Genomic DNA, 111,172 nt, shown 5'->3' with positions numbered 1-111,172 from the left:
GCCTGCGCAACGCCGAATTCCGCAGCGCACCCGGTGGATCCGACGCATTCGCTGGAGCAGGATCGGATTCCGATGCCTTTGCGCGAGCGCGCCGCGCCGCCGCTGACCCGAGTTACGCGCCGGGCGACTGGTTGATGCTGGCCTTTGGCTCGGGCCTCAAGACCATCACGCCGCTGGTATCCAGCGATGCCTATGCGAGCGAGGTGCAAAGCTACGTGCTCGAATCGCTGCTGTCGCGCGACCCCGACACGCTCGAATGGCAAGGCCTGATTGCGCAGGACTGGACGGTTTCGGACGACGGGCTGACGCTGACCTTCCGCCTCAAGCGCGATGTGAGCTTTTCCGATGGTCAGCCGCTGACCGCGCGCGACGTCGCCTTCAGCTTCGAATTCGTCATGAACGAGGCCATTGCCGCGCCGCGTCACCGTGCGTATCTGACCAAAATTGAGCGCGTCACGGCGCTGGACGACTACACCGTCGAGTTCGTGTTCGCCGAGCCGTATTTCAACAGCCTGCAGCTCGCAGGTGGCATGGAAATCCTGCCCGAGCACTTCTACCGCCGCTTTCTGGATGACCCGCGACGCTTCAACGAGAGCCGCGGCCTGCTGCTCGGTTCCGGTCCCTACCGACTGGCCGATCCGGAGAACTGGACGCCCGATCAGGGGCGTGTCGAGCTCGAGCGTAATCCGCGTTACTGGGGGCCGGTGGACCCGCCCTTCGAGCGCATCGTGTGGCGCATCATCGAGAACGACAGCGCCCGCCTGACGACCTTCCGCAACCAAGACATCGACCTCTATGGCGCGCGTCCGCGCGAGTACCAACAGCTGCTCGACGACAAGGCGCTGCGCGAGCGCACCCACCATTTCGAGTACATGAGCCCGGTGGCGAGCTACGGCTATATCGCCTGGAACCAGCAGCGCGCCGGAAAGCCCACGCGCTTTGCCGACCCCCGCGTACGTCTCGCGATGAGCCATCTCACCGACGTGGAACGCATCATTCAGGACGTCTTCCTTGGCTATGCCGAGCCGGCCTCCAGCCCGTTCAGCCCGCGCTCGAAGCAACACGATCCGACGCTTACGCCGGTCTCGCATGACGTCGAACGCGCCAAGGCGCTGCTCGCCGAAGCGGGCTTTGCCGATCGCAACGGTGACGGCATTCTCGAGAGCGAAGACGGCCAGCCTTTCGAGTTCGAGCTGACCTTCTTCCAGGACAACGAAGACACGCGCCGCATGGTGCTGTTTCTGCGCGATCTCTACGCACGCTCCGGCATTGTCATGAAGCCACGCCCGACCGAATGGTCGGTGATGCTCGAGAACATCGACCGCAAGGATTTCGACGCCATTACGCTGGCGTGGACCTCGGGCGTCGAGACCGACATCTTCCAGATCTTCCATTCCAGCCAGATTCTTGATGGCGGGGACAACTTCACCACCTACCGCAATGCCGAGCTCGACCGCCTCATCGACGCTGCCCGGGCCGAAGTCGACGAGCAGCGCCGCATGGCCTTGTGGCGTCAGGCCGAGCGGCAGCTGGTGGCCGATCAGCCCTACACCTTCCTGTTCCGACGCCAGACCCTGGCCTTCGTCGACAAGCGCATCGCCGGGCTGGAGAACACCGCGCTGGGTCTGAACCTGATGGCGGTGCCGGTCGAGATCTGGGTGCCCGCCGCGCAGCAGCGCAGCAGGTAAGCCAGACATGCTGAGCTATCTGCTGCGCCGCGCGTTGTTGATGGTGCCGACCCTGCTCGGCATCACGCTGGTGGTATTCGTCGTGATGGCGGCGGCACCCGGCGGGCTCACGGCGCAGTCGCTGGTCGACGGCAACAGCCTCGAGCCGGAGGCGCGCAAGTCTCTCGAGAACTACTACAACAAGCTCTACGGGCTCGATCAGCCGGCGCCCGTGCAGTATCTGCGCTGGCTCAACAACATCTCGCCGATCGGCTTCGAGCGCGCGGCCGACGGCACGCTGGGCGACTTCTCCTTCACCAAGGGGCCCGATCTGGGTCTCAGCTTCCGCTACGGCCGGCCAGTTACCGATCTGCTCGCCGAGCGTTTGCCGATCACCTTGCTGCTCAATCTGTTGTCGATTCCGCTGATCTACGCTGTGGCGATTGCCATCGGCGTGCAGGCCGCACGAACGCGCGGCGGGCGTTTCGATGTGGCCTCCAACGTGGTGCTGCTCGGCCTGTGGTCGGTGCCGACCATGTTGGCCGGCGTGCTGGCCATCGGCTTTCTGGCATCTGAACAGTACTGGCGCTGGTTTCCCACGGGTGGTCTGGTGCGGCGCGAGGCGGTGGACCAGACCTTCCTGCCGTGGCTGGCGAGCGGTTCCGGCGTATTGCTGATGCTGCTGATCGTGGCGCTGTGTACCTCGCTGCTGGTATGGACAGTGGCCAAGGCGGCGCCGCGCACGCGCAATATTGGCGGGGCGGCGCTGGGCGCACTGTTGGGGTACGCCATGGCGGCCGATCTGGCCGGCTGGGCGCCGGGCTTCCTGCATCTGCTGCTGGCACTTGCCGGTGCGGGCCTGCTGGGCGCGCTGGCCGGCATTCCGGGTACGGCGCTGCGCATCGCCATTGCGGGCGGGCTCGGTCTGGTGCTCGGGGTGGTGGTGGCACGCGCGGCCGGTGTGCAGGTGACGCAGGCAGGCTATCTGTTCGACCGCGCATGGCATCTGGTGCTGCCGGTGATTGCGCTGTCCTACGGCGGGCTGGCTTTCCTCGCCAAGCTCACACGCGCCTCGCTGCTCGAAAATCTCGCCGCCGACTATGCGCGCACCGCGCGCGCCAAGGGCGTGGATGAAGAGAGCGTGCTGTGGCGCCATGTCTTCCGCAATTCGCTGCTGCCGCTGATCACAGTGTCGGCGACCTTGCTGCCCAGCCTGCTGGCCGGCTCGGTGATCATCGAGAGCCTGTTCTCGATCGACGGCATGGGCAAACTCGCCATCGAGGCGGTGCAGACGCGCGACCGCGAACTGGTGCTGTCGGTGACGCTGATTTCCGGCCTGCTTACGCTGGCGGGTTATCTGCTCGCCGACATCGCCTACGCCATTGCTGATCCGCGGGTGAGCTATGACTGAGCAAACAGCCCGCCTGAAACCATCGCGCCCGTGGTCGGCGCAGGTGCTGGGCGCCTTGCTGCTGCGCACCTCGGCCCGCCTCGGGCTGGCCTGGATCGGCCTGCTGGTGCTGGTCGCGGCCTTCGCGCCCTTCCTCGCCAACAGCCATCCGTTGTACATGGTGGTCGATGGCGAGGCGCGTTTTCCGGCCTTTGATCATCTGCAGGCCATTGACGTGGCCTGGCTGGCCGGGCCGCTGCTGGCCATCGTCGCCTGGCGGTTGCGCGGACCGGTGTTTTTGCGCTTCGTGGGCTGGTTCGTGGCGGTGGCGGCGGTCGGGGTAGTGGCCTGGGCCACGGTCGTGCCGCCACCGCTGGTGGTGTACGAGCAGTACCGCGAGCTTGAAATGGCGGGGCAGGTGGACAGCATGGTGCGCGCACCGATTCCGTATTCCGCCAAGGATTACCTGCGCGACTACGGCGACACCGGCATCGAAGCGCCGCTCAAGGGCCGCGACGGCCGCACGCACTGGTTCGGCACCGAAGACAGCGGCGCCGATGTGGCCGCGCGCATGATCGAGGCCACGCGCATCGCGCTCGGCATCGGCTTCATCGCCACCGGCATCGCGCTGGTCATCGGCACCATCATCGGCGGGCTGATGGGCTATTTCTCGGGGGTGGTCGACATCATCGGCATGCGCCTGGTCGAGATTTTCGAGGCCATCCCCACGCTGTTCCTGCTGCTGACTTTCGTCGCCTTCTTCGGCCGCTCGATCTACATGATGATGATCATCATCGGCATCACCTCATGGTCGGGCTATGCGCGCTACGTGCGCGCCGAGTTCCTGCGCCTGCGCGAGCAGGATTTCGTGCAGGCGGCCATTGCCAGCGGCCTGCCACTGCGCTCCATCCTGTTCCGTCACATGCTGCCCAATGGCGTCGCGCCGCTGCTGGTGGCGGCGAGTTTCGGCGTGGCCTCGGCCATCCTCGCGGAGACCACGCTGTCCTTCCTCGGGCTGGGGCTGGTCGATGATCCGTCGTGGGGGCAGTTGCTCAACCAGGCGGTGCAGTCGTCCACCTTCAACTGGTGGCTGGCGGTGTTTCCGGGTGGGGCGATCTTCCTCACGGTGTTCGCCTACAACCTGGTCGGCGAGGCGCTGCGCGACGCGGTCGATCCGCACACGCAACGCTCAGGAAGGGCGCGATGACGAAGCTCCTCGAAATCCGCGACCTCATCACCGAGCTGTCGGATGGCGAGCACTGGATGCGCGCCGTTGATGGCGTGAGTCTGCAGATCCGGCGCGGTGAAACCTTCTGCCTCGTGGGTGAGTCGGGCAGCGGCAAGTCGGTGTCCGCGTTGTCGGTGATGGGCCTGCTGCCGTATGCGCGACATCGCCATCCGGCGGGCGAAGTGCATCTTTACGACGAGGCCGAAGCCGGTGTGCAATTGCTCGGCGCCAACGACGAAGTGATGACCGGCGTGCGCGGCGGGCGCATCGGCATGATCTTCCAGGAGCCGATGACCTCGCTGAACCCGGTGATGACCATCGCCGAACAACTCGACGAAGTACTGCAACTGCACCGCCCGGAACTGGACGCGGACGCCCGCAACGAGCGCATCCGCACAGCGCTCGAAGAAGTGCGCATCCCCGATGCCGCCAGCCGCATGCGCGAGTACCCGCACCGTTTGTCCGGCGGGCAGCGCCAGCGCGTGATGATCGCGATGGCGCTGATCTGCGAGCCCGCGCTGCTGATCGCCGACGAGCCGACCACCGCGCTGGACGTGACTGTGCAGGCCGAGATCCTGCGCCTGATGCGCGAACTGCAGCAGCGCCGCGGCATGGGCATGCTGTTCATCACGCATGATTTTGGCGTGGTTGCGCGCATCGCGGACACGGTGGGCGTGATGCGCCACGGCAAGCTCGTCGAGTGCGGGCCGGTGAGTGAAGTGCTGCGCAACCCGACCCACGAATACACCCAAAGCCTGATCGCCGCGTTGCCCGAGCGTCTGCCGCGGCTGGTGCGCCAGCAGGCGGCCGCCCGTCCGCTGGTCGAGGTGCGCGATCTAGCCGTGCATTTCCCGGTGCGCCGCGGGCTGCTGCGGCGCGTGGTCGATCACTTCCGCGCCGTCGACGGCGTGAGCCTGGATGTGCATCCGGGCGAGGTCGTCGCGTTGGTGGGCGAATCCGGTTGCGGCAAGACCACGCTGGGCCGAGCGCTGCTGCGCCTGATCGAACCCACCGCCGGAACGCTGGCGCTGGAAGGGCAGGACATCACGCATCTGTCCGGCAACGACATGCGCGCCCTGCGCCGCCGCATGCAGGTGGTGTTCCAGGATCCCGGCTCCAGCCTCAACCCGCGCTTGCCGATTGCCACCACGCTGATCGAGCCGATGCGCGTGCATGGCGTCGGCGCGAATGATGACGAACGCCGCACACGCGCCGCCGCGCTGCTCGAACGCGTCGAAATGCCGCCCGACAGCCTGTGGCGCTACCCGCACGAATTCTCCGGCGGCCAACGCCAGCGTCTGGCCATTGCCCGCGCGCTGGTGCTCGAACCGCGCTTTATTTTGTGCGACGAGATCACTTCGGCCCTTGATGTGTCGGTGCAGGCCGGCATCCTCAAGCTGCTGCGCCGGCTGGTGGATGAGGAGGGCTTGGGCATGCTGTTCATCACGCACAACATGGGCGTGGTCGAATACCTGTCGGACCGCATGGCCGTGATGCATGCCGGCAAGCTGGTCGAGACCGGCCGCACGGCCGAGGTGCTGGCCGACCCGCAGCACGAGTACACCCGCAAGTTGCTGGCGGCGGTGCCGCGGCTCGATACGCTGGCCGCCTAGGGAGGCTGCTTGGACATCATCTTCGGCATCATCCTGCCGATCTTCGGCACGCTGGGCATCGGCTATGCCGCGGCGCGCTTCGGCGTATTCGACGAGGCGGCCAATCGCGGGCTGTCGGTGTTCGTCTTCAACTTCGCCATTCCGCTGATGCTGTTTCGCTCGATCGCGCAGACCGAACTCCCCGACAGCATGCCGTGGGGCTACCTGATCTCGTATTTTGGCGGCGCCTTTCTGGCTTTTGGCGGGGCGATGCTGGTGGGGCGACATTTCTTCGCGCGCCGGCTCGACGAGCAGGGCGTGTTGGGCCTCGGCGCCAGTTTCTCGAACACCGCCATGCTGGGTATTCCGCTGGTCATCACCGCCTTCGGGCCGGACGCGGCGCTGCCGCTGTTCGCGCTGATTGCCTGCCACAGCCTGGTGCTGTTGCCGCCTACCACCATGCTCATCGAGGCCGCGCGCGGTGAAGGGCAGAGCGTCGGCACGCTGTTGTGGACGCTGTTCAAGGGCGTTGCCGCCACGCCCATCATCTGGGGTTTGTCGGCCGGGCTGGTGTTCGCGATGGCCGGCTTTCCGCTGCCGGGGCCGGTGGATTCCATCGCCAAGGGCATCGGCGCCGCCGCCGCGCCGTGCGCCCTGTTCGCGCTCGGCGCATCACTCACGCGCTACAAGCTCTCGGGCAACCTGCGTGAGCCGCTGGCGCTGGTGGCGCTCAAGACCTTGGTTCATCCGCTGCTGGTGTGGCTGATCGCCACGCAGGTTTTCGACGTGCCCGAGCTGTGGGTGATGGTGGCGGTGACGCTGGCCGCCTTGCCGGCGGGCGTCACGCCGTATCTGTTTGCACAGCGCTATCAGGTGTGTCTGTCGAGCACGGCGTCGACGGTGTTTCTGTCGACGCTGTTCTCGGTGGTGACGCTGTCGGCGCTGCTGTTCGTCGTGCGCGGCTGAGTCAGCGCCTTTCGCGCAGGGCCGTGGCTACCGCAGGCCAGGCGAAGGCGAAGGTGATCAGGCCTGATCCCAGCGCGATGGCCAGCAATTCGAGCCACGCAGTCCAGTTGGCGACAGCGCCGAAGCTGATGCCGGTAATCATCGGCACCATGAACAGCGCCGAAACGCTCGACACAATGGCCGTCAGCACCGCCAGCGGGCGGGTGGGGCGCCAGCGCGCGCCACCGCGCTGCACCGCCACCGCCATCAGCACCAGCCAGGCGACGAACACGCCGGCCACCAGCAGGAAGTTGGCCGAGACCAGGTCGGCGAGGCGCTCGGCAAAGCGTGGCAGTTCGTTCATTCGGTAGCTTCTCCGTGCGGCGTCAGGCGGCGGTGTTTCTGCACAGCCTGCGGGGACAAGGCTGTGAGTGGGGCTGTGGATAAAACTATTTCACCTTGAAAAGGCGGTAAAAAGTCACGCTGCCCGATTCTGCAGCAGACCGGGGTTTCAGCGGCTCAGGCCGTGAGTTTACGAGCATGCGGCGGCGGGCGGAACTGGCGCGTGTCGTGATAGTAGTCGGCATGCGCATTGTTCGGCGTGACGCCCGGAATTCCGAGCAGCGGCAGCGGGCGCAAGGCACGCGGACTGGTCAGCGTCTCGCCCGAGCGAATGCGGCCGGCCAGCCAGGTGTCGGCTTCGCGCTGACGCGCCTGCGGCGGCAGATCGAACCATTCGGGGCGGACGACGCGGTGCAGGGTCTTTGCGCACAGCCCGACGAAGGGGCCGCGCAGCTGCTCCCAACTGCCGTGCCCGAACACCAGGAAGGCGGTGTTTGCTGCGAGTTCTGCGCGCCGCTGCCAGAACACTTCCAGCCACTCATGCGCGGCCAGCAGCGCCGGAATCTGCGGATCACTCGACACCACCAGCAGCCCGCATTCGTCGAACTGCGTAAGCGCGTCGCGCAGCAGGCCGCGACCGGCGATACCCGCCGCACGGCGGGCGGCAATTTCGCGCACATGGGCGACGTTCAGCGCGGCCTTGCTGTGCGGCCAAACGCACCACGACAGCGCGTTGAAAAAATCATGCCAGTCGTTGTCTCGCGTTGGCACCGCGCCCGTGTCGTGGATATGCGCCTCGTAGCCTTCGACAGGGGCCGTACCGGCGTCGAAATGCACTGGCTGGCCCGAGGCGGTGGTAGTGCCGGGGGCGGCTTCCTGCAGCAGCGCGTCGAGCGCGTTCATGTCCGGCAAGGGCGTGGCATCGAAGCGGCGCAGCAGATGTGCGATCGGTTCGAACAGCTTGCGGTCGGCGTGGCAGGCGGGCGTTTCGGGCTGCGGGGTCATGGGCGAAGCGGGGTGTGGCGAGCTGCGATTGTACCCGCGGCGCTGGCGCCCAAAGAAAAGCCCCGGCAGGGCGGGGCTGTGGGGCGGCTCGGGCGGCGCTCAATCGAAGGGCGTCGGGCGCGGCGTGAGGTCTGCCGACGGCGGCAGGATCGGCAGCGTGAAGTTGGGCTGATCGCCGGTCAGTGTTTTCAGGAAGGCCACGATCCTGGTGTTCTCGTCGAGCGTGAAGTGACGGCCCAGTTGCAGGCGCCCCATGATGTCCACCGCTTCGGACAGCGTGTTGGCCGCGCCATCGTGGAAGTACGGGTAAGTCATCTCGACGTTGCGCAGCGTCGGCACCTTGAAGTTGAAGCGGTCGGCGTTCTTGCCGGTCACGCCCGCGCGCCCTTCAGCCTCGTTGGCGGACTGGTAGGGCTCGACGATACCCATCTTCTGGAACGAGTTACCGCCCACGGCCTCGCCGTTGTGGCAGGCCACGCAGCCGCTGTTCTTGAAGATCTCGTAGCCTTCGCGCTCGTAGGCGCTGATGGCGGTTTCATCGCCCAGCAGCCACAGGTCGAAGCGAGAATTCGGTGTGACCAGCGTCTTCTCGAATTCGGCAATGGCGGCCGTGACCTGCTCGATGCCGATCTTGTCGGCCTTGAACACCTGGTGGAAGTCGCGCACATAGGCCGGGATGGATTCGAGCATGTCGATGGCCAGCGTGTGGCTGAAGGCCATTTCGCCGGGGTTGGCGATCGGGCCGCCGGCCTGTTCCTGCAGATCGGCCGCGCGGCCGTCCCAGAACTGCGCGAGGTTGAGGCTGGAGTTGAGCACCGTCGGGGAGTTGATCGGGCCCTGCTGCCACTTGTCGCCGATCGAGGTCGGCAGGTTGTCGCTGCCGCCACGCGACAGGTTGTGACAGGAGTTGCACGAGATGAAGCCCGATTTGGACAGACGCGGGTCGAAATACAGCTTCTTGCCCAGCTCGACCATGCCCAGATTTACTTCGGCGACTGGTCGGATCGGGGTGATCGGTTCGTTCTTTACGGCTTGCGCGGCGGCCTGGATGGCGATGCCTCCGAGCAGCGCGATAGCGACGGCGAGTGTCGTGCGCTTCATGTGCTTCTCCTCTCTTGTCTCGTGGTTATCGAGTCCAATTATGGAGAGGCCGCGAAGCTGCCCCTTGATGTGGATCAACAGGGCATTTGGACGCTGCGCAAAAAAAAGACCCGCGCGGGGCGGGTCTGTCGGGAGGGGAAGTCGCTTACTTGGCTTCCGACCACGGTACGCCGGCCGTGCCCCAGTTGTGCTTGGGCAGGTCATAGATGATGACGTCGACGGAATCCGCCGAGCAGCCCAGCACGCGGACCGAAGCCTCGGTGATGGCTTCCATCAGTTCCTTCTTTTGTTCCGGCGTGCGGCCTTCGAACAGTTCGACGCGGTAGGTCGGCATCTTGGTTCTCCTTGATGGGTTAGGGTTTCAGCTCAGGAAATCGGGTTCTTCGCGTTCGAGCATACGCAGCAGTGCGGGCCACTCCAGCTCGCCTTCGGGTTCCCAGTCGCCGGTGAGCTGCGCCAGCGTGTGGTCGAGCACAGACTCGGCCGGCAGCTTCAGTCCGCCCGGCGAAGCCGCCATCGCGGCCAGCTGCGTGCGACAGGATTTCTCCAACGTGTCCATCAGCACAAAGGCTTCGGCCACCGTGCGGCCGACGGTCATGGTGCCGTGATTGCGCAGGATCAGCGCCGGGTGCGGGCCAAGGTTTGCGACCAGACGCGTGGCCTCGGCAGGCGTCAGCGCAATGCCTTCATAGTCGTGATAGCCGATGCTCTTCCAGAAGCGCATCGCGTGCTGCGAAACCGGCAGCAGGCCGCAGTCGAGCATCGACACGGCCATGCCGGCGTCGGTGTGCAGATGCATCACGCAGTGGGCGTCTTCACGAGCAGAATGCACGGCGGCGTGGATCGCGAAACCGGCCGGATTGGCGCGGTACTGCTGATCGCCAATGACCTTTCCGGTGCCATCGATCACCAGCAGATTCGATGCTGTCACCTCGGCAAAGTGCAAGCCGAAGCGATTGATCAGGAAGGCGTTTTCCAGCTCGGGGTGACGTGCCGAAACGTGGGTGTAGATCAGGTCGTCCCAGCCGCGCCGGGCGACCAGACGGTAGGCCGCGGCCAGATCGATGCGCGCCTGCCATTCGGCGGCGCTGATGTCAGGCGGGGGAGTGTGCAGCGGGGCGTTCATGGGCGGAGTGGGCTTGCGTCAAATGCGCGCAATTCTAGCACCCCGCCCCGGCGGGGCTTTTCAGCGCAGGTTCTGCGCGGTGAACAGCACGACCTTGTTGCCGGCAAAGGTGACATTGACGCGCGCGCTGCCCTCCTTGCCCCAGGTGCAGTTCTTGGCCGTCATCAAGTCATCGCAGCTCGTCGGCTTGCCGATCAGACCCTGCACCTCCTCGAAGCTCTGGCCGGGCCGGATCTTGTTGTAATTCTCGGCGGTCACCTTGCTGCAGCCGGCCAGCAGTGCAAGCAACAGCAGGGCAGGGGCGATGCGGTACATGACGCTCATGGCGGACTCCGTGTGTTTGATGCGTGGATTATGCCGCCGTGGCAGCGCTTGGGTGCACAACGCGTACCGCGTCAGACGCCGCCCAGCGCGCCGAATGCCGCGCCGGCAGCAATCAGCCAGATCGGCGAGACCTTGGTCGTCAGCATTGCGGCAATCGTCAGCACGATCAGCGTCAGGCCGCCGAGGCGATGATCGGGCTGATTGATGAAGGGCAGCGCCAGGATGCTGCCGGCCGCCACCAGCAGGCAGATGGTCATTGGCGCCAGACCGTGGATGAAGGCCCGCACGCCCAGCGTTCCGCGCCGCTTGCGGCCCCAGCGGCTGGCCGTGAGGGTGACGATGGTCGAGGGCAGCAGCATGCCGATCAGCGACGCTGCCGCGCCGATCAGTCCGAACACCTGATAGCCCAGCACCGCGACGAACAGCAGATTCGGCCCCGGCGCGGCCTGCGCGATGGCGATCGAGGTGGTGAACTCGGTGTTGTCGAGCCAGCTGTTCTGGCCGACCAGATAGCGGTGCATCTCGGGCGCGGTCGAAATCGCGCCGCCTACCGACAGCAGCGACAGCATCATGAAGCGCAGAAAGAACTCCGGCAGATTGGACAGCGCGAACTCGGTCATGTGCGCTTCTCCGCCCGCAGAATCGCCCAGCGCGCCAGACACCAGCCGACAAAGCCCAGCCCCGGCACCACCCACACCAGCGGCGCACGCAGCACCGCCACCAGTACGAAGGTGGTCACCCCGATGGCCAGGCACAGCGGGATGCCCATCGGATTGCCACGCAGCGCCCCGGCCAGCTTCAAGCCCATGCCGATGGTCAGGCCCGCTGCCACGGCACCCATGCCGCGCAGCGCCCCGGCCACAGCCGGCAGATGAGCGTATTCGTTGTACACCGCCACCAGCGACAGCACGATGATCAGCGGCACGGTCATCATGCCGGCAAGCGCCGTCACCGCCCCGCGCCAGCCGAAATAGCGGTCGCCGATCATCAGCGCCAGATTCACGATGTTCGCGCCGGGCAGCAGTTGCGACACCGACAGCAGTTCGACGAACTCCTGCCGCGTCATCCAGCGCTTGCGCTCGACCAGCGTGCGGTGCGCGACTGCCAGCACGCCGCCAAAGCCCTGCAGGGCGAGCAGGGTGAAGGTCACGAACAGCTCCGTGAGCGAGCGCGGTGTGCAGATTTCCGGGGGCGATGGGGTCGAGTCGGTCACGGCCGTGGGGCGCTGAAGGAAGAGCGGCTAGCGTAGCGCGTCCCGCGATGTTTTCGGTGTTCTGAGATGGCTTGACAGTGACTTTTCGGCCGCTATAATTGCGGTCTTCCCGAGCGGGAGTAGCTCAGTTGGTAGAGCGCAACCTTGCCAAGGTTGAGGTCGAGAGTTCGAGACTCTTCTCCCGCTCCAGAGTTTTTCGGAATTGCCTCAGGCGGTTCCGCCCGAGCGTGGCGCATCGGGAGCCGGTACGTTGGCGCGATGGCAGAGTGGTTATGCAGCGGCCTGCAAAGCCGTGTACCCCGGTTCGATTCCGAGTCGCGCCTCCAGAAGTAATGCGGGAGTAGCTCAGTTGGTAGAGCGCAACCTTGCCAAGGTTGAGGTCGAGAGTTCGAGACTCTTCTCCCGCTCCAAAAAGTCAAAAGGCCCAAACCCAGGTTTGGGCCTTTTGTTTTGCCGCAGTGTTTCCGTGCAGGCTGGCCGCATGCGGAACATGCCCTGGCATCTCGATTGAATGACGAAGGAACGCGGGCGATGGATATTGCATTCCTCCTGTTGATGGTTTTCGTGGTCTGGCAGGTGTTGCGCGTGCGTTATCAGCGCGCGCACATCACTTTGCTCGGCCGGCATCTGGCCGGCCTGCGGCTCGAAAAGCACATCGAGACCCTGACCCAGGGCTACACCCGCGCCATCGGCGAACAGTCCGAATCACGCCAGTTGCAGGTGCTGGAAACCTTTGCCCAGACCGAACATGCGGTCGCCGCGCAGGTGCACACGCTGGCCGACGCCTTGCGCAGGGAGAGCCCGCAGGCCACGGCAATGGGCAGGCTCGCGTTCTGCGTGCCGTACGTCGAGCGCGTGCTGCCAGCAGCGGCGCGTGATTTCCGTGCGCTGCTGCGTATTCACGCAGCGGGCTTGCGCCATCTGGTGGACAACGAAGATCAGCTCAACCCCAAAGCGCGCGCCTTCCACCTGTCGGCGGAGTTGTATTTGTTCCAGCACAGCTGCCACTGGTTCTGCAAATCCCGCGCCGTGGCCGATGCCCGGCTGATCATGCGGCATCAGGTGCAGCACCAGAAGGCGCTGGATTCGGTGTCGGATGTGACGCGCAAGGCGTATCTGGGCTGGTTGCAGGGGAAGGCTGCTTAAGGCGGGTTGAGGATTGCCGGGTATGCCTGCGCGAGGGTACTGATCGGCCGCAGTTCACGTTCCCCGCTTGAAGAAAAAGAGCAGACCGTTTGGCCTGCTCTTTTTTCGGCCAGCGTGGCCCGCGCGGTTGCTCCCCAGCTCAGGAATCGTGCTCTAGCGGAGTGGCTGCGATCCTGACGCCGAGTGCGCTCATGACCTTCATCACCGTATCGAAACGTGGCTGGGCGCCCGGGCGAAATGCCTTGTACAGGCTTTCCCGGCCCAGCCCGGTTTCGCGGGCAATCTGGGTCATGCCGCGCGCTTTTGCCACGTCTCCCAGAGCCTTCAGCGTAAGCTCCGGGTCGCCTTGTTCGAGGATGGCGCTAAGGTATTCGGCGACGGCCTCGTTGCTGTCGAGGTAGTCCGCCGCATCAAAATCAATCAGTCGTTCGGTCATTCCTGGATCTCCTTCGCCAAGGCCTTGGCACGCTGAATATCCCGTGTTTGGCTGGATTTGTCGCCGCCAACCAGCAACACGATCATCAGCTCACCGCGCCGCGTGAAGTACAGCCGGTAGCCCGGTCCCGTGTCGATCCGCATCTCCGATACACCGTCGCCCACGCTCTTTACGTCACCGAGATGGCCTGCGCCCGCCATCCGGAGCCGGGCGACGATTCGAGCCTTGGCGCGCGCGTCACGCAGCTTCATCAGCCACCGGACGAAGGTCTCGGATTGCCTGATCAAGTACATGGCTATGATCGTATCCTTGTGGATACGTTCAGGCAAGCGCAAGGGCAGCGCACGGTGGCGTCTTCAGTCCGCCATTACGCAGCGCTCCGCCGCCCACGCGCGCAAGTTGGCCACCCGCTCAGCCATGACCACCGACAGCGGCCGTGTGCGAGCCAGTTCGGTCAGCAGCATGGCCATGTCCGGGTTGCGGTTGTCGGGCAGGGCTTCGTAGAGCATCGACACCACGGCCTGCTCGATTTCTGCACCTGACAGGCCGGGCGAGCCTTCGGCCAGCGCGCGCAAGTCGAAGCTCTCCAGCGGGAGACGGTGGCGATTGAGGTGGATGCGGAAGATGGTCTCGCGCGCCGGCGCATCCGGCAGGTCGACGAAGAACAGCTCGTCGAAGCGGCCCTTGCGCACCAGTTCCGGCGGCAATGCCTGCACCTCGTTGGCGGTGGCGACGATGAAGATGCGCGAACTGCGCTCGGCCATCCACGTCAGCAGCGTGCCGAGCACGCGGCGCGATACGCCGCCGTCGCCGCCCGACGCATCGGCCGACAGGCCTTTCTCGATCTCGTCGATCCACAGCACGATGGGCTGCATGCCCTCGGCCGCGGCCAGCGCGTCGCGCAGCTTGCGCTCGGTTTCGCCGTGGAACTTGTCGTAGAGCGAGCCGATGTCCAGCCGTACCAGCGGCACGCCCCATTCGGCCGCCGTGACCTTGGCCGCCAGGCTCTTGCCCGTGCCCTGCACGCCGGTGATCAGCACGCCCTTCGGGGAGGGCAGGCCGGGGCGTGAGACTTCGCCGAGAAAGATCGGCTTGCGCTGGTTGATCCAGCGTCGCAGCCGCAGCAGGCCGCCGATGGAGGCCGGGTTCTCGGGCGCCGTTTCCAGCGTCAGGCCGGGTGTGGTTTGTTGTTTGTATCTGGCTGCGCGCAGCAGGTCATCGTGCGTCAGCGCGCCGTCGTTGCGCACCGACTGACGCATCAGCAACCGTACATCCTCTTCGCATAGGCCCGAGGCATAGCGCACCAGCGCGTCTTCCACCGCCGGCGTGCGCTTCACCTTGTCGCCGTCGCGCTCGAACACCGCGATTTCCTCGCCGAGGATCTCGCGAATGCGCGCCTCTTCCGGCAAGGAGAGCGACACGTGCGCCGAATGCCGCGCCAGCTTGGGCGGCAATTCCACTTGGGGCCCGACCAGCACCAGCGTGCGCTGATCCACCGGATGATCCAGCGCGATCTCGCGCAGCCGCCGCAGCACCACCGGGTCTTCCAGATGGCGCTGCACGTCGAGCAGCACATACAGCCCGCGCTGCCCGCGCTCGTCGATGAACTTCAGCGCCGAGGCCAGTTCCTGCGTGTCCGGTACCACCCGCTCGCCGCCGGGGCCGCGCTCGGTCGTGTCGCGCCAGTCATCCTGCAGCGCCAGATCGGGTCGGTTCAGCCCGCGACCCGTCGGCGCCGAACCGTAAGCAAACCCCGGCTGCGTCAGCCCGCCCGCTGCGGACCAGCGATACAGCGGCAGGTTCTGGTCGCGAGCAAGCGCTTCCAGCAGCCGCATCGCGCGGGTTTCCTCCATCGTCTCGATCTCGATGATCGGGGTGACGGAGCGGATCAGGGCTTTGAGGTCGCGGAGGTCGTTCATAGGGTTCGTCTGGTCGGTAACGAGCCACAATGCTACCTGCGATTGAACCCGGCGCCACACGGGATTGCGTCATCCAGAACACCCAGTCGTCATTCATCAAGTATGCTGCGCGGCAACCAAAGACTTGACGAGAATATCCCGCGATGAAGTGCATGCCGTTCTTGATGACCGCGTTGCTGATGGTGGCCGGATGTGCCACCAAAAGTATTGATCCTGACTACCGGCCAGATACGGCTTCCGGTAAAGGCGTCGTTGTGGGTTCCGTGACCTACAAGGGCTCGTATGCGGGATACCAGGTGATGTACCGGCAGGTGCCCGACGGCAAACGAGGCTATGTCGAAACGGGCAAGGGGGCGATGTTGATCCCGTATTTCCCGAAGAGTGATTTTCACGGCACCGGGGTCAGAGGCGACGTCTTTGCGATTGAGCTTCCCGCGGGGCGCTATGAACTCTATTCGTGGCACGTACATAGTGGGGCGGTGAACGTGCGACCCGTCTCGGAATTCAGTATTCCTCTTGATGTGGAGCCCGGGAAGATCGTGTACGTCGGCAATTTCGAGTTCTTGCAGACGGGACGAATGTGGGGCGGAGCGGTTACTGGTGCGGCCGTAACCTACAAGGACATGGCGGAGCGAGATCTGGCGATGTTCAGAAAGAAGTTCCCAAAACTTGCAGAGCTTCAGGTTGGCGCAGCCATTCAAGAGGGCACCCAAGAGCAGAATCTGGGCGGAATGTCGCGTAGCGAACTGACGGTGATCATGCCGGTCATCCCTCGCTGACCCAGATAAGAGCGCTTCCCTAGCCCACTCCTGCTGCTCCGCATCGCACGGCTGTTGGCGGCGCGGAACAGCAATTGTGTCGATACCGGTGCTGCTTTTTAGCCTGCGATCACCCCGATCTCCGCCGCAATTTCCTCATTGTGTTCACCCAGCAGCGGCGGGTGGCGGCGCACCTGTTGCGGTGTGCCGAGCATCTTCACCGGGAAGCCGATGTTCTTGACCTTGCCTTCGATGGGGTGGTCGATCTCCATGCACATGCCGCGGTGCTGGCCGTGTTCGCTGCCGAAGGCTTCGGGGTAGGAGAGGATCGGGCCGGCCGGGATCTTGGCGGCGAGCATGAGCTCGATCCATTCATCGGCGGTCTTGCTGGCGAATTCCTCTTCCAGCGCCTCGATCAGCAGTTCGCGGTTCTTCAGGCGCTGGGCGATGGTGGCGAATTCCGGTTGCGTGGCGAGTTCGGGTTGGCCGATGAGTTCGCACAGTTGGGTCCACAGTTTCTGGTTGGTGGCGCCCATCACGAAGTAGCCGTCCTTGGCTTTCACGGCCTGGTAGGGCGCGCTCATCTTGTTGCTGGTGCCGAGCGGCTCTGGCACTTCGCCGTTGCCCCAGTAGGCCGACATGTCCCAGATCGAGAAGGCCATCGCGGCGTCGAACAGCGAGGCGTCGATGTGCTGGCCTTCGCCGCTCTTCTGCGCGCCGATGTAGGCCGACAGCAGGCCGTAGGTGGCGAACAGTGCGCAGCCGATGTCGGCCACCGGCACGCCGGCCTTGACCGGCTTGCCACCGGGATAGCCGGTGACGCTCATCACGCCGCTCATGGCCTGCGCCATCAGGTCGAAGCCGGGGTGCATGGCCCACGGGCCGCTCTGGCCGAAGCCCGAGATGCTGACGTAGACGATCTTGGGGTTGATGGCCTTGATGGTTTCGTAGTCGATGCGCAGGCGCTGCACGACGCCGGGCCGGTAGTTCTCGACGATCACGTCGGCGGTCTTGGCCAGCTCGTAGAAAAACTCGCGGCCTTCGTCGCTCTTGAGGTCGAGGGAGAGCGAGCGCTTGTTCCGGTTCATGTTGAGGAAGCCCATGCTGTCCGGCCCCTTCATCTTGAAGCCCATCGCACCGCGCGTCTGGTCGCCTTCGGGCGGCTCGACCTTGATCACGTCGGCACCGAGGTCGGCCAGCAGCATGCAGGCGAACGGCCCGGCCATGACCTGGCTGACGTCGAGTACGCGGATGCCTTCGAGCGGGAGTTTCTTGTCTTGCATGGCGGGGGGTTCCTTTCCTGATGTGCGACGGACGGCCTGCGCAGCTAGCGCAGGAGCACGATGGTTTCAGGAAGGACTATCTGCCGCTGGCCGCAGCGCGGCAACGACGCGTGCGGCATGCCAGGTTTCGCGAATTGCGAAAGCGGCGTTTAGTGAGCGGTGGTGCCGATGAGCTCGCTCACCACGTTTTCCAGCGTTTGCGCCTGGGCGTGGCCCGCGACGCGCGAGAGCACGAAGCTGCGGTGGTGCCAGTCGCCGTCGAGCTCGACGCTGGCGAGAGCGGATTCCGGACGGAAGCTCGCGAGCACGTCCGGCGGCATCAGCCCAACACCGAGCCCGTTGCGCACCAGCGCCAGCATGGAGTCGAAGCCGGAGACCTCGAAATCATTCGGGAACGGCCGGCCGCGGCTGCGGTACGCGCGCTGCACCGCGGTCAGGATGGCCGAGCCGCGCCCGAGGCTGACCACCGGCAGTGCGAGCAGCGCTTCGATGCTCAGCGGCGTGCCGTCGAAGCGGTAATGCGGCTTGCTGTAGACCAGCACCAGACGGTCGCTGCGGTAAGGCAGCTTGTCCATGTCCAGGTAGCCGCTCTTGTTCTCGTAGATGCCGATGTCGACGACCTTGTCGCGCAGCATCTGCTGCACGATCTGGCTGTTTTCCTCGACCACGCGCAGCGCGATGTCGGGAAATTTGCGGCGCATGCGCGCCAGATCCTGCGCGAGAAACGGAATCACCACGGCCTTGGGCGCGCCGATCAGGATGCGGCCGCTCAAGCCATCATGAATGGCCTTGGCGTCGCCCTCCAACCGCCCGACCAGATTGTCGATCTGGCGGATGTGCTCCAGCAGTCGGGCGCCGGATTCGGTGATCACGACGCCGTGCGGCACGCGCTGGAACAGCTTCGCGCCAAGCTGCGCTTCAAGATCTGACACGCGCCGCGAGGCTGCGGCCACCGCCAGGTCCAGCCGGTCGGCAGCGCGCGAGATGCTGCCGTGCTCGACGATGGCCATGATCAGCCGGACGGTTGCGGTATCAAACTTCACGAAGGCCTCCTGATGCGGGCGCGCCTGCCCTGTGCGCGAACTCTAGCGTATCGGACGGCGCGGCGAGCCTAATCGTGCTGCGCAGTTGGCGCCGGTTTTCGCTACCCTTCCAGTCATGGACACCCGCGCATTCCCCTTCGCCTTGCCACACGACAGCGTGCTGCCGGACTACGGTGGCGGTGGTCTGTACGGTCTGGTGCGCGCGTTTGCGGCCTATCTGGATCGGCAGCCGGGCGCACAGCCCTTGCCCGACCTGCCCACGTCGTCCGGGCGCAGCGTAGTGTTTCTGCTTGTCGATGGGCTCGGCGATGCCTTCCTGCAGCGTTTCGGCGCCGGCAGCGTGCTGGCGGCTCACCGGCAGGGCCGCATCACCTCGGTTTTTCCGTCCACCACCTCAGCCGCCGTCACCGCGACGATGACGGGTCTGTCGCCCGCGCAGCACGGGCTGACTGGCTGGTACATCCGCGACAAGCGCTTCGGCGGCATCGTCGCCCCGTTGCCGTTATATCGGCGCGGTGGTGATCAACTCGCCGCGCTGCGCCTCACGCAGCGGCTGTTTCCGTACCGCAGCCTGTTCCAGGGGCGGGCGCGTCCGAGTCTGGTGGTATCGCCGCGCGAGATCGCGTGGTCGCGCTTTTCCAGGCGGCATTGCCGTGGTGCACGCCTCGTCGGTTATGGACGCGGGCTGCAAGGCCTCGTCGAGGCGGTGGTGAAGGGCGCCGGAGAAATGCAGCAGGCGGGCGGCGGCTACATCCACGCCTATTACCCGCGCTTCGACACGCTGAGTCACGAATTCGGCGCGACCTCGCCGCAGGCAGCGGAGGAGTTCTGGCAGGTGGATGCGGCGTTTGCCACTTTGCTGGAGCGTTTGCGCGGGCTCGATTGCGAAGTGGTGGTAACGGCCGATCACGGTTTCGCCGATGCCTCGGACGAGCGCATGGTCGACATGGACGAACATCCGCAGCTCATGGCGATGCTCGAGTGCCCGCTGTGGGGCGAGCGCCGCGCGGCCTTCTGCGCGGTGAAAAAGGGGCAAGAGGCCGAGTTTGAATCGGCGGCTGCCGAGGTGTTTGCCGGCAAGGCGGTGGTGGCGCGCTCGCGCGATCTGGTGACGGCCGGGCTGTTCGGGCCGGGGCCGCTGAATGCGCGGCTGGCCGAGCGCACCGGCACGCACACGCTGCTGATGGAGCCGGGCTGGACGGTGGTCGACAGCGTGCCGGGCGAACACCGGCACAGCATGATCGGCGTACACGGCGGGCTGTCGTCGGACGAGATGTGGATTCCGCTGATCCGGGCGAGTTGCTGAGGTTTCAGGTCTCGTAGGGCGCAATAACCGAAGGGCATTGCGCCGTATAGGCTACACATCCAGCGGATTACGCTGCGCTAATCTGCCCTACGATGCGGCCCCGAGTACGATGCCCTGCGCCTGCAGGTCGGCCAGCAGGCCGGCGGCGAAAACGCACAGCGCCTGCGGGTCGGGATGGTGGAGTTCGGCAGCCAGACGCTCGACGGCCTCGCGGCCGTTGGTGGACTCGGCGAGCAGGTCCAGCAGGCGGGAGGTCACCGCATTCACCTCCGTAAATCGCACCTCGTCGGCCTCGTTGCGATGCACGATGATGAAGGTCGGCTGCGGTTTGCGCGGCCGGAAGTCCGGGCCGATCCGGTGCACCGGCCATTCATACGCCAGATTCATCATCGCCGGATTGAGCACGACTGCGCGCGCCAGCAGGTCGCCGGCCGGGTCATGCGGCGGCCGCGGCGCATCCATCACATCCACCGCCAGTTCGGCCCATTCGTGGCGCGCCAGATCGGCCAGCCAGCGCGGGCGCGGCATGGCGATGTCGGCCTCGTCGAGGTAGCGCACGAACTCGCGCGGAATCTCGCGAAACCACGGAGTGGCCAGCGGCCAGTCGCGGTAGAAGCAGCGGATCAGCCGCGTCCAGCGCGTCTCTCCCAGCAGCCGGCGGCACACCGGAAAACAGCGGTCGACAAAGCCGCGCACATTGTTGAACAGCAGGCGCTCATACACGCCACTGCGGCGCGCGGGCAGGCCGGCCGGTCGGGCAATGTGATGCGGGTCGCGCAGGTGGCGCGCGAACTCGCGCTGGAAATCCTGAAAGGGCGCCGGCGCGTTCATGGCGCGACGCTCCGCGCAGCCGGCGCGTGCTGCGCCTGGATGGCGGCGATGCGCTCGACCTCGGTGGCCAGCTCGGCCAGCGGCGGAAAGTCGAAATCGCGCTCCAGACAGGTCGGCACCGTGCGGCCCAGACGCGCGCACGCTGCATCGAGCAGCGCCCACACCGGGTCGATCACGTCGGCGCCGTGGGTGTCGATGAGCAGGCCGTCGTCTTCCGCGTGGTGGCCGGCGACGTGCATGTAGGCCACGCGCTCCAGCGGCAGGGTGTCTAGGTAGGCGAGCGGATCGAAGCCGAAATTGCGGCTGTTCACGAAGACGTTGTTCACGTCCAGATGCAGCAGGCAGTCGGCCTCGCGCGCGACGGCGGCGACGAATTCCGGTTCGCTCATCTCCGCGCCGGGCGGGGCGAGGTAGGCCGAGGTGTTCTCGATGCCCATGCGCATGCCGAGAATGTCCTGCGCGCGGCGGATGCGTTCGGCCACCCAGCGCACAGCTTCTTCGGTAAACGGAATCGGCAGCAGGTCATACAGGTGATGCGCGTCGGCGCACCACGACAGATGTTCGGTGTACAGCGTGATGCCGTGCTCGCGCATGAAGGCGCGCACGCGGCGCAGCAGCGCTTCGTCGAGCGGGCCGGGGCCGCCGAGCGACAGCGACAGGCCGTGACAGACGAAGGGAAAACGTTCGGTGAATTCGCGCAGATCAGAAGCGCTGCGGCCACCGACACCGGCCCAGTTCTCGGGCGCGATCTCGAAGAAACCGACGGCGGACGGCACGCCTTGCTCGCGCAGTGGCGCCATCAGCTCGCGGCGAAAGCCCAGGCCGGCGCCAGCGGGTATGCGATCGACAGGCATGCGAAATCTCCGTCAAACGGCGACAAGGCCGAAGCCCCGTCGCCGGTTCTCAGACAGCCTGCGAAATTACTTCTTGCCGCCGCAAGAGGCTTCGCCCTTCTTGTCATCCTTGGCGCCGCACGATGCTTCGCTCTTCTTGTCGTCTTTTGCACCGCACTTGGCTTCTTCTTTCTTGTCGTCCTTGGCGCCGCACTTGGCTTCTTCGCCCTTGGCGTGGTTCGCCGCAACCTGATAGCCGGACGACAGCGAAGAAGCCGAGAACGGGTTCTCCGCCGTTGCGGCAACCGCGCCCATCGAGGCGAGGGCGAAGGTGGAACCGAGGGCGAGCGAGACGAGTTTCTGTTTGCTGGACATGTTGATCTCCTTCTGTGGGTTGGATGAACACCTGCCAACGAGCCCATCGCAGGAGGGGGCGCGGGGCTACGTTTGCGTGATGTCCGTGGCTTTGTCGAGCGAGAACGTCATTCCTTACAGCCGGCTCACGCATATCGACCATACCGGGAAAATCCACGGGCCGGTACGGCTGTCAGAAGGCCGGCACGAGCTGAGGTTCCACGAACGGGGCACGGTGCTGCGCTGGCCGTGGCTAATGCTGGCGTGAGTAAGTGCCTCCGCAGCTGCCGCACATCGGAGGGGGGGCGAAGTGCGGCCCGAGCGAGCCGGTGTGCTCGGTCGGGCCTGCATGAAGTGGAGGCTGGCGCTACGCGCGCCGGTGTGTTTTGCGAGTCAGAAATCCGCCGACACCGACAACAGGAAGGTGCGCGGCGCGCCCACGGTCAAGCCTTCGCGGGCGGCGGATTGCCAGTAGTCCTTGTTGAACACGTTCTCCACGCTTGCTCGAACCGTCAATGGCGTGCCGCCGGCGGTGAAGGTGTAGCGAGCGCCGAGGTCAACGCGCGTCCATCCGGGCAGTTTCTGTGTGTTGGCCGCATCAACATATTGCGAGCTGGTTCGCAGCAAACGGGCCGTGAGTGTCATGCCTGGAACGAACGGTGTATCCCATTCGCCGGAGAGGTTGAACTGGAACTTCGGCACGGCGGGGGCGGTGTTGCCATCGTTGGTGCCTGACACGGTTTCAGTAAGCTCGCCTCGAGTCCAGGCCGCGCCGGCCAGCAGACGGATATCGTGGCGCAGTTCGCCTTGGGTGAGCAGTTCAATGCCCCGGTTGCGTTGTTCGCCGCCAACGGTAAGGCGGTTGTTCTGGAGGAAAACGCTGGGCTGCTCGATCTGGAAGGCTGCCAGGGTGACGCTGTAACGCCCGAAGTCGCGCTTCGCGCCAATTTCCAATTGCTTTGATTCCAGCGGGGGGAACGTCTGGCCTGCGTTGTCAGTCCCCGCGCCCGCCCGCGGGCCGGGGCTCAGCCCCTCGATGTAGTTGCCATACAGCGACAAGCTTTCGCTTGGCTTGACGACGAGGCCGACGGCCGGAGTAACCGCTGATTTGGTGTAGTGCCGATTAACGGCGGTGACCGGGAAGGTTTTGGTCGTTACCTGCTGATGGCGTAGGCCCAATGTGAGCTGAACCTGACCTTCCCGGAACGACATCGTGTCGGCCAGCGCAACGCTTCTGAGCCGCGTCTCGCCAACCTTGGGAAGCCCCGGTGTCAGGGCGAGATCGGGTTCAGGCAGCGTGACCGGGTTGTATATGTCAGAGAACACAAAATCGCCGTTGACCCGCTTCTGGCGGTGTTCGAGCGCGAGGTGATTTACGCTCAACACCGGTTCATGCAGCACCGATCCGGTCCGGAAGCGGCCGCGCAATCCCGCTTCAGCGGTGAGTGTGGTGATTTCTTCCCTCAGGCGGGTGGGGCGCCCCGCCAGAGTGCCCTGATCGTCCTCCAATCGCATCGTGATCTGCAGACTGTTGAAGTCGTATTTCATGTGGCCGAGCGCGCCGTAGGCTGTCCAGTCGTCGTTCAGGTCGAACTCGACACGGCCTGAGGCAGACAGCTCCTTGGCGTCCCAGTACGTCCAGTCCGGGAAGAAGTTGCCATCGGCGTTCGGCGCCGAAGTGATTGGAGTGCCTGCGGCGGGAGGGAACAGCAAACCGCTGCGCGCATGCGTCAGGCGGTCCTGGTAGTTGAGGTCGAACTCGGCGCGCAAGTTCTCGCCCAGATAATCGACGCCGAGCGCGAAGGCGCTGAGCTTCTCCTTGGCGCCCCTCATCGACATGTCGCCGGACTGATGCAGCGCGTTGAAGCGCACGCCCCATTCTTGTTGTTCGCCGAAGCGGCGACCGACATCGAGGTGCGTGCCGAGCTGGCTCTCGTCGATGTACGAGAGCGTCAGACGGTTCAGCGGCTCCGCCCCGGCGCGCTTGGGCCGCAGGTTGATCGCGCCGCCCACCGAGCCATACGGTGCCATGCCGTTGAGCAAGGCATTGGGGCCGCGCAACACCTCGACACGCTCGACGCCGATCAGCGTGCTGGAGTTGCGCGGGGAGATGCCGTACAGCCCGTTGTAAGCCACGTCGTAGTTGAACAGCGTGAAACCGCGGATGTTGAACTCATCACGGCCGGCGCTGCGCGAATAGGTATTGCGGATGCCGGGATCGTTTACCAGCACGTCGCCGATGTTCTGGGCCTGCTGGTCTTCGATGAGTTTTGCGGTGTATTGCGTGGTGCTGAACGGGGTGTCGAGCGCGTCGCGGTTGCCGAGCAGGCCGACGCGGCCACCGCGTGCCACCTGCCCTCCAGCGTAGGCTTCCGGCAGGGCGCTGGCGTGGCGCGCGGCGCTGTCGGTCACCGTTACCGTGCCCAGTGTCGTCTCGGCGCGCTTCTGCAAGCCCCAGGCGTTGCCCGAGCGGGGCACGGCCTGCCATCCGCTGTTTGCCAGCAGCACCTCAAAGCCCTCCCGCACGGTGAAGCGGCCGTTCAACCCGGGGCTGTTCAGGCCCCGGAGCGCGGCCGGGTCGAACACCAGTTGTACGCCACTGCTGGCGGCGTACTCTGCCAGCACGTTGCCCAGGGGGCCGGCGGCAATGGCGTGCTGGCGCTGGGCGGAAGCTTCCTGCGCCACGGCGGGTGCAGGCGCAATACCGGCCATCAACACGCTGCCAAGCGCCGCGTGAATGGCGATGGCAATCAGCCGGGCGGAAGTGTGCGGGCGTTTTGCAGAGGGCGTGGTGGGCCGTCCCCGCACCGGGCGGGGCAGGTTTGCTGCAGTCATTTCATTTCGTCCTTTCGCTGGCGGGTTTCGAAGTGGCGCTCGGCTATTGCAGACGAGGCCTTCTTCTGTGCGCCGTGCGAAACGCGAAATGTGATCATTCAAGTTCGAAAAATTTGAATGCGTTGCGTTGTAACCGATAGATCAACGCGGCCCCACCGTGACCCACAGGTCGGTGACACGTTCGATGCGCAGCGGCAGCGATTCGGCCAGCACAGCCAGGGCCGAATCGGTGTCGTCGAGCGAGATTGCGCCGGATACGCGAAGGCCGGCCACTTCCGGGTGACAGCGCAAAATGCCGCGCCGATAGCGCCCCAGCTCAGCCACAACGTCGGCCAACGGCATGTTGCGCGTCAGCAGCATGCCGCGCTCCCACAGCGCGGCATTGGCTTCGACCGCCGCGGTGGCCTGCAGCCCGTTGTCGGCGAAGTCGGCTTGCTCGCCAGCCTGCAGGGTGTGCGCGGGGGCGTTGCCGGGCTCGATCCGCACCGATTTCTCGAACACTGCAACACGCGCCAGCTGCTCATCGAGCCGGCGTACGCTGAAGCGCGTGCCGAGCGCGCGCGCGATGCCCTGCGGGGTTTCGATTACGAACGGGCGGGGGTCGGGCCGGGTCGTGACGAGAATCTCGCCTTGCACGAGTCGGACGCGGCGCTCGCTGGCGCTGAACAGGATGTTTACGGCGCTTGCGCTGTTGAGCACCAGGCTGGAGCCGTCCGGCAGATCGATCTGCCGGCGCTCGCCGGTGGCGGTGGCCACGTCACTTGTCCATGCCTGCCAGGGAGCCTGCTGCCACGCCAGCCAGCCAGCCGGCCCGGCAACGAGCACTGCGCCGAGCGCGCGCAAGCTGCGCCGGCGCCGCGAGCGTTGGAGGGCATTGAGCGTGGCCCGCCCGGCCTCATCCTCCAGCGGGTCGAAGGCATTGAACACAGACTGCAGGCGCGCCCATGCGGCTTCGTGTGCCGGGCTGCGCGTGCGCCAGCGCTCGAAGGCGCGGCGCTCTGCATCCGACGGCGAGCCGAAACACACGGTGGTGGCCCACTCTGCAGCTTCCTGAAGAAGTTTGTGTTCGGGCTGGTCGGCGGTTGTCATGCGGTGCGCTCAGAGTGCCGTCATGCAGGCCAGCAAGGCCTTCTGGATATGGCGCCGCACGGTGATCACCGGCGTGTCGGTACGCTCGGCGATCTGCACCAGCGTCAGCCCTTCGAGCTGCGCCAGCAAAAACACCTCGCGAGTGCGCGGCGGCAGCCCCGAGAGCATTGCATCAACCCGCAGAATGGCCTCGATCACGAGCAGGCGTGATTCGGGCGAGGGCGATTGCGGTTCGGGCAGGTTGGCAATGCTGTCGAGGTACGCCCGCTCCACTTCCTGACGCCGCCAGTGGTCGATCACCAAACACTTGGCGATGTGCGTCAGCAGGGCGCGCGGCTCGCGGATGTGGCTGGTGCTGCGGCCCGTGAGCAGTTTGAGAAAGGTCTCGTGCGCAACATCTGCAGCCTGATGCGAGCAGTTCAGCTTCTTGCGCAGCCAGCCTTGCAGCCAGCCGTTGTGCTGGGCATACATGTTGCCAATGGGGTCGGTGGGGCGGGCAGCCGTGCTCACGAGTTTCTCCGGGAGACGAAAGCGTGGCTGGCCCCGGGAGGGTTGGCTGGCTATTTCGGATTGAGAATTGTTCTCATGTTATCGCAGTCATGCCGAGGCTTGAAGAGGTGTGGGCAAAAAGGAACGGCACCGCGAGGGTGCCGTTCGGCGGTCGAATTGCCTGAGGCCTGCGTATCAGCCAGGCGAGCGGGGAGGCCGGCTCAGCCCGAAATGGCCGCGCAGCGTGGCGTGCTCGTAGTCCTGGCGGAACAGGCCGCGCTTCTGCAGCACCGGGATGACGTGATTGACGAAGTCTTCCACACTGCCCGGTTCGGCCGGGGGCATCAGGTTGAAGCCGTCGGCGCCGCCGTTGCGGTACCAGTGCTCCATCTTGTCGGCGATCTGCTCGGGTGTGCCGACCATGGTGCAGTGGCCGCCGCCGGCCGCGAGCCGGCCGAGCAGCTGGCGCACGGTGGGCTGTTCGGTTTCGATGATGCGCAGCACCGTGGCGTAGCGGCCTTTGGGGCCCTTGAAGGCTTCGAGCGGCGGCAGCGGCGGCACGGGGGCGTCGAGTTCCCAGTTCGTGCAGTCCTGGTCGATGAAGGTCTGTAGTTGCCGCAGTGAACTCTCAGTCGGCAGCAGTTCGTCGAGTTCGCGCTGCTTGGCCTTTGCTTCGGCTTCGGTGGAGCCGACGTAGGTGACGAGACCGGGCAGGATCGGCACCGGTGCGTCGCGCCCGGCGGCTTTCACGCTTTCGCGGATGGCGTTGTAGTAGGCCTGTGCCGAGGGCAGGTCGTAGGCGACGGCGTAGATGGCTTCGGCGTACTTGCCGGCCAGCGCGCGGCCTTCGTCCGACGCGCCGGCCTGGATCAGCACCGGGTTGCCCTGCGGCGGGCGCGGCACGGTCAGCGGGCCGTCGACGAGGAAGTGCTGGCCGTGGTGATTGATCTTGCGCACGCGCTCGGGGTCTGCATACAGGCCGTGGCGGTCGTTGAGCACCGCGCCGTCGTCCCAACTGTCCCACAGCGCCAGCACGGCTTCGATGAACTCGTCGGCGCGGGCGTAGCGCTCGGCGTGACCGGGCATGGCTTCGTAGCCGTGGTTGCGGGCTTCGGCGTCGAACATCGAAGTGACCACGTTCCAGCCCACGCGCCCGCCCGAAATATGGTCGAGCGAGCCGATCAGGCGTGCGGCATGAAAGGGTGTGTAGAAGGTGCTCGATACCGTGCAGATCAGGCCGACGCGGCTGGTGGCGCGGGCCATGGCAGTGAGCATGGTGACCGGTTCGAGGAACCAGCGTGGGCCGTCGGTGAGATTGACGGCGGCGTGGCCGTCGGCCAGGAACACGGCGTCGAGCTTGCCGCGCTCGGCCAGTTGCGCCATTTCCTCATAGAACCGGATGTCGCCGAGGCGCTCGACCGGCGAATCCGGGTGGCGCCACGCGGCGTTGTGATGGCCGCAGCCGAACAGGAAGAGGTTGATGTGCATCATGGTGGTGGCCTCAGTTCTTCACCAGCCCGCTGTCCACCACCAGGTTCTGCCCGGTGATGGCACGCGACCACGGCGAGGCGAAGAACAGCACGGCGTCGGCGAATTCCTCGGGCGTGGTGACGCGCCGCAGCGGGGTGCTGGCGGCGATCAGGTCGAACACGGCTTCGGGTGTGGCGGACGAGGCATCGGTGGTGCGCAGCAAGCCGCCCGACACCATGTTCACGGTGATGCCATCCGGCCCCAGATCCTGCGACAGCGTGCGCGTGAGCGACAGCAGCGCGGCCTTGGCGGCGGTGTAGTCGTGGTAGGGCACGACCGGGTTCTGGAACAGGTTGGTGCCGATGTTGATGATGTGGCCAAAGCCGGCCTGCTTCATGCCCGGCAGCGCGATCTGTGTGGTGTTGAGCGCGCCGCGCACGACCCCTTCCATCTGCTGCGCGATGCTCTCCCAGCGCAGCACGTCGGCGTGCTCGCGGGCGTCGCCGTTGAAGCTGAAAGCGGGCAGGGCGTTGTTGACCACGGTGGTCACCGGCTGGCCGAAGTGCGTCTGCGCGCGCTCGAACATGGCCTGCACGGCGGCGGGGTCGCTTACGTCGGCCTGGATGGCGAGTGCCTGACCCGGTGCGGCGGTGCTGACCAGATCGTTGGCCGCGCTGGCGCTGTTCAGGTAATTGACGATGACTTTGGCGCCATGCGCCAGAAAGGCGCGGGCAATGTGTGCGCCGAGGCCGCGACCGGCACCGGTGACGAGAACGAGTTGTTGCGCGAGGGGCGCGGAATGGCTGGACATGCTTTTCCCTTGTGATGAAGCTGGCAAGGGGGATGCACGAGCGGTGCGTGAGGACATCCCTTCGCCAGTACAAGCTGGATCAGGTTCGACGGGTGTGATCTCAGTCCGCAGATGCAGGACACCCCGTGTCGGGCGCAAACCTTATCACGGAAGAGCACTCGGGCGGCCTGGGCGGGTGTGTTGCGCCCGCTCGCAGGCGTATAATCCGCGCCTTGATCCTGGGGGAGCCGCATGCGGCTGAGAGATGGCGCCAGCCATGACCCCGATACTTGATCCGGGTAATACCGGCGTAAGGAAGGATGCACCGCCCTCACCGAGCGCGGGCTCCGTCCATAGCCGTTTCAGGAGTCCCGCAGCATGCTCAGCGCACCAGCCGCCATCACGTGGCTCACCTTCTTTGCAGCAGCCTTTGCCATTGCCGGCATGGCCTATGCCCGCCGCTATCGCGGCAACCTTGAGGAATACATCGTCGCCCGCAACAGTCAGGGGTCGGTCGCGACCATCATGACCTTGCTGGCCTCGTCGCTGGGCGCGTGGATTCTGTTCTCGCCGGCGCAGGCGGCGACCTGGGGCGGTCTGGCCGCCGTCATCGGTTATGCGCTGGGCTCGATGTCGCCGCGCATCGCGATGATTCCGCTGGGCAAGCGCATGCGCGAGCTGATGCCAAATGGCCATTCACTCACCGAATTCCTCATCGCGCGCTACGGCCGGCCGATGTACTGGCTGACGCTGCTGATCATGATTTTCTACATGTTCATCGCGCTCACCGCCGAGCTGACCGCCATCGGCAAGCTGGTGCAGCTGCTGGCGCCGGTGCCGCTGTGGGTGAGCGCGGCCATCGTGATGGTGGCGACGCTGATCTACACCACCTACGGCGGGCTGCGCGCGTCGATCTTCACCGACAAGATGCAGGTCATCATCATCATTCCGCTGGTGGGCGCGCTGATCGGGCTCGGCTGGCAGGTCACGGGCGGCTTCGGTCCGGTGGTCGAGCGCCTGCAGGAAACCGCGCCGCGCCTGCTCGACTTGGGCGACATGGCCGGCATCAAGGCCGGCCTGACCTTCTTCTTCGCCATCCTGCTGACCGGCATCTTCCACCAGGGCAACTGGCAGCGCATCTACTCGGCCAAGGACATTCCGTCCATGCGTCGCGGCTTTCTGCTGGGCGGCGTGCTGGTGGTGCCGTTCATCTTCATCATGGGTCTGTTCGGCCTGGCCTTCATGGCGCTCACGCCGGATGGCGACAGCTCCATCGCCCTGTTCACCGTGATCCTGTCGGAAATGCCGCTGTGGCTGGCGATTGCGCTGATTCCGCTGGGCATCGCGCTGGTCATGTCGAGCGTGGATACCGGCATCAGCGCCATTTCCAGCATCGTCGCGGTGGATGTGGGCCGCGCCATGCCCACGGCCAGTCCGGCCAACCTGCTGCGTCTGGCGCGCTGGCTGGTGGTGGTGATGGCCATCCCGGCGCTGATCGTGGCGGCGCAGGGATTCAGCGTCCTGTACCTCTTCCTGCTGGCCGATCTGCTGTGCGCGGCGGCGGCGTTCCCGGTGTTCTTCGGGCTGTTCAGCCGCGCGCACGACGGCTTTTCGGCCATGGTCGGCACGCTGGCGGGTCTGGTGGCCGGTCTGGTGATGTTCCCGATGCCGGGTGCGCCGATGACCTACCTGCTCGAATCCTTCCTGCTGGCGGCGGTGGTGCCGGTGGTGGTGATCTACGCGCTGCGCTTCGTGCGCCGCGGCAACGCGGCCTTTGATCTGGACTCGCTGTCGGCGAGCACGCGTACGCTCAGTCAGGAACATATCTGATCACTGTCGGTGGCGAGCCACCGGCTCGAACACCATAAAAAGAACGGGCCTCGGCAAACGCCGAGGCCCGTTTTTCATTGCAGTCAGCGATCAGAAATCGAACTGTGCCGTCAGCCGCAGCGTGCGCGGTGCGCCCGGAATCAGGTAACCGCCCAGCGTGTTCGAGGTGTCGCCCCAGTAGAACTTGTCGAACAGGTTGTTGATGCCGAAGCGGAAGGTGGTGGGCGTGTCGCCGATTTCCGTCAGGTAGCTCGCGCCGACGTTGACCACGTGATAGCCGCTGACCTTGGTCAGGATGGTGCCGGCCGGGGCGAACAGCTTGCTGCTGGCGTACTGCCAGCTGCCGTTGAAGCGCAGCGCCGGCATGGACGGCACGGTGTATTCGCCGTACACGATGCTCTTGTAACGCGACACGTTGCCCACGCGGCGACTCGATTCGGTGGCGTCGCCCTGCACGTCGGCCAGCGTCAGCGTCAGGCTGGCGCCGATCAGCAGGTTGCGCGTGACGCGCCCGTTGGCCGACAGCTCCAGGCCGCGCCGGCGGTCGGTGCCCGAGGCCTGGAAGGCCTGCCCCACACCCGGCAGATATTCATAGGGGCGTTGGAGTTGGAAGACGGCGGCGGCCACGCTCAGGTCGGGCGAGAGATCAGCTTTCACGCCCAGTTCGAGCTGGCGCGATTTCGATGGGTCGAGCACCTGGCCGCTGTTGGTCGAGCCCACCGGCGCCGTGCCGCCGGGCTCGAGACCCCGCGAGATCGAGCCGTAGAACGACAGCGCCTTGTTCGGGCTGTACACCAGCGCCACGTTGGGCAGCACAAAGTTGTCGCTGGTGCGACGCAGCAGCGTGCCGGCGGCGTTGAACTGGTCGCGATCCAGCGTCACGTAGCGCAGGCCGGCATGCAGCTTGAACTGATCGTTCAGGTGCAGCACGTCCTGCACGAACACGGCGCGCTCGGCATCCTTGCGGCGCAGGCTCACCGGGTTGTTGGCCAGCGGGCTGGGTGAGACGTCGACCGGGTCGTAGATGTTGCTGGTGCCGCGCGGGTCGAAGACATAGTCGGCAAAGCTGTCGCGGCGGTTCATGGTGGCCGCGCCGAAGGTCAGCTCGTGGCGCACCGAGCCGGTGGCGAGCTTGCCCTTGAGCAGGGCCTGCGTGCTCAGCACCGTGCGCTTGTCGTTGTCGCGGCGCAGATCGACCACCGTGTAGTCGCCGTTGGACTGGAAGTTCGATGGCAGCGCCACCGCATCGTCTCGGCGCAGCGTGTGGTGGTTGACCGACAGTTCGGTGCGCCAGTCGTCGTTGAGGTCGTAGCTGAACTTCAGCCCGTAGTTGGTGGTGTCGTCGACCACCGGGCTGCTCCACGGCTGGTTGTTGAGCATGTCGCGGGCGCTCACGTTCTTCGGCACCGTGGTGCCGCCCAGCAGCTGAAAGCCCGGCACCGAGAGCTGCGACTTGTGCATGCGGTCGAGGTCGAACTGCAGCAGCGCACGCTCGCTCAGGCGCCAGTCGAAGGCGCCCGAAACAAACTGCCGCTCGCCGTTCGAGCCGCGCACATACGAACGCACCTTGGAGGCCGCCGCATTGAGGCGGTAGCCAAAGCGGCCGTCTTCGGTGCGCCCACCCAGATCCACCGCGCCGTACAGCGTGCCGCGCTCGCTGGTTTCCAGCGTGACGGTGCGCAGCGGTACGTCGGTCGGGCGTTTGGTGACGTAGTTCAGCACGCCGCCGGACGAGGCAATACCCGCCTGCAGACCGGCCAGGCCCTTGAGGATCTCGATCTGTTCCTTGTTCTCCAGCGCGACCGGCGAAGTGCCCAGGATCACCAGCCCGTCCTTGCGGTAGCTGGAGCCGTAGTCGAGCTCGAAGCCACGGATCGCCAGACGGTCCGACAGGCCGACCGCGTTGTAGGAGTTCTGCACGCTGGCGTCGTACTTGCCGGCTTCGGTGGCGCTGCGGATGCCGCGCTCCTGCATCTGCTGCTGCGTGATTACCGTGATCGAGGCCGGTGTCTCGCGCAGCGGCGCTTCGGAGAAGCCGCCCACGCTGGCCTTGCGGCCGATCTCGTCGGATGCAGCGGTGTCGCTCACCACGACATCGGGCAGGGTGATTTCAGCGGGTTCGACGTCCTGTGCAAAAGCGACGGACGACAGCGCGAGCACTGCGGGCAGTGCGAGCAATTTCGGGGGGCGGGGCAGGAAGGGCATCTTCGTTCGACTCGATCGCGTGAGGACTGCGCGCGAAGGGGCGGACGAGACAGCGGGGCGGAGGGCACCCCATGAACGTCATGCTTCCCTACGCTGGCATTATCCAGGTCAGGTTCAAGGGTCTTTCTCACCCGAAGACGACGTCTTCAGGACCCCTAGCGTGCCGCGATACTAGCATCGGGCAAGCCGACGCCAAAGAGCTGGATTCCGGGATGTTGACGTGGGGCAAGTCGAGATCGCCTAACGTGTTGCCCGGATGCAAAGAACCCGGCCATGCAGCGCATGGCCGGAGAGGGGGGAGGGCTCAGAACCTGTATTTCAGCGACACATTGACGCTGCGCGGTTCGCCCCAGGTGTAGGTGCTGTAGGCGTTGAAGATGGTGTAGTACTTCTTGTCGAACAGGTTGTTGATGTTGATCGAGCCGGTCAGGTTGTCGTCGAAGCGATAGGTCGCCATGGCGTCGAACACCCAGTAGTCATCCACCGTGTGTTTGACCATGCCGCCGGCGGCCGGGTTGTTCACGTCGCCCCAGGTCTCGTCCTGCCAGCGCGCACCGCCGCCCAGCGTCAGGCGGCTGCTCTGGCCCCACGGTTTGTAGGTGGCGAACAGCGTTACCTGGTTGGCGGGGGCGAGGGTGGAGACCTTCTCGCCCTGGCGGCGCGAGACGCTGTGGCTGTAGCCGGCGTGCAGGTTCCAGAAGTCGTTGAGTTGGCCCGACAGCTCCAGCTCGACGCCCTTGGTCTTGACGCCGCTGATGGCGCGGTAGGCCGTGCCGCCGTCCGGGGTCAGTCCGCCGGTGGCTTCGGCGAAGTTGTCCTGTTCGAGCTGGAATATCGCGGCACTGGCATTCACGCGGCCACCGAGGAAGGCGCTCTTGATGCCCAGCTCGATGTTGGTGCCTTCCAGCGGATCGAGCGTGCTGCCCGACTCATCGCGGCGCGACTGCGGCTTGAAGATGCCGGTGTAGCTGCCGTACACCGAGTAGGTATCGTTCAGGTCATAGACCACCCCGAGGTAGGGCACGACCACGCCGGATTCCTGAATGGTCTCGGCCTTGTAGCTCGACACGCGGGCGCCGGTGATCAGCTTCAGGTCGTCGCGCAGGTTCCAGCGTGCGGTGGCGTAGAGGCCTTTCTCACGCGTGGTTTCGTCGTTCTCGCCGTGCCATGCGGCCGGGTCGTTCCAGTCCGGTTCGGGAACGTTGCCATCCCACTCGTAGTAATCGTCGACAGCCGTCGGGTAGCCCACATTCGGGCCGTCGCCCTTGTTGGTCCAGCGCCGGTCGCTGAGCCCGCCGCCGAGCACCAGTTCGTGCTTGCGACCGAACAGGTCAAAGGGCCCGTTGGCGTAGAAGTCGGCCGCGTTGGCGCGCGTCTTGCCGACATAGCGGCCCACCCACATGTTGGTGCCCGAACCGTCGGACGGGTCGGGGTTGCCGCCACCGACGGCGCCCAGCGGCGCGTCATAGCCGTTGATCTGGTGGTTGAGCTGCAGCTTGGCCACCCAGTCGTTGGCGAAGTAGTGCTCCAGCGTGGCAAACACGGTGCGGGTGTACTGCTCCCAACTGCTCCACTTCGCGCCGTTGTTGAACGAGCGCGAGCGCTTGTTGAAGTTGCCCTCGGTGTCGTAGATCGGGATGCCGCCCCAGGTCGAGCGCGTCGGCTTGTTGTCCTGGTAGTCGGCGCCCACGGTCAGCAGCGTGCTCGGGCTGAGGTCGGCTTCGAGGATGCCGTAGAACAGCGGCGTCTTGCGGCGGTAGCCGTCGAGGTGCGACTCGCGGTCCTGATAGGCCACCACCGCACGGCCGCGCAGCGTGCCTGCGGTGTTGAGCGGGCCGGACAGATCCACTTCCGTTCGGTAGTTGTCCCACGCGCCGGCGCCGACGCTGACGTGGCCCTGGAATTCGCGCGTGGGCTTCTTGCGCACGAGGTTGATGGTGGCTCCGGGGTCGCCACTGCCGGTGAGCAGGCCGGTGGCGCCTTTGAGTACTTCGACGCGGTCGTAGATGGCCATGTCGCTGAGCGTGTTGCCGGCGGAATAGCCGGAGTTGCGCTCCATCGGAATGCCGTCGTACTGGAAATTGTTGATGGCGAAGCCGCGCGCGTAATACACCGTGCGCTCGCTGTCGTAGGTCAGGATGCTCACGCCCGGGGTGTGCTGCATGACCTTGTCGATGTTGGTGAGCTGGAAGTCGTCCATCTCTTCGCGCGTGATCACGCTGATCGACTGCGGCGTCTCACGCGGCGTGAGCACCAGCCGGGTGGAGGTGGCAATGGCCCCCGGCGTGTAGGTGTCGGAGCCTTCGGTGATCTCGCCCAGCTGGTTGGCCGTGACCTGCACGGCCTTCAGCGTGGTGGTACGGGTGGAAACCTTGCGCAGCGTGAGCTCACCGCCGCCCTCGCGCACCGCTTCCAGGCCCGTGCCGCGCAGCAGGCGCTGCAGGGCTTCGTCAGGCAAAAGCTGCCCCTCTACGCCGGGGCTGGTCAGGCCGGCGGTGAGGCGGGCATCGACCGCCAGCTGCACGCCGGCCTGCTGACCGAAGCGGCTCAAGGCTTGGTCGAGGTCGCCGGCAGGTACATTGAACTCGCGCACGGCGCGCTCGCTGGCGGTTTGCGCGAGCGCCGAGGTGGCGGCCACGGCCATGCCGCCGCCCAGCAAGGCGAGCAGCAGGGCGCGGGCCAGCGGGGCCATGCGGTGTTGCGAGGGGTTGGCACTGCGGGTGGTACGCATCGGATTTCCTCTCATCGGGTTCGAGTCGAACCGCTGCGGCTGAAAGGTCCGCAGGGCTCCTGATGCGTTTGCCCCGCGAGATCGAAAAACCTGCCTATTTTTTTGTGTGAAGTGTTCGCAGCCGCCGCTGGCGTCAACCAGCCAGCAAGCCAGCCTCGGCGCCAGCAGCTTCAGGATCCGGTGTGAGGCACGACGCGCACCCAGTAGCGGGTGAGGCTCTGGACGCGCACCGGGAGTGCGCGTTCGAGTGAGGCCAGCACGGCGTCGGTGGGGCGCGGGCCGTCCAGCGGCCAGGTGCCGGTAATGCGCAGGTCGGCCACCTCCGGGCTCCAGTGCACATGCCCGGGGCGGTGGCGCGCAAGCTCGGCGAGCAGATCGTCGAGCCGGCGGTTGGCGGCCACCAGCATGCCGTCCACCCAGGTCTGCAGGGTTTCGTCGAGGGGCTCGGGCGGAGTCAGGAAGTTGCGCGCGAACAGCGTCTGTTCGCCGGCCTTGACGCGTGTCGGCGGGTTTCCGCTGGCGGGGTACACATCTACGGCGCCTTCACGCACGCCGAGCCGGCTGTGGTCGGCCTGTTGGTGCACGCTGAAACGGGTGCCGACTGGCACCAGACGCGCATCCCGCGCCTCCACCCACAGCGGTCGCCCGCTCGGGTCTGTGGCGGTGACGACTTCGATTTCACCTTTGCGCAACAGGATGCGGCGCGCATCCACGTCTTGCACTACATCCACCTCGGTTGCGGTGTTCAGGCGCAGCAGCGTGCCGTCTGCGAGCGTGATGCTGCGCCGCTCGCCTGCGGCCGTGCGCAGCTCGGCCGGTCGCGCAACGGCCCAAAGTTCATCGCGGCCCGACCACAGTAGCGTGCCGGCCGCTCCGGCCCACAGCAGGTGGCTCAGCATGCGACGCCGGTTCATGCGGCTGGCGCGCACCAGCGTGTTGCGCGCCACATCGGGGGGCAATGCGGTGTTGCCCTGCAGGCGCTTGCTCATCTGCTCCAGCCGGGCCCAGGCGCGTTCGTGGTCGGCGTGCGCACTGCGCCAGGCGAGTAGCGCACGGCCTTCAGACGCAGTCATGTGGCCGGAGGCCTGCAGCACGAACCAGTGGATGGCGCGGTCGAGCACGCTGTCGTCGATCGGCCGTTCGTCTTCCGGCGTGGCGGGGTTCGGCGGGTACGCGAGTGGCGGACTCATGCCGTGTACAACGCCTTGTAGCAATGGGCGATGGCGCGAATCATGGCTTTTTGCACTACGTTCACGGTGACGCCCAGGCGTTTGCCGATGGCGGCGTAGGTCAGGCCGTCCAGTTGCGACAGCAGAAAGATGTCGCGCACCTGCGGTGGCAGACCGTCAATGAGGCGGGCCACTTCTTCCAACGCCTCGACCACCAGAGCGCGCTCCTCGGGCGACGACGACAGCGCTTCGGGTCTGCGGGCCAGTTCTTCCAGGTAGGCCTGCTCGAGCGCCCGCCGCCGCCAGTGGTTGATTACCAGCCCGTTGGCGATGGTCGTGAGGTAGGCGCGCGGCTCGCGCAAGGCCACGCTCTCCGGTTTGGCCAGCAAGCGGACAAAGGTGTCCTGCGCCAGATCGGCCGCCTGATGCGAGCAGTTGAGCTTGCGCCGCAGCCAGCCATGCAGCCAGCCGTGGTGTTCGCGGTAGAGGGAGTCGAGTGCGTGGGGCGGAGCAGCGGTGCTCAAGGATGTCTCCGAGTGCGAAAGCGCTGGCTGGCCCGAGAAGGGGTGGCTGGCTATAATTGAGAATCGTTATCATTGTGGTGGGTTCGCTCGCCATCGTCAAACCGCATGGCGGACTGCATCAGGTCGAGTGCCGCCGGGAGGGGAAAAATGAATCACGCGTCTGCCCGTCTTGCGGGCTGTGCAGGGGCCGTGGCGCTGGCCGGAGTGCTGACGGCCTGCGCTGGCGTGCAGGAAATGCCCGAGCGGCCGGCGGTTGTGTCGCAGCAACTGGAGAAGCGCGGCTACCGCATGGGCGAAGAGGTGCGCCGGGTGTCGTCGTTCGAGATATCGGGCTGGAACTACATTGACGATCACCACATGCAGATCGACGGCGGGCCCGGGCGCGCCTATCTGGTGACCTTCCTTTTCCCGTGCCGCGAACTGGCCTGGGCCGACCGCATCGGCTACACCGACAGCGCCGGCAGCTTCGGCCGCAGCGAGCGCGTGGTGGTGTTCGACATGGGGCGCCGCGTGAGTTGCCCGGTGGGCGAGCTGCACAAGCTCGAACGCATCGAGCGCGACAAGGCCAGCCCTCAGTAGCGACTTTCTTCAGCGATATTGTCTGCGTTGCTCAGCGGCTCGCGGCTGTGAGCCAGCCGTGCCGTGGATGCTTGTTGTGCTCGTAAGCGCAGCGCGACGAGGCCGCTCCGGCAGGGGGGCGGACTCGATTGAGGCAACGCTGATGGAGGAAATTGGCAGGAATGCTGCAGTTATTCTAAAAAATACAAATGAGATTGATTCGTATTTGTAATAGTGCGTAAGATGCGTGTCCGTTTGACACATGCATGGGTGATCGATTGCGCAATGAACTTCCTCTCAGCCAGGCCGCGCCTCGGCTGAAACCGCTGGTGGCGGCGTTTTTCGCCGTACTCGCGCCTCTTGCGGCGCATGCCGCCGACGACGAGAAGGTGAAGACTCTGGAGGAAGTCGTCGTCACCGCTGACGTGCTTGATCCTGATGATTCACGGCCGCGTACCGTGTCGACTGCCACCAAGACCGCGCTCGACCCCAAGGACGTGCCGCAGGCGATCAATACGCTGGAGATGAGCAAGTCGAAGGTCTACGGGCTGAACGACCTGAGCGTTCTGCTCGACGGCACGCCCGGCGTCGACACCGAATACGACATGCGCGGAGACGGCATCAACATCCGGGGCTTCTCGGCAGATTCGAACGACATCTACCGCGACGGTGTGCGCGCAACCGGCCAGATCCGGCGCAGCACCGCCAACGTCGAGCGCATCGAAATCCTGAAAGGACCGGCCTCAGTGCTGTACGGCCGCGGTCTGGGCGGTGGGGTGGTGAACCTCATCAGCAAGCAGGCGAGCTTCGACGCCGTGAGCAGCATCAACCTGCGTGCCGGCTCGTGGGACAACCAGGGCACCACGCTCGATCTGAACCACGTCATCAACCCCAATTTGGTGGTGCGCCTGACGGCGGACTACGAAGAGGCGGACAGCTTCCGCAAGGGCATTTCCAACCGCAACCGCATGGTTTCGCCCAGCATCCTGTACGACAACCACGACAACTTCAGCTGGCTGCTGCAGTACACCTACGACAAGGTGTGGCGCCGCCCCGACCGCGCGCCGGCCTTCAACACCTTGCCCGACGATGTGTCGCACAGAACTGCCTATGCGCACCCGGATGACTACGTTGAAGACGAGATGGAGATGTTCCGCTCGGTCATGAATTACCGCTTCAACGACGCATGGGCGGTGAAATGGACCGCTGCCGTGCATGAGGCCAACCAGAGCTTCGACCACCTCTACGGCGGCGCCTATTGCCAGCTCGACGGCACCCTCAAGAGCAATGGCAATGCATGCGCCAACCCCGGCCTGATGACCTTCACGCGGGCGTGGCAGGACACCAGCAACCGCACGCTGACCAACAACGTGGACTTCACCGGCAAGTTCAACACCGGCTCGGTAAGCCACGACGTGCTGATCGGCCTCGAACTGAGCCGGGAGAACCGCAGCCCTGATCTGGCTACCTCGCAGAGCAGCTCCGACCCCTCGCTCGCCTACCCGTATCCGGTCGATCCCTACAACCCGGTCTGGGTGGCGCCCAAAACGCCGCGTGGCGAGGCCAAAACCTCCAACCGCCACAAGGCCGAATCGCAGGCCCTCTACCTGCAGGATCTGATCGGCCTGAACGAACAGTGGAAGGTGCTGGCCGGCCTGCGTTTCGATCGCTTCGAGTTTGGCTCCCACAACCTCATTTCAAACGAGAAGCGCAGCTACAAGGGCACAACCGTCAGCCCGCGCCTGGGCGTGGTGTGGCAACCGGTGAAGGACCACAGCCTGTACGCCTCGTACAGCAAGAACTTCGCGCCCTATGGCGGCCGTGGCCTGATGAGTGTGGCGGTGGGCGACAGCGCGGTGTATGACGAGAAGCCGCAGTTCTCCAACCAGTACGAAATCGGTGTGAAGAGCGACTGGGCAGGTGGCCGTTTGTCCACCCAGGTCGCCCTGTACGAGCTGGAGCTCTACAACATCCGCTACCGTCCGGACGCCGTGAACGACCCCTACACCTGGGCTGTGCGCGGCGGCCAGCGCTCACGCGGGCTGGAGCTGAGCATGGCCGGCCAGGTGGTGCCCAACTGGTATGTACGTGGCGGCCTGGGCTTCCAGGAAGCGAAGGTCAGCAAGGACAAGGTCTCGCCCGCCGTGGAAGGCAACTACCTGCCCGACATCGCGCGCCGCACCGGCAACCTCTTCGTGCGCTACGCACCGCCGGGCAACTGGTATGGCGAAGTGGGCGTGACCTATCGTGGCGATTCCTACACCGACAGCGCCAACACCAGCAAACGCGACGGCTATACGCGGTGGGATGCTTCCGTGGGTTGGCGCCTCTTGCCCTGGACCATCACGCTGGCCATCACCAACCTGACGGATACCAAGTACTTGCGCTCGACCAGCATGCCGGGCGCACCACGCACGGCCTTGATCAGCGCCAACTACGTGTTCTGATCGGAGAGTTGCCGGACGTTCTCAAGCCCGCTCGAAGTCGAGCGGGCTTTTTGTTGCCTGCAACTTGCGGGAGGTGTGCCGCCGTAACGTCGGTCGAGCGGCCTCAAGTCGAAGGCACCGGGACGCGGTGCGTGCGCGCCAGCTCCACAAAGGCGCGCAGGTAGTCGATGTCGGCGTCGGCTTTGCGGATGCCGAGGTAGATCTGCTTCGCGATGCCGTTCTTGCCGAGCCGCACCGGGGCGATGTCGAGTTTGGTGGCGTATTCCTCCACCAGCCAGCGCGGCAGCGCCGCCACGCCGCGGCCGCTGGCGACCATCTGCAGCATGATGTCGGTGGTCTCGATGGGCTTGTGGCGGCGGGGTGCAATGCCGGCCGGCGTGAGGAACTGCGTGTAGATGTCGAGCCGGTCGGTTTCCACGGGGTAGGTGATCAGTGTTTCGTCTGACAGCTGTTCGGGGCGCACGTAGGCCGCGCCGCGCAGCGCGTGCTGCGGCCCGACCACCAACACCTGCTCGTAGTCGAACACCGGCTCGAAGTGCAGGCCGGGTTTGAACAGTGGGTCGGGCGTGACCAGCATGTCGATCTCGTATCCGAACAGCGCGCCGATGCCGCCGAACTGGAATTTCTGCTTCACATCCACATCCACCGCCGGCCACGCCGCGAGGTAGGGCGAAGCCACCTTGAGCAGCCACTGGTAGCAGGGGTGGCATTCCATGCCGATGCGCAGCGCTCCGCGCTCGCCGCGCGCGAACTGGCGCAGGCGCTCTTCGGCATGGTCGAGCTGCGGGATCAGCCGGTTGGCCACGGCCAGCAGGTATTCGCCGGCCTGCGTCGGGCGCAGGCTGCGGCCCTCGCGGTGCCAGATGGCAATGCCGAGCTGGTCTTCGAGCTTGCGCATGGTGTGGCTCAGCGCCGACTGCGTGAGGTGAAGCTGCTCGGCCGCGGCGGTGAGCGAGCCGTGATCGGCCACGGCGCGCACGATGGCCAGGTGGTTGCGTTCAAGCAGAGGCATAAGGGTTTGCGTGAGCCGTATTCATGAATTCATGAAAAAGTACCATTTTTATTCATGATTCGCTCGGCCTAGCATTGCGTCCTTCTTCAACAGGGCGACCCGAAGAACCGTCGCGAGCGGTCGGAGTGCAAGGCGCACGGAGCGCAGGATGCGAGACATACCAAATAGGTAGGCGAGCATCCGAGCACCGCGCAACGCAGCAATCCGACCGCGCAGCAGGTTATTTGGGATGCCTTTACGCAAGGCGTAAATCATGGCTTTCACCCACAACCTCGGCTTTCCGCGCATCGGCGCGAAGCGCGAACTCAAATTCGGTCTGGAGTCGTACTGGAAAGGCCAGTCCACCCGCGACGAACTCAAGGCGCTCGGCGCCCATCTGCGCGCCCGCCACTGGGGCAAGCAAGCGCAGCTCGACCTCGTTCCGGTGGGCGACTTTTCGTTCTACGACCAGGTGCTGGACATGAGCTTCACGCTCGGCAACCTGCCCGAGCGCGTGCGCGGCTTCCAAGGTGACGCGCTGGACAACTACTTCCGTGTTGCGCGCGGTCGGTCCGCGCAGTCTGCAGAAGAGCACGTCGGCTGCTGCGGTGGCGTGGCCGCGGGCGAAATGACCAAGTGGTTTGACACCAACTACCACTACATTGTCCCGGAATTTGCCGCCGACACCCGCTTCACGCTGGACGCCTCGCGCCTTGTCGAGCAACTGCGCGAGGCCCGCGCCCAGGGCGTGGCGGCCAAGCCGGTGATCATCGGCCCGGTCACCTACCTGTGGCTGGGCAAGGCCAAGGACGACTCCAACAAGCTCGATCTGCTGGCGCGCCTGCTGCCGGTGTATGCGCAACTGCTCGACCGCCTGGCCGACGAGGGCGCCGAGTGGGTGCAGATCGACGAGCCGGTGCTGGTTACCGAGCTCGACGCCGACTGGAAGCACGCCTTCAACCTCGCCTACCACGAGCTCAAGGCCAGCAAGGTGAAGCTGCTGCTCGCCACCTACTTCGGCACGCTGCAAGAGAACCTGCACCTGACCGCCAACCTGCCGGTGGCCGGCGTGCATGTGGATGCCGTGCGCGGGCGTGACGAGGTGAACAGCCTGCTGGGCCTGCTGCCGACCAGCAAGGTGGTGTCGCTGGGTGTGATCGACGGCCGCAACATCTGGAAGACCGACCTCGCCGCCGTACTCGAATGGCTCGAACCGCTGCAGGAACGCCTGGGCGAGCGCCTGTGGATCGCCCCGTCGTGCTCGCTGCTGCATGTGCCGGTGGATCTGGACAGCGAAGAGCGCCTGGAGCCGGATGTGCGTTCGTGGTTGGCCTTTGCCCGCCAGAAGCTCGAAGAGCTGCACGTGCTAGCCCTAGCGCTCAATTTCGGCCGCGCGACCGTGCAGGCGGAACTGGACGCCAACCGCGCCGCAGTCGAAGCCCGCCGCGCTTCGCCGCGCGTGCACAACCCGGCCGTCAAAGCCGCGCTGCAAAAGCTCACTGCCCAGCTCGGCCAGCGCAAGAGCCCGTATGCCGCTCGCGCCGGCAAGCAGGCCGCACATCTGAAGCTGCCGAAGTTCCCCACCACCACCATCGGCTCCTTTCCGCAGACCGCCGACATCCGCCAGGCGCGCAGCCAGTTCAAGGCCGGCGAGCTGGATGAGGCGGCCTACCGTGCCGCCATGGAAAACGAGATCACCCGCAGCGTGCGCGAGCAGGAGGCCCTGGGGCTCGACGTGCTGGTGCACGGCGAAGCCGAGCGCAATGACATGGTCGAATACTTCGGCGAGCAGCTGGCCGGCTACGCCTTCAGCCAGTTCGGTTGGGTGCAGAGCTACGGCTCACGCTGCGTCAAACCGCCCATCCTGTTCGGCGACATCAGCCGTCCGAAAGCCATGACCGTGGAGTGGAGCCAGTACGCCCAGTCGCTCACCGACAAGCCCATGAAAGGCATGCTCACCGGTCCGGTGACCATCCTCAACTGGTCCTTCGTGCGCGACGACCAGCCGCGCGCCACCACCTGCTGGCAGCTCGCACTGGCCATTCGCGAAGAAGTGCTCGACCTCGAAAAAGCCGGCGTGCGCGTCATCCAGATCGACGAAGCCGCCCTGCGCGAGGGCCTGCCGCTGCGCCGTGCCCAATGGCAGCACTACCTCGACTGGGCCGTCACCGCCTTCCGCATCACCGCCAACGGCGTCGAGGACGAAACGCAGATCCACACCCACATGTGCTACTCGGAGTTCAACGACATCATCGCGTCCATCGCCGACATGGACGCCGACGTCATCACCATCGAAACCTCGCGCTCCGACATGGAACTGCTCGACGCCTTCGACCACTTCAACTACCCCAACCAAATCGGCCCCGGCGTGTACGACATCCACTCGCCCAACATCCCGGACCAGCAGCACATGGTTCAGCTGATGAAAAAAGCCGCCGAGCGCATCCCGGCTGAGCGGCTGTGGGTGAATCCGGACTGCGGGCTGAAGACGCGTCAGTGGAATGAGGTGATTCCGGCGCTTAGCAATATGGTGGAGGCGGCGAGGGTGTTGCGGGCGGAGGTGGCCTGAATCGGGTCCCCGTAGCTCAGGTAAGCGCCCTCCGGGCGCGCACCTGAGAGCAGCGGCTGACCGCCGACAGGTCATACCCGAACGACACCATCCCCGAGTCGTTCAACCACATCTTGTCGATGTGCTGGACGCCCACCTTCCAGCCAGTACAGAAGTGCCTCGCCTTGTCTGCCGCCCAAAGATGCGGGGTGCCGCATATTGTGGAAGCGTACGGCGGCACGAATCCGTGGACATGGGCCTGTTAGCTTCGTAAGCTGTCATTCAAATTGCGTATGTGCTCACGTGGCTGATCCAAAGCCATTGCCCGGCGCAGCGGCGGCAATAGTGCAGTGCTGGTTTTCATGGTTTGTTATGACGGCTTTTTGTACAGCCTGTGTCCCGGGTGTCCAGGCAGCAAGCGCCTTCCGTGGCGGGTCGATGCCTGATGTTCTGGAGCAGGCCCGATGTTACGCAGCAGGTCAGTCGCCCTAAAACAAAGTTAGATGTACAGAGCCATGAAAAGAAATCTAATCGGAATCGTCATTATTGGTCTCTTGGCTTTTGTGGCTGGAAGCTATCTTGCCCCTTGGCCCGCAAAAGCCGATAACGGGAAACAACTCTACGAAATAAGGACTCCGCAAGGCTCGAAATATCTCATGAAATCTGATGAGTTATACGGCTGGAAAATGCTCACAGACCCTAAAAACCCTAGAGCCGGAATCACCATCGCACGGGATGGAAAAAAAATAGCTAGCATCTCTGAGGCATCCGACAATATTCGCTTTATTGTGATTCACGGCTCAAACAATCCACTTGGTGGAGTACGAGTTACTGATCAAGGGAATGATGGCTACCTTGATGAAATAACCTATTTCCCCAACAGTGGAATCACCATCGATTCCGACTTTGATGGCCAGCCAGATACCAAAATTTCACTTACTGGCGATACCCTTCATTGGTATCAAGACGGGTGGTGGGTTGAAAAGAAGGATGATCAGAACGGGACGTATATCGAAAGAAATGGGGTTCGTGTTCCAGCAAGTTACTCATCCGGCAAATGGTTATTCGGCTCTGGGGCACCAAACACGTCTAACACTTCATTCAACAGGGACGCACAACAGCAGGCTTCGCCCGCTGTTGGCGCCCGTTAATTCGAACGTTAGGCCTCGTATGTCCACCCGTCTTGTTGACCACCGCCTCCTGGGAACGTGGCGTTCTGACGCTGCGCTCACATTGGCTGAATGGGTGTTCGCGCGGGGTTCGAAGGGCGAGGCAAAAGCAAGCATCGCCAAGAGCTTCGGCAAACTAGAAATGCGCTATACCGCGGCTCGCGTGTTCACCGAGTTCGAAGACGACCGCACGGTTTGCTCCTATCGAATCGTCGCAGCCGACGAGTCGTCAGTAGCGATTGTTCGGCGAACGGAAGGAAAGGATGAAATACAGCACATCCACTTCGTCGAACCAAACATTCATTGGGTGTCGGTCGGTCGCAACAGCGAGTTCTTGCGTCTGCCGCTCATGTCGAACGTTATACATCTTGGGACGCATAGTGAATAGAAACCAAGTTCTCGCAGCACTCGAAGATACGGAATGGGTATACGCGGGGTCAGGTCTAGATTTTATACCCCACAGAATCGCTATCCTGGGCCTTACACAGTTCGGTTCGCTGAGCTGATTTGCTGCCTACTGTCGTCCTGGTCAATTCGTTTTTTCGACGTAAATACAGCATAAAACGGTGTCTCCTGGATCGCGACGTCATGCGCTATCGGGTAGCCTGTCGCAGAGAGGCCCCGTTGCAGTACGCGCCTACCCGCCCGTCAGACGAACACACGTTGTGAGCCCCGACATGCCTCGCCTTCCGCTCCCTGCCATCACCGATCTGCCGCGTCGCCGGATGCTGTGCCGGCTCGCCGCTCTTCCGCTGTGCGTTCTGGCCTCGGCAGCCTCGGCGCAGCAGCTTGAAACCATTCAGCTCCGCCATCAGACGCCCGACCGCGTGCTGCCGATACTCCAGCCTCTGCTCGCGCCCGGCGGAACCCTGACCGGTTTCAATGACAAGCTCTTCCTGCGCACGACGCCAGATAACCGCCAGCAGATCCTGCAGGTGCTTGCCGAGATCGACGCCCCGTCACGGCAACTGATCATCCAGGTCAGTAGTCAGGGCAAGCATAGCGAAGGCCAGCGAGGCTACTCGATCGGCGGTGATGTGGTCGTCGGGGGCAGCGGCACCCGAATTGAAGGCAGCGCCCGTGACAGCGAACGCACGCGCAGCAGTTCTGGCGAGCAGCGTGTACGTGCCACCGAGGGCAGCCCCGCCTTCATACAGGTCGGGCGCTCGTTTGCGATCCCGCTGCGCGAGGTGGTGATCGGCCCGAACGGGGCGGTTATCCGTGAGACCACCGTCTGGCGGGATGTCGGGAGCGGGTTTCATGCGGTGCCGCGCCTCAGCGGACAACGCGTGACGCTCGAAATCACCCAGTTCGCTGATACCGCCACAAGCAGACGCGGAGATGCCGACACCAGCCAACTGAGCACAACGATCAGCGGCCAACTTGGCGAATGGATTGAACTCGGCGGCACCGCTACTTCAGACCAGAGCAGGAGCAGCGAACTGCTCGGGCGCGGCACTCGTCGGGAAGCGAGCCAGCAATCGATCTGGTTGAGGGTGGATCTGGCGCAGTAAGCCGAAGTTTGCGGGGCCCTCCCGGGCGCGCCGATGAAAAAGCGCACGTGCGTACTCGGGGTCTGGAACCGTGCTCGGGGTCTGGAAGTTGTACCTGACGCAATTCGATCTCAGCTACCGAACAGCTCCCCTCATGGCATACGCGGGCTCAGAGTTTGTACCGCGCTAAAGTCGGGTTTCGGCTTGCATATGGTTCCGCGAGATGAGCCGACTAGCCGCCGACTTTCGCTTTGGCCATTTATGCGCCAAACAGCGCCGCAGCCGTTTTGACCGGCAGAACCAGCCTGTTGGGAGAGCCGGGCAGCGTCTGAAACCCGAAATGTTGGTAGAAGGCTTCCGCCTGCGGGTCTTTCGCATCCACGAGAATTGCCGCGATGCCGACCTGTGTGGAAACGCGGACGGTGCGTTTCAGCGCATCCACCAGCAACAGCCCGCCAAGCCCTTGGCCTTGGGCGCCGGTAGCGACCGCCAGGCGGCCCAGCAGCACGATGGGGATTTTTCGCGGCAGCGTTTTGGCGATGCTTGCCGGTAAATCCTCGGTCTGCGCTTCGCCTACGGTGAGGCTGTAAAAGCCCAGCACGATTCGATGGTCGGCTGGGCTTTCGGCTACGTAGGTGCGGGAAATTCCTTTGCTGAGGTGCTGCTTGGCGATGCGCTGGAACCACTTGTCCAGCGCGTCGCTGCCGCACGAGAACGCCTCAGTGTCGTGATGACTTTGCAGCGGAAGGATCTGCACGCTCGACTTCCTGCTCGTAGCGCCGGGCAGCCCGTTGCAGCGCCTGGTTGGGGGCGGGCGGGTTGTCCAGCAGGGTGGCGATGAAGGTGGCGTCACGGCGCGACAGGCTCACCCGCGTGAAGGCATCAATGATCGTGCGCGCCTTTTCGGAGGCAGCCTGAACGATGAATTGATTGACGGTGATGCCTACCAGCGCTGCGGCTTCCTCCAGCTCGTCTACGACGGGCTGCGGCGCGCGTGCCGTGATGCGGCCTCGTTCTTCTGTCTTGGTTGCCATGTCGGCTATCTCTATGTCTTTGTACGCGTCTTGCTTGAGGTGTATGTCCTCGTCGGGCTCGTATCGCACTGTGGGCGCTTCAGCACGACGCGCTGTCGATCCTGGGGACGCGGAAAGTATATATCGTGGTGCCAGTTTGTCACCAATGGTTTTGGATTGGCGTGTAGGAAGTTGTACTTCCGGGAGACGCGCCGACCTGGAGCACTTGCCACCCTACGTGGCACCAGCGGCGGAGTCTTGTGCAGCGTGAATGTTTCTCGAACCGGAACATGTGGATGATTTTCGGCAAGAGGGCGGTATTCGTTCCCGATCGGGAACATTGACCTACGCCAGTTAGCTCAGCCAGCCAGTGATTTCGCGGCGAGCGCGTTATCGGCCACTCCAACGTAAAAACGCCTGCCAACCCTTGCAGGTCGGCAGGCGCTTTTTCAGCGGCTGGATCCAGCCGGTCAGTCGTCGATCTGGCGGCGCAGGGCGCGGGCCATTTCGAGGTGGTCCCTCAGTTTCGGGAGGTACTTCTCGGCATAGGCGCGGATCTCGGGATCCTGCACTTCGTTGACGGCTTCCTGGAACAGTTCGACGGCTTCCTCATGGGCGGCTTCGCCGATGCGGGCCGCGTACATGGCGTCGAACGGGCCGCCGCTCAGTGCGTCGAGGGCGAGCAGCTCGGTGCGCTGCACCACGGAAGGATCATCCGGCAGAACGAAGCCCTTGCGCGCTGCGAGTTGGCGCAGCTCGTCGTTGGCCTTGGTGTGATCGTCGATCATCTTCTGGGCGAACTCGCGCACGGGGGCGCTGGCTTCGCTTTCCAGTGCCATGCGGCTGCCTTCCACTTCGGCCAGGCCGGACTGGGCGGCGTTCTCCAGGAAATCCTGGTCTTGCTCGGCGAGTTGCTCGGTTTGGCCGTATTGCGTGGTGGACGTGGTGCCCGGCTGCTGCGTGACCGGCCGCGGGTCTGCCGGCGGCTGGGTGGGCGCGGTGGTGCCGGTGGAGGTGTCTACGGCAAAGGCCGTCATGGAGAAGAGGGCGAAGCTAGTGGCTGCGACGGTCGTGGTAAGTCGGGTTCTGATCATGTGATCCTCCTTGATCGTTTGTTTGGGCACGGTCTTGCAAATCCGGGTTCGTGCCTGATCGCTGACTTCTTGCGTGCACGCTTGAAAGGGCTTGGCGCAGTACGCCCGGCGCCTCTCAAACCATTCGAGCATTGCTTCCCGGCGTGGGAAGAATGGTCCCGCATGTGCGTCGCACGTCGGGTGCTCCCGCCGCATCCACCGCGGTCATGAGCGGCCTGTGCGATTCGATCTGGAAGTGTTCGAAGGTGGAGGAGTCAACCATCAACTTCGCGATCTCATCGGACATGTGCCTCCCGATCACAACCGGGCAGGAGGCGGCGAGAGCCCCCGACACGCTTGCCTGTCGCAAACGGCGTTCCCGCCCCTGAAGGCGTCGGGGCGGCGCGGGCCGCCGCTGCCGGGTGTACAAACTTCACCCCCGCGGTAAGGAGTACACCGCTTACCTGCTGAGGGCCGCGTGGTGGCGCAACGCATGTGGATTTTTGAAATGGCACAGCCATGTGGCCCGGCGACGGCGAGTGCAAGGGTGTGGAGGTGGGGTTCGGGAACAGGCTTTGCAGCGGGGTGGCACACGGACCAGATCCGTGGCGTTACAACTCACCAAAGGAGTAACCCATGAACACCATCACTTCGAAGGGCCGCATTGCTGCAGCGGTCGGAAGCACTCTCCTCCTGGCGCTACTGGCCAGCGCGAACGTTCACGCGGCCGGCGGCACCACCGCCATGCAAATCGCTCAAGGCTCGGGCAGCAGTGGCAGCTCGGGCACGGGAACCGGTACAGGTTCCGGCACCGGAACTGGCACCAGCACCGGCACCGGAACAAGCACGGGTACCGGCACTGGCGCCGACACGGGGACGAGCACCGGTACCGGAACAAGCACTGGCACCGGGACAAGCACTGGCACGGGCACAAGCACCGGTACCAGCACAGGCACCGGCGCGGGCAGCTCAACCACTCCCCGCACGAGCCCGAACATGGACGGCGATCCGAACACCTCGGTCACGCCGGGCAGCACGACTACGCCGGGTAGCACGCCCAACGGCAGGTCGAGCCCGGGCACCACGACCAACCCGGGCATGAGCAGCACGCCGGGCACGGATGCCGACATGCGTCGTGACCAGATGAATGATCCGGAGCGCCGGGACAACCGCAGCGGTAGCGACGTCCAGCGCAGGGGCACCGATACCAGCCCGACCGGTGGTGGCGCAGGTGCCGGCACGGGCACTGACCGGACTGGCGGGGAGAGTGACACCACGCGCGGCACCCGCGGCGATGGGCCCGGTGCCGACGACTACCGTGGCACCGGTACCGGCACCGGTACTGGCGGCACGACCCGCTACTGAGCCGTGCTGCCAATCCGGCCTGTGAGCTGGGTTGAAGGCATTTGCGGCGTCGGCTGCCCTGGTGGGCATCCGGCGCCGCTTTCCGTTTACGGGCGTTCTCAGATCGGCCTGACCGACCTCCGGTAATTCCTCCAGCCGCTGTGTAGATAGTTCAGCGCGGGGCCCTTGGCGCTGCCTACGGCGTGTCACGCGATTGAGCCCGCCACGTGCGGCACAGCGCGGGAGATGCCGCTCCGTCACCTCCACGGCACGCCAGTTGCTACCCACTTCAGGCGAACGCGCCTGGGCCAGAAGCCTTGACCGAGGTGCCGCCGCTCGATGGCGCCGCCGGCCCGGTTTGCGGGTTGGGCAGCGCGATGGAAGAAGCCGGTCTCTTTCAAACAGGTGTTTCGGGCGTTGCGGTTTGCGCGCTGAAGCAGCGAAGCAAACGCAGGTTCGACACGGTTCGGAGGCTTGTCGTGTCAGCGCAATGAGGCCTGTCGCTTTCCCGGTGTATGGGGCAGTGCGACCGGATGGATCACAACCCAAGGAGTCAGACCATGGCAAACGAAGACATCATCAAAGGCAACTGGAAGCAGGCTGTTGGCCGTATCAAGCAGCAGTGGGGAAAGCTCACTGACGACGATCTGACCACTGCGGAAGGCCACCGTGACTATCTGATCGGGCGGGTGCAGGAGCGCTACGGCATCGCACGTGACGAGGCTGAGAAGCAGGTGCGCGAGTTCGAGCGCGGTCTGTAACCGGGGCGTGCGGCGAGGCCACCGGCCGCCGCCGCTTTCAACGTTCAGCCTGCTCCATGACGGCCGCCCCGCCGGAATGGAGCAGGGTGTCGGAGGCCTGCGCGAGGCAGTGGCTCCGGCTTGCAAGGGGCTTTCTGCATGAAGAAAAACATTGTCATTCCCGCGCTGGAAGAGGTTCAGCGCGCGGGGCTTCGTACGCTTCGCACGGCCGAAGAGATGGAGTTCCACAGCCTTTTGAGTATCGAGACTTTGGTCGAACCCGAATCGCTGTCGTTCGACGCCTTGCTGGCGCAGGCCAGGGAAGAGCTCGACGGCATCCCGGGCACGGTGGACGCGATCATCGCGCAATGGGATTTCCCGACCAGCGTGATGGTGCCGATCCTGTGTCGCGAGCGCGGTCTGCCGGCGCCTTCGCTGGAGAGCGTGCTCAAGTGCGAACACAAGTACTGGAGCCGACTCGAACAGCAGAAGTCGATTCCCGAGGTGGTTCCGCGCTTTTGCAGCATCGACCCGTTCGCGGACGACCCCGTCGCCCAGCTGACCATTGGCTACCCGTTCTGGCTGAAGCCGGTGAAGGCCTTTGCATCACAACTCGGCTTCCGGATCACCGACGAGGCGGAGTTTCGCGACGCGCTGGCGACCATTCGCGAAGGCATCCGCCACTTCGGCGAGCCGTTCAACGAGGCGCTGGCGCACGCTCAACTGCCGCCGGAGATCGCGCCGGACAGCGGCAACACCTGCATTGCCGAACAGCTCATCTCCGGTGTGCAGGGCGCGCCCGAAGGCACGGTGTTTCAGGGCGAATTCAATGTGCACGGCGTCATCGACCAGCCCAAGGAGCAGATCGAGGCGACGTGGGACCGGCTGGAGTATCCGTCTGCGCTGCCCGAGGCGGTGCAGCACCGCATGATCCAGACCTGCCGGCGTTTTCTCGAACACATCGGCTTCGACAACGGCTGCTTCAATGCCGAGTTCATGTGGGACGAGGCGGACGACCAGCTGTGGCTGATCGAATTCAATACGCGCATCTCGCAGTCGCACAGCGAAATGTTCGTGATGGTGGACGGCATGTCGAACCACGAGGTGGCCATCGACATCGCCTGCGGTGAGCGGCCGGCGATGCCGAACCGGATGGGCGAATTTCCCGTTGCGGCGAAATGCATCATCCCGCACGAACACAGCGACGGCGTGGTGACCCGCGTGCCCAGCGACGAGGAAATTGCCGAGCTGGCGCAGCGCTTTCCGGGCACCAAGGTGCGGCTCGACGTGGCGCCGGGCACACGGCTGAGCGAGTTGCCCAACCAGGAGAGCTTCGCCTATCACCTGGGCACCTTGTATCTGGGCGCGGACAGCCACGCCCAGATCGGACAGAACTACCGCGCCTGCCTCAAGGCCCTGCGTTTCGACATCACCACAGTCGAGGACGACGACCGGCAGAGCGCTTGAACCACAAGGAGGACGACGGATGGAGTTCGTCACGCGTTTTCCGCACTCAGTGCGCGTCATCGAAAATGTGTTCATCACCATGCGCGACGGCGCTCGCCTGGCCGCCCGCGTGTGGCTGCCGGAAGACGCCGAGGCGCACCCGGTGCCGGCCATCATGGAGTACATCCCGTATCGCAAGCGCGACATCACGCGCGGGCGCGATGCCAACAACCACGCCTATCTGGCCGGCCACGGCTACGCCTGCGTGCGGGTCGACATGCGCGGCAGCGGCGATTCCGACGGCGTGGTGGTGGACGAATACACTTGGCAGGAGCAGGAAGACGGCGTTGACGCGATCGCGTGGATCGCGCGGCAGGACTGGTGCAACGGCAAGGTCGGCATGATGGGCATCTCGTGGGGCGGCTTCAACAGCCTGCAGGTGGCTGCCCACCGCCCGCCGGCGCTGAAGGCGATCATCAGCATCTGCTCGAGCGACGATCTGTACGCCGACAACATGCATTACATGGGTGGCTGCCTGCTCGGCGACAACTTGTCCGAGGCGACGGTGATGCTCGCCTTCAACAGCCTGCCGCCGGACCCGCGCATCGTCGGCGAGCGCTGGCGCGAGATGTGGATGGAGCGGCTGCGCGGTAGCGGCCTGTGGCTGGAACCCTGGCTCAAGCACCAGCGCCGCTCGGAATATTGGACGCGCAGCTCCGTGTGCGAGAACTACGCGGCCATCCAGTGCCCGGTGTTCGCCATTGGCGGTTGGGCGGACGGCTACACCAACACCGTCTTCCGCCTGCTCGAACATCTCGAAGTGCCGCGCCTGGGCCTGATCGGGCCGTGGGGCCACAAGTATCCGCACCACGGCGTGCCCGGCCCGGCGATCGGCTTTCTGCAGGAGGCCGTGCGCTGGTGGGACTACTGGCTCAAGGGCGAAGACAACGGAATCATGGACGAACCGATGTTGCGGGCCTGGCTGCAGGACAGCGTCCCGCCCGAAAATGCCTACGAAGACCGGCCCGGCCGCTGGATTTCGGAGGCGCAGTGGCCGTCGCCCGACGTGCGCTTGCAGAAGTTTTCGCTTGGCCCGTACACCATCTGCTGCCCCGGGGACGAGGAAGGCGCGGAATCCGTGCCGGCCGAAACGCTGCGCGCCAACCCGCTCACCGTGCAATCACCGCTCAGCGTTGGCACGGCGGCAGGCAAATGGTGCTCCTACGCGGCCACGCCGGACTTGCCGGGTGACCAGCGCGAGGAGGACGGCGGCTCGCTGGTGTTCAGCAGCCGGCCGCTTGAAGACACGCTGGAAATTGCCGGCATGCCGCTGCTGCAGCTGGAGATTTCCGCCGACAAGCCGCAGGCCATGGTGGCCGTCCGGCTGTCCGACGCCGCGCCGGACGGCAAGTCCACGCGCGTCACCTACGGCTTGCTCAACCTCACGCACCGCGAAAGCGATGCGTCTCCCGAACCGCTGGAGCCGCATCGCCGCTATCGCGTGACAGTGCCGCTCAACGGTATCGCGCAGCGCTTCCCGCGCGGCCACCGCTTGCGGGTTTCGATCTCGACCTCGTACTGGCCGCTGGCATGGGCGTCGCCCGAGCCGGTGGAGCTGACCGTGTACCCCGAGCACAGCGCCTTGCTGCTGCCGGTGCGATCGCCGCGTGCCGAAGACGTGTCGCTACGCCCGTTCGGCGAGCCCGAGCAGGCGCCCGACACGCCCACGACACGGACCGCGCCGAGCCGGCACAACTGGCTGCTCCACCGTGATCTGGCCAACAAGGCGTCGGTGCTCGAAATCATCAACGACCAGGGTGAGTTCCGCCTGGACGAAACCGGCACCGAGGTGCGGCGCAGCACGCGCGAGTGGTATTCGTTCAACCACGACGACTTCACCTCGCTGCGCGGCGAGACTTACACCGAGCGCGGCCTGCGCGCCGACGGTTGGGACGTGTTCGTGGTGACGCGCACGGTGCTGACCTGCACGCGCAATGATTTTGTGATCCACGCGGAACTGGACGCCTACGAGTCGGGTCACCGTATCTTCTCCGACAACTGGAACCGCAGCATTCCGCGCGACAACATCTGAGGCTGTTCGCGCTGCCTGCCGGGCGGAGTCACCGTCACACAGCATGATCCGCCTCCCTGCCTTTCTCGCCGACGGGCTCGCCTTCGTGGATATCGAAACCACGGGCGGCCCGACGCGGCTTGAATCGATCACCGAAATCGCCGTCGTCGAGGTCGACGAGGACGGCGTGCGCGAGTGGTCGACGCTGGTGCGCCCTGAAACGCGCATTCCCGACCACATCATCCGGCTCACCGGCATCACCAACGAGATGGTGGCCAACGCGCCGCGTTTTGCCGAAGTGGCCGATGCGCTGTTCGACCGGCTGGACGGGCGCACCTTCGTCGCGCACAACGCGCGCTTTGACCATGGCCACCTGAAGGCGGCGTTCAAGCGCATGGGCGTGGACATCCGCCCGCGCGTGTTGTGCACCGTAAAGCTCTCGCGACGGCTGTATCCGGAGCACTCGCGCCACAGCCTCGACCACCTCATCGCCCGGCACGGGCTGGAGATGGCCGCGCGTCACCGGGCCCTCGGCGACGCGCAGTTGCTGTGGCAATTCTGGCAGCGCATGCACGAGCATTTTCCGGTGACGCGAATCGACACCGTGGTGCGCGATCTGCTCGGCCGGCCGGCGTTGCCGTCGTACCTCGACGCGGCCGAGATCGACGCCATTCCGGAACGCCCCGGCGTGTACATCTTCCACGGTGAAAACGCCTTGCCGCTCTACATCGGCAAGAGCATGCGGCTGCGCACGCGGGTGATGTCGCATTTCAGCAGCGACCACCGCAGCGACCGCGAACTCAGCCTGTGCTCGCAGATCCGGCGCGTGAGCTGGATCGAGAGTTCCGGCGATCTGGGCGCGCTGCTGCAGGAAGCCACGCTGATCAAAACGCTGCACCCGACCCACAACCGCATGCTGCGGCGCAACCGCGAACTGTGCACCTGGCGTGTCGTCCCGGACCTGATCGGCGACCTCGATATCCGATTGATGCGCGCCGCCGACCTCGACCCGGGGCGCCGCGACGACCTCTACGGTTTCTTCCGCAGCCGGCGTGCGGCAGTCGAGCGTCTGCATGTGTTGGCGCGTGAACACGAGCTGTGCCCGCCCATGCTGGGTCTGGAGAAACATGGTGGCGAGCGCTGCTTCAATCTTCAGTTGCGGCGTTGTCGCGGCGCCTGTGCGGGGCGCGAGAGCGCGGCCGAGCACACCACGCGTCTGCTCGACGCGCTGCGCGAAATCAAGGTGGAAGCCTGGCCGTACAGTGGCCCGATTGGCTTGCGCGAGGGAAGCACGTTGCACATCGTCGACGGCTGGCGCTACCTCGGCAGCGCCGCCGACCAGCCTGCGGTCGCGGCCTTGCTGGCCGACGGCGCGCCGGCCTTCGACTACGACATCTACCGGATTCTGCTGCGCGCGATGGGGCGTTACCTGGTGGTCGAGTTGTAGGGCGCGCTGCGGCTCAGTCCAGTGACTTTGCTTCGCCGGCATTGGCTGGTGTGAGCAGCAGGTACAGCGCAGGCACCACAAACAGCGCGAAGATCGACACCGAAATCAGCCCGAAGATGATCACCAGCGTGAGCGGCCGGTAGGACGCATTGCTGATCGTGAGTGGAATCAGCCCCACGATGGTGGTGACGGCCGTCGACAGCAGCGGACGCAGGCGACGTGCGGAGCCGGCCGCGGCGGCTTCGGCAATCGACAGCCCTTCGCGCACGTAGGCGTTCATGGTGTCGACCATGATGATGCCGTTGTTGATGGCGATGCCGATCAGCGAAATCAGCCCGATCATGGCGAAGAACGAGAAGGTGATGTCGAAGGCCCAGAAGCCCAGCGCTGCGCCGATTACGGCCAGCGGCATGGTGATGAAGATGATGAAGGCCTGGCGGAAACTGGAGAACACGATCACCAGTACGCCCACCACCAGCACAATGGCCACCACCAGGGCGATCAGCGCCGAGCCGAAGGTTTCGGCGGTTTCGGCCGACTCCCCGCCGATGGAGCTGCGGTAGTCGTTGGGCCAATCGCGTTTCAGTTCGTCCAGGCGCGGAGCCACTTCGGCCATGACTTCGGTGACGGTGCGGCCTTCGTTCTTGGCCATGACCGTGATCGCGCGTTCGCCATCGACGTGCGAGATGGCGATGGCCGATTCTGATGACACGGGCTCGACCAGCTGCAGCATGGCGATGGATTGTCCGTCCGGCGTGAAGGCGCGGATGCGCGACAGTTCGTTGATGTTGCGAGGGCCGCCGGCTTCGCCGGGTCGGCTGGGCCACTCGGTGCCAAGGCGGATGTCGATGTTGTCGATGCCGTCGGCGGTGACGAACTGGCCGACTTCGTCCGAGCTGAACGCGATGCGCAGCTGCGCGGCCAGGTCTTCATGCGTGATGCCGAAGAAATCAGCCGCCTCACGGTTGGGGCGCAGCGCGATCTGCGGTTGCAGCATGCCGATGTTGTCGCGCACGTCCACCACGCCGGCGGTGTCGGTCAGCAGCGCCTGCACCTGGTAGGACAGGCGTTGCAGCTGATCCATGTCGGGGCCGATGAGCTGAATCTCGATGGGCGCGCCGGTGGTCGGGCCACCGCCTTCGGACACCACCAGCAGCTGGGCGGCGACGGCGTTCTGATCGAGATAAGCCGACAGCTCGCGGCGCAGCTCGTCGGCCAGCTCGAAGGATTGGGCGTCGCGCTCTTCAACGGGGTGGAAGATGGCCGAGAAGCCGATGAAGTTTTCCGCCTCGCTCGGCTGCAGGCTGGCGGCCATCGACGTGGCGGCAAACGGGCTTTTCAGCCCCACCAGTTTGACCACGCTTTCAAAGTAAGGCTTGTCGCGCAGGATCTCGCCGATCTCGTCGGCCAGCTGCTGTGATTGCTCCAGCTGCACATTGGGTGGCAGCTCGATGTTGATGCCCAGCCGTTCGCCGTCTACCGGCGGAAACAGTTCGACACGCGCCTGCGTGAAGGCCAGCACGGCCACGATGAACATCGCCAGCGTGCCGAGCGCCCAGGCCCACGACTGCTTGCGGCTGCCGACCACGCGGCGCGTGTTCCAGCGTTCGAGCCCTTCGACGGCCGCGCGCGTAATGCGGTCCGACCGGCCCATATTGTTGGCGTCTTCGGGTGCGCGCTGGCGCCCGAGCAAATAGCGTGACAAGGGCAGCGAGCACAACATGGCCACCACAAACGACAGGACCAGGCAGATCACCGTGGTGGTGGGCAGCACGCGGATGAATTCGCCCATCGTGCCGCTGATCGACATCAACGGCACCAGCGCCAGAATGGTGGTGATCTGCGCTGCGAAGGTCGGCACGGCGTAGCGCTTTACCGTGGCCAGCACGGCCTGGCCGAAGGTTTTGCGCTGGTTGTAGATCTCGTCGTGCACCCCCTCCATGAGGATGATGAACACGTCGATGATCATCACCAGCGCAATCACCATGCCGATCACCACCAGCTCGTTGAGCGAATAGCCCATGAGCAGGATGATCAGCAGCACGCCGGCGAAGGTTATCGGCACCGACAGCCCGGCCACCAGCGCTTCGCGCCACGCGATGGTGATGAACAGGATGACGAAGACGATGAGCATGGTCTGCAGCGCGCTGCCGAAGACGTCGGTGAGCGAATCCCAGATCTGCGTCGCTTCGTCCTGCGTGGCGGTGTACTCCAGCCCGGCCGGCCAGCTGCCTTCGTTGCGCATCTGGTCGAGCGTGTCGCGCAGCGACGCCACCAGATTGACCGTGTCGGCCCCCGGCGACTTGCGCACCGACAGCTCCAATGAAGGCTCGTAGGGCGCGCCGCGATCGCTGAAGAAGGCCCTCGTGGTCTCGGTTTCCTGCATGCGCCGTACCGTGGCCACCTCGTCCAGAGGCACTGCACGCCCGGCCAGCACGCCGTCGAGACGGGCGACGGGCAGGGCGCGCAGGTCGTCCACCTCGCGGAAGCGCCCTTCCAGACGCACCACCGCGCCGATGCTGTCGCTGCGGATTTCGCCGAATGGTTGTTCGATGTTGGCTTGCTGCACGGCCCTGCGGATGGAGGAGGGCGACAGCCCGAGGGCCAGCATGCGCTCGGGCCGCAGCAGAATCTGCACGATCTCTTCGCGCTCGCCGCCGATGTCGACCTCGTTGACCCCTTGCACGCGTTCGAGGGTGTCGCGCACGCGGCGCGCCAGTTCGTTCATGGCGGCAGAGCTGCCGTCGCCATGCAGCGTGAAGGTGAAGATGGGGCGGTCGTCCACCGAGGCCTGATCGATGGCCGGCCGCTCGACCTCGGCCGGCAGCTCGGCCTCGGCGTCGGCCACGGCGGCGCGCAGCCGCGTCATCGCGTCCACCGGGTCGGCAGAGGCTTCGAACTCGACCGACACGATGGAGTAGGAATCGAAGGACGCACTGTCGACGCGCTTGACCCCTTGCAGCGTCGTCACCTCGTCCTCGATGTGGTCGGTGACCTGTTCTTCCATGGTGCGCGGGTCGGCGCCGGGCCACATGGTGGTGATAGTGGCCTGGGGAATGTCGAGATCGGGCAGGGCCTCTTTGACCAGTTGCGAGTACGCCATCAAGCCGCCGAGCACCAGCGTGGTCGCGAGCAGGATGCCGAAGATCGGCTGCAGGAAGAAAAACCTGGCGAAGCGGTTGGCGTCGCGCACTTCCGGCGTTTCGTCTGCCGGGGCGCGTCGGGCTTGCGCGCTGTCTTCGGGGGCGTGTTCGCTCATTGTTGGTCCGGCCCGGCGTTGAGCACGCGCACGGCCTGGCCGTCGCGCAGCGCGGCGCGGCCTTCGGTGACCACCCGTTCGCCCACCTCCAGGCCGCGGGTAACGGCCCGGTATTCACCGGATTGCTGGCCCAGTTCAACGCGCCGTTCAATGACTTTGCCGGTGTTCTCGTTGAGCACGAAGACGAAGCTCTGATCGTCGCGAAAGCGCAGGGCTTGCAGGGGTACGGCCAGCGCTTCTTCCTGCCGCGGCCCGGCGATCCACACCGCGACGAACTCGCCGTCATGCAGGCCCGAAGTGTCGTCCTCGGCGTGCACGAGGATTTCGAAGGTGCGCGTGCCGGGGTCCAGCGAGGGGCTGACCGCGTGTACGCGGCCTTCCACGCTGTTGCTGAGCGCCTCCGGATCCATGTGCTGTCCTTCGTTCGGCGGGTTGGCGCCCACCACGGCACGGGCGCCGGGCGAGACCTGCCGGAAGTTGTAGGACGGCAGTTCGACGCGGATCTCGAAACGGTCGGGGTCGATGACCAGTGCGGGCACGGTGCGCAGGGCGTCCTGCTCGGTCGCGGTCTGCACGGCGCTGGGCGAGAAGTAGCGGCCTTGCTCGATGTTGAGCCGCGCCAGCACGCCGTCGATGGGCGAGACCAGACGCGATTCCTCCACGGCGAGTTCGGCCTGGGCCACTTGGGCACGTGCGCTTTCCAGCGCCGCCTGCGCTTGCTCCACCTGCACGGCGGCCTGGTCCAGCTCTTGTTGCGAGGCAGACTGCTGCTCGATGAGGTTCTGATAGCGCTTGAGGGTGACCTGCGACAGCCTGACATTCGCCTCGGCCTCGGCCTGCGCCGCCTGTGCCGCGCGCAGGTCGGCTTGCAAGCGCTCGGGCGCCTGGTGGGCGATGAGTTGCCCGGCCTTGACCGGGCTGCCTACGTTGAGCGCGTCATCCACAAAGGTGACCGTGCCCTGTTGCGTGAAGGTGAGGAATTCACGCTGCAAGGAGCGCGCCGTGCCCTGGCTGTAGATCCACGCCTGCAACTGGCGCTGCTCGACGGGCACGACCTTGATGCTGACCGCCGGCTCCTCGCGCTGCGCGCCGTTGTCGCCTTCGGGCTGAGCGTTGGCGCTGTCGTCGGCGCCGCCGCAGGCGGCAAGCGCCAGCAGGGCGAAGATGCCGAGGACGATCATGCGGGACGCGTTGATGGGGGCTGGCTTGATCATCGGGTGGTGTCCGTTACGGGGGCGAAGCCGGTCGGCGCGACGGGCAGGGGTGCATCTTCAAACCCGCCGCCCAGCGCAAGGTGCAGGGCAATGCGGTTCTCCAGTCGGGCATGGCGGGCGGTGATCTGGGCGCTGCGCCCCTCCAGGGCGCGTTGCTGGCTCTCCAGCACGTTGAGGAAGGGGTCGATGCCTTGTACGTAGCGGTTGTACGACACCCGCACGGCCTCTTCCGCGGCGCTGGCGGCAGCGTCGGCCGCCGCCTCGCGGCGGTTCAGCAGCGCGTCCACCGCCAGCGCCGTCTCGACCTCCGACAGCGCATTGAGGGCTGTTTCGGCATACGCATTCAGGGCTTCGTCACGTTGGCCCTCGGCGATATCCACCTGCGCTACCAGCCGCCCACCCTGAAACACCGGCTGCAGCAGCCGCCCGGCAATCGACCAGATCAGATTGCCGCTGCGGAAAAGCTCGGACAGATCACTGCCGGCAAAACCGGCCGAGCCGGTGAGCGACAGCGATGGCAGGAACGAGCGCTGCGCCGCGCCCAGTTGGTAGCCCGCGCTGAGCAGCCCCAGTTCGGCCGCCTGGATGTCGGGGCGGCGGGCGAGCAGTTCTGCGGGAATGCCGGCAGGCGGGGGCGCCGGCACGGCTGGCAGTTCGGTGGCGGTACTCAGCGTGCCGGACGGGTAACTGCCCATCAGCACTTCGAGTTGGCGCAGGCTGCGTTCGAGCGCTTCGCGGCGCTGCTCCAGCCCGGCCCGCGCGGATTCAAGGTTGGCCCGGGACAGCTTGCCGTCGGCCGGAGAGGTGACGCCCGCGCTCACGCGGTTGCCGATCTGGCGGGACATCTCCGCCAGCGACTTCACGGTGCGCTCGGACAGCGCGACCTGCGCCCGCGCATGCACGATTTCCAGATACAGCTGCACGACCTGGGCCGCCACGGATTGACGCATGGCGCGCAACTGTTCGCCGCTGGCGAGGTAATCGGCGCGGGCGGACGCCGACAGCGCGGACAGGCGGCCCCACAGGTCGAGCTCCCAGCTGATGTCCAGCGCGGCGTTGTGCGTGGTGCTCAGCACCTCGACGGGTTCCGCGCCGGGAAGGACGGCCACGTTCTGGCGCTGACGCGTGGCGCCCAGGCCCAGGCCGATCTGCGGCAGGCGGTCGGCGCCTTGCAGGCGCGCCTGGGCCTCGGCCATGCGGGCGCGTGCGATGGCCTGCGCGAGACCCGGATTGCGCTGCAATGCGGTGCGGACGAAGAGGTCGAGCTGCGGGTCGCCGAAGTCGCGCCACCAGTGTTCGGATGTCGGGCTGGTGGGTGACGCTGAAGTCGCAGAAAAATTCTGCGGCAGAGCGAACGGCAACTGCGCCGGCTCGGGCGTGACCGTGGCGCAGCCGACCAGCAGCGATGCCGCCGCCAGTGTGGCGGCCAGCGGCCGCAGAAATGGTGGAAGCAGAGCCGGCTTCATCGCGCGGCCTCCGGTCGGCTGAGCAGCGTCAGCAGCATCTCGCGATGCGCGGCGCGGATCTGCGCAACGTCCTGCTCGGCGTCGTCCGGGCCGAGAATCAGGTAGCTCATCATGGCCAGCAGCGCCGGCGAGGAGAGCAAGGAGTAGCGCCGCGACACCGCGCAATCGGGCACCGCTCCGTGCGCCACGCAGGCGTCCATCTCGGCCTGCCGCTCCAGCGTGTAGGGCTCGAAAATCTCGCGAGCCCAGCGGCGCACGCGCTCCTGGTCTCGTCCGCTCTCGGTGATCAGCAGGCGGAAGGTGGCCTGTGCGCGCGGATTGCCCACCAGCCCGTAGATGGTTTCCAGAAAGCCGTCCACGACTTCTTCCAGCGCGCAGCCCTCGCGCCAGTGCCATTGTGGCTGCTGCGTCTGGCTGAAGATGTTGTCGATCAGAAGCGCTTCAAAGATCGCATCCTTGCCCTCGAAATGGGCGTAGATGCCGGCCTTGGTGATGCCCACCCGCCGAGCGATGCGCTCCATCGTGGCGCCCTCGAAGCCGACCGCACTGAACTCGATGAGCGCCGCATCCAGAATCTGCCGGCGACGCACCTCGGGCGGCAGGCGAACACGCTTGGGCTGCTCGGGCGTTTGGGGAAATCGGCTGTTCATCCAGACTGGAGCTCGCTGACGGCGGAGCAAAAATTATAGCAAGCGAGATCGCCTTAACAACCAATCGGTAGTTACGGGGTGTGAGCGGGCGAAGGCACGGCTGCGGGTGAGGCCCGCCAACAGAAGAGTGAGTGAGTCAGGCCGCGCAGGAAGCTGCGCCGGCCGGTGCGGGGCGGCCGCGTTTGCCTTGGTGCTCGTGCCGCTTGCGGCCAGGCGCTTGAAACGTCGCTACGCAGATCAGCCGAGCAGATCGATCAGATGCGGCGCAAAGGCCAGGCCACACACCAGCGCGATCGGCAGGTTCAGGAAAAACCACGGGTCGCCCTTCTTGAACATGCGGTTCCACGCGACGCCACTGCGGCGCTTCTGGAATAGCAGCAGGCCGCTGTAGGTCAGCAGGGTGATGAAGATGATGGCAATGCCTTCGGCCATGGATTCCCTCGATGCTGGATGCTTGGTGATGCGCGCAGTATGGCCGGTTTTGCAGGGGGAGAGGGCAAGGTGTGCCGAAGCCCATCGAGGCGGCTCGCCCCTATCCACTGACCGCACTGTCTGATCATCGGCCTTGCCGGCGATCAGCGAAAGCGGTCGCCACAAGGCACTGCGCGTCGCATCTGCAGATGGCGAATCCGCGCATTGCTCGCCAGGGCCCTCGTCAGAGTCGGAGACGATGTTCCGGTCGGCTTCGAACAGCAACTGGGGGGCCGGCACTTCGCGAGGCTTGGCTCGCTCACTTAATAATGGTTATCATTTACGGTGGCTCGGTAGAGAGCCGCGCGCGAAATGAAACGTTTGGAGGCGGACGTGCCATTGAGCGCAGTAGCTTGCCCGGGCGCATGGGTGGCCTTCTGTCCGGCTGATGGCCACTGGGGCCTGTGGTACCCACCTGCACGACGCCACGCAGGCGTAACAAGCCGTAACGAGATGGCACCTTCGTGGCGCTCAAACGGCATGTGGAGTGAGGCGGGATGTACGCGCGGCGCGTCGGCTGACGGCGCTGAGCGGGCCAGTGAATTACGCAGCGCAACGTCGGATCGGGCGCTGCGCTGTTTTCGGTGAACGGATGATGTACCCGAGAGGAATCGATGAAGGAAGGTTTTCGCCAGTGCATGGCCTGGCTGCATACCTGGACCGGCCTGGTCACCGGGTGGGTGTTGTTCTTTGTGTTCGTGACGGGCACGGCGGGTTATTTCGACGACGAGATCGACCGCTGGATGAAGCCGGAGCTGCCGTTGGCCGAACAGGTTCAGGTCGGGGACCGCGCTGCGATGCTGGACCGCACTGCCGACCGGCTGGCGGTTGTGGCGCCGGGTGCGCGGCAATGGATCATCCAGTTGCCGGGCGAACCTGCGGCGCCGCGCGGCCCGCGCGGGCTGGGCATCCGCTGGCAGCAAATGCCGGAGGCGGGGCGCGATCAGGGGCAGCGCGGCAACGAACGTCTGGATGTCGATAGCGGTGAGCCGCTACCTCAAGTTGAGCCGCGTGACACCCGTGGCGGGCAGCTGTTGTATCGCATGCACTACCTGCTGCACTACATGCCGACCACCGTGGGCATTCTGCTGGTCGGCGTGTGCACGATGATGATGTTCATCGCCATTCTCTCGGGCATCGTCACGCACAAGCAGATATTCAAGGACTTCTTCACCTTCCGGCCCGGCAAGGGGCAACGCTCGTGGCTGGACGCCCACAACGTGACGAGCGTGATGGCGCTGCCGTTCTTCCTGATGATCACCTACAGCGGGCTGATCCTGTTCCCGCTGCAGTACATGCCGGGCGCGGTGTTCACGCTGTATGGCAGCTCGAAGGCGGAAGTGCGGGTGTTCATCGACGAGTTCTTCGAGACCGATCGCAACCGTAGCTACCTGCCTTTACAGCGTCCGGCTGCGTCGCTCGACAACATCGTTGCGCAGGCGGAGCAGCAATGGGGTGCGGGGCAGGTGTCGGCGCTCGAGCTGGAACACCTCGAGGATTCCGTTGCGACGGTGACGGCGCAGCGCACGCACGGCGGCAAGATCGACTTCCGCCAACCCGAGCAACTGAGCTTCGACGCGACCACCGGCGAAGCCTTGCCGTCGCCCGAAGGCAAGCATGCTTCCGGTCAAATTCGCGGCGTGCTGTATGCGCTGCATGAAGGCTTGTATGCCGGGCCGTGGCTGCGCTGGTTGTACTTCGGCTCCGGCTTGCTGGGCTGCGCCATGATCGGCACCGGCCTGGTGCTGTGGACGGTGAAGCGACGCAAGCGTCACGCGAAGAACGGAGAGGTGGTTTCGCGCATTGATGCGGCGGGGCTGCGCCTCGTCGAGGTGCTCAACGTCGGCACCATTGCCGGCCTGCCGGTGGCCGTGGCGGCGTACTTCTGGGCCAACCGCCTGTTGCCGCTGGAGATGGCCGACCGCGCGCTGTGGGAAGCCCACGTGATGTTCGCCGTGTGGGGCTGGCTGTTCCTGTACGCCTCGCTGCGGCCTTTGCGCCGGGCCTGGAGCGAGATTCTGTGGCTGGCGGTGGCCGCCTACGCGCTGTTGCCGCTGCTCAACCTTCTCACCACCGATCGCCATCTGGGCGTGACCGTGCCGCATGGCGACTGGGCTTTGGCCGGCTTCGATCTGACCGTGCTGGCCCTGGCGGCGGCCTTTCTGTACATGCTGCGCAAGCTCAAGCGGCGCTGGAACGCGGCGGAGGTGGCGGCATGAAGGCCGTGTCTGATACCGCGCGTTATCGCTGGGCGGTGTTCTCGCGCGTGCTTGCCGCCACCGTTGGTGCGTACGCCTTCACCTGGGCGGCCATTGTGCTGGCGGCGCTGATCTGGCCGCTGCCGCGTGCCGAGGCGGCGGGCGCGGCAACGATGCTCGGCTTCGTGATCTACGCAGCGGCGGCAATGTGGGTATTCACCACGCGTTCGGCCTGGCGTGCCTGGCTTGGCATCGCGGGTTGTACTGCCGTGTTCGCCGCGCTCGACTGGTGGCTGATGCAAGGGGGCGCAGCATGATGGCGGCTGGACTTGTGCTGGTCAGCGTGAGCGCTTGTGTGGCGCTTGCGCTGGGCATGGATCGACATTCGAAAGATGTGCTGGGGCGCGCTCCGTCCCCCGCCCGGCGGGCGATGCTGCGCATCACCGGCTGGGTCTCGCTGCTGGTGGCGCTGGCGATCGGCGTGGCCGGATGGGGCCAGACGGTGGGGGTGGTGGAGTGGGTTGCCGCGCTGACAGCAGCCACTGTGCCGTTGGTGATGCTGGTGCTGCCGCGTTTTGCCGGACGAGGACCCGCGACGGCGCGGCGCCAACCGACGCCAGCTGAGCCGCTGGATGCGAGCGTGCCAAGCAGCATGCCGGGCAAGCTATGGCGCTGGGCACGCTTCGCCGGTTTGATCACGCTGCCGCTGTTCATGCTGTGGGCCGCTATGCATGTGCCAGCAAGCCCGGTGTAGCGTCGGGAGCGCGCAGCCGGATACGTAGCAAGATGGCGGCATTGCGCTGATGGTGTATCCATTCATTGCGCGAGGCTTGTTGAGAACGGTTCTCACGCATAATAGCTCCCGACCCGGGAAGCCCTGCTCCCGAATGTGTGTGAGGAATCCGTAATGAACACCCCTTCCGATGAATCCGAGTCGCCGCGACAACGCGTGCTGGCCGGGCCGTTCGGCCGTCAGCAGCAGGATTGCGCGGCGCTGATCGCCCAGCAGGCGAGCGAGATCGAACGGCTATCCGCCGAAATGATGTGCATGCGCGGCGAGATGATCGTGCAACGTACTGCGCTGGCTTTTGCCGAAGAAGAGCGCGCTGCGCTCGAAGCCGCCTCGCCGGGGCTGCCGCGCCGCGCGAAGCTGGCGCGACGGGTGGATGCGCTGATGTCGCGCGTGCAGGATCTGATGCGCGAGCGGCGCTCGCAACCACGCCGACGTGCCTTGCCCAACATGTTGCCGGGGCTGCGCGGCAAGCTGGTGTTGTGCTTTGGAAGCTCCGCGCCGGACGTCGACGCTGCGCGTGATCTGATCGAGCGCTCCGGCGGGTCGTTCGTGCTGCGCCAGCCACCGGCTGACGGGCGCGACTACGGTGCCGTCGAAGCCTGCCTGGCTGCTGCCGACATGGTGGTGTGCCACATCGGACAGATCGGCCATGAGGCCTATCGCCGCGTGCAGGACTACTGCCTGCGCGCCGGCAAGCACTGCCTGATGGTGGGCAACGCCTAGGCCGTTTCGCTGCAGCCTTGAATGAACATCGGCCCCGCGACCTGAAAAGGTCGCGGGGCCGATGCGTTTTGAGCTGGGTGCTTGTGTCAGTCAGAAGCGCCTCCGAGGCTGAAGCGAGGCGGCTTTACGGGCTTCGTCTTCGCTACTGCAGCGACGGTTCGTCCGGCACTGGCAGCACCAGAATGCCTTCTTCCAGCAACTCGCCGAGATCGTCGCTGCTGGCGCGACCGCGGATGCTGCGCGCTTGCGATTCGCCGTGGTGGATGCGGCGGGCCTCGTCGGGAAACTGTTCGCCCACGTCTTCAGCGCTGCGCGCCGCCATGCGCAGCGCGGCCATGACCTGGGCCGGGTCTACCTGAGGTTGTGGCGGGGTGGCGTCGCCGCGCGGCGCAGAGGTGTTTACGTAGGGGGCGGAAGGGCGGCGTTCGACGTGCGTGGAGCCGCATTGCGGGCACGCTACGAGGCCGCGCGCGGACTGGTCGACAAACGCCCCGGCGTTGGCGAACCAGCCTTCGAAGAGGTGTTGCTTGTCACAGCTGAGATTGAGGACGATCACCGCGGGCTCGCAGCAGACATGGTGCCGAGGACGGGACTTGAACCCGTAAGGCTTGCGCCGGCAGATTTTAAGTCTGCTGTGTTTACCAGTTTCACCACCCCGGCCGCTCGCCCATGCGGGCAGCAGCCGCGCATTCTAGCGCAGACGTGCGCGCCGGCCCGAACGCGTGAGCATTGGGGCCGGCGTGTTGATCAGGCTGCGATCAGAACTTCTTGCGGGCGCGCGGCGGCTTGTCGCCACCTTCGGAACGGAAGGACGGACGCTCGCCGGATTCGCTACGCTGCGGACGATCTTCACGGCCGGCAAAGGGCTTGCCCATGCCGGGCTTGCCGAAGGGCTTGCGCGGCGGCTTGTCGCCGGCATCGTTTTCGCCGCGGGTACGCGGAGCGGGGCGCGCACGCGGGTTGCTGGCGGCGTGGGCGTCTTCTTCCGGCGTGAGCGGGCGGGTGTAGAGCACGAACTGGCGCACGCGCAGGCGGGCCAGCGTTTCCAGCACGTCGGCAGGCATGGCGGCCGGCAGTTCGACGGTGGAGTAGTCCTCGTACAGGTTGATCTGGCCGATGAAGCGGCTGTCGATGCCGGCTTCGTTGGCGATCGCGCCGACGATGTCCTTGGGGCTGACGAGCTGGTTCTTGCCGACGGCGATGCGATAGCGCATCAGCTTGCCATCGGAGAAGTCGCGGCGGCGCTCGAGGATCTTCTCGCGGTTTTCGCGCGGCGCGCGCTCGTCGGACGAGCGCTGCGGCGCGGCTTCGAACTTGGCGAAGTCGCGGCCGCCTTCGGGCAGTTGCAGCGGACGGTCGCGGGTGGCCATGGCGGCCAGCGCGGCGGCGATGTCGTGCAGTTCGTGCGTGCCGTCGGCTTCGAGGCTGGCGACGACTTCACGGAAGAAATCGAGGTCGTCGGACTGCAGTACGCCTTCGACCTGCTCACGGAACTGCGAGATGCGGCGGTCGGCGATGGCTTCGCGCGAGGGCAGCGGCAGCGGCTCGATCTTCTGGCGGGTGGCGCGCTCGATGGTCTTGAGCATGCGCACTTCACGCGGCGTGACGAACAGGATGGCGGTGCCGAGGCGACCCGCGCGGCCGGTACGGCCGATGCGGTGCACGTAGGCTTCGGTGTCGTACGGAATGTCGTAGTTGATGACGTGCGTGATGCGCGAGACGTCCAGACCACGCGCGGCGACGTCGGTGGCCACGACCAGATCGAGCGCGCCGCGCTTGAGCTGTTCGACCACGCGTTCGCGCAGTTGTTGGGTCATGTCGCCGTTGAGCGCGCCGACGGCGTGGCCGCGCGCTTCGAGGCGGGTGGCCAGCTCTTCGGTAGCGATCTTGGTGCGCACGAAGATGATGCCGGCGTCCATGTCCTCGATTTCGAGGATGCGCGTGAGGGCATCAAGCTTGTGCGGCACGCTGACCTGGCAGAACTTCTGCGTGATGGTCGACACCGTGGTGGTGGCGGCCTTGATCTTCACTTCCTGCGGGTCGCGCAGGTAGCGGTGGGCGATGCGACGAATCGGGTCCGGCATGGTGGCCGAGAACAGCGCGGTCTGGCGCTCCGGCGGGGTGTGGCCGAGGATCCATTCGACGTCGTCGATGAAGCCCATGCGCAGCATCTCGTCAGCTTCGTCGAGCACCAGCGTCTTGAGGTTGTCGAGCACCAGGCTCTTGCGCTCGATGTGATCCATGATGCGGCCCGGCGTGCCGACCACGACGTGGGCGCCGCGCTTCAACTGACGCAGCTGCACGACCATGCTCTGGCCGCCGTACACCGGCATCACGTTGAAGCCAGGCATGTTCTTGGCGTAACGCTGGAAGGCTTCCGATACCTGGATGGCCAGTTCGCGCGTCGGCGCGAGCACCAACACTTGCGGGCGGTTGTCGGACAGATCGATGCGAGCCAGGCAGGGCAGCGCGAAGGCGGCCGTCTTGCCGGTGCCGGTCTGCGCTTCGCCGAGGATGTCGGCGCCAGCGAGCAGCGGCGGGATGCACGCGGCCTGGATGGGCGACGGGGTTTCGTAGCCGACTTCTTCGAGCGCCGAGAGTAGCTGGGGGCCGAGGTCGAGCTGTTTGAAGTTTTCTATTGTGATGGTCATGGTCTTACGGCGAGCTGCCGGTGGTGTAACAGAGGAAGGGGTAATGCGGGGCAGCGCCGAAGGCGATGGTGCATCGTTCGGGAGGCGGCTGTCTGCTTTGCGCGAACGGTCACAACTCCGGTGCCGCGCATCATACCGGAATGTGCCCCGTGCTGCTTGACTTTGCGGGCGGCGACAGGTTAGGCAGGGCTGTCTGCGCAGTGAAATCGCGGGCGGCGCGGACTTGTTGCATGTACGGATGGCGTATTCGTACACGCCGGCGTATTTTTCTTGAGAACTGCCATGGCAGATAAGCTTTGCGCTACTGTCGTGCAGAACAACAACAAGAATGCAAAGCGGTCCGGTGTTTGACGCCCCCGAGGCCGCTCCCCCGGGAGGACAGACGATGCAGAACAACATCTCAGGCGGCAAAGTGCCCGCCAAACCTGACGAGGCGGCCAGGCCCGCGCGGCGCAAGTTTCTGAGTGGCGCGGCGGTTGGTGTGGCTGCTGCCGGTTTCCCGATGGTCTCGTTTGCGCAGACGCAGGTGTTGCAGTTCCAGAGCACCTGGCCGTCGCGCGACATCTTCCATGAGTACGCCGGTGATTTCGTGCGCACCGTCAATGAAATGTCGGGCGGGCGTTTGCGCATGAACCTGCTGCCCACCAGTTCGGTGGTCGGTTCCTTCCGCCTGCAGGATGCCGTGATCAAGGGCGTGCTCGACGGCGGCCATGGCGTTGCTGCATATTGGTACGGCAAATCCAAGGCCTTCTCGCTGTTCGGCACGCCGCCGCCGTTTGGTTGGGACGCGCATCAGTTTCTGGGCTGGATCAAGTACGGCGGCGGCCAGCAGCTCTACGACGAACTGCTCGAACGCATGAAGCTCGACCTGGTGGGCTTCCTCACCGGACCGATCCCCACACAGCCGCTGGGTTGGTTTCGCGAGCCGATCCGCGCGGCTGCGCAGTTCCGGGGCCTGAAGTACCGCACGGTCGGGCTTGCCGCCGACGTGATGCGCGAGGTGGGCGCCGCCGTGACCATTCTGGGCTTCGGCGACGTGGTGCCGGCGCTGGAGCGCGGTCTGCTGGACGGGGCCGAGGTCAATGGCCCGTCGTCGGACCGCCTGCTCGGTCTGCCGGAGGTCTCCAAGATCCTGATGATGCGCAGCTACCACCAGGACTGCGAGTCCTTCGAGATCATCTTCAACCGCACGCGCTTTCAGCAATTGTCGCCCGAGCTGCGGGCCATCCTGCGATACGCCGCCGAGGCTTCGTCGAGCGACATGTACTGGAAGGCCATGCGTCGCTATCCCGAAGACCTCGAGAAGATGCGCACCGAGCAGGGTGTGAAGACCTACATCACCCCGGACGAAGTGCTGCAGGCGCAGCTCAAGGCCTGGGACGTCGTGATCGAACGCGAATCGACGGCCGACCCGTTCTTCCGCCGCGTGATCGAGTCGCAGCGGGCGTATTGCGAAAAGACGGTGGCCTTCCACATCGAGAACAATGCGCCCAAGGAGCCGGCGTACCGCCACTTCTTCGGACGCAGCCCGACCGCCACGTCGAGCAAGCCCTGAAGGCTCGCTCTATTCTGCGGCGTGGGCCGTGCCGCTGCTGCTGCGCGGCTCGGACGGCACGCCGATGCGGCCGATGCCGGGCAGTTTGAGGGCCGGCGGCCACACATCCACCCCGGCCGTCAGCCCGAGCACATTCAGCTCCAGCCCTTCTTCGGGCGACACCACCACACCGAGCAGGCCGGCCAGCGAGAACTGCATGCCTGAGCCGCTGGCCGGGCGCGCGAACACGCCGCCTTCGGGGAGGAAGTCTTTGCCGATGGCTGTGGGAGGCAGGTCGAGCGACAGCTCGGGCACCGCGCGGCCCAGGTAGGCAATGTAGGTGTTGCTGTTAGGGCCGGGCCAGATGCGGTATTCATCGTTGTACGGATAGACGCGGCTGGCCGCATGCAGACGGCCGATCATCTCGTTTACGTTGGGGCCGCCGCGCACCTCGCGCACCAGCGTGGGGGCGGCGCCGTACCAGTAACCGTCGGGAATGCCGGGGCCGACGCGTACCGCCTGGCCGCCACGCATGACGTAAAAGCCCATCACCTCGAAGCGCGTCCAGGCGTCGCTGTCGGTGGTCTTGGCAGCCAGCCAGCAATGCACGCCGAAGGCGCCGCGCCAGCGAAAGGCGCGCGCACACCAGGCCTGAATGCTGGCCTCGTCACGGGCGACCTTGGGCGCAATGCCGGCGCTGTCGCGTCGGGCGGTGCGCCAGTCGCTGGCCTGCGCCTCGCCGATGGTGCGCATCAGATACGAGGCGCCGACCGGGACGAAGTACACCAGCGTGACGGCGAACAGGCCGATTGCCACGCGTTTTGCGATGCGTCGCAAACGGCCGGGGGAGGTGTTGTGTTGATTCATGGTGCCTTGCACTCGGGAGAACCCCGAACAGACCGATTTTGCCCGAGGTGGTTCGAATGCGAAGGCGAATTTCGCAGCGCAGTGACCATTCGACACCTGCCGCCTGACTGCGTGGGCGTCAGGTACGCACCGGTGGTGCATAACTGACTGGTTACCCCTTTGCGACCAGCTCCGCGATCGCACGACCCAGCGTTTCGGTCGAGCCAGTGCCGCCCACGTCCGCAGTCAGCACCGCCTTGTCACCTGAAGCCAGTACGTTCTCGATGGCCGACAAAACGGCTGCGCCGGCCTCCTTGTGGCCAAGGTGTTCGAGCATCAGCGCGCCCGACCAGATCTGGCCGATGGGGTTGGCGATGCCTTTGCCGGCGATGTCCGGCGCGCTGCCGTGCACCGGCTCGAACAGACTGGGGAACTTGCCTTCCGGGTTGATGCTGGCCGAGGGCGCGACGCCGATGGTGCCGGTGCATGCAGGGCCGAGGTCCGACAGGATGTCGCCGAACAGGTTGCTCGCCACCACCACGTCGAACCAGTCCGGGTGCAGCACGAAATGGGCGCTGAGGATGTCGATGTGGAACTGATCGGTGGCCACGTCCGGGTACTTGGTGGCCATTCCCTTCACGCGTTCGTCCCAGTACGGCATGGTGATCGAGATGCCGTTGGACTTGGTGGCCGAGGTCAGCTTCCGGCGCGGGCGGGACTGCGCCAGCTCGTAGGCGTACTTCAAGACGCGGTCGACGCCGATGCGGCTCATCACCGTCTGTTGCGTGACGAACTCCCGCTCGGTGCCGCCATACATGCGCCCGCCGAGGCTGGAATATTCGCCCTCGGTGTTCTCGCGCACCACGTAGAAATCGATGTCGCCGGGCTTGCGGTCGGCCAGCGGGCATCGGATGCCCGGCAGCAGGCGCACCGGGCGCAGGTTGATGTACTGGTCGAAGTCGCGGCGGAACTTGATCAGCGAGCCCCACAGCGAGACGTGATCGGGCACCTTCTCCGGCCAGCCGACGGCGCCGAAAAAGATGCAGTCGAACTGCATCAGCGTGTCGAACCAGTCGTCCGGCATCATCTGGCCGTGCTGGAGGTAGTAGTCGCAGCTGGCGAAATCGAAGTCGCTGAACTCCAGCGCGATGTTGAAGCGCTGCGCAGCGGCCTTGAGTACGCGCACGCCTTCGGGCACCACTTCCGTGCCGATGCCGTCGCCGGGGATGACTGCGATCTTGTGGGCTTTGCTCATGGTCTTACCTCATGAAGTCGGTGATGTGCTGCAACAGAAGTTCCGGCGCTTCTTCCGGGATGTAGTGACCGCAGGGCAGGGCCTCGCCGTCGAGTTCGGTAGCGAGTGGAGTCCACTCGGTGAGCGGGTCGAAGCAGCGCTGGATCACACCGTGTTCGCCCCACAGCACGCGGGTCGGGCTCTGGATGCGACGGCCGGCGTCGAGATCGGCCTGGTCGAATTCGAGGTCGATGGTGTTCGACGCGCGGTAGTCCTCGCACAGCGAATGCGCCGCGCCGGGCAGGGACAGGCAGCGCTGGTATTCGGCGATCGCCGCCGGGTCGAACACGTCGAGGCTGGCGTGGCGGCCGCCCATGGTGCGGGTGATGTAGCCGTCGGGCGAGGCCTCGATCAGCGTCTCGGGCATCGGCGATGGCTGGATCAGGAAGAACCAGTGGAAGTACATGGTCGCGAAGCGGCGATCCGTGCCCTGGTACATCGCCAGCGTCGGCGCGATGTCGAGCAGCATCAGCTTGTCCACGCACTCCGGATGGTCGGCCGCGAGCCGATGCGCCACGCGCGCGCCCCGGTCGTGGCTGCACAGGAAGAAGCGCTCGAAACCGAAGTGACGCATCACCGCGATCTGGTCTTGCGCCATCGCGCGCTTGGAGTAGTTGCTGTGGTCGGGCAGGCCGGCAGGCTTGGAAGAGTCGCCATATCCGCGCAGGTCGGTGGCGATCACGGTGTAGCGCTGCGCCAGTTGCTCGGCCACTCGGTGCCAGATCACATGCGTCTGCGGGTGGCCGTGCAGCAGCAACAGCGGCGGGCCGTTGCCGCCCTTGCGGCCGTGGATGACGATGCCGTCGCCGACGTCGAGATCGAAGGTGTCGAAACCCTTGAACATCCGGTTCTCCTGAAATTTTGCAGGCGCCCGGCATAGCCGGAACCCGCAGGATGGGCTTACTGTAGCGATTGTTCGGGCGTAGATAATCAGGCTGGTGCGCAATTCATTGTTGAAATAAAGTGCATGAATGTCCGCCGTCGATGATCTTGCCTTCTTCCAGCATCTTGCTCGCGCCGGCAGCCTCACCGGGGCTGCGCGGGAACTGGGCCTGTCGCTGTCGGCCGTCAGCAAGCGGCTGAAGCTGCTCGAAGCGCGGCTTGGCGTGCAGCTGGCCCAGCGCACCACGCGAAGCCTGACCCTGACGCCCGAGGGTGAGCGCTATCTCGCGCGCGGAGCGTCCATTCTCGATGATCTGGCGGAGCTGGAAGACAGCCTGAATGACCCGAGCAGCGCACTCTCCGGGCGCATCTGCGTTAACGCCACCTTCGGTTTCGGACGACGCCACATCGCGCCCTTGCTGTCGGAGTTCGCCGCGCAACATGCGGGGCTGGACATCCAGCTGGAACTGACCAACTTCCCGCTCAGCCTCTCGGATGCCGGGGTGGACATCGGTATCCGCATTGGCATACCGCCGGATTCGCGGCTGGTGGCGCGCAAGCTGCTGGCCAACCGACGCATGCTGTGCGCTGCCCCCAAGTATCTGGAGAGCGCGCCGCCACTCGCGCATCCGACCGATCTGGCCGCCCACGCCTGCCTGATCGTGCGCGAGATCGACAGCGACTACGCGCTGTGGCGCTTCGAGCGCGGCGGGGAAGTGCAGTCGGTGCGCGTGGGTGGGCGACTGTCGAGCAATGACGGCGAGGCGGTGCATCGGCTCGCGCTGGACGGCCACGGCATCATGTTGCGCTCGTGGTGGGATGCGCACGAGGCGCTGGCGCGAGGCGAACTGGTCGAGCTGCTGCCGGACTGGCACAACACCGGCGCCGACATCTATGCCGTCTATGCCCATCGGCGTTTTGTGCCGGCGCGGCTGCGTGCCTGCGTGGCGTTTCTGGTGGAGCGGATGCAGGGCCGGGTTCCGTCGCCGCCGTTGTGAGCGCTGTCCTGCGCCCTCAGCGGACTCGCTAACGCCCGCCATGGCGTTGGCCGGGCACGGAATTTTCCGTAACGATCCAGATACTTGGCACCCGTTTTGGCGGTGCATGATGCCCATTCGACGGCCTGCTCGCTGCGCTGCTTGTGTCGACGTGGACCAAGGCCTCGGTCGCGCGGGAGCCCGGAATGTGCGGGAACGATGTCCGGGCCTCCTGAGCAAGCTTCAGCCGCCCCGGCCGAGGCTGGAGCGGCGTCGAACGGATACGGCATACAACTGGAGATTCCGGGACGATGAATCAGACCGTGCTTTCACTGCTGGCATTCGTGCCGCTCGTTCTGGCAGGCGTGCTCCTGCTGGGTTTTCGCTGGCCCGCGAAGTTCGCCATGCCGATGGTGTATGTGACGACCGCGGTCATTGGCTTGCTGGTGTGGGACATGTCCTTCAACCGGGTGCTGGCCTCGACGCTGCAGGGGCTGATCCTGACTGCGGCCATCCTGTGGATCATCTTCGGCGCCATCCTGCTGCTCAACACCCTCAAGCATTCGGGCGGCATTACCGCCATTCGTTCCGGCTTCTCGAACATCAGCCCCGACCGCCGTATTCAGGCGCTGATCGTGGTGTGGTTGTTCGGCTGCTTCATCGAGGGTGCATCGGGCTTCGGTACGCCGGCCGCAGTGGTGGCGCCGCTGCTGGTGGCGCTCGGGTTCCCGGCGCTGACGGCGGTCGTGCTGGGCATGATGGTGCAGTCCACGCCGGTGTCCTTCGGCGCGGTCGGCACGCCGATGCTGGTGGGTGTCGGCGCCGGCCTGGACCGCGTGGGCATGACCGATCTGCTGGTGCCGCTGGGCAGCAGCTGGGACGTGTTCTTCATGACCATCGTCGGCCGGGTCGCGATTACCCACGGCATCATCGGCGTGCTGATGCCGCTGATCATGATCATGGTCATGACACGCTTCTTTGGCCGCAACCGCTCGTGGCGTGAAGGCCTCGAAATTGCCCCGTTCGCAATCTTCACGGCGGTGGCCTTCGTCGTGCCCTACATGCTGGCCGGTGTGTTTCTCGGGCCCGAGTTTCCGTCGATGATCGGCGGCATGGTGGGGCTGGCGATTGTCGTGCCGGCGGCCAAGCGCGGCTTTCTGGTGCCACGCAGGACCTGGGATTTTGCCGACCCGAAAGAGTGGCCGAGCGAATGGATGGGCCGCATCGAGATGAAGCTCGATGACGTGGCCGGCCGCGCCCCTGTTTCAGCAGTGAAGGCCTGGGCGCCCTATCTGCTGCTGGCGGTGCTGCTGGTGGTGTCGCGCACGGTGCCGCCGGTGAAAGAAGCGCTGCAGTCGCTGGCTTTCGGCTGGTCCAACATCCTCGGCGAGGAGGGCGTCAGCGGCAGTCTTGAGCCCTTGTACCTGCCGGGCGGCGTTCTGGTGATGGTGGTGCTGATCACCTTCTTCCTGCACCGCATGCGCGCCGGCGAGTTGGTGAAGGCTTTCGGCGAATCGAGCAAGACCCTGCTGGGGGCCGGCTTCGTGCTGATCTTCACGATTCCGATGGTGCGCATCCTGATCAACTCCGGGGTGAATGGCTCTGAGCTGGTGTCGATGCCGGTGGCGATGGCGCAACTGGTGGCCGACAGCGTGGGCGGGGTCTATCCGTTCTTTGCGCCATGGGTCGGCGCGCTGGGCGCATTCATCGCCGGCTCGAACACCGTATCCAACCTGATGCTGTCGCAATTCCAGTTCAACACAGCCGAGTTGCTGGGCATGTCGGGCGCGATGATGGTGGCGCTGCAGTCGGTCGGGGCTGCGGCCGGCAACATGATCGCCATCCACAACGTGGTGGCGGCGTCCGCCACGGTGGGTTTGCTCGGCCGTGAGGGCATCACCTTGCGCAAGACCATACTGCCCACGCTCTACTACGTTACGGCTGCCGGTCTGATCGGCCTGATCGCCGTGTATGTCATGGGCTTGAGCGATCCGCTGCACGCGGCAACCGGCCACTAGAGCGGGCAATGAAAAACGGGGCCCTGGCGGGCCCCGTTTTTTTGGTGGAGTGCGGCGCGTTAGCGGATGACGCCGCAGACGATGCGCGAGCCCGCGTCGCCGGCCGGATCGCTGGCATGGTCATCATGTTTGGCGTGCAGCATCAGTGCTGTGCCCTTGCCGGCGAGCAGGCTGTTCGACTTGCCGTCTTCGAGCGTAACGAGGGTGTTGAGCACTTCCACGGTCAGGTCGCCCGACTCCGGCACGTGAATGTTCGGCATGTCGCCGGCGTGCGGGCCGTCGGCCGCCATCAGGCCGTGCTTCTTGTCATGCGGGTTGAAATGGCCGCCGGCGCTGCTGAACGGGGGCTCGCATACGCCCGTGCCGTGAATGTGGAACGCGTGTTCCCCTGGTGCAACCCCTTTGAGCGTGGCCTTGATCAGGACGCCGGTCGGGGTCTGCGTGAGCGTGGCGCTGCCATGGCTCGTGCCGTCGGCGCCCTTCAATTCGGCGTTGGCGGTTGTTGCGGCAAGAGCGGACGTGCCGAGCAGCAGGCCACCGGTCAAGGCGAGTGCATGCAGGGTGTGAATGGATTTCATGAAGGTCTCCGAAACGGTTGGCAACTGTGAAAACCCGGCAGTACCGAGCGTCTCTCCAGCATAGTTGCCGCCGCCCACGGCAACAATCCAACTACCGTTTCAAAACCTTAGAGGCGGACGACTCCGCAGGCCATGCGCATGGTCGAGTTGCTGCCGCGCCGCACGTGCACGATCAGGGCGGTGCCGCGGCCGTCGATGAGGCTGTTGGCACTGCCGGCTTCGAGCGTAACGCGGGAGTTGAGCATTTCCACGGAGGTTTCCGCGCCGGAGATGTCGATCTTGGGCATCTCGCCCGCCGCTTCGAACGTCCCGCCGGCAGAACTGAACGGCGGGCTGCACGCGCCCACGGTGTGAATGCGCAGCACCGCTTCGCCGGGCGGCAAGCCCTTGAGAATGGCCTTGATCGACACGCCCTTGGGCGTTTGCGTGAGGGTGGCTGTGCCGTAGTCCTCGCCGTATGCGCCTACAAACTGCACGTAGGCCATCGGTTTGGCGCCGGCGATGACGGGTGCCAGCATAAGGCCAAGCAGGATGAGGCGGAACACGCTGCGGTGAATGCTCATGAGTAGGCTGCTCCCTGGACTGCACGCGATCGGATGCCGCGTCTGGCTCACCTTAGCTGCAGCGGGGGAGGGCGACAAACACCTTCAGCGGCTGTTGCGGTAGTGATGCACGGTCAGCCACACAGTACGCCCAAAAGTGGCCGCGACGCGGTGACGCATGTGGGCAGGCAGCACCAGCCAGTCGCCAGGCCGCAAGCTGCGACGGCTGCCATCGTCGAACTCAATGACGGCCTCGCCGGTGGTGACCATCACCCATTCGTCCTGCGGCTGGTCGTACCAGAAGCCTTCGGGGCTGGCGTATTCGTGCGAGACGATGCGCTCGATGCGCAGGCCGGCAGCCTCGAACAGCTTCTCGAATGCCTCGCCGCCTTCCGAATTGGGCAGTGTCGCGAGCAGATTGCCGCAGGCCACGTCGGCCGCGAGCGGCCCGCTCACGTCAGCCCTCGGGTGACGTAGTCGAGCACGGCCGACATCAGCGCCTGGTTGTTCGCCGCGTGCTGCGGCAGAGCGTCGAGGATGGCGCTTTCTTCCTGCACGAAACGCTCCGGCACCAGTTCGTCGCCACAGGCTTCGAGCAATGCCTCCAGGCTGTCCGGCGTGGTTTCGCAGTGGAACTGCAGGCCGATGACGCGCTCGCCGAGCTGGAAGGCCTGATTGCGACACGCCGCGCTGCTGGCGAGCAGTTTTGCGCCGGCCGGCAGCGAAAAGGTCTCGCCGTGCCAGTGCAGCACGGTGGCGCGCTCGGGGAAGTGAAATGTGTCATCGGAGGGCTTGGCTTCGATCTCGAACCAGCCGATTTCGGAATGCTCGTTGGGGCCGACCTGGGCGCCCAGCGCGCTGGCGATGAGTTGCGCCCCGAGGCAGATGCCGACCACTGCCTTGCCGGCGGCAATGCACTGCGCGAGAAAGCGCTTTTCGTCAGCGAGCCAGTCGTGGAACCACTCGTCGTTGACGCTCATCGGACCGCCCATGGCGATGACCAGATCCGGTTCCGTCGCCGCCGGCAATGCCTCTCCGGCGTACAGCTGCACGGTTTGGACATCGGTCTTTCGTGCCGTCAGCCAGTCCGCGATGCTGCCGGGGCCCTCAAACGGGACATGCTGCAGGATGACGGCTTTCACGGTTTCTCGAGCTCCTCACGAGGGATGTACTCGCGTCTGACGACGACGGCGCTGTTGCGCGGCATGATGAAACGGCCACGCGCCAGGAAATAGACTTTGGTGAAGGCGGCGCCGAACAGCAGCAGCAGCGACGAGTAGTACACCCACATCAGGATCAGCACCACCGAGCCGGCCGCGCCATAGGTCGAGGCAGTGGCGGCGTAGGCCAGATACAAGGCGATGCCATAACGGCCGAAGGAGAACAGCACGGCGGTGACAACGGCGCCGATGAGCACGTCACGCCAGCCCAGCACCACATCGGGGAGCACCTTGAAGATGGTCGCAAACAGCGCGGCCACGACCCCGAACGAGATCGCCAGCTCCAGCCCGCTGAGCACGGTCGCGACCGCCGGGATGACGGTTTCTGCGGCGCGTAACGCCGAGCGCACGGCGACGCCGATCGACAGCGACACGAGCATGATGAAGCCGATGGCCAGCACCACGGTAAGCGACAGCACACGGTTTCTGAGGTACAGCAGGACGCCGTTGTAGCTGGGCTTGGGAGTCACCCCCCAGATCACGTTGAGCGAAAACTGCATCTGCGCAAACACCGTGGTGGCGCCGATGAACAAGGCGCCGACACCGAGCATCGTCGGCATGATGCCGGACTGCTCCGGACGGGACTGCAGCACGGCATTCTCGATGGCCGAGGCGGCGCCAGGGCCCATGATGTCCTGCAGCTGATTGAAGAGCTCGCCGCGGGCGGCTTCTTCACCGAACACCAGGCCGATCAAGGTGACCGCGATGATCATCACGGGAGCCAGCGAGAACAGCGTGTAGAAAGCCAGCGAGCCGGCGTAGCTGAAGGCGTTGCAATCGAGCCATAGCTTGCCCGAATCGCGCACCACGCGATACCAGAACACGGCCTGGGCGCGAACCCATTTGAAGGCGTCGCCGATTTTGAAATTGGTGAGCACGCCGGGGGTCTCCGTAGCGAAGGCAGGGCTTCAGTTTAGCGCGGGGACTTGGGCCAGTGGCGCTGTGCAGCGCGCAAATTGTGACAGGGACATTCTGTAGGCCGTGTTGATGCGCGCTTGGCGCCGATCGCGGGCTAGCCGGGCCGGACCAGTCGGATGTCCACTTCGCGCTCCACGAAGCGCCATTCTTCGCTTGCGCGCAGGCGGGCCAGCAGCGCGTCGAAACGCGCTTCGTCTGCCGGCGCGTATTCAAACCAGGTCAGGAAATCGAAGGGTGCGTCGTCCGCCAGATCGCGGCAGTGGTGCAGGCGGCGCGCGATGCCGGCGCCGAGTTCGAGCCCGATGGTGATGTGGCGCGACTGCGCTTCAAATATGGCGCGGCGTTCGTCCTGCGTCATGGCCCACCATGCGGCGGACTTGCGCAGCGGGATCAGCGCCGCGCGCGTCGGCGCCGCGCGCGTCGGCGCCGCGGCCGGAGGCAGTGCGAGCAGCGCGGATTTCTCCGTGCGCGTGACGTAGCGCTCATTGCTGAGCATGCCGCGCAGGCTCCATATGCCCGTCGCAGCTTCGGTCAATGCGTTGTAAACCGTCAGACGTGGGGCGGGTGCGAGGCCTTCGCCGCTCACCGTGTCGATGCGTTCGATGCACCACTCGCCGTGGGCGCCGGCCGCGAAGGTATAGGCGCGAGAGCTCATGACCGCGCCTCCCAGTGCTCGCGGCGCATGCGGTACAAAACGTGCTCGCGCAGCGGGCTGCCTTTGGGTACGTCTGGATGTTCGAAGCTGTGGGCGTCGCGGACCATGCCCAGGCGTTGCATGACGGCTTGCGAGCGCAGGTTGGGCGCCGAGGTGAAGGACACGATCTCGTCCAGCCCGAGGCGCGCAAAGCCGACTTCGAGCGCTGCGTGCGCGGCTTCGGTGGCGTAGCCCTTGCCCCAGTGCGCCGGCGCGAGCCGCCAGCCGATCTCGACGCACGGCGAGCACGGCAATTCGGAAGAAGGTACGTGCAAGCCGACGAAGCCGATGAAACGCGCACCACCACGCACCTCGACCGCCCACAGACCCCAGCCGCGCGTCGAGATCAGATCGCGGATGTGGCGCGCCACGGCGCGGCTCTCGGGCGGGCGCATCAGTTCGGGAAAGAATTCCATCACGCGCGGATCGGCGTTCATCGCGGCGAATGGCACGACATCGCTGGCGCGCCACTGACGCATACGCAGACGCGGCGTGTCGATCTCGATCATCGGCCGGGTCGGCAGGATCATCTCGTCGGCGAGGGCGTCGTCGGGCGGCATGGAGCGATTATGGCAGTCCGCGCGGGCAGCGTGGGAAGGGCTTGTTGTATGCTTGCGCCTTCCGTTTCGCGCAGAACCTCCGCCCCATGATCGTGTTCGGCATCGCGGGCTGGTCCGGCTCCGGCAAGACCACCCTGATCGAGAAGCTCATTCCGCAGTTCACTGCGCGCGACCTGCGGGTTGCAGTCATCAAGCACGCCCATCACGGCTTTGATCTGGATCGCCCGGGCAAGGATTCGTGGCGCCACCGCGAGGCCGGCGCAGCCCGTGTGCTGATGCTGTCCGGCGAGCGCTGGGTGCTGATGAACGAACTGCGCGGCGAGCCCGAGCCGGGGCTGGACGAGCAGTTGCGGCTGCTGGCACCGAGCGACGTGGTGCTGGTCGAAGGCTTCAAGGCCGCGCCGGTGCCGAAGATCGAAGTCTGGCGCGAAGGCAACGGCAAGCCCACGCTGTGGCAGGAAAACCCCAATGTGGTGGCTGTGGCCACCGCGGACGCAATCGATTGCCCGCATCCGGTGCTGCCGCTCGACGATGCGGCGGCCATTGCGCAATTCATACTGGAGCACCCGACCCGACGATGAAGTCCGATCTGCTTTCCTTTGACGACGCGTTGGCCGCACTGCTCGGCCACGCCCAAGCGGTCACCGAAACCGAGTTGGCCGACCTTAACGCCGCGCGTGGCCGTGTGCTCGCGATCGATCAGCATTCGGCCATCTCCATCCCCGATATGGACATGTCGGCGATGGACGGCTACGCCGTGCGCGCAGCCGAGGTCACGCCCGGCGTGAAGCTGCGCGTGAGCCAGCGCATTCCGGCTGGCAGCGTCGGCCACACGCTGGAGGCCGGCACCGTGGCGCGCATCTTTACCGGCGCGCCGCTGCCGCCGGGGGCCGACGCGGTGGTAATGCAGGAGTTGTGCGAAGTCGATGGCGACCACGTCAGCATCGATCACACGCCGCGCGTGGGCGAATTCGTGCGCCGCGCCGGTGGCGAGGTCGAGCGGGGATCGGTGGTGCTGCAGGCCGGCACGCGCATCGGCCCGGCTGCGCTGGGCGTGGCTGCCTGCGTTGGGATTGCGCAGTTGCCGGTGCTGCGCCGCGTGAAGGTCGCGCTGTTTTCGACCGGCTCGGAGCTGGTCATGCCGGGCGAAGAACTGCCGCCGGGCGGTGTGTACAACTCCAACCGCTACCAGTTGCGTGCGCTGCTTGAGCAGATCGGCTGTGAAGTCACGGATCTGGGCATCGTGCCGGACGAGTTCGAGGCCACCTGCAAGGCGCTGCGCGAGGCCTCCGAAGGGCACGATCTGATTCTTACCAGTGGCGGCGTGTCGGTCGGCGAAGAAGACCACGTCAAGCCGGCGGTCGAAGCCGAAGGCTCGCTGGACCTTTGGAAGATCGCGATGAAGCCCGGCAAACCGCTGGCCTACGGCAAGGTGCGCGCAGCGGCCTTCATCGGGCTGCCGGGCAATCCGGTGTCGAGTTTTGTGACCTTCCTGCTGATGGTGCGGCCCTTCATCCTGGCCACGCAGGGCGCGCTGCAGTCGGAGCCGCGTGCGATCACGCTGCCGGCCGCCTTCGATTGGCCCAAGCCGGATCGCCGTCGCGAATTCCTGCGCGCACGTATCGGCCCGGACGGGGTCGAACTGCACGCCAACCAGAATTCGGCCGCGCTGGCGTCCACCGTGTGGGCCGACGGCCTCATCGACATGCCGCCCGGCACGGCCATTGCCCGCGGCGAGCCGGTGCGCTACCTGCCGTATGGCGATCTGTTGTACTGAAGGTGTTGAGAACGATATGACCGTGAAGATCCTGTATTTCGCAGCGCTGCGCGATGCGCTCGGTTGCGGCGACGAAACCCTGGCCATGCCCGCAGGTGTGGCCACGCTCGGCGAGCTGCGCGCCCATCTGGCCGGCCGCGGTGAGCAGTGGGCGCCGCTGGCCGCGACGAAGAACGTCCGCATGGCGCGCAACCAGCGCATGGTCAAGGCCGACGAGCCGCTGACCGATGGCGACGAGATCGCCTTTTTCCCGCCCGTGACGGGGGGCTGAGTCATGTCCGTGAGCGTGCAGCAGGAAGATTTCGATATCGGCGCCGAGATTTCGGCGCTGACCAAAGGCCGCCACCAGGTCGGGGCGCTGGCGACCTTTACCGGCCTGGTGCGCGACATGAACGACGGCTCGGGCGTGCAGGCCATGACGCTGGAGCACTATCCCGGCATGACCGAGACCGCGCTTGAGGAAATCGTCGAGCAGGCGCGTGGTCGCTGGGACGTGGACGGCATCCGCGTCATCCACCGTTTCGGCCGCCTGATGCCGGGCGACCAGATCGTGTTCGTGGCGGTCACGAGTGCACACCGCGGCGAGTCCTTTGCCGCCTGCGAATTCATCATGGATTTCCTGAAGACCCGCGCGCCGTTCTGGAAGCGCGAGGAAACCCCCGAGGGCGCACGCTGGGTCGATGCGCGTGACGCCGACGATTCGGCCGCCGAGCGCTGGGGGCAGGGAAAGTAATCTCCAGCCTAATGTTCTCTGCGGTGCCGCGATGATCGAACTCGATCTGACGCAATGGGCGCTCGCCATTCTCGTGGTCTTCATCGGCAGCACGATCCAGGGCGTAGTTGGCTATGGCGTGGGTCTGTTCAGTGCGCCCTTGCTGTTCCTGATCAATCCGCTGCTGGTGCCGGGTCCGCTGGTCATCATCGGCGGCGTCGTGCCCTTGCTGATGCTGCGCGCCAACCGCCACGCCGTGGTCGCTCGCGACCTGGCCTTCGCCCTGCCGGCCGGCGCGCTCGGTGTGGTCGCGGCCTGGCTGCTGGTCGGTTTGCTCACCGCCACCACCTGGCAGTGGATGTTCGGGGTGCTGATCATCCTCGCGGTGGCGGTCAGCTGCCTGCGTCTGGACATTCAGCCGAACCCGCCGGCGATCTTCATCGGCACCTTCTGCTCGGGCTGCATGGGCACCATCACCGGTGTCGGTGGCCCGCCGCTGGGGGTGGCCTTTCAGCGAGCTGATCCGGCGCGTGTGCGCGGCACGCTGTCGGCCATCTTCATTCCGCTGAGCATCATGTCGTCGATCGCGCTGGTGCTGCTCGACCGCATGGGCTGGCGTGAAGTGTGGCTGGCGGTGGCGATGATTCCTGCAGTGTTCGCCGGCTTCTGGTGCGCCCGGCATCTCGGCTCGCGCGTGCCGCGGCGTGGGTTCCGGGTCTTCGTGCTGGGCACGGCGCTGGTGGCGGGCGTCTATTCGGTGGTGCGCGGCGTCATTTGAACTTGCGCCTGCGCTGAAATAACCCTTTCCCCGACGCTTGAATTAAGCCGGCGCGCCTCCATGTTGGATTCATCCTGAATTCAACATGAGGAACCCGATCATGCGGTTCGACAAACTCACCACTCGTTTCCAGCAGTCCCTCGCGGAAGCGCAGAGCATCGCGGTCGGCAACGACCAGCAGTTCATCGAGCCCCAGCACCTGCTGGCGGCCATGCTCGACGAGGAAGGTGGCGGCACGGCCTCGCTGTTGCAGCGCGCCGGCGTCAATGTGCCGCCGCTCAAGAACGCACTGAAGAACGCCATCGAGCGTCTGCCGAAGGTCGAAGGGCATGGCGGCGAAGTGCAGGTCGGGCGCGATCTGGGCCGGCTGCTCAACCTCACCGACAAGGAAGCGCAGAAGCGCGGCGACCAATTCATCGCTGGCGAGATGTTCCTGCTCGCGCTGCTTGAGGACAAGGGCGAAACCTCGCGCCTGCTCAAGGAGCACGGCGTCACACGCAAGGCGCTGGAAGCGGCGATCGAAGCCGTGCGCGGCGGCCAGTCGGTCGACAGCCAGGAAGCCGAAGGCCAGCGCGAAGCCTTGTCGAAGTACTGCCTGGATCTGACCGAACGGGCCCGCATGGGCAAGCTCGACCCGGTGATCGGTCGCGACGATGAGATCCGTCGCGCCATCCAGATCCTGCAGCGTCGCACCAAGAACAACCCGGTGCTGATCGGTGAGCCGGGCGTGGGCAAGACGGCCATCGTGGAAGGGCTGGCACAACGCATCATCGACGGTGAAGTGCCGGAGACGCTCAAGGGCAAGAAGGTGATGTCGCTCGACATGGCCGCGTTGCTGGCGGGTGCCAAGTATCGCGGCGAGTTCGAAGAGCGGCTGAAGGCCGTGCTCAAGGACATCGCCAAGGATGAGGGGCGCATCATCCTGTTCATCGACGAGATCCACACCATGGTCGGCGCCGGCAAGGCCGAGGGCGCGATGGACGCCGGCAACATGCTCAAGCCTGCGCTGGCGCGCGGCGAGCTGCACTGCATCGGCGCGACCACGCTGGACGAGTACCGCAAGTACATCGAGAAGGACGCGGCGCTGGAGCGCCGCTTCCAGAAGGTGCAGGTGGACGAGCCTACGGTGGAGGCGACCATCGCGATCCTGCGCGGCCTGCAGGAGAAGTACGAGATTCACCACGGCGTCGAGATTACCGACCCGGCGATTGTCGCCGCGGCGGAGCTGAGTCATCGCTACATCACCGACCGCTTCCTGCCCGACAAGGCCATCGACCTGATCGACGAGGCCGGCGCGCGCATCAAGATGGAGATCGACTCCAAGCCCGAGGTCATGGACAAGCTCGGGCGTCGCGTGATCCAGCTCAAGATCGAGCGCGAGGCGGTCAAGAAGGAAAAGGACGAGGCTTCGAAGAAGCGCTTTGCGCTCATCGAGGAAGAGATCGCCAAGCTCGAGCGCGAGTACAACGACCTTGAGGAAGTGTGGAAATCCGAGAAGGCCAAGGTCGCCGGCTCGGCCCACGTCAAGGAAGAGATCGACCGCGTGAAGGCCGAGATGGCCGACCTGCAGCGCAAGGGCGAGCTCGGCAAGGTCGCCGAGCTGCAGTACGGCAAGTTGCCGCAACTCGAAGCGCAGTTGAAGGCAGCCGAAGCCGCCGGCAGCGAGGCGTCGCCGAATAAGCTGCTGCGCACACAGGTGGGCGCGGAGGAAATCGCCGAGGTGGTGTCACGCGCAACCGGTATTCCGGTGAGCAAGATGATGCAGGGCGAGCGCGAGAAGCTGCTGCACATGGAAGAGCGCCTGCACTCGCGCGTGGTCGGGCAGGACGAGGCTGTGCGCATGGTCTCCGACGCCATCCGCCGCTCGCGTGCCGGCCTGTCGGATGAGAACCGGCCGTATGGCTCCTTCCTGTTCCTTGGTCCGACCGGCGTCGGCAAGACCGAGCTGTGCAAGACGTTGGCGGAATTCCTGTTCGATTCGGAGGAGCACATCATCCGTATCGACATGAGCGAGTTCATGGAGAAGCACTCGGTCGCGCGTCTCATCGGTGCGCCGCCGGGCTACGTGGGCTACGAAGAGGGCGGTTATCTCACCGAGCAGGTGCGTCGCAAGCCCTACAGCGTGATCCTGTTCGACGAGGTCGAAAAAGCTCATCCGGACGTCTTCAATGTGCTGCTGCAGGTGCTTGACGACGGTCGCATGACCGACGGGCAGGGACGCACGGTGGACTTCAAGAACACCGTGATCGTGATGACCAGCAACCTCGGCAGCCAGATGATCCAGGCCATGGCAGGTGACGATTACCAGGTCATCAAGCTGGCGGTGATGGCCGAGGTGAAGACCTTCTTCCGGCCGGAGTTCATCAACCGCATCGACGAGGTGGTGGTGTTCCACGCGCTCGACGAGAAGAACATCGCCCACATCGCGCGCATCCAGTTGCAGTACCTGGAGAAGCGTCTGGCGCGGCTGGAAATGACGATGGACATCACCGAGGCGGCGCTGGCGGAGATTGCGGATGCCGGCTTCGACCCGGTGTTCGGCGCGCGGCCGCTCAAGCGCGCGATCCAGGAGAAGATCGAGAATCCGCTGGCGAAGGCCATTCTCGAAGGTCAGTTCGCGGCGAAGGACCGCATTCTGGTCGACGCGGACGAGCGCAAGCTGGTGTTCGCCAAGGCCTGATCGGGAGTGTGTGCGTCAAAGGCCCGGAGCTTTGGCTCCGGGCCTTTTTCATGCGCGCGGCGTGGCGCGCGCAGCGTCTTCGGCGAGGAAGCGCTCGAGTTCATCGAGCGGCAACGGCTTGCTGTAGAAGTAGCCCTGCATCAGCCGGCAGCCGCGTGCGAAAAGGTAGGCCTTCTGCGCGACGGTTTCGATGCCTTCGGCCACCACTTCGAGCTTGAGCGCGCGCGCCATCGACAGGGTTGCGTTGGCAATCGCCGCGTTGTCCAGATCGCCGGGCAGGTACTGCACGAAGGAGCGGTCGAGCTTGAGACGGGTGATGGGCAGGCGGTGCAGGCGGCCGAGGCTGGAATAGCCGGTGCCGAAGTCATCGAGCGCCAGTGTCAGGCCAAGCTTGCGCAACTGGTTGAGGCGGTCCACCAGTTCGTCGCCCGACCCCATGATCGCGGTTTCGGTGATTTCGAGCTCGATGCAGTGCGGATCGGCGCCGGTTGCTTCGAGGATGCGCGACACGCGTTCGACGAAGTCGGGGTGGTTGAACTGGATTGCGGAGATATTCACCGCGATCAGCAGGGTGTCGTTCGACGTGTCCTGCCAGTTGCGCTGCAGGGTACAGGCCTCGCGCAGCACCCAGTCGCCGAGTGACAGGATGATGCCGGTTTCTTCCGCAATGGGGATGAAGCGGTCCGGCGGAATCAAGCCGCCCAGCTCCGGCGCATCCCAACGCAGCAGGGCTTCAACGCCGACGAAGCGCTCGGCGACGGCATCGTACTGCGGCTGATAGTGCAGCGTCAGCTCGTCGCGCTCGATGGCGCGGCGCAGGCCGTTCTCGATGGTCAGGCGCTCGAGCGCGCGGGTGTTCATCGATTCGATGAAGTGGCGGATGGTGCTGCGCCCCGCGTTCTTGGCACCATACATCGCGGTGTCGGCGTGCTTGAGCAGCGTCTCGACATCTTGGCCGTCGTCCGGGAACTGCGCGATACCGATGCTGATCGACGGTTGCAGCACGTGGCCGCCGACTTCGACCGGAGCGCTCATGCTGTCGAGCATTTTCTGCGCCACCAGGTCGGCGTCTTCGCGCTTTGCCAGGCGCGGCAGCAATACCACGAACTCATCGCCGCCCAGGCGCGCCAGCAGATCTTCCTCGCGCGCGCACTGCGACAGGCGGCTGGCAACGGACTTGAGCAGGGCGTCGCCAGCGTTGTGGCCGAGCGAATCATTCACCGTCTTGAAGTGGTCGAGATCAAGGAACAGCACGGCCAGCGCGTCGTTGTGGCGCCGCGCCACCTGCAGCGCGGCGGTGGCGCGCAGCGTCCACAGCATGCGGTTGGGCAGGCCGGTGAGCGAGTCGTAATGCGCCAGTTGCTGGATGTCGGCCGCGGCCTTGCGCGCACCGGAAACGTCCTGCGCCGTGCCGACCACGCGTTCGTGTTCGGCGCCGAGGTTCTCGATGTCGATGACGAACTGCAGCGTGGTGGTCTGTGCGTCATTCGGGTGGCAGTCCAGTGTGATGCTGAGGCCGCCATTGCGTATTGCGCTCACGGCCCGGTCCAGGCGGGGCCTGTCGGTGGCGTCGACGGCTGCCAGCAGATCGTCGTAGCGCAGCTCTTCGCCGCTGGGCAGTGGCAGCAGGTTGCGCAGGCCGTCGGAGCCATGCAGTGCGCCGCTGTGGGTGTCGATCTCCCAGCTGCCCATGCGCGCGATCTCCTGGGCGCGATTGAGCGCTGCGCGCTGGGCGCGCAGATCGTCGCTGGCGGCCGCAAGCTCGCGCGTGCGTTGTTCGACCATGCGTTCGACGCGTCGGGCATGGCCCGAGGTCATCAGCAGAAAAGCGGCGAGGATGCCGGCCGACAGGATGCCGGTGACGATCGACAGCCACGGCGTGAGGGTGCGCAGCCCTTCGGCGTAGCCCGCTTCCGCGAGCAGGCGGATCTCCCACGGGCGCTCGGCGAAGGGCAGGCTGAAGCTGCGCGAGAGCGGCTTGCCCAGCCAGTCCGCGGCTTCGCACCCGGCCGGGCCGGACAGACGGCTGTTGCTGGTCGGGGCTGACGTGTCGAGCAGGCACAGGGCAATGCGGCGTGCGGGTAAATCCCCAAGGGTTGCCGCCAGCGCGTCGTCCATGCGGAAGGCCATGCTGACGATGCCGATGAAGCGTGCAGCACCGTCAGCGCTTCGGCGTTGAACGGCCTGGTACACCACGACGCCGCGCTGGTCTCCGCGCTCCTGAGTCAGGGTGAATGCATCGCTGGCGGTTGGGCGGCCGTGGCCGCGCGTGTCGGCAATGGCCGCTGCGGTGTTGCGCATCGACAGCGGGTCGAAGCCGAGGACGCCCCGGTTGCTTGCCAAGGGCTCGACGAAGTCGATGGGCAGGTATTCGCTGCGCTCAGCCGCCACAGCGGTGCGTTTTGGGCTCGCGTCGTCGCGATCGAGAATGCTGAAGTCGCCGGCGCCTTCAGCGCGCCCGGCCTGTTCGAAGCGGCTGCGCTCGGCGCTGCGTATCAGTGGGTTCCAGCTGAAGTTCTGGGTGCCCGGGTTCTGTTCGAGCAAAGCCTGTGTGAATGCGCGGAAGTCGTCGCGGTCGAAATCCCTGCTGAGCGCCGCAAAGCGTTCGAGCGCGCGCAGGGCATCGGTCTGGGCGAGCAGGCGCTTCTCGATCAGCGTGGCAATGTTCTCGGCATCGCGCTCGAACTGGTTCTTGATGCGCAGGTTCTCGGCACGCTCCAGCCGGTCGAACACCACCGTTGTGAGCAGGGCCACCAGCACCAGCGGCACGGTGACGGCCAGCCGGCGCGGGCGCCACAGGTCGGCAGGTTTCGCCAGAAAAACGAACATCAAGGGCAGCGCGACGAGTGCGCCAAGCGTGTCGCCCAGCCACCAGGAGCCCCAGCTGGAGAGCGCTTGGTCGGGCGCGATGACGCCGGATAAAAGCAGTGCAGGGGTGGATAGCGTGGAATTGATCAGGCTGCTGGCCGGCGCCACGATGAACAGTAGGCGGCCGATGTTGCGCGGGGAGTCGAGCGGATTCGGAAAGGAGATCAGGCGTCGAGCCAGCCACGCACCGGCCACCGCCTGCAGCGCGGCCCCGGCTCCGCTGACGAGGATGCCCGGCCCCGGCGTGAGGCCGGAATAGACGGAGGCGATGGCATTGGTGATCAGGGCGCCGACCAGCACTGCCGGCCAGAGGCGATAGCCAAACAGCAGGATCGCACCGAGTGCGACGCCGGCAGACGGATAAACCGGTGCTACGTAACCGGTGGGGACCAGAATCTGCAGTGACAGCCAGCCGACAATCCCGTACAGGGCGGCAATGCCAAGCTGGAGTCGGAAAGTCGCGAGCATGCCCGATTATAGGCGCTGCGCTGCAGCAGTAACGGGTTGTAGTGCCTGCGCTACGGTGGCTCCGCGCCGCGGGGAATGCGATAATGCTCAGCTTTGGCGTTCTGCCCGCGTTCAGGACGCAGGGCCGGAACGAATTTCCCGCGCCGTTCAGTACGGAAGACATCGATGTTCGACTTCATCCGCAACAACAAACGCCTCGCTCAGATCGTTCTCGCGATTCTGGTGGTTCCGCTCGCCTTGTTCGGCATGGACGCCTATTTCAGCGATGGTCCTGGAGGCGGCGAAGTCGCCCGCGTCGGCGACTCCACCATCAACACGGTCGAATTTGATCGCCAGTTGCAGGAGCGTCAGGAACGCATCCGTCGGGACAGCGAAGGGCAGGTCGATGCGGCGCTGTTCAGGACGCGCGAATTCCGCCAGGCGGTGCTCGAAGGCATGATCAACGACCGCGCCGTGCAGCTGTTCATGGCCGAGAGCCGCATCAACGTGCCGGCTGTGCAGCTGCAGGAGCTGATCGCCGGAGAGGCCGCATTCCAGGTCGACGGACAGTTCTCGCGCGAACGCTACGAGCGCTTTGTAGCTTCCCAGAACACCAACGTCGCGATGTTCGAGTACACCCTGGCGCAGGATCTGCGTCAGGAGCAGGTGGTGCAGGGCGTTGGCCGTTCGGCGTTTGCCGGCCGTGCAGCAGTCAAGGGGCTGGTGGATATCCAGCTCGAAGAGCGGGTGATCAGCGAGCTGTCGTTCCCGCGTGAGCGATACGAGGCGGACGTGACCATCTCCGACGAGACGGTCGAAGACTTCTATCGTGACAACGCCGAAGCCTTCAAGCGGGCGCCCCGCCTGAAGGCCGACTACCTGGTGCTGGACGCCGCCGCGGTGGGCCGCGATATCAACCTCGACGCCGGCCGCCTGCGCGCATTCTACGAAGGCAATTCCTCGCGCTACGGGGTGCCGGAAGAGCGTCGTGCCCGTCACATCCTGATCCGTGCGCCGTCGTCGGCCAGCGAATCCGAAATCGAGCAGGCTCAGTCCAAGGCAAATGAGCTGCTCGCCGAGGTGCGCGCCAATCCCGAGCGTTTTGAGGAGATCGCCAAGCGCGAGTCGCAGGATCCGGGTTCCGCCAGCCGCGGTGGTGATCTGGGCTTCTTTGGCCCCGGCGCGATGGTGCCCGAGTTCGAGAAGGCGGTTTTCGACGGTGAGGTCGGCAAGACGAGCGACGTGGTCCGCACCGATTTCGGTTTCCACATCATCGAGGTCACCGAAATCAAGCCGGCCGACCTGCGCCCCTTCGACGAAGTGCGCGACGAGATCGCCGATGAACTGCTGGCACAGGAAGTTTCGCGCCGCCTGCCCGAGCTGGCCGAGCAGTTCGCCAATGCCGTGTATGAACAGCCGGACAGTCTGGCGCCGGCAGCTGAAGCGCTCGGGCTGGAAGTGCGCCGCAGCGACTGGATTTCGCGCGACAGCGCCGAGATTGCCGGGTATGACGACCCGCGCCTGATCAACGCACTGTTCGACCCGGAGACGCGTGCCAGTGGCGAGAACGTGCCGGCAGTCGAAGTCGAGCGTGGTGTCATGGTTTCGGCTCGCGTGGTCGAATATGAAGAAGCCACGCAGATGCCGCTCGAAGAAGTGAGCGAGGCCATCCGCACCCGCCTGCGCGCCGACGAGGGCGCACGCATTGCGCTGGAACGCGGGGAAGAGGCTCTGGCAAAGCTGCGCGCCGGCGAGCAGGTTAGTGGCCGCTGGAGCGATGCCTACGCCGAGCAGCGCGGTGCGCCTACGCTGCCGGGACAGGCCTTGCGTGCGGTCTTTTCGGTGGATGCCGAGACGCTGCCGGCGTATGCCGGTGCGCACATGCCGGACGGTGGCTATGTGGTGTTCCGCGTGGAGAGCGCGGGCAAGCTCGATATCGCCGACGACGCACCGGAGGTGCGCGCGCTGGCGCGACAGTACGACAACCTCGTGGCCGAGCAGGAGTTCGCCGCCTTCGTGCGTGCGCTGCGCAAGCGCTACGGCGTCGAGATCGACCAGTCGATGCTCGATCCGGAGCAGAACTGAACGCTGCGCCGTCGCAGCAAGAAAAAAGCCCGGCATGGCCGGGCTTTTTCATGGGCGATTGGGGCGCTTTTAGCCCTGGTCGGAGTTACCCAGCGCGGTGGTGTTGAAGCCACCGTCGACGAACATGACCTCGCCGGTGATGCCGCTGGCCAGATCCGAGCACATGAACGCCGCGGCGTTGCCGACTTCCTCGATGGTGACGTTGCGGCGCAGCGGGGCGTTGCGCTCGTTGAACGACAGCAGCTTGCCGAAGCTGCCGATGCCGGACGCGGCCAGCGTCTTGATCGGGCCGGCCGAAATGCCGTTGACGCGCGTGCCTTCAGGGCCGAGGGTGACCGCCATGTAGCGCACGGCGGCTTCGAGACTGGCCTTGGCCATGCCCATGATGTTGTAGTTCGGCATGGTGCGGATGGCGCCGAGATACGACAGGGTGAGCATCGAACCGTTGCGGCCCTTCATCAGCGGGCGGGCGGCCTTGGCCAGCAGCGGGAAGCTGGCGGCGCTGATTTCCTGCGAAATACGGAAGGCCTCACGGCTGAAGCCGTCGAGGAAGTCGCCTTCCAGCGCGTCGGTGGGGGCAAACGCAATCGAGTGCACCAGGCCGTCGAGCCCGCCCCACTTTTGTTCGATGGCTGCGAACAAAGCGGCGATTTCGTCGTCACTCTGTACGTCGAGCGGCAGGATGAACTCACTGTCGAACTCGGCAGCGAGCTTGGCGACGCGATCCTTGAAGCGCTCGTTCTGGAATGTAAAAACGAGTTCTGCGCCCTCGCGGTGCATCGCCTTGGCGATGCCGTAGGCGATCGAGCGGTTGCTCAGCAGACCCGTGATCAGAATGCGTTTACCGGCGAGAATGCCCATTGTCGGTATGTTTCCATGGTTACGATCGCCGGATTATAGCCGAAGCCTGCAGGCTGGCCGTATGTGGGCAGCGTAGGGAAATGAATACTGGATGAAGATATGGATGGAATGAAGTTCGACAACCGTTTCGTGCGTGATCTACCGGGCGACCCGGACGATTCGCCGGGCGTGCGTCAGGTGCACGGCGCGTGCTGGTCGCCCGTCATGCCAACCCCGGTGGCTGCGCCACGTTTGCTGGCCTGGTCGCGGGAGATGGCGGATGCGCTAGGGCTTGCGCCCGCCGAGGTCGCGGCGCCGTGGTTCGCCCAGGTGTTCGGCGGCAATGCGCTGCTTGACGGCATGCAGCCCTACGCGGCCTGTTACGGCGGACACCAGTTCGGTAACTGGGCCGGCCAGCTCGGCGACGGCCGTGCCATCACGCTGGGCGAGACGGTGAACGGGCAGGGTGAACGCTGGGAGTTGCAGCTCAAAGGCGCCGGCCCCACACCGTATTCACGCACAGCGGACGGCCGTGCCGTGTTGCGTTCGTCCGTCCGCGAGTTCCTGTGCAGTGAGGCCATGCATCACCTCGGTGTGCCGACCACGCGTGCGCTGAGCCTCGTGGGTACCGGCCAGAGCGTCATGCGCGACATGTTCTATGACGGCAATCCGCGTGCCGAGCCGGGGGCCGTGGTGTGTCGCGTAGCGCCGTCCTTCATCCGCTTCGGCAATTTCGAGATATTTGCTGCGCGTGGCGAGCACGCGGTGCTGGAGAAGCTGGTCGACTTCACTATCGCCCGCGATTTTCCGTGGATCGAAGGCGAGCCGGCCGAGCAGCGGCGTCGTTGGTTCGTGGAAGTGTGCGAGCGCACCGCTGTGATGATTGCGCACTGGATGCGGGTGGGCTTCGTGCACGGCGTGATGAACACCGACAACATGTCCATCCTCGGGCTGACCATCGACTACGGCCCCTATGGCTGGATCGACAACTACGACCCGAACTGGACGCCGAACACCACGGACGCATCCGGGCGTCGCTACCGTTTTGGCGCGCAGCCGCAGATCGGCCACTGGAACCTGGTGCGTCTGGCCAACGCCTTGCATCCGATCATGCAGGAGGTCGAGCCGCTGCAGCACGGGCTCGCCCGCTACGCCGAAGTGTTTGCCGCCGAGAGCGGGCGCATGTGGGCCGAAAAGCTGGGTTTGTCGGCCATGACCGAAGCCGACAGCGCGGCGGTCGAGCGCTTGCAGGGCCTGCTGGCACGTGCCGAGGTGGACATGACGATCTTCTTCCGCGAGCTGGCGCAGCTGGATGTTTCCGCGCCGTCGATCGAGGTCGTGGCCGATGCCTTCTATACCGAGGAAGCGCGCACGCGCCACGGCGAAGCGCTGAGCGCGTGGCTCGATGCCTACGCCGCGCGTGTGCTGCAGGACGGCATGCCGACGGAGGAGCGCATTGCGCGCATGAATGCGGCCAATCCGCGTTTCGTGCTGCGCAATTACCTGGCGCAGGAGGCCATTGATGCGGCCGAGGCGGGTGATCTGTCGCGCGTGGAAGAGTTGCTTGACGTGATGCGCCGGCCATACGACGAGCAGCCGGGGCGTGAGCACTTCGCCGCCAGGCGCCCGGAGTGGGCGCGCCAGAAGGCAGGTTGCTCGATGCTCAGTTGCAGTTCCTGAGCGCAGCTCAGCCGAACGGCCTCACGCCGAACAGCAGGCCATGCAGATACATGGCAAACAGGAACCAGGTGACCAGACCGATGGCCACCGCCAGCACGTCGCGCGACCAGCGCCCCGGCGGTCTGATGGTGCCAGCTGCGCGGTCACGTTTGCGCGAGGCCGAGAAGCTCAGCGCGGCCCAGATCAGGAAGCTGCCGAACAACACTGCGTCAGCCAATGTGCCGTTGGCCAGCAGGTGGGCCAGCGCCCACAGCTTGGTGCCGGCCAGCATGGGGTGGCCGATGCGTGCGCGCATCACGCTGCCGCGCACGTAGGTGGCCGCGAGCAGGATGAAGGCCGGCACCATCAGCAGTGCGGCGAGGTGGCGCGTCCACAGCGGCGGCGACCACAGGTGCACCGGGTTCATGTGTGCATCGCTGAAGCCGAGAACGATCAGGATCAGGCCGGTGAGCGAGGCGCCGGCGAAGACCAGCTTCCAGTTCGGTTCGCCGATGCGTGCGACGGCGCGCTCGCGCATTTCAGGCGCCAGCAGGCGCACCGAGTGAAAGCTGAAGAACAGCCACAGACCGGCAATGAGCAGCAGCATCGGGTTTCTCCGGAATTCGGAATGCGAACGATCAGGCCTTGATGCGCATCAGGCGGCCTTTCTCGCGCTCCCAGTCGCGCTTCTTCTCGTCTTCACGCTTGTCGAACTGCTTCTTGCCTTTGGCCAGCCCGATGGAGCATTTGATCAGGCCCTTCGAATAGTGCAGGTCGAGCGGCACCAGCGCATAGCCGGCGCGTTCGACCTTGCCGATCAGCGTCGAGATCTGGCGGGCATGCAGCAGCAGTTTGCGCGTGCGGGTCGGGTCGGCGTGTACGTGGGTCGAGGCGCTGGCCAGCGGCGTGATGTGCATGCCGATCAGGAATATCTCGCCGTTGCGCACGACGACATAGGCTTCCTTGATGTTGGCCCGGCCTGCGCGGATGCCCTTGACCTCCCAGCCTTCGAGGACGAGGCCGGCCTCGAATTGCTCCTCGATGAAGTAGTCGTGGAAAGCCTTGCGGTTGTCGATGATGCTCATGGGCTGGGTACGGCGCGGGGCGCGGGGTTGGAGTGCTTACGGTAGAATCGTGGATCTTAACAGTTCGCCGCTCCGACCGCCCCGCACATGGCTGAAGTCAGCAAGACCGTCCTCGTCGAGTTCACCCCCGCCCAGATGTTCGACCTGGTCGACCGCTGCGAGGACTATCCGCAGTTTCTGCCCTGGTGCGGTGGTTCGGACGTGATTGAGCGCAACGACGTTCTCACGGTCGCAACCATTCACGTGAACTACCACGGCATTAAGACGCAGTTCACCACCGAGAACACCAAGCACTACCCGGACGAGATGCACCTGCGCTTGCGCGAAGGGCCATTCAAGCAGCTCGACGGCGGTTGGTACTTCCGGGCGTTGGGCGAATCCGCGTGCAAGGTGGAATTCCGTCTGCACTACGAATTCGAGCACCGGTTGCTCGAAAAGGCGCTTGGTCCGGTGTTCAATCACATCGCCAATACCTTCGTCGAATCTTTCGTGAAGCGTGCCGGCCAGATTTACCGCAAGGGGGGAGCATGAGCGAAGTCATCAATGTTGAAGTCACCTACGCGCATCCGCACCGCTATGAACTGGTCAAGCTGGTGTTGGCCGAAGGGGCCACGGTCGAAGATGCGGTGAAGGCGTCGGGTCTGCTCGGAAAATATCCGGACATCAACCTGGAAGGCGACAACAAGGTGGGGGTGTTCGCCAAGCTGAGCAAGCTTGATGCGCCCTTGCGCGACCGCGATCGGGTAGAAATCTACCGCCCGCTCATTGCCGACCCGAAGGCCGTGCGCAAGAAGCGGGCGGAAGAAGGCAAGGCGATGAAGAAGGGCGGTGGCGACGCTGAGGCCGCCGCCTGAGGCTTACTTGTCGCAGTTGTCGCGCAATGTCCCGCGCGTGCGCTCGATAGTCTGCATGCGGGCGGCGTCGTCGAGAAATTCGCGTTCGCCCTTTTCATTGAAACGCGCCACCCGCTGACCGCTCTCAAGCGCCGCAAGGTAGTTGCGGGTTTCCTGACAGGCGCGCTCGCGGGCTTCTTCCTGCTCGCGCGTACGCTTGGCAATGGCGGCCTGCTCCGACTTGCTTGGCGCGTCTTCACTTGTAGGTGTTTCGGTGGTGGCGGTAGTGGCAGTGCTGGCCGATTCACGCACCGGCGCCCGGGCCCCGGAAGCGGGGTGCGAGCGCACGACCGTGGCATCGACGCCGGGAGGCGGCTGATCGCCATACACGAGGCGGCCGCTGTCGTCGCGCCACTGATAGACCTGGGCGTGCGCCGAGGTGACGAGCAGCGTACCGAACAATATGGCGAAGCAGAGTTTGCGCATCGGAAGTCTCCGTAGTCATCCCGCATCAGGACAGTCGTCCAGCTTACACGCGGGCTGGGCGGTCTGTATAATAGGGTTTTGGCCGAAAGGAAAAAAGCCATGCGCGTCATCCAGAAGGCGCTGACGTTCGATGACGTCCTTCTAGTTCCTGCCCATTCCGATGTTCTGCCGCGTGATGTAAGCCTCGCGACAAGACTGACTCGAAACATTCAGTTAAATATTCCACTGGTTTCGGCGGCAATGGACACCGTGACCGAGTCCCGCCTGGCGATTGCACTCGCTCAGGAAGGCGGCATCGGCATCATCCACAAGAACCTGTCCATCAAGGGGCAGGCGGCCGAGGTCGCTCGCGTAAAACGCCACGAAAGCGGCGTGCTGAAGGATCCGATCTGCATCCCGCCGACGATGAGCGTGCGCGATGTGGTGGCCCTGACGCGCCAGCACAAGTTCTCCGGGCTGCCAGTGATCGAGGGCAAGCGGGTGGTCGGCATCGTGACCAACCGCGATTTGCGCTTCGAGACCAATCTTGACCAGCCGGTGTCGCAGATCATGACGCCGGCCGACCGCATGGTTACCGTCAAGGAAGGGGCAAGCCTCGACGAGGCGCGCCACCTGATGCACAAGCACCGCCTCGAGCGCGTGCTGGTCATCAACGACGAATGGGAGCTGCGCGGCCTCATCACGGTCAAGGACATGATGAAGTCCACCGAGCACCCGTATGCCGCCAAGGATGAACTTGGTCGCCTGCGTGTCGGTGCTGCCATTGGCGTTGGGGCCGGAACCGAAGAGCGCGCAGAAGCGCTGGTCGAGGCCGGTGCCGATGTAATCGTCGTCGATACCGCCCACGGTCACGCCCAAGGCGTGCTGGATCGCGTGCGCTGGGTCAAAAAGACCTTCCCGCACGTCGAGGTCATCGGTGGCAACATCGCCACGGCTTCCGCCGCGCTGGCGCTGGTGGATTCCGGTGCCGACGGTGTCAAGGTCGGTATCGGTCCGGGCTCGATCTGTACTACGCGGATCATCGCCGGTGTGGGCGTGCCGCAGGTTACGGCCATCGACAACGTTTCTTCTGCGCTCGCCGGCACCGGTGTGCCGATGATCGCCGACGGCGGCATCCGCTTCTCCGGCGACATCGCCAAGGCGATTGCAGCCGGCGCCAATGCGGTGATGCTGGGCGGCTTGTTCGGCGGCACCGAAGAGGCGCCGGGCGAGACCGTGCTGTATCAGGGGCGTTCGTACAAGTCCTATCGCGGCATGGGTTCGCTGGGTGCGATGCAGCAGGGTGCGGCAGACCGTTACTTCCAGGACCCGGCCAGCAACGCCGACAAGCTCGTGCCGGAAGGCATCGAGGGGCGTGTGCCGTACAAGGGTTCAGTCTCGGCGGTGATCCATCAGCTCGCCGGTGGTCTGCGTGCATCGATGGGCTACGTTGGCTGCAAGGACATCGAGGAAATGCGCAACCGCGCCGAGTTCGTCGAGATCACTACGGCCGGCGTGCGCGAGTCGCATGTGCACGATGTGCAGATCACCAAGGAAGCGCCGAACTACCACATCGACTGATGCGCGTTGCGTGTCGTCCGGGCGGCTTCGGCCGCCCTTATTCTTTTCGAGTACCCGAATGGCCCACCAGAAAATCCTGATTCTCGATTTCGGCTCCCAGGTCACCCAGCTCATCGCGCGTCGTGTGCGCGAGGCCCACGTCTATTGCGAAGTGCATCCCTGCGATGTGACGAGCGAATGGCTGCGCGAGTTTGCGGCCGACGGCCAGCTCAAGGGCATCATCCTGTCAGGCAGCCATGCCAGCGTGTACGAGGTTGACGACCGCGCGCCGGACGCAGCGTTTGAGCTTGGCATTCCCGTGCTGGGCATCTGCTACGGCATGCAGACCATGGCGCAGCAGTTGGGCGGCCAGGTGGAGGGCAGCAATTCGCGCGAGTTCGGATATGCCGAGGTGCGCGCGCACGGACACACCGCGCTGCTGCAGGGCATCGAGGACTTCAGCACCAGCGAAGGCCACGGCATGCTCAAGGTGTGGATGAGCCATGGCGACAAGGTCACCACGCTGCCGCCGGGCTTCAAATTGATGGCCAGCACTCCGAGTTGCCCGATTGCCGGCATGGCCGACGAGGCGCGTGGCTACTACGGCGTGCAATTCCACCCCGAAGTGACCCACACCATTCAAGGGCGGGCGCTGATCAACCGCTTTGTGCTCGACATCTGTGCGGTCAAGGCCGACTGGATCATGGGCAATTACGTCGACGAGGCCGTGGCCCGCATTCGTGAACAGGTCGGGGACGAAGAAGTCATTCTCGGCCTGTCCGGCGGGGTGGATTCCTCGGTGGCGGCGGCGCTGATTCACCGCGCTATCGGCGACCAGCTGACCTGCGTGTTCGTCGACCACGGCCTGCTGCGCAAGGACGAGGGCAAGATGGTCATCGACATGTTTGCGGGCAAGCTGCACGCCAACATCGTCGCAGTCGACGCGTGCGACCAGTTTCTCGGCCACCTCGTTGGTGTCAGCGACCCCGAACAGAAGCGCAAGATCATCGGCCGCGAGTTCGTCGAAGTCTTCAAGGCCGAAGCCGCCAAGCTCAAGGCTGGCGGCAAGGGCCACAAGGGCGCCACCTTCCTCGCCCAAGGCACCATCTACCCGGACGTGATCGAGTCCGGCGGCGCCAAGAGCAAGAAAGCCGTGACCATCAAGAGCCATCACAACGTCGGCGGTCTGCCCGAGCAGCTTGGCTTGAAGCTGCTCGAGCCGCTGCGTGATCTGTTCAAGGACGAAGTCCGCGAACTCGGCGTGGCCCTTGGCCTGCCGCCCGAGATGGTGTATCGCCACCCGTTCCCCGGCCCGGGCCTGGGTGTGCGCATTCTCGGCGAGGTCAAGAAGGAATACGCCGACCTGCTGCGCGAGGCCGACGCCATTTTCATCGAAGAGTTGCGCAACTTCATCGACAAGCCCAGCGGCAAGAGCTGGTACGACCTCACCAGCCAGGCCTTCACGGTGTTCCTGCCGGTCAAGAGCGTCGGCGTGATGGGTGACGGCCGAACCTACGACTATGTGGTCGCGCTGCGCGCCGTTCAGACCAGCGACTTCATGACTGCCGACTGGGCCGAACTGCCCTATGCGCTGCTGAAGAAGGTGAGCGGCCGCATCATCAACGAAGTGCGCGGCATCAACCGTGTGACCTATGACGTGAGCAGCAAACCGCCTGCGACGATCGAGTGGGAGTGAGCCTGCGGCGAACGCGCCGTTGAAACCAAAAAAGCCCGCTGGCATGCCAGCGGGCTTTTTTGTGTCATCCGCGGATTCTGCATTGTTGCTCCGCGCTGAAACGCTGCTCTAGCGGACGTTAACGCTGCCGATGCCGAACAGGCCTACAACGCCGATCACGATGAGGTACAGCGCGACGATGTAATTCAGCAGGCGCGGCACGACCAAAATCAGAATGCCGGCGATAAGCGAAATCAGCGGTGCAAGACTGATGGTGAGGTTCATGGTGATCTCCGGAATGGTTGATGAAAACTGGGCGGAAGCCTTCAGGGGCCTTGATTCTGAGCAGGTGCGGCGTGGTGGTCAATTATGCGTGCTCGAACTTTAGGCGGCAGCGGGTTTCTACCCTCCCGTTGCTGCGGGTATCAAGCGCGATTTCGCCTGGTGCCCAAGCAGTGTGGACGGGAGGTTGGCCATGAAACGTATTATTTTGTTGCTGATGCTTGTGGGGGTGCCGGCTTCGGCAGTACTCGCCTCGGGGGTATTCGTGCCGGGCGACCGTCTGCTGTTGCAGACCTCGGTATGGACGAAGCATTTCAGCCCCGATCCGGACCATACCAACCGGCAGGATCTGATCAATCTGGAATGGCAGGCTCCGGCATCGACGCGCTTTGAATGGCAGAGAGGCAGTGCGGCGGTATCGCACGCGCCGTGGCTGAAGGATGTGAAGTGGCTGGCCGGGGCCGCAACTTTCCGCAACTCCTTCGGGCAACGCAGCATCTATATGTACGGTGGTGGGCGCTATGACTTGCACCAGGCAGGCAATACGCGCGTCTACGCCAAGGTGACGGCAGGCCTGCTGCATGGCTATCGGGGCGAGTATCGTGACAAGATTCCATTCAACCGCTTTGGTGTGGCGCCAGCGATTCTGCCTGCAGTGGGCGTCGAGTATCGGCGCATGAATGTAGAGATGGTCCCGTTCGGCACGGCGGGCGTGATGTTCAACGTGGGCTTCTATTTGAATTGAGATGAGTGTTCCAGAAGTGCGGCCACGCCATCCAGACTGGATGGCGTCAGTTTACGAGCGTCTTGCCGAAGATGACGAAGGCCGCGTTTGCAAGGCCATCAGCGATGAGGCCTGTCGCGAGTCGCCGGGCAATTTCGTGCGCACACTGGTTGCCAATGCCTTATCGAACGTATCCGACCGTATTGCCAGTGCCAAGACCACCTTGCCGTGGATTCTCGGGGTGCTGGGTGCGCCCGCCTGGTGTCTGAGTCTGCTGGTGCCCATCCGCGAAGCGGGCTCGATGCTGCCGCAGATGTTTATCGGCGCAGCCGTACGCTCGCTGGCGCTGCGCAAATGGGTGTGGGCCGGCGGCGGCGCTTTGCAGGCTGCTTGCCTGGCGGCGATGGCCGTGGCGGCATTGACCCTGCAAGGCCTTGATGCAGGCTTGGTCATCCTGCTTCTGCTGACAGTGTTCAGCCTCGCCCGCGGCGCCTGTTCGGTGGCCTACAAGGACGTGCTTGGCAAGACCATTCCCAAGACCCGGCGGGGGCGGCTGTCCGGCTGGATCAGTTCCTTCGCGGGCTTTGCGACGATGACCACGGGAGGCGTGCTCGCGCTGCTGCCCGACTCGGCTGGTCTCAACCTGTATGCCGGGCTGCTGCTGGTTGCGGCGGGCTTGTGGCTGGCGGCAGCGGGCGTGTATTCACGTATCGTCGAGTATCCGGGCGCGACCGAGGGCGGCGCCAATGGCTTCACCGAAGCTTGGGCCAGGCTCGCGCTGCTGCGCGATGATGCGCCGTTCCGCCGTTTCGTGATCGCCCGTGCGCTGGCGATGGGATCCGGTCTGGCTGCGCCGTTCTACATTGCGCTGGCGCGTGACGAGTTGGGGAGTGCTGCGCTTTTGCTGGGCATTTTCATCGCAGTGGAAGGGCTGGCCGCGCTGGTCAGTTCGCCACTGTGGGGGAGTTGGGCCGATCGTTCGAGCCGTCGCGTGTTTGCGGTTGCCTGTGCGCTTGCGGGCGCGTTGTCGATTGTGGTTGCGCTTTGGTCGTGGGCTGACCTGCCGGAGGCGGCCGCGCTGTGGTTCTATCCACTGGCCTTCTTCGGTCTCGGCGTAGCGCATGCTGGCGTGCGTCTTGGGCGCAAGACCTATCTGGTGGACATGGCCGAAGGCAATCGACGCACCGAATATGTGGCGGTCAGCAATACAGTCATCGGCTTTGTGCTGCTATTGACCGGGCTGTTAGGGGCGCTCGCGGCAGCGATTTCGGTGGAGGCTGCGATTGTATTGCTCGGGCTGGCCGGGCTGGCTGGGGCTATCGTGAGCCTGAGCTGGAAGGAAGTGTCGGTCAGCTGATCGAGATAGGTCGGCGTGAATGCCGGGAGAGAACGCATTGGCTTCGGAGGGCGGAACGATGAATGTCTGGTTGCTCACGGCTGGCGTCCTGCTGCTGCCCGTGTTGGGTCTTGCCGCGTTCTGGCTGCATGCCGGCCTGACGCACCCGGTCATCAACGACGTGGTGACCGATCCGTCACGGCCACTGGTGTTTCGCGGCATGCCGGCTGCCGCAGCCTACCCGGGGGAGGCGTTTGCAAGCCGACAACGCGAGTCCTATCCGGACGTGCGACCGCTGCTGCTTGGGACGACGCCGCAGCGTGCATACGAAGCGCTGATCAGCCTGGTGCGCGAGCGTGGCTGGACCGTGGTGGTCGAGGATTCCGAAGACTTGCGCATCGAGGCAACGACCCGCAGCCTGATCTTCCGCTTTACCGATGAGATTGCCGTGGAAGTAAGTGCCGTGGAGCAGGGCGCGCGCGTCGATATGCGCTCGCGTTCGCGCGTCGGGCAAAGCGATCTCGGCGTTAACGCAAAGCGGATCCGGGCCTTGTTGGCGGATCTCGAGGCGCGGCTGCGCCCACAATCAGTGGTGGCGCGCTAGCGGACGATGATCGTGGTGGTGCCGTCGGGTTCGCGCAGGCGGCAGGCGGCGTAGGCGGCCAGGCGGCGCTGTTCGGTGTCGTAGCTGCGCCGGTTCGAACTGATCTCGTAGGAGCGCATGGCCTGCTTGCATGCGAACGAGTCGGATTTGTCGGCGCGAAGATCGGATTCCGTGCGGCCCGTGTCGCGCTGAACGGCGAGCTTGTCGAGTTCGCTGCTCAGGCGGCGGACTTCTGCGCGCAGTGAGTCGATCTCGCGTTGCAGCGCAGCTTCGCGGGCGGTGACCGAACTGGTGGCGTTGGGCCCGAGGTCGATCCGTACGGATTCGTCGGAGCACGGCACCTGGGAATACACCGTGCGCTCGTTCACTTCGCAGCGATACACCTGAGCAGAGGCGATTGTCGGGATCAAGAGCGCACATAGCGCGACGAAGTGGATGCGTTTCATGCGAACCTCCATACGACGAATGATAGTTCAGCCCGCAAGGCGGCTGGCGCAGTCGTCAGATCGGTCAGGAAAGGCGGGAGGGCCCGATGAGGAGACTGATTTTTGCGGTTTTGGTTGCGGTGCTGGTGGGCCTGGCGTTGTCGCGGATGTGGCCCTCCGAGCCGATCGAGCAGCGCTTGCTCGCGGTGCAGATCGAGGCGACGATGCCGCAGCACGCCGCCAGCCTGCAGCGCGAAAATATCGAGGTGCAGGCGGTAATCCTGGAATTGGCGCTAATGGATGAGGTGCTGGTGACCAAGGCACAGTTGGCGCTGCTGCGTCATGGCGATATGACGCGCGAGGTGCTGATGACGTATGGCGCCGATGCAGAGTTCCATGAGGTATTGCGTGAGCACGGCGAGTCGGTGGTGCCGCCGATCCACTATTTCATGCACAACGAACTGTTTTCGCTCTCCCTGTACAAGCGCGTCGGGGACGCCGCAACAGCGTTGCGCGAGCGTTGGAGCGGGGAGACCGTGCAGGATGCGGATGAGCTGCCGTCGTCGGTCGAGCGCGGGCGCTATGCGATTCGCTTCATTGCCGAAGAGGGGCATGACTTTCTCGGTCAGTTCGTGATCGCGGATGATGGCCAGGTGGCGCGTGTGCAGACCGAACGCCTGACCGAAGGCGTGACGGATTTCTTCACTGGCGGTATCCGCGGCCTCGAAACGCGGGTGCGGCGCGGAGAAGAAGTGCGTATGAGCGATGCGGGCTGGGCCGCGGTGGATGTGGCGATTGGCGTCAGCGCGTTGAAGCTGCTGCGCATGGGGCGCGGCGCCGCCGCGGCGCGCACCACTACGGTGGCCCGGCCGGCCACTACCGCGCTCGGCAGCAACTTGCTGCGTGGTAGCCGCGTTGGCGCGCAACTGGCGCGCGTTGGCGGGCCGGTTGCGCTGGCTTACATCGTCATCCGCCATCCATCCTTGCTGCACTCTGGCTTTGCGCGTGCAGCCGAGGTGCTGGGTTATCCGGTGTGGTTGGTTCAGTCGGTGGGATGGGCACTGGTGCTGGTGCCTTTGATATTGCTGCTGCAGTTTTTGCTACGGCCGTTGGCCTTGCTGCTGGGCGGTTGTGTGGCCAGTTTGCGCTGGTGTGACAGATATCTTCGCGGGCGGAAAGCGCGCGCCGCGACGTTCTGATTACCGGGCTCGATTTGCGCGTTTGCGGGGTATGCATTCGGCGTATGATCGCCCGATCTGATTTCGAGCTTTGAGAGGAGTAGTGGCTATGGATGCAGTACTGATTTTCGCGGGTATCGTCGTTGTCGTCGCGGTTGTACTGATCTTTGCTGGCATCAAGACCGTTCCGCAGGGCGAGCGCTGGACGGTGGAGCGCTTCGGCCGTTACACCACCACGCTGGACTCTGGCCTGCGCTTCATCGTGCCCTTTGTGGACCAGATCGGTCGCCGTCTGACAGTCATGGAGCAAGTCCTGGACGTCCCGGCGCAGACCGTGATCACCAAGGACAACGCTGCGGTCGTGGCTGATGGTGTGGTGTTCTTCCGCATCGATGACGCCGCACGGGCAGCCTATCAGGTGCGCCATCTCGAAGAGGCCGTCGTCAATCTGACAACGACCAATCTTCGTTCGGTGATCGGTTCGATGGATCTGGATGAAACGCTGTCGAACCGGCAGCGGATCAACGAATCGCTGATGGCCATCGTGGATGAGGCGACCAACCCGTGGGGCGTGAAGATCATCCGCATCGAGATCCGCGATCTGAAGATGCCGCCGCAACTGCAGGATGCGATGAACCTGCAGATGACCGCCGAACGCAAGCGCCGCGCCCAGGTGACCGAGGCCACCGGTGCGCGGGAAGCCGAGATTCTGCGGGCCGAGGGCGAAAAGCAGGCAGCAGTACTGCGCGCCGAGGGTGAGCGCCAGGCTGCGTTCCTGAATGCCGAAGCGCGTGAGCGCGAGGCGGAGGCCGAAGGCAAGGCTACGCGCATGGTGTCGGAGGCCATTTCGGCAGGTGACATCCAAGCCATCCAGTACTTCCTGGGCCTCAAGTATGTCGAGGCGCTGCAGGAGATCGGCAGATCCGACAACAGCAAGCTGGTGCTGATGCCGCTGGAGGCCAGTGGCATCACAGGCGCAGTCGCCGGCATCTCGGAGTTGGTGCGCGCTACGCAGCCGAAGGTGGGCTAAGACATGAGCGGGATTGAAGATCTCTTCGTGTCGCCGTGGTACTGGCTGATCGGGGGCTTGATCATTGCCGGTCTGGAAATGGTGGCGGCCGGGGTGTTCCTGCTGTGGATCGGCCTCGGTGCGATGTTGGTCGGCTTGGTTCTGTTGCTTGCTCCGGGCATGTCGCTTACTGCGCAGTTGCTGCTGTTTGCGATCGCGATGCTCGCATCGATCGGACTCGGTTTTGTCATCCAGCGTCGTGGTGGTGAAAGCAGCGACGCACAGGGCATGAATCGCGAGCTGCAGGGGCTGGTTGGGCGGCGTTGCGAGGCGGCGAGTGACTTCGATACCGGACGCGGACGCATTCGTGTGGGCGACACTACTTATGCGGCATTGGGCGACGCCGGAATACGCGCCGGAGAGCTCGTCCAGATCGTCTCCGCTGAGTCGGCCGCGATCACGGTCGCCCGCGCACAAGCGGGCTCGCCGCAGTCTTAAGTCTGGCGAAGCAGGGCGTGCCTTTCCCTGAGGGATGGCATGCCCTACACTACGCGCATTTTCGCCGGTGGCCCTGCCGGCTGGCCGCACAGGAACAGCATTTCATGTCCATCAAGTCCGACAAGTGGATCCGCCGCATGGCGGAGCAGCAAGGCATGATCGAACCGTTCGCGCCGCAATTGGTGCGCGAGAATGAGTCCGGCAAGATCGTGTCCTACGGCACCTCGAGCTACGGCTACGACGTGCGCTGTGCGAACGAATTCAAGATCTTCACGAACATCAATTCGACCATCGTCGATCCGAAACATTTTGATTCGCGCAATTTCGTCGATTTCACTGGCGACGTGTGCATCATTCCCCCTAACTCCTTTGCGTTGGCGCGCACGGTCGAGTACTTCCGCATTCCGCGCAGCGTACTGACGGTGTGCCTGGGCAAAAGCACCTATGCGCGCTGCGGCATCATCGTGAACGTGACGCCGCTGGAGCCGGAGTGGGAGGGCCATGTGACGCTGGAGTTTTCGAACACGACGCCGCTGCCGGCGCGCATTTACGCCAACGAGGGCGTGGCGCAGATGCTGTTCTTCGAGTCCGACGAGATTTGCGAGACTTCGTATGGCGATCGTGGTGGCAAGTATCAGGGCCAACGCGGCGTAACACTGCCGAAAATCTGACGTTTGCGGCTACATGCCATAACGTTGAACCGGGGCCGGGCACGGCCCCTTGTGCTTTATTGGTAACGATGCGGCAATGCGCCGCGCGCAACATGGCTGTCGGCAGAGCCGACCAGGCCGGGAGAAGTTAGGATGCGCTTTCACTTTCCGATCATCATCATCGATGAGGACTTCCGTTCCGAGAACACCTCGGGCCTCGGTATCCGTGCGCTGGCCAAGGCCATCGAGGACGAGGGAATCGAGGTGCTTGGCGTCACCAGCTACGGTGATCTGACCTCGTTCGCGCAGCAGCAGAGCCGCGGTTCGGCGTTCATTCTGTCGATTGATGATGAAGAGTTTTCTTCGCCTGAGGCGGCGGACGTGGCGATCGAGGGCTTGCGCGCCTTCGTGCAGGAAATCCGCCACCGCAACGCCGATATCCCGATCTTCATCTACGGTGAGACGCGCACCACGCGCCACGTGCCGAACGACGTGCTGCGCGAGATGCACGGCTTCATTCACATGTTTGAGGACACACCGGAGTTCGTGGCGCGCTACATCGTGCGTGAGGCCAAGAACTATCTCGAGACATTGGCGCCGCCGTTCTTCCGCGCGCTGGTTCACTACGCTGCCGACAGTTCGTATTCGTGGCATTGTCCGGGGCACTCGGGTGGCGTGGCCTTCCTGAAAAGCCCCGTCGGGCAGATGTTTCACCAGTTCTTCGGCGAGAACATGCTGCGTGCCGACGTGTGCAACGCGGTGGAAGAGCTTGGTCAGCTGCTCGACCACACCGGTCCGGTGGCCGCGAGTGAGCGCAACGCTGCGCGCATTTTCAACTGCGACCACCTGTATTTCGTCACCAACGGTACGTCGACCTCGAACAAGATGGTGTGGCACACCACGGTGGCGCCGGGTGACATCGTGGTGGTCGATCGCAACTGCCACAAGTCCATCCTGCACTCGATCATCATGACCGGTGCGGTGCCTGTGTTCCTGACGCCGACGCGCAACCACTACGGCATTATCGGCCCGATTCCGCTGGCAGAGTTTTCGATGGAGAACATCCAGAAGAAGATCGACGCCAACCCGTTTGCACGTGAGGCGCGCGACCGCAAGCCGCGCATCCTGACCATCACGCAGTCAACCTACGACGGCGTGGTGTACAACGTCGAGACCATCAAGGAAATGCTCGACGGGCAGATCGACACGCTGCATTTCGACGAAGCCTGGCTGCCGCACGCCGCCTTCCACGACTTCTATGGCGATTACCACGCCATCGGCGCGGACCGCCCGCGCTGCAAGTCGTCGATGATCTTTTCAACGCAATCCACGCACAAGCTGCTGGCCGGCCTGTCGCAAGCCTCGCAGATCCTCGTGCAGGACTCGGAGACGCGCAAGCTCGACCGCGACATCTTCAACGAGGCCTATCTGATGCACACCTCGACCTCGCCGCAGTACGCGATCATCGCCTCGTGCGACGTCGCGGCCGCAATGATGGAGCCGCCGGGCGGGCCGTCGCTGGTTGAGGAATCACTCAACGAGGCAGTCGAGTTCCGTCGCGCCATGCGCAAGGTCGATGCCGAGTTTGGCGACGCCGACTGGTGGTTCAAGGTGTGGGGGCCGGAGTTCCTCGCCGAGGAGGGCATGGGCACGCGCGAAGACTGGACGCTGAAGGCCAACGAGCGCTGGCACGGCTTCGGCAATCTGGCCGAAGGCTTCAACATGCTCGACCCGATCAAGGCTACGGTCATCACACCGGGGCTGGATGTGGATGGCGACTTTGCCGAGTCGGGCATTCCGGCCGGCATCCTCACGCGCTATCTGGCCGAGCACGGGATCATTGTCGAGAAGACCGGTCTGTACTCTTTCTTCATCATGTTCACCATCGGCATCACCAAGGGTCGTTGGAACACCATGGTGACCGAGCTGCAGCAGTTCAAGGACGACTACGACGGCAATCAACCGCTGTGGCGCGTGATGCCCGAGTTCATTGCCAAGTATCCGCGCTACGAAAAAGTCGGTCTGAAGGATCTGTGTGCGCAGATTCACAGCTTCTACACCGCGCACGACATTGCCCGTCTGACGACCGAGATGTACCTCTCGGACATGGTGCCGGCCATGAAACCGGCTGACGCCTTTGCCAAGATGGCGCACCGCGAGATCGAACGCGTGCCCATCGACGAGCTCGAAGGCCGTGTGACGGCGATGCTGGTGACTCCGTACCCGCCGGGCATCCCGCTGCTGATCCCGGGCGAGCGCTTCAACCCGACGATCGTGCGTTACCTGCAGTTCGCGCGCGATTTCAACGCCAAGTTCCCGGGCTTCGAGACGGATATCCACGGGTTGGTGCGTGACGAACGTGACGGTGTGACTTCCTATCACGTCGATTGCGTGAAGTGAGATCTCGTTTACAAGCAAGACTGATTCAGCGCCGTCGGTACTCCACAAAAGCGTAGTCGTGTTCGTTGTCCGCATCGGCGTGGTGCGCCTCACGCGATACCTCGACGAACGCAGAGCGGTCGAAATCAGGGAAGTAGGCGTCGCCCTCTACGTCAGCGTCCACCTCCGTCAGCACCAGGCGATCCACTTCATCCAGCAAGGTTCGATACAGCTCGGCCCCGCCGATGACGTGCACCGCGTCGGTATCGGCTGCAGCGATGGCAGCACGCGGATCGGCAAAAACCTCGGCGCCTTCGGCGACGTAGTGCGCGTTGCGGGTGACCACAAGATTGCGTCGACTCGGCAGCGGCCGTCCCAGTGATTCCCAAGTCTTGCGGCCCATCACGATCGGGTGGCCGAGCGTCGTGCGCTTGAAATGGGCAAGGTCGGCCTTCAGTCGCCAGGGAAGGGCGTTGTCTCGGCCAATCACCCCGTTTCGGGCAACGGCAACGACAAAAACGATTTCGGTCTTCTTGCTCATACGGCGACGGGAGCCTTGATGTGGGGGTGTGGGTCGTAGCCTTCCAGCGTGAAGTCCTCGAAGCGGAATGCGAACAGGTCATTTACCTCAGGGTTGATCTTCAGCGTGGGCAGCGCGCGCGTCTCGCGTGAAAGCTGTTCCCGCGCCTGATCTAGGTGGTTGCTGTACAGGTGGCAGTCGCCGCCGGTCCACACGAAATCGCCGGCACGATAGCCGCACACCTGCGCCACCATCGCCAGTAGCAGCGCGTAAGAGGCAATGTTGAAGGGCACACCCAGAAAGATGTCTGCGCTGCGCTGATACAACTGGCATGACAGCCGGCCGTTGGCTACGTAGAACTGGAACAGCGCGTGGCAGGGTGGCAGCGCCATGCCGTCGATCTCGCCGGGGTTCCAGGCCGAGACGATGTGGCGGCGCGAGTCCGGATTGTTCTTGAGGCCGTCGATGAGGCGCGTGATCTGGTCTACGGCGCGCCCGTCGGGCGTTTCCCAGCGTCGCCACTGCTTGCCATACACCGGGCCGAGATCGCCGTCGGCATCGGCCCACTCGTCCCAGATCGAAACGCCGTTTTCCTTCAGGTAGCGGATGTTGGTGTCGCCCTGCAGAAACCACAGCAGTTCATGAATGATCGAGCGTGTGTGCAGTTTCTTGGTGGTCAGCAGCGGAAAACCTTCCTCCAGGTTGAAACGCATCTGCCAGCCGAACACCGACAGTGTGCCGGTGCCGGTGCGGTCGGACTTCTCGTCGCCGTGCTCGAGCACGTGACGCATCAGGTCGAGGTACTGTTTCATCGCTTTCGCAGGTGATCTGTTGAGGCTGGCATTCTATCGTGCCGGTGCCTGGAGACGGGATTCAGTGTCTAAGTCCCTGACGGATCAAGGGAGGTTCGGCGTGGCTGGAGACGCGCCTAGAAAAAGTCGTCATCAAGCCATTGACACCTTCAGTTTGGTCTATATACTGCGCCCCTCTTCGCCGCTACAAGTGTTGTGTTTAGCGGAGTTGAGGGGTTTGAGGGGTTCTTCGGCGGGTTGTAGAAATTGTGCTGAGGGGCTTGACGAGGTGAGGTGGTTTGTACATAATCTCGCTTCTTCGCTGCCGGGTGGCAGCGGTTCTTTAAAAATTTGGACAATCGATAAGTGTGGGTGCTTGGTTGATTGTGGATCCACGGGGCCTTCGGGCTCCGAGAATCACAAAGATTGAGTGCTCATATGTCAGTTTTGACTTTGAGTGCTGTGGATTGAACTTAAGAGTTTGATCCTGGCTCAGATTGAACGCTGGCG

At 64.9% G+C, this 111,172-nt stretch carries 103 protein-coding genes, 4 tRNA genes and 3 riboswitches (1 of these 110 cut by a window edge); of the genes, 50 read left to right on the top strand and 57 right to left on the bottom strand.

The window, feature by feature from the left end; all coding sequences use genetic code 11:
* The 5 genes in view from AC6H0N_RS00535 to AC6H0N_RS00515 are tightly spaced (at most 9 nt apart) and all read left to right on the top strand, a layout consistent with a single transcriptional unit that may run on beyond the window.
* A protein-coding gene (locus tag AC6H0N_RS00535; RefSeq protein WP_497572101.1) for a peptide-binding protein crosses the window boundary here: on the top strand, window positions 1-1,688 show its 3' portion. Its footprint begins 190 nt before the window's first position; 1,688 of the gene's 1,878 nt are visible here — the last part of the coding sequence; its start codon lies beyond the left edge, outside the window; the stop codon is at window positions 1,686-1,688.
* Window positions 1,689-1,695: 7 nt separating this feature from the next.
* Window positions 1,696-3,078 carry an ABC transporter permease gene (locus AC6H0N_RS00530; protein WP_497572100.1) on the top strand — a complete coding sequence of 461 codons (1,383 nt, stop codon included), beginning with the start codon at window positions 1,696-1,698 and terminating at the stop codon, window positions 3,076-3,078.
* Window positions 3,071-4,264 carry an ABC transporter permease gene (locus AC6H0N_RS00525; protein WP_497572099.1) on the top strand — a complete coding sequence of 398 codons (1,194 nt, stop codon included), beginning with the start codon at window positions 3,071-3,073 and terminating at the stop codon, window positions 4,262-4,264. The genes AC6H0N_RS00530 and AC6H0N_RS00525 overlap by 8 nt, the downstream gene beginning before the upstream one ends.
* Window positions 4,261-5,898 (top strand): ABC transporter ATP-binding protein, encoded by a 1,638-nt coding sequence (locus tag AC6H0N_RS00520; RefSeq protein ID WP_497572098.1) that lies wholly within the window; start codon window positions 4,261-4,263, stop codon window positions 5,896-5,898. The genes AC6H0N_RS00525 and AC6H0N_RS00520 overlap by 4 nt, the downstream gene beginning before the upstream one ends.
* Before the next feature lie 9 nt (window positions 5,899-5,907).
* Window positions 5,908-6,843 (top strand): AEC family transporter, encoded by a 936-nt coding sequence (locus AC6H0N_RS00515; protein ID WP_497572097.1) that lies wholly within the window; start codon window positions 5,908-5,910, stop codon window positions 6,841-6,843.
* Window position 6,844: 1 nt separating this feature from the next.
* Here the strand turns inward: AC6H0N_RS00515 and AC6H0N_RS00510 are convergent, their stop codons facing one another.
* The 8 genes from AC6H0N_RS00510 to AC6H0N_RS00475 all read right to left on the bottom strand — a co-directional run bounded on the left by AC6H0N_RS00510 (window position 6,845) and on the right by AC6H0N_RS00475 (window position 11,870).
* Window positions 6,845-7,186, bottom strand: a complete 342-nt coding sequence (locus AC6H0N_RS00510; RefSeq protein ID WP_497572096.1) for a hypothetical protein — start codon at window positions 7,184-7,186, stop codon at window positions 6,845-6,847.
* 155 nt (window positions 7,187-7,341) lie between these two features.
* Complete coding sequence (locus AC6H0N_RS00505; protein WP_497572095.1) at window positions 7,342-8,169, bottom strand: DUF3025 domain-containing protein; 828 nt, start codon at window positions 8,167-8,169, stop codon at window positions 7,342-7,344.
* 99 nt (window positions 8,170-8,268) lie between these two features.
* Window positions 8,269-9,270 (bottom strand): cytochrome-c peroxidase, encoded by a 1,002-nt coding sequence (locus tag AC6H0N_RS00500; RefSeq protein ID WP_497572094.1) that lies wholly within the window; start codon window positions 9,268-9,270, stop codon window positions 8,269-8,271.
* Window positions 9,271-9,415: 145 nt separating this feature from the next.
* A complete protein-coding gene (locus AC6H0N_RS00495; protein WP_497572093.1) occupies window positions 9,416-9,604 on the bottom strand; it encodes a 4-oxalocrotonate tautomerase in 189 nt (62 codons plus the stop codon).
* A 27-nt stretch (window positions 9,605-9,631) separates the two neighbouring features.
* On the bottom strand, window positions 9,632-10,396 hold the full coding sequence (locus AC6H0N_RS00490; protein WP_497572092.1) for a class II aldolase/adducin family protein: 765 nt from the start codon (window positions 10,394-10,396) through the stop codon (window positions 9,632-9,634).
* Window positions 10,397-10,456: 60 nt separating this feature from the next.
* Entirely contained in the window at window positions 10,457-10,720 is a 264-nt protein-coding gene (locus AC6H0N_RS00485; RefSeq protein ID WP_497572091.1) for a hypothetical protein, read from the bottom strand.
* Between the two features lie 71 nt (window positions 10,721-10,791).
* Window positions 10,792-11,340: a chromate transporter gene (locus AC6H0N_RS00480; protein ID WP_497572090.1), complete on the bottom strand. Its 549-nt coding sequence runs from the start codon at window positions 11,338-11,340 to the stop codon at window positions 10,792-10,794.
* Window positions 11,337-11,870, bottom strand: coding sequence for a chromate transporter (locus tag AC6H0N_RS00475; RefSeq protein WP_497572089.1), 534 nt, complete (start codon window positions 11,868-11,870; stop codon window positions 11,337-11,339). Before AC6H0N_RS00475 ends, AC6H0N_RS00480 begins: the two co-directional genes overlap by 4 nt.
* Window positions 11,871-12,046: 176 nt before the next feature.
* Between AC6H0N_RS00475 and AC6H0N_RS00470 the strand changes: the two genes are divergently transcribed.
* The 4 genes from AC6H0N_RS00470 to AC6H0N_RS00455 all read left to right on the top strand — a co-directional run bounded on the left by AC6H0N_RS00470 (window position 12,047) and on the right by AC6H0N_RS00455 (window position 13,079).
* Window positions 12,047-12,122: transfer RNA gene (locus tag AC6H0N_RS00470), tRNA-Gly, on the top strand.
* Window positions 12,123-12,185: 63 nt separating this feature from the next.
* Window positions 12,186-12,259: transfer RNA gene (locus tag AC6H0N_RS00465), tRNA-Cys, on the top strand.
* Window positions 12,260-12,267: 8 nt separating this feature from the next.
* A tRNA-Gly gene (locus AC6H0N_RS00460) sits at window positions 12,268-12,343 on the top strand.
* A 121-nt stretch (window positions 12,344-12,464) separates the two neighbouring features.
* Entirely contained in the window at window positions 12,465-13,079 is a 615-nt protein-coding gene (locus tag AC6H0N_RS00455; RefSeq protein ID WP_497572088.1) for a hypothetical protein, read from the top strand.
* A gap of 139 nt (window positions 13,080-13,218) precedes the next feature.
* Here the strand turns inward: AC6H0N_RS00455 and AC6H0N_RS00450 are convergent, their stop codons facing one another.
* From AC6H0N_RS00450 to AC6H0N_RS00440, 3 genes are all read right to left on the bottom strand, one after another.
* Window positions 13,219-13,515, bottom strand: coding sequence for an addiction module antidote protein (locus tag AC6H0N_RS00450; protein ID WP_497572087.1), 297 nt, complete (start codon window positions 13,513-13,515; stop codon window positions 13,219-13,221).
* Window positions 13,512-13,808, bottom strand: coding sequence for a type II toxin-antitoxin system RelE/ParE family toxin (locus tag AC6H0N_RS00445; protein WP_497572086.1), 297 nt, complete (start codon window positions 13,806-13,808; stop codon window positions 13,512-13,514). The genes AC6H0N_RS00450 and AC6H0N_RS00445 overlap by 4 nt, the downstream gene beginning before the upstream one ends.
* 63 nt (window positions 13,809-13,871) lie before the next feature.
* A complete protein-coding gene (locus AC6H0N_RS00440; RefSeq protein WP_497572085.1) occupies window positions 13,872-15,434 on the bottom strand; it encodes an AAA family ATPase in 1,563 nt (520 codons plus the stop codon).
* Between the two features lie 164 nt (window positions 15,435-15,598).
* On the opposite strand from AC6H0N_RS00440, the gene AC6H0N_RS00435 reads away from it, so the two are divergent.
* Window positions 15,599-16,213, top strand: coding sequence for a hypothetical protein (locus AC6H0N_RS00435; protein ID WP_497572084.1), 615 nt, complete (start codon window positions 15,599-15,601; stop codon window positions 16,211-16,213).
* A gap of 98 nt (window positions 16,214-16,311) precedes the next feature.
* On the opposite strand, the gene AC6H0N_RS00430 is transcribed toward AC6H0N_RS00435, so the two are convergent.
* Window positions 16,312-17,475, bottom strand: a complete 1,164-nt coding sequence (locus AC6H0N_RS00430; RefSeq protein ID WP_497572083.1) for a CaiB/BaiF CoA transferase family protein — start codon at window positions 17,473-17,475, stop codon at window positions 16,312-16,314.
* Between the two features lie 149 nt (window positions 17,476-17,624).
* Entirely contained in the window at window positions 17,625-18,518 is an 894-nt protein-coding gene (locus AC6H0N_RS00425; protein WP_497572082.1) for a LysR family transcriptional regulator, read from the bottom strand.
* Window positions 18,519-18,633: 115 nt separating this feature from the next.
* Between AC6H0N_RS00425 and AC6H0N_RS00420 the strand changes: the two genes are divergently transcribed.
* A complete protein-coding gene (locus AC6H0N_RS00420) occupies window positions 18,634-19,824 on the top strand; it encodes an alkaline phosphatase family protein (RefSeq protein ID WP_497572081.1) in 1,191 nt (396 codons plus the stop codon).
* An 87-nt stretch (window positions 19,825-19,911) separates the two neighbouring features.
* Here the strand turns inward: AC6H0N_RS00420 and AC6H0N_RS00415 are convergent, their stop codons facing one another.
* The 8 genes from AC6H0N_RS00415 to AC6H0N_RS00380 all read right to left on the bottom strand — a co-directional run bounded on the left by AC6H0N_RS00415 (window position 19,912) and on the right by AC6H0N_RS00380 (window position 28,536).
* Window positions 19,912-20,655 (bottom strand): HvfC family RiPP maturation protein, encoded by a 744-nt coding sequence (locus AC6H0N_RS00415; protein ID WP_497572080.1) that lies wholly within the window; start codon window positions 20,653-20,655, stop codon window positions 19,912-19,914.
* Complete coding sequence (locus AC6H0N_RS00410) at window positions 20,652-21,509, bottom strand: HvfB family MNIO-type RiPP peptide maturase (protein WP_497572079.1); 858 nt, start codon at window positions 21,507-21,509, stop codon at window positions 20,652-20,654. Before AC6H0N_RS00410 ends, AC6H0N_RS00415 begins: the two co-directional genes overlap by 4 nt.
* A gap of 66 nt (window positions 21,510-21,575) precedes the next feature.
* Window positions 21,576-21,863 carry a hypothetical protein gene (locus AC6H0N_RS00405; RefSeq protein WP_497572078.1) on the bottom strand — a complete coding sequence of 96 codons (288 nt, stop codon included), beginning with the start codon at window positions 21,861-21,863 and terminating at the stop codon, window positions 21,576-21,578.
* Between the two features lie 372 nt (window positions 21,864-22,235).
* Entirely contained in the window at window positions 22,236-24,779 is a 2,544-nt protein-coding gene (locus AC6H0N_RS00400) for a TonB-dependent siderophore receptor (protein WP_497572077.1), read from the bottom strand.
* A gap of 39 nt (window positions 24,780-24,818) precedes the next feature.
* A complete protein-coding gene (locus tag AC6H0N_RS00395) occupies window positions 24,819-25,766 on the bottom strand; it encodes a FecR domain-containing protein (RefSeq protein WP_497572076.1) in 948 nt (315 codons plus the stop codon).
* 9 nt (window positions 25,767-25,775) lie between these two features.
* Window positions 25,776-26,276, bottom strand: coding sequence for a sigma-70 family RNA polymerase sigma factor (locus AC6H0N_RS00390; protein ID WP_497572075.1), 501 nt, complete (start codon window positions 26,274-26,276; stop codon window positions 25,776-25,778).
* A 174-nt stretch (window positions 26,277-26,450) separates the two neighbouring features.
* Window positions 26,451-27,746, bottom strand: a complete 1,296-nt coding sequence (locus AC6H0N_RS00385; protein ID WP_497572074.1) for an LLM class flavin-dependent oxidoreductase — start codon at window positions 27,744-27,746, stop codon at window positions 26,451-26,453.
* 10 nt (window positions 27,747-27,756) lie between these two features.
* Window positions 27,757-28,536, bottom strand: a complete 780-nt coding sequence (locus tag AC6H0N_RS00380) for a 3-oxoacyl-ACP reductase (RefSeq protein ID WP_497572073.1) — start codon at window positions 28,534-28,536, stop codon at window positions 27,757-27,759.
* Window positions 28,537-28,575: 39 nt separating this feature from the next.
* A riboswitch (TPP riboswitch) is annotated at window positions 28,576-28,672 on the bottom strand.
* Window positions 28,673-28,746: 74 nt separating this feature from the next.
* Window positions 28,747-28,849, top strand: a riboswitch (TPP riboswitch).
* A gap of 44 nt (window positions 28,850-28,893) precedes the next feature.
* Between AC6H0N_RS00380 and AC6H0N_RS00375 the strand changes: the two genes are divergently transcribed.
* Complete coding sequence (locus tag AC6H0N_RS00375) at window positions 28,894-30,345, top strand: sodium:solute symporter family transporter (protein WP_497572072.1); 1,452 nt, start codon at window positions 28,894-28,896, stop codon at window positions 30,343-30,345.
* A 90-nt stretch (window positions 30,346-30,435) separates the two neighbouring features.
* Here AC6H0N_RS00375 and AC6H0N_RS00370 read toward each other — a convergent pair whose 3' ends face one another.
* The 4 genes from AC6H0N_RS00370 to AC6H0N_RS00355 form a co-directional block, all read right to left on the bottom strand.
* A complete protein-coding gene (locus AC6H0N_RS00370; protein ID WP_497572071.1) occupies window positions 30,436-32,550 on the bottom strand; it encodes a TonB-dependent siderophore receptor in 2,115 nt (704 codons plus the stop codon).
* A gap of 68 nt (window positions 32,551-32,618) precedes the next feature.
* Window positions 32,619-32,717, bottom strand: a riboswitch (TPP riboswitch).
* A 137-nt stretch (window positions 32,718-32,854) separates the two neighbouring features.
* Window positions 32,855-35,281 carry a TonB-dependent siderophore receptor gene (locus AC6H0N_RS00365; protein WP_497572070.1) on the bottom strand — a complete coding sequence of 809 codons (2,427 nt, stop codon included), beginning with the start codon at window positions 35,279-35,281 and terminating at the stop codon, window positions 32,855-32,857.
* A 170-nt stretch (window positions 35,282-35,451) separates the two neighbouring features.
* Window positions 35,452-36,471 carry a FecR domain-containing protein gene (locus AC6H0N_RS00360; protein ID WP_497572069.1) on the bottom strand — a complete coding sequence of 340 codons (1,020 nt, stop codon included), beginning with the start codon at window positions 36,469-36,471 and terminating at the stop codon, window positions 35,452-35,454.
* Window positions 36,468-36,974: a sigma-70 family RNA polymerase sigma factor gene (locus AC6H0N_RS00355; protein ID WP_497572068.1), complete on the bottom strand. Its 507-nt coding sequence runs from the start codon at window positions 36,972-36,974 to the stop codon at window positions 36,468-36,470. Before AC6H0N_RS00355 ends, AC6H0N_RS00360 begins: the two co-directional genes overlap by 4 nt.
* A gap of 147 nt (window positions 36,975-37,121) precedes the next feature.
* Between AC6H0N_RS00355 and AC6H0N_RS00350 the strand changes: the two genes are divergently transcribed.
* Entirely contained in the window at window positions 37,122-37,553 is a 432-nt protein-coding gene (locus tag AC6H0N_RS00350; protein WP_497572067.1) for a DUF6491 family protein, read from the top strand.
* A 245-nt stretch (window positions 37,554-37,798) separates the two neighbouring features.
* Entirely contained in the window at window positions 37,799-39,979 is a 2,181-nt protein-coding gene (locus AC6H0N_RS00345; protein WP_497572066.1) for a TonB-dependent receptor, read from the top strand.
* A gap of 103 nt (window positions 39,980-40,082) precedes the next feature.
* Here AC6H0N_RS00345 and AC6H0N_RS00340 read toward each other — a convergent pair whose 3' ends face one another.
* Window positions 40,083-40,991 (bottom strand): LysR family transcriptional regulator, encoded by a 909-nt coding sequence (locus AC6H0N_RS00340; protein WP_497572065.1) that lies wholly within the window; start codon window positions 40,989-40,991, stop codon window positions 40,083-40,085.
* Window positions 40,992-41,244: 253 nt separating this feature from the next.
* On the opposite strand from AC6H0N_RS00340, the gene metE reads away from it, so the two are divergent.
* The 4 genes from metE (at window position 41,245) to AC6H0N_RS00320 (ending at window position 46,201) form a co-directional block, all read left to right on the top strand.
* A complete protein-coding gene (metE, locus tag AC6H0N_RS00335; protein WP_497572064.1) occupies window positions 41,245-43,539 on the top strand; it encodes a 5-methyltetrahydropteroyltriglutamate--homocysteine S-methyltransferase in 2,295 nt (764 codons plus the stop codon).
* A 494-nt stretch (window positions 43,540-44,033) separates the two neighbouring features.
* Window positions 44,034-44,669, top strand: coding sequence for a hypothetical protein (locus tag AC6H0N_RS00330; protein WP_497572063.1), 636 nt, complete (start codon window positions 44,034-44,036; stop codon window positions 44,667-44,669).
* Between the two features lie 19 nt (window positions 44,670-44,688).
* Window positions 44,689-45,075, top strand: coding sequence for a hypothetical protein (locus tag AC6H0N_RS00325; RefSeq protein ID WP_497572062.1), 387 nt, complete (start codon window positions 44,689-44,691; stop codon window positions 45,073-45,075).
* Window positions 45,076-45,364: 289 nt separating this feature from the next.
* Window positions 45,365-46,201, top strand: a complete 837-nt coding sequence (locus tag AC6H0N_RS00320; RefSeq protein WP_497572061.1) for a hypothetical protein — start codon at window positions 45,365-45,367, stop codon at window positions 46,199-46,201.
* A gap of 238 nt (window positions 46,202-46,439) precedes the next feature.
* Here AC6H0N_RS00320 and AC6H0N_RS00315 read toward each other — a convergent pair whose 3' ends face one another.
* The 4 genes from AC6H0N_RS00315 to AC6H0N_RS00300 all read right to left on the bottom strand — a co-directional run bounded on the left by AC6H0N_RS00315 (window position 46,440) and on the right by AC6H0N_RS00300 (window position 49,366).
* Window positions 46,440-46,937 carry a GNAT family N-acetyltransferase gene (locus tag AC6H0N_RS00315; protein ID WP_497572060.1) on the bottom strand — a complete coding sequence of 166 codons (498 nt, stop codon included), beginning with the start codon at window positions 46,935-46,937 and terminating at the stop codon, window positions 46,440-46,442.
* Window positions 46,900-47,214, bottom strand: coding sequence for a type II toxin-antitoxin system TacA family antitoxin (locus AC6H0N_RS00310; protein WP_497572059.1), 315 nt, complete (start codon window positions 47,212-47,214; stop codon window positions 46,900-46,902). Before AC6H0N_RS00310 ends, AC6H0N_RS00315 begins: the two co-directional genes overlap by 38 nt.
* 449 nt (window positions 47,215-47,663) lie before the next feature.
* Window positions 47,664-48,287: a DUF4142 domain-containing protein gene (locus AC6H0N_RS00305; RefSeq protein WP_497572058.1), complete on the bottom strand. Its 624-nt coding sequence runs from the start codon at window positions 48,285-48,287 to the stop codon at window positions 47,664-47,666.
* Window positions 48,288-49,021: 734 nt separating this feature from the next.
* On the bottom strand, window positions 49,022-49,366 hold the full coding sequence (locus AC6H0N_RS00300; protein WP_497572057.1) for a hypothetical protein: 345 nt from the start codon (window positions 49,364-49,366) through the stop codon (window positions 49,022-49,024).
* Between AC6H0N_RS00300 and AC6H0N_RS00295 the strand changes: the two genes are divergently transcribed.
* The 5 genes from AC6H0N_RS00295 to AC6H0N_RS00275 all read left to right on the top strand — a co-directional run bounded on the left by AC6H0N_RS00295 (window position 49,365) and on the right by AC6H0N_RS00275 (window position 55,314).
* Window positions 49,365-49,631, top strand: a complete 267-nt coding sequence (locus tag AC6H0N_RS00295; protein ID WP_497572056.1) for a hypothetical protein — start codon at window positions 49,365-49,367, stop codon at window positions 49,629-49,631. The two genes, AC6H0N_RS00300 and AC6H0N_RS00295, sit on opposite strands and share 2 nt — an antisense overlap.
* Window positions 49,632-50,170: 539 nt before the next feature.
* Window positions 50,171-50,371, top strand: a complete 201-nt coding sequence (locus AC6H0N_RS00290; protein ID WP_497572055.1) for a CsbD family protein — start codon at window positions 50,171-50,173, stop codon at window positions 50,369-50,371.
* A 138-nt stretch (window positions 50,372-50,509) separates the two neighbouring features.
* On the top strand, window positions 50,510-51,817 hold the full coding sequence (locus AC6H0N_RS00285) for an ATP-grasp domain-containing protein (RefSeq protein WP_497572054.1): 1,308 nt from the start codon (window positions 50,510-50,512) through the stop codon (window positions 51,815-51,817).
* A 19-nt stretch (window positions 51,818-51,836) separates the two neighbouring features.
* The gene (locus AC6H0N_RS00280) at window positions 51,837-53,888 is read left to right on the top strand and encodes a CocE/NonD family hydrolase (RefSeq protein ID WP_497572053.1); all 2,052 of its coding nucleotides are present in this window, start codon (window positions 51,837-51,839) and stop codon (window positions 53,886-53,888) included.
* Window positions 53,889-53,931: 43 nt separating this feature from the next.
* Entirely contained in the window at window positions 53,932-55,314 is a 1,383-nt protein-coding gene (locus tag AC6H0N_RS00275) for a 3'-5' exonuclease family protein (protein ID WP_497572052.1), read from the top strand.
* Between the two features lie 13 nt (window positions 55,315-55,327).
* Here AC6H0N_RS00275 and AC6H0N_RS00270 read toward each other — a convergent pair whose 3' ends face one another.
* The 5 genes from AC6H0N_RS00270 to AC6H0N_RS00250 all read right to left on the bottom strand — a co-directional run bounded on the left by AC6H0N_RS00270 (window position 55,328) and on the right by AC6H0N_RS00250 (window position 62,335).
* Window positions 55,328-58,573, bottom strand: a complete 3,246-nt coding sequence (locus AC6H0N_RS00270) for an efflux RND transporter permease subunit (protein WP_497572051.1) — start codon at window positions 58,571-58,573, stop codon at window positions 55,328-55,330.
* Window positions 58,570-59,787 carry an efflux RND transporter periplasmic adaptor subunit gene (locus tag AC6H0N_RS00265; RefSeq protein WP_497572050.1) on the bottom strand — a complete coding sequence of 406 codons (1,218 nt, stop codon included), beginning with the start codon at window positions 59,785-59,787 and terminating at the stop codon, window positions 58,570-58,572. The genes AC6H0N_RS00270 and AC6H0N_RS00265 overlap by 4 nt, the downstream gene beginning before the upstream one ends.
* Window positions 59,784-61,253 carry an efflux transporter outer membrane subunit gene (locus AC6H0N_RS00260; RefSeq protein WP_497572049.1) on the bottom strand — a complete coding sequence of 490 codons (1,470 nt, stop codon included), beginning with the start codon at window positions 61,251-61,253 and terminating at the stop codon, window positions 59,784-59,786. Before AC6H0N_RS00260 ends, AC6H0N_RS00265 begins: the two co-directional genes overlap by 4 nt.
* Window positions 61,250-61,903 (bottom strand): TetR/AcrR family transcriptional regulator, encoded by a 654-nt coding sequence (locus AC6H0N_RS00255; RefSeq protein WP_497572048.1) that lies wholly within the window; start codon window positions 61,901-61,903, stop codon window positions 61,250-61,252. Before AC6H0N_RS00255 ends, AC6H0N_RS00260 begins: the two co-directional genes overlap by 4 nt.
* Before the next feature lie 237 nt (window positions 61,904-62,140).
* Complete coding sequence (locus AC6H0N_RS00250; protein WP_497572047.1) at window positions 62,141-62,335, bottom strand: hypothetical protein; 195 nt, start codon at window positions 62,333-62,335, stop codon at window positions 62,141-62,143.
* A 653-nt stretch (window positions 62,336-62,988) separates the two neighbouring features.
* Here AC6H0N_RS00250 and AC6H0N_RS00245 point away from each other — a divergent pair.
* From AC6H0N_RS00245 to AC6H0N_RS00230, 4 genes are all read left to right on the top strand, one after another.
* Window positions 62,989-64,593 (top strand): PepSY-associated TM helix domain-containing protein, encoded by a 1,605-nt coding sequence (locus AC6H0N_RS00245; RefSeq protein WP_497572046.1) that lies wholly within the window; start codon window positions 62,989-62,991, stop codon window positions 64,591-64,593.
* Window positions 64,590-64,889, top strand: coding sequence for a DUF3649 domain-containing protein (locus AC6H0N_RS00240; RefSeq protein WP_497572045.1), 300 nt, complete (start codon window positions 64,590-64,592; stop codon window positions 64,887-64,889). Before AC6H0N_RS00245 ends, AC6H0N_RS00240 begins: the two co-directional genes overlap by 4 nt.
* Window positions 64,886-65,326 carry a DUF3325 domain-containing protein gene (locus tag AC6H0N_RS00235; RefSeq protein ID WP_497572044.1) on the top strand — a complete coding sequence of 147 codons (441 nt, stop codon included), beginning with the start codon at window positions 64,886-64,888 and terminating at the stop codon, window positions 65,324-65,326. The genes AC6H0N_RS00240 and AC6H0N_RS00235 overlap by 4 nt, the downstream gene beginning before the upstream one ends.
* A 153-nt stretch (window positions 65,327-65,479) precedes the next feature.
* Entirely contained in the window at window positions 65,480-66,088 is a 609-nt protein-coding gene (locus tag AC6H0N_RS00230) for a hypothetical protein (protein ID WP_497572042.1), read from the top strand.
* A gap of 142 nt (window positions 66,089-66,230) precedes the next feature.
* Here AC6H0N_RS00230 and AC6H0N_RS00225 read toward each other — a convergent pair whose 3' ends face one another.
* From AC6H0N_RS00225 to AC6H0N_RS00215, 3 genes are all read right to left on the bottom strand, one after another.
* Window positions 66,231-66,644, bottom strand: a complete 414-nt coding sequence (locus tag AC6H0N_RS00225) for a DUF1178 family protein (protein WP_497572040.1) — start codon at window positions 66,642-66,644, stop codon at window positions 66,231-66,233.
* A gap of 19 nt (window positions 66,645-66,663) precedes the next feature.
* Window positions 66,664-66,748 (bottom strand) — tRNA-Leu (locus AC6H0N_RS00220).
* A 98-nt stretch (window positions 66,749-66,846) separates the two neighbouring features.
* The gene (locus AC6H0N_RS00215) at window positions 66,847-68,739 is read right to left on the bottom strand and encodes a DEAD/DEAH box helicase (RefSeq protein ID WP_497572039.1); all 1,893 of its coding nucleotides are present in this window, start codon (window positions 68,737-68,739) and stop codon (window positions 66,847-66,849) included.
* 385 nt (window positions 68,740-69,124) lie between these two features.
* Between AC6H0N_RS00215 and AC6H0N_RS00210 the strand changes: the two genes are divergently transcribed.
* A complete protein-coding gene (locus AC6H0N_RS00210) occupies window positions 69,125-70,294 on the top strand; it encodes a TRAP transporter substrate-binding protein (protein WP_497572038.1) in 1,170 nt (389 codons plus the stop codon).
* A 9-nt stretch (window positions 70,295-70,303) separates the two neighbouring features.
* Here the strand turns inward: AC6H0N_RS00210 and AC6H0N_RS00205 are convergent, their stop codons facing one another.
* The 3 genes from AC6H0N_RS00205 to AC6H0N_RS00195 all read right to left on the bottom strand — a co-directional run bounded on the left by AC6H0N_RS00205 (window position 70,304) and on the right by AC6H0N_RS00195 (window position 73,257).
* On the bottom strand, window positions 70,304-71,140 hold the full coding sequence (locus AC6H0N_RS00205; protein ID WP_497572037.1) for a DUF3750 domain-containing protein: 837 nt from the start codon (window positions 71,138-71,140) through the stop codon (window positions 70,304-70,306).
* Between the two features lie 151 nt (window positions 71,141-71,291).
* Entirely contained in the window at window positions 71,292-72,374 is a 1,083-nt protein-coding gene (locus tag AC6H0N_RS00200) for a tartrate dehydrogenase (protein ID WP_497572036.1), read from the bottom strand.
* Window positions 72,375-72,378: 4 nt separating this feature from the next.
* Window positions 72,379-73,257, bottom strand: coding sequence for an alpha/beta fold hydrolase (locus AC6H0N_RS00195; RefSeq protein WP_497572035.1), 879 nt, complete (start codon window positions 73,255-73,257; stop codon window positions 72,379-72,381).
* 127 nt (window positions 73,258-73,384) lie between these two features.
* Here AC6H0N_RS00195 and AC6H0N_RS00190 point away from each other — a divergent pair, with 127 nt between their 5' ends.
* Together AC6H0N_RS00190 and AC6H0N_RS00185 are read left to right on the top strand one after the other, a co-directional pair.
* Window positions 73,385-74,293, top strand: coding sequence for a LysR family transcriptional regulator (locus AC6H0N_RS00190; RefSeq protein WP_497572034.1), 909 nt, complete (start codon window positions 73,385-73,387; stop codon window positions 74,291-74,293).
* Window positions 74,294-74,583: 290 nt separating this feature from the next.
* Window positions 74,584-76,290 carry an L-lactate permease gene (locus tag AC6H0N_RS00185; RefSeq protein ID WP_497572033.1) on the top strand — a complete coding sequence of 569 codons (1,707 nt, stop codon included), beginning with the start codon at window positions 74,584-74,586 and terminating at the stop codon, window positions 76,288-76,290.
* A gap of 59 nt (window positions 76,291-76,349) precedes the next feature.
* On the opposite strand, the gene AC6H0N_RS00180 is transcribed toward AC6H0N_RS00185, so the two are convergent.
* The 7 genes from AC6H0N_RS00180 to AC6H0N_RS00150 all read right to left on the bottom strand — a co-directional run bounded on the left by AC6H0N_RS00180 (window position 76,350) and on the right by AC6H0N_RS00150 (window position 80,802).
* Entirely contained in the window at window positions 76,350-76,868 is a 519-nt protein-coding gene (locus tag AC6H0N_RS00180; protein WP_497572032.1) for a superoxide dismutase family protein, read from the bottom strand.
* 107 nt (window positions 76,869-76,975) lie between these two features.
* Window positions 76,976-77,431 (bottom strand): superoxide dismutase family protein, encoded by a 456-nt coding sequence (locus AC6H0N_RS00175; protein WP_497572031.1) that lies wholly within the window; start codon window positions 77,429-77,431, stop codon window positions 76,976-76,978.
* Window positions 77,432-77,515: 84 nt separating this feature from the next.
* Complete coding sequence (locus AC6H0N_RS00170; protein ID WP_497572030.1) at window positions 77,516-77,866, bottom strand: cupin domain-containing protein; 351 nt, start codon at window positions 77,864-77,866, stop codon at window positions 77,516-77,518.
* Window positions 77,863-78,552: a type 1 glutamine amidotransferase gene (locus AC6H0N_RS00165; protein ID WP_497572029.1), complete on the bottom strand. Its 690-nt coding sequence runs from the start codon at window positions 78,550-78,552 to the stop codon at window positions 77,863-77,865. The genes AC6H0N_RS00170 and AC6H0N_RS00165 overlap by 4 nt, the downstream gene beginning before the upstream one ends.
* Window positions 78,549-79,508, bottom strand: coding sequence for a YihY/virulence factor BrkB family protein (locus AC6H0N_RS00160; protein WP_497572028.1), 960 nt, complete (start codon window positions 79,506-79,508; stop codon window positions 78,549-78,551). Before AC6H0N_RS00160 ends, AC6H0N_RS00165 begins: the two co-directional genes overlap by 4 nt.
* Before the next feature lie 134 nt (window positions 79,509-79,642).
* Window positions 79,643-80,203, bottom strand: a complete 561-nt coding sequence (locus tag AC6H0N_RS00155; protein ID WP_497572027.1) for a hypothetical protein — start codon at window positions 80,201-80,203, stop codon at window positions 79,643-79,645.
* Window positions 80,200-80,802 carry a GNAT family N-acetyltransferase gene (locus AC6H0N_RS00150; RefSeq protein WP_497572026.1) on the bottom strand — a complete coding sequence of 201 codons (603 nt, stop codon included), beginning with the start codon at window positions 80,800-80,802 and terminating at the stop codon, window positions 80,200-80,202. Before AC6H0N_RS00150 ends, AC6H0N_RS00155 begins: the two co-directional genes overlap by 4 nt.
* Before the next feature lie 86 nt (window positions 80,803-80,888).
* Between AC6H0N_RS00150 and mobB the strand changes: the two genes are divergently transcribed.
* From mobB to clpB, 6 genes are all read left to right on the top strand, one after another.
* Window positions 80,889-81,383 (top strand): molybdopterin-guanine dinucleotide biosynthesis protein B, encoded by a 495-nt coding sequence (gene mobB / locus AC6H0N_RS00145; protein ID WP_497572025.1) that lies wholly within the window; start codon window positions 80,889-80,891, stop codon window positions 81,381-81,383.
* Window positions 81,380-82,579, top strand: coding sequence for a molybdopterin molybdotransferase MoeA (locus AC6H0N_RS00140; protein WP_497572024.1), 1,200 nt, complete (start codon window positions 81,380-81,382; stop codon window positions 82,577-82,579). The genes mobB and AC6H0N_RS00140 overlap by 4 nt, the downstream gene beginning before the upstream one ends.
* Window positions 82,580-82,595: 16 nt before the next feature.
* Window positions 82,596-82,850 carry a molybdopterin converting factor subunit 1 gene (gene moaD, locus AC6H0N_RS00135; RefSeq protein WP_497572023.1) on the top strand — a complete coding sequence of 85 codons (255 nt, stop codon included), beginning with the start codon at window positions 82,596-82,598 and terminating at the stop codon, window positions 82,848-82,850.
* 3 nt (window positions 82,851-82,853) lie between these two features.
* On the top strand, window positions 82,854-83,312 hold the full coding sequence (gene moaE / locus AC6H0N_RS00130) for a molybdopterin synthase catalytic subunit MoaE (RefSeq protein WP_497572022.1): 459 nt from the start codon (window positions 82,854-82,856) through the stop codon (window positions 83,310-83,312).
* Between the two features lie 31 nt (window positions 83,313-83,343).
* Window positions 83,344-84,069, top strand: coding sequence for a sulfite exporter TauE/SafE family protein (locus AC6H0N_RS00125; protein WP_497572021.1), 726 nt, complete (start codon window positions 83,344-83,346; stop codon window positions 84,067-84,069).
* 100 nt (window positions 84,070-84,169) lie between these two features.
* On the top strand, window positions 84,170-86,749 hold the full coding sequence (gene clpB / locus AC6H0N_RS00120; protein WP_497572020.1) for an ATP-dependent chaperone ClpB: 2,580 nt from the start codon (window positions 84,170-84,172) through the stop codon (window positions 86,747-86,749).
* A gap of 48 nt (window positions 86,750-86,797) precedes the next feature.
* Here clpB and AC6H0N_RS00115 read toward each other — a convergent pair whose 3' ends face one another.
* Window positions 86,798-90,085, bottom strand: coding sequence for an EAL domain-containing protein (locus tag AC6H0N_RS00115; RefSeq protein WP_497572019.1), 3,288 nt, complete (start codon window positions 90,083-90,085; stop codon window positions 86,798-86,800).
* Between the two features lie 165 nt (window positions 90,086-90,250).
* Here AC6H0N_RS00115 and AC6H0N_RS00110 point away from each other — a divergent pair, with 165 nt between their 5' ends.
* Window positions 90,251-92,149, top strand: a complete 1,899-nt coding sequence (locus AC6H0N_RS00110; protein ID WP_497572018.1) for a SurA N-terminal domain-containing protein — start codon at window positions 90,251-90,253, stop codon at window positions 92,147-92,149.
* Between the two features lie 69 nt (window positions 92,150-92,218).
* Here the strand turns inward: AC6H0N_RS00110 and AC6H0N_RS00105 are convergent, their stop codons facing one another.
* Window positions 92,219-93,010: an enoyl-ACP reductase FabI gene (locus tag AC6H0N_RS00105; RefSeq protein ID WP_497572017.1), complete on the bottom strand. Its 792-nt coding sequence runs from the start codon at window positions 93,008-93,010 to the stop codon at window positions 92,219-92,221.
* Between the two features lie 99 nt (window positions 93,011-93,109).
* Here AC6H0N_RS00105 and AC6H0N_RS00100 point away from each other — a divergent pair, with 99 nt between their 5' ends.
* On the top strand, window positions 93,110-94,669 hold the full coding sequence (locus tag AC6H0N_RS00100) for a protein adenylyltransferase SelO (RefSeq protein ID WP_497572016.1): 1,560 nt from the start codon (window positions 93,110-93,112) through the stop codon (window positions 94,667-94,669).
* A 7-nt stretch (window positions 94,670-94,676) separates the two neighbouring features.
* On the opposite strand, the gene AC6H0N_RS00095 is transcribed toward AC6H0N_RS00100, so the two are convergent.
* Both AC6H0N_RS00095 and smpB read right to left on the bottom strand, forming a co-directional pair.
* Window positions 94,677-95,255 (bottom strand): NnrU family protein, encoded by a 579-nt coding sequence (locus AC6H0N_RS00095; RefSeq protein WP_497572015.1) that lies wholly within the window; start codon window positions 95,253-95,255, stop codon window positions 94,677-94,679.
* Window positions 95,256-95,286: 31 nt separating this feature from the next.
* Window positions 95,287-95,733 (bottom strand): SsrA-binding protein SmpB, encoded by a 447-nt coding sequence (gene smpB / locus AC6H0N_RS00090; RefSeq protein WP_497572014.1) that lies wholly within the window; start codon window positions 95,731-95,733, stop codon window positions 95,287-95,289.
* 87 nt (window positions 95,734-95,820) lie between these two features.
* On the opposite strand from smpB, the gene AC6H0N_RS00085 reads away from it, so the two are divergent.
* A complete protein-coding gene (locus tag AC6H0N_RS00085) occupies window positions 95,821-96,264 on the top strand; it encodes a type II toxin-antitoxin system RatA family toxin (RefSeq protein ID WP_497572013.1) in 444 nt (147 codons plus the stop codon).
* Window positions 96,261-96,587, top strand: coding sequence for an RnfH family protein (locus AC6H0N_RS00080; RefSeq protein WP_497572012.1), 327 nt, complete (start codon window positions 96,261-96,263; stop codon window positions 96,585-96,587). The genes AC6H0N_RS00085 and AC6H0N_RS00080 overlap by 4 nt, the downstream gene beginning before the upstream one ends.
* Before the next feature lie 3 nt (window positions 96,588-96,590).
* On the opposite strand, the gene AC6H0N_RS00075 is transcribed toward AC6H0N_RS00080, so the two are convergent.
* Entirely contained in the window at window positions 96,591-97,052 is a 462-nt protein-coding gene (locus AC6H0N_RS00075; protein ID WP_497572011.1) for a DUF4124 domain-containing protein, read from the bottom strand.
* Between the two features lie 99 nt (window positions 97,053-97,151).
* Between AC6H0N_RS00075 and guaB the strand changes: the two genes are divergently transcribed.
* The gene (gene guaB, locus AC6H0N_RS00070; protein ID WP_497572010.1) at window positions 97,152-98,612 is read left to right on the top strand and encodes an IMP dehydrogenase; all 1,461 of its coding nucleotides are present in this window, start codon (window positions 97,152-97,154) and stop codon (window positions 98,610-98,612) included.
* Between the two features lie 58 nt (window positions 98,613-98,670).
* Window positions 98,671-100,287 (top strand): glutamine-hydrolyzing GMP synthase, encoded by a 1,617-nt coding sequence (gene guaA / locus AC6H0N_RS00065; protein ID WP_497572009.1) that lies wholly within the window; start codon window positions 98,671-98,673, stop codon window positions 100,285-100,287.
* 108 nt (window positions 100,288-100,395) lie between these two features.
* Here guaA and AC6H0N_RS00060 read toward each other — a convergent pair whose 3' ends face one another.
* Window positions 100,396-100,551, bottom strand: coding sequence for a DUF3096 domain-containing protein (locus AC6H0N_RS00060; RefSeq protein ID WP_497572008.1), 156 nt, complete (start codon window positions 100,549-100,551; stop codon window positions 100,396-100,398).
* Window positions 100,552-100,741: 190 nt separating this feature from the next.
* On the opposite strand from AC6H0N_RS00060, the gene AC6H0N_RS00055 reads away from it, so the two are divergent.
* Genes AC6H0N_RS00055 through AC6H0N_RS00045 form a run of 3 tightly spaced genes read left to right on the top strand, consistent with a single transcriptional unit; the run spans window position 100,742 to window position 103,212 of the window.
* Complete coding sequence (locus AC6H0N_RS00055; protein ID WP_497572007.1) at window positions 100,742-101,293, top strand: sn-glycerol-3-phosphate transporter; 552 nt, start codon at window positions 100,742-100,744, stop codon at window positions 101,291-101,293.
* Between the two features lie 40 nt (window positions 101,294-101,333).
* Window positions 101,334-102,629 (top strand): MFS transporter, encoded by a 1,296-nt coding sequence (locus AC6H0N_RS00050; protein ID WP_497572006.1) that lies wholly within the window; start codon window positions 101,334-101,336, stop codon window positions 102,627-102,629.
* A gap of 58 nt (window positions 102,630-102,687) precedes the next feature.
* Window positions 102,688-103,212 carry a DUF1499 domain-containing protein gene (locus AC6H0N_RS00045; protein ID WP_497572005.1) on the top strand — a complete coding sequence of 175 codons (525 nt, stop codon included), beginning with the start codon at window positions 102,688-102,690 and terminating at the stop codon, window positions 103,210-103,212.
* On the opposite strand, the gene AC6H0N_RS00040 is transcribed toward AC6H0N_RS00045, so the two are convergent.
* Window positions 103,209-103,658 (bottom strand): DUF4124 domain-containing protein, encoded by a 450-nt coding sequence (locus AC6H0N_RS00040; protein WP_497572004.1) that lies wholly within the window; start codon window positions 103,656-103,658, stop codon window positions 103,209-103,211. The genes AC6H0N_RS00045 and AC6H0N_RS00040 overlap by 4 nt on opposite strands.
* A gap of 86 nt (window positions 103,659-103,744) precedes the next feature.
* On the opposite strand from AC6H0N_RS00040, the gene AC6H0N_RS00035 reads away from it, so the two are divergent.
* The 5 genes from AC6H0N_RS00035 (at window position 103,745) to AC6H0N_RS00015 (ending at window position 109,372) form a co-directional block, all read left to right on the top strand.
* Window positions 103,745-104,836 (top strand): hypothetical protein, encoded by a 1,092-nt coding sequence (locus AC6H0N_RS00035; RefSeq protein ID WP_497572003.1) that lies wholly within the window; start codon window positions 103,745-103,747, stop codon window positions 104,834-104,836.
* Window positions 104,837-104,924: 88 nt separating this feature from the next.
* Window positions 104,925-105,845, top strand: coding sequence for an SPFH domain-containing protein (locus AC6H0N_RS00030; protein WP_497572002.1), 921 nt, complete (start codon window positions 104,925-104,927; stop codon window positions 105,843-105,845).
* Between the two features lie 3 nt (window positions 105,846-105,848).
* Entirely contained in the window at window positions 105,849-106,322 is a 474-nt protein-coding gene (locus tag AC6H0N_RS00025) for an NfeD family protein (protein ID WP_497572001.1), read from the top strand.
* Window positions 106,323-106,426: 104 nt separating this feature from the next.
* The gene (dcd, locus tag AC6H0N_RS00020) at window positions 106,427-106,993 is read left to right on the top strand and encodes a dCTP deaminase (protein ID WP_497572000.1); all 567 of its coding nucleotides are present in this window, start codon (window positions 106,427-106,429) and stop codon (window positions 106,991-106,993) included.
* Window positions 106,994-107,125: 132 nt separating this feature from the next.
* Entirely contained in the window at window positions 107,126-109,372 is a 2,247-nt protein-coding gene (locus AC6H0N_RS00015; protein WP_497571999.1) for an Orn/Lys/Arg family decarboxylase, read from the top strand.
* A gap of 25 nt (window positions 109,373-109,397) precedes the next feature.
* Here AC6H0N_RS00015 and AC6H0N_RS00010 read toward each other — a convergent pair whose 3' ends face one another.
* Together AC6H0N_RS00010 and AC6H0N_RS00005 are read right to left on the bottom strand one after the other, a co-directional pair.
* Complete coding sequence (locus tag AC6H0N_RS00010) at window positions 109,398-109,892, bottom strand: dihydrofolate reductase (RefSeq protein ID WP_497571998.1); 495 nt, start codon at window positions 109,890-109,892, stop codon at window positions 109,398-109,400.
* A complete protein-coding gene (locus tag AC6H0N_RS00005; RefSeq protein WP_497571997.1) occupies window positions 109,889-110,683 on the bottom strand; it encodes a thymidylate synthase in 795 nt (264 codons plus the stop codon). The genes AC6H0N_RS00010 and AC6H0N_RS00005 overlap by 4 nt, the downstream gene beginning before the upstream one ends.
* Between the last annotated feature and the right edge of the window lie 489 nt (window positions 110,684-111,172).

The sequence above is a fragment of the Pseudazoarcus sp. NS34 genome (genome assembly GCF_059703725.1).
This window is presented reverse-complemented; position numbering and strand designations above follow the sequence as displayed.

Excerpts from the sequence above, each read along its gene's own strand:
- AC6H0N_RS00055 (WP_497572007.1), top strand. The coding sequence starts at position 100,742 with ATGAAACGTATTATTTTGTTGCTGATGCTTGTGGGGGTGCCGGCTTCG.
- AC6H0N_RS00290 (WP_497572055.1), top strand. The coding sequence starts at position 50,171 with ATGGCAAACGAAGACATCATCAAAGGCAACTGGAAGCAGGCTGTTGGC.
- AC6H0N_RS00430 (WP_497572083.1), bottom strand. The coding sequence starts at position 17,475 with ATGCAAGACAAGAAACTCCCGCTCGAAGGCATCCGCGTACTCGACGTC.
- AC6H0N_RS00040 (WP_497572004.1), bottom strand. The coding sequence starts at position 103,658 with ATGAAACGCATCCACTTCGTCGCGCTATGTGCGCTCTTGATCCCGACA.
- AC6H0N_RS00380 (WP_497572073.1), bottom strand. The coding sequence starts at position 28,536 with ATGTCCAGCCATTCCGCGCCCCTCGCGCAACAACTCGTTCTCGTCACC.
- AC6H0N_RS00180 (WP_497572032.1), bottom strand. The coding sequence starts at position 76,868 with ATGAAATCCATTCACACCCTGCATGCACTCGCCTTGACCGGTGGCCTG.
- AC6H0N_RS00105 (WP_497572017.1), bottom strand. The coding sequence starts at position 93,010 with ATGGGCATTCTCGCCGGTAAACGCATTCTGATCACGGGTCTGCTGAGC.
- AC6H0N_RS00015 (WP_497571999.1), top strand. The coding sequence starts at position 107,126 with ATGCGCTTTCACTTTCCGATCATCATCATCGATGAGGACTTCCGTTCC.
- AC6H0N_RS00395 (WP_497572076.1), bottom strand. The coding sequence starts at position 25,766 with ATGACAACCGCCGACCAGCCCGAACACAAACTTCTTCAGGAAGCTGCA.
- AC6H0N_RS00285 (WP_497572054.1), top strand. The coding sequence starts at position 50,510 with ATGAAGAAAAACATTGTCATTCCCGCGCTGGAAGAGGTTCAGCGCGCG.
- AC6H0N_RS00305 (WP_497572058.1), bottom strand. The coding sequence starts at position 48,287 with ATGATCAGAACCCGACTTACCACGACCGTCGCAGCCACTAGCTTCGCC.
- AC6H0N_RS00505 (WP_497572095.1), bottom strand. The coding sequence starts at position 8,169 with ATGACCCCGCAGCCCGAAACGCCCGCCTGCCACGCCGACCGCAAGCTG.
- AC6H0N_RS00275 (WP_497572052.1), top strand. The coding sequence starts at position 53,932 with ATGATCCGCCTCCCTGCCTTTCTCGCCGACGGGCTCGCCTTCGTGGAT.
- AC6H0N_RS00345 (WP_497572066.1), top strand. The coding sequence starts at position 37,799 with ATGGGTGATCGATTGCGCAATGAACTTCCTCTCAGCCAGGCCGCGCCT.
- AC6H0N_RS00265 (WP_497572050.1), bottom strand. The coding sequence starts at position 59,787 with ATGATCAAGCCAGCCCCCATCAACGCGTCCCGCATGATCGTCCTCGGC.
- AC6H0N_RS00100 (WP_497572016.1), top strand. The coding sequence starts at position 93,110 with ATGGATGGAATGAAGTTCGACAACCGTTTCGTGCGTGATCTACCGGGC.
- AC6H0N_RS00310 (WP_497572059.1), bottom strand. The coding sequence starts at position 47,214 with ATGGCAACCAAGACAGAAGAACGAGGCCGCATCACGGCACGCGCGCCG.
- AC6H0N_RS00410 (WP_497572079.1), bottom strand. The coding sequence starts at position 21,509 with ATGCCTGTCGATCGCATACCCGCTGGCGCCGGCCTGGGCTTTCGCCGC.
- guaB (WP_497572010.1), top strand. The coding sequence starts at position 97,152 with ATGCGCGTCATCCAGAAGGCGCTGACGTTCGATGACGTCCTTCTAGTT.
- AC6H0N_RS00450 (WP_497572087.1), bottom strand. The coding sequence starts at position 13,515 with ATGACCGAACGACTGATTGATTTTGATGCGGCGGACTACCTCGACAGC.
- AC6H0N_RS00350 (WP_497572067.1), top strand. The coding sequence starts at position 37,122 with ATGAATCACGCGTCTGCCCGTCTTGCGGGCTGTGCAGGGGCCGTGGCG.
- AC6H0N_RS00025 (WP_497572001.1), top strand. The coding sequence starts at position 105,849 with ATGAGCGGGATTGAAGATCTCTTCGTGTCGCCGTGGTACTGGCTGATC.
- AC6H0N_RS00445 (WP_497572086.1), bottom strand. The coding sequence starts at position 13,808 with ATGTACTTGATCAGGCAATCCGAGACCTTCGTCCGGTGGCTGATGAAG.
- AC6H0N_RS00080 (WP_497572012.1), top strand. The coding sequence starts at position 96,261 with ATGAGCGAAGTCATCAATGTTGAAGTCACCTACGCGCATCCGCACCGC.
- AC6H0N_RS00050 (WP_497572006.1), top strand. The coding sequence starts at position 101,334 with ATGGCGTCAGTTTACGAGCGTCTTGCCGAAGATGACGAAGGCCGCGTT.
- AC6H0N_RS00155 (WP_497572027.1), bottom strand. The coding sequence starts at position 80,203 with ATGAGCTCTCGCGCCTATACCTTCGCGGCCGGCGCCCACGGCGAGTGG.
- AC6H0N_RS00200 (WP_497572036.1), bottom strand. The coding sequence starts at position 72,374 with ATGAGCAAAGCCCACAAGATCGCAGTCATCCCCGGCGACGGCATCGGC.
- AC6H0N_RS00075 (WP_497572011.1), bottom strand. The coding sequence starts at position 97,052 with ATGCGCAAACTCTGCTTCGCCATATTGTTCGGTACGCTGCTCGTCACC.
- AC6H0N_RS00085 (WP_497572013.1), top strand. The coding sequence starts at position 95,821 with ATGGCTGAAGTCAGCAAGACCGTCCTCGTCGAGTTCACCCCCGCCCAG.
- AC6H0N_RS00195 (WP_497572035.1), bottom strand. The coding sequence starts at position 73,257 with ATGTTCAAGGGTTTCGACACCTTCGATCTCGACGTCGGCGACGGCATC.
- moaE (WP_497572022.1), top strand. The coding sequence starts at position 82,854 with ATGTCCGTGAGCGTGCAGCAGGAAGATTTCGATATCGGCGCCGAGATT.
- AC6H0N_RS00235 (WP_497572044.1), top strand. The coding sequence starts at position 64,886 with ATGATGGCGGCTGGACTTGTGCTGGTCAGCGTGAGCGCTTGTGTGGCG.
- AC6H0N_RS00520 (WP_497572098.1), top strand. The coding sequence starts at position 4,261 with ATGACGAAGCTCCTCGAAATCCGCGACCTCATCACCGAGCTGTCGGAT.
- guaA (WP_497572009.1), top strand. The coding sequence starts at position 98,671 with ATGGCCCACCAGAAAATCCTGATTCTCGATTTCGGCTCCCAGGTCACC.
- AC6H0N_RS00110 (WP_497572018.1), top strand. The coding sequence starts at position 90,251 with ATGTTCGACTTCATCCGCAACAACAAACGCCTCGCTCAGATCGTTCTC.
- AC6H0N_RS00325 (WP_497572062.1), top strand. The coding sequence starts at position 44,689 with ATGTCCACCCGTCTTGTTGACCACCGCCTCCTGGGAACGTGGCGTTCT.
- AC6H0N_RS00240 (WP_497572045.1), top strand. The coding sequence starts at position 64,590 with ATGAAGGCCGTGTCTGATACCGCGCGTTATCGCTGGGCGGTGTTCTCG.
- AC6H0N_RS00375 (WP_497572072.1), top strand. The coding sequence starts at position 28,894 with ATGCTCAGCGCACCAGCCGCCATCACGTGGCTCACCTTCTTTGCAGCA.
- AC6H0N_RS00330 (WP_497572063.1), top strand. The coding sequence starts at position 44,034 with ATGAAAAGAAATCTAATCGGAATCGTCATTATTGGTCTCTTGGCTTTT.
- AC6H0N_RS00095 (WP_497572015.1), bottom strand. The coding sequence starts at position 95,255 with ATGCTGCTGCTCATTGCCGGTCTGTGGCTGTTCTTCAGCTTTCACTCG.
- AC6H0N_RS00440 (WP_497572085.1), bottom strand. The coding sequence starts at position 15,434 with ATGAACGACCTCCGCGACCTCAAAGCCCTGATCCGCTCCGTCACCCCG.
- AC6H0N_RS00230 (WP_497572042.1), top strand. The coding sequence starts at position 65,480 with ATGAACACCCCTTCCGATGAATCCGAGTCGCCGCGACAACGCGTGCTG.
- AC6H0N_RS00365 (WP_497572070.1), bottom strand. The coding sequence starts at position 35,281 with ATGCGTACCACCCGCAGTGCCAACCCCTCGCAACACCGCATGGCCCCG.
- AC6H0N_RS00035 (WP_497572003.1), top strand. The coding sequence starts at position 103,745 with ATGAGGAGACTGATTTTTGCGGTTTTGGTTGCGGTGCTGGTGGGCCTG.
- AC6H0N_RS00405 (WP_497572078.1), bottom strand. The coding sequence starts at position 21,863 with ATGTCCAGCAAACAGAAACTCGTCTCGCTCGCCCTCGGTTCCACCTTC.
- AC6H0N_RS00500 (WP_497572094.1), bottom strand. The coding sequence starts at position 9,270 with ATGAAGCGCACGACACTCGCCGTCGCTATCGCGCTGCTCGGAGGCATC.
- AC6H0N_RS00360 (WP_497572069.1), bottom strand. The coding sequence starts at position 36,471 with ATGAGTCCGCCACTCGCGTACCCGCCGAACCCCGCCACGCCGGAAGAC.
- AC6H0N_RS00245 (WP_497572046.1), top strand. The coding sequence starts at position 62,989 with ATGAAGGAAGGTTTTCGCCAGTGCATGGCCTGGCTGCATACCTGGACC.
- AC6H0N_RS00435 (WP_497572084.1), top strand. The coding sequence starts at position 15,599 with ATGACCGCGTTGCTGATGGTGGCCGGATGTGCCACCAAAAGTATTGAT.
- AC6H0N_RS00340 (WP_497572065.1), bottom strand. The coding sequence starts at position 40,991 with ATGCCTCTGCTTGAACGCAACCACCTGGCCATCGTGCGCGCCGTGGCC.
- AC6H0N_RS00255 (WP_497572048.1), bottom strand. The coding sequence starts at position 61,903 with ATGAACAGCCGATTTCCCCAAACGCCCGAGCAGCCCAAGCGTGTTCGC.
- AC6H0N_RS00060 (WP_497572008.1), bottom strand. The coding sequence starts at position 100,551 with ATGAACCTCACCATCAGTCTTGCACCGCTGATTTCGCTTATCGCCGGC.
- AC6H0N_RS00030 (WP_497572002.1), top strand. The coding sequence starts at position 104,925 with ATGGATGCAGTACTGATTTTCGCGGGTATCGTCGTTGTCGTCGCGGTT.
- AC6H0N_RS00115 (WP_497572019.1), bottom strand. The coding sequence starts at position 90,085 with ATGCTCGCGACTTTCCGACTCCAGCTTGGCATTGCCGCCCTGTACGGG.
- AC6H0N_RS00300 (WP_497572057.1), bottom strand. The coding sequence starts at position 49,366 with ATGCCCGGGTTGGTCGTGGTGCCCGGGCTCGACCTGCCGTTGGGCGTG.
- AC6H0N_RS00485 (WP_497572091.1), bottom strand. The coding sequence starts at position 10,720 with ATGAGCGTCATGTACCGCATCGCCCCTGCCCTGCTGTTGCTTGCACTG.
- dcd (WP_497572000.1), top strand. The coding sequence starts at position 106,427 with ATGTCCATCAAGTCCGACAAGTGGATCCGCCGCATGGCGGAGCAGCAA.
- AC6H0N_RS00490 (WP_497572092.1), bottom strand. The coding sequence starts at position 10,396 with ATGAACGCCCCGCTGCACACTCCCCCGCCTGACATCAGCGCCGCCGAA.
- AC6H0N_RS00045 (WP_497572005.1), top strand. The coding sequence starts at position 102,688 with ATGAATGTCTGGTTGCTCACGGCTGGCGTCCTGCTGCTGCCCGTGTTG.
- moaD (WP_497572023.1), top strand. The coding sequence starts at position 82,596 with ATGACCGTGAAGATCCTGTATTTCGCAGCGCTGCGCGATGCGCTCGGT.
- AC6H0N_RS00320 (WP_497572061.1), top strand. The coding sequence starts at position 45,365 with ATGCCTCGCCTTCCGCTCCCTGCCATCACCGATCTGCCGCGTCGCCGG.
- AC6H0N_RS00215 (WP_497572039.1), bottom strand. The coding sequence starts at position 68,739 with ATGACCATCACAATAGAAAACTTCAAACAGCTCGACCTCGGCCCCCAG.
- AC6H0N_RS00205 (WP_497572037.1), bottom strand. The coding sequence starts at position 71,140 with ATGAATCAACACAACACCTCCCCCGGCCGTTTGCGACGCATCGCAAAA.
- AC6H0N_RS00260 (WP_497572049.1), bottom strand. The coding sequence starts at position 61,253 with ATGAAGCCGGCTCTGCTTCCACCATTTCTGCGGCCGCTGGCCGCCACA.
- AC6H0N_RS00385 (WP_497572074.1), bottom strand. The coding sequence starts at position 27,746 with ATGATGCACATCAACCTCTTCCTGTTCGGCTGCGGCCATCACAACGCC.
- AC6H0N_RS00525 (WP_497572099.1), top strand. The coding sequence starts at position 3,071 with ATGACTGAGCAAACAGCCCGCCTGAAACCATCGCGCCCGTGGTCGGCG.
- AC6H0N_RS00190 (WP_497572034.1), top strand. The coding sequence starts at position 73,385 with ATGTCCGCCGTCGATGATCTTGCCTTCTTCCAGCATCTTGCTCGCGCC.
- AC6H0N_RS00250 (WP_497572047.1), bottom strand. The coding sequence starts at position 62,335 with ATGGCCGAAGGCATTGCCATCATCTTCATCACCCTGCTGACCTACAGC.
- AC6H0N_RS00455 (WP_497572088.1), top strand. The coding sequence starts at position 12,465 with ATGGATATTGCATTCCTCCTGTTGATGGTTTTCGTGGTCTGGCAGGTG.
- AC6H0N_RS00210 (WP_497572038.1), top strand. The coding sequence starts at position 69,125 with ATGCAGAACAACATCTCAGGCGGCAAAGTGCCCGCCAAACCTGACGAG.
- AC6H0N_RS00495 (WP_497572093.1), bottom strand. The coding sequence starts at position 9,604 with ATGCCGACCTACCGCGTCGAACTGTTCGAAGGCCGCACGCCGGAACAA.
- AC6H0N_RS00510 (WP_497572096.1), bottom strand. The coding sequence starts at position 7,186 with ATGAACGAACTGCCACGCTTTGCCGAGCGCCTCGCCGACCTGGTCTCG.
- AC6H0N_RS00530 (WP_497572100.1), top strand. The coding sequence starts at position 1,696 with ATGCTGAGCTATCTGCTGCGCCGCGCGTTGTTGATGGTGCCGACCCTG.
- AC6H0N_RS00140 (WP_497572024.1), top strand. The coding sequence starts at position 81,380 with ATGAAGTCCGATCTGCTTTCCTTTGACGACGCGTTGGCCGCACTGCTC.
- AC6H0N_RS00150 (WP_497572026.1), bottom strand. The coding sequence starts at position 80,802 with ATGCCGCCCGACGACGCCCTCGCCGACGAGATGATCCTGCCGACCCGG.
- mobB (WP_497572025.1), top strand. The coding sequence starts at position 80,889 with ATGATCGTGTTCGGCATCGCGGGCTGGTCCGGCTCCGGCAAGACCACC.
- AC6H0N_RS00415 (WP_497572080.1), bottom strand. The coding sequence starts at position 20,655 with ATGAACGCGCCGGCGCCCTTTCAGGATTTCCAGCGCGAGTTCGCGCGC.
- clpB (WP_497572020.1), top strand. The coding sequence starts at position 84,170 with ATGCGGTTCGACAAACTCACCACTCGTTTCCAGCAGTCCCTCGCGGAA.
- AC6H0N_RS00175 (WP_497572031.1), bottom strand. The coding sequence starts at position 77,431 with ATGAGCATTCACCGCAGCGTGTTCCGCCTCATCCTGCTTGGCCTTATG.
- AC6H0N_RS00420 (WP_497572081.1), top strand. The coding sequence starts at position 18,634 with ATGGACACCCGCGCATTCCCCTTCGCCTTGCCACACGACAGCGTGCTG.
- AC6H0N_RS00185 (WP_497572033.1), top strand. The coding sequence starts at position 74,584 with ATGAATCAGACCGTGCTTTCACTGCTGGCATTCGTGCCGCTCGTTCTG.
- AC6H0N_RS00005 (WP_497571997.1), bottom strand. The coding sequence starts at position 110,683 with ATGAAACAGTACCTCGACCTGATGCGTCACGTGCTCGAGCACGGCGAC.
- AC6H0N_RS00370 (WP_497572071.1), bottom strand. The coding sequence starts at position 32,550 with ATGCCCTTCCTGCCCCGCCCCCCGAAATTGCTCGCACTGCCCGCAGTG.
- AC6H0N_RS00295 (WP_497572056.1), top strand. The coding sequence starts at position 49,365 with ATGAGCAGCACGCCGGGCACGGATGCCGACATGCGTCGTGACCAGATG.
- AC6H0N_RS00270 (WP_497572051.1), bottom strand. The coding sequence starts at position 58,573 with ATGAGCGAACACGCCCCCGAAGACAGCGCGCAAGCCCGACGCGCCCCG.
- metE (WP_497572064.1), top strand. The coding sequence starts at position 41,245 with ATGGCTTTCACCCACAACCTCGGCTTTCCGCGCATCGGCGCGAAGCGC.
- smpB (WP_497572014.1), bottom strand. The coding sequence starts at position 95,733 with ATGAGCATCATCGACAACCGCAAGGCTTTCCACGACTACTTCATCGAG.
- AC6H0N_RS00280 (WP_497572053.1), top strand. The coding sequence starts at position 51,837 with ATGGAGTTCGTCACGCGTTTTCCGCACTCAGTGCGCGTCATCGAAAAT.
- AC6H0N_RS00010 (WP_497571998.1), bottom strand. The coding sequence starts at position 109,892 with ATGAGCAAGAAGACCGAAATCGTTTTTGTCGTTGCCGTTGCCCGAAAC.
- AC6H0N_RS00125 (WP_497572021.1), top strand. The coding sequence starts at position 83,344 with ATGATCGAACTCGATCTGACGCAATGGGCGCTCGCCATTCTCGTGGTC.
- AC6H0N_RS00480 (WP_497572090.1), bottom strand. The coding sequence starts at position 11,340 with ATGACCGAGTTCGCGCTGTCCAATCTGCCGGAGTTCTTTCTGCGCTTC.